Annotated in this window: 98 protein-coding genes (2 of these 98 cut by a window edge); 54 read left to right on the plus strand and 44 right to left on the minus strand. The window is 43.1% G+C overall.

The genetic code is table 11. The features are described from left to right. Positions 1-35, plus strand: the final stretch of a protein-coding gene (gene pyrE, locus ELS82_RS03135; protein WP_005472617.1) for an orotate phosphoribosyltransferase. Its footprint begins 607 nt before the window's first position; the window shows 35 of its 642 coding nt (coding positions 608-642); its start codon lies off the left edge, out of view; its stop codon occupies positions 33-35. A gap of 173 nt (positions 36-208) precedes the next feature. Here the strand turns inward: pyrE and ELS82_RS03140 are convergent, their stop codons facing one another. The 3 genes from ELS82_RS03140 to coaBC form a co-directional block, all read right to left on the minus strand. Continuing rightward, on the minus strand, positions 209-1162 hold the full coding sequence (locus ELS82_RS03140) for a Kdo(2)-lipid IV(A) acyltransferase (RefSeq protein WP_134834194.1): 954 nt from the start codon (positions 1160-1162) through the stop codon (positions 209-211). 5 nt (positions 1163-1167) lie between these two features. Beyond that, complete coding sequence (slmA, locus tag ELS82_RS03145) at positions 1168-1758, minus strand: nucleoid occlusion factor SlmA (protein ID WP_004410873.1); 591 nt, start codon at positions 1756-1758, stop codon at positions 1168-1170. A gap of 117 nt (positions 1759-1875) precedes the next feature. Continuing rightward, complete coding sequence (coaBC, locus tag ELS82_RS03150; protein WP_134834195.1) at positions 1876-3081, minus strand: bifunctional phosphopantothenoylcysteine decarboxylase/phosphopantothenate--cysteine ligase CoaBC; 1206 nt, start codon at positions 3079-3081, stop codon at positions 1876-1878. Between the two features lie 234 nt (positions 3082-3315). On the opposite strand from coaBC, the gene radC reads away from it, so the two are divergent. The 12 genes from radC to ELS82_RS03210 all read left to right on the plus strand — a co-directional run bounded on the left by radC (position 3316) and on the right by ELS82_RS03210 (position 13251). Then, complete coding sequence (gene radC, locus ELS82_RS03155; protein WP_134834196.1) at positions 3316-3984, plus strand: RadC family protein; 669 nt, start codon at positions 3316-3318, stop codon at positions 3982-3984. Positions 3985-4260: 276 nt separating this feature from the next. Continuing rightward, a complete protein-coding gene (rpmB, locus tag ELS82_RS03160) occupies positions 4261-4497 on the plus strand; it encodes a 50S ribosomal protein L28 (RefSeq protein WP_004410867.1) in 237 nt (78 codons plus the stop codon). A gap of 13 nt (positions 4498-4510) precedes the next feature. Beyond that, positions 4511-4681 carry a 50S ribosomal protein L33 gene (gene rpmG / locus ELS82_RS03165; protein ID WP_004410866.1) on the plus strand — a complete coding sequence of 57 codons (171 nt, stop codon included), beginning with the start codon at positions 4511-4513 and terminating at the stop codon, positions 4679-4681. A gap of 299 nt (positions 4682-4980) precedes the next feature. Next, entirely contained in the window at positions 4981-5463 is a 483-nt protein-coding gene (locus tag ELS82_RS03170; RefSeq protein ID WP_134834197.1) for a hypothetical protein, read from the plus strand. Positions 5464-5483: 20 nt separating this feature from the next. Then, a complete protein-coding gene (mutM, locus tag ELS82_RS03175; protein WP_134834198.1) occupies positions 5484-6290 on the plus strand; it encodes a bifunctional DNA-formamidopyrimidine glycosylase/DNA-(apurinic or apyrimidinic site) lyase in 807 nt (268 codons plus the stop codon). 115 nt (positions 6291-6405) lie between these two features. After that, positions 6406-7164 (plus strand): glycosyltransferase family 25 protein, encoded by a 759-nt coding sequence (locus tag ELS82_RS03180; RefSeq protein WP_134834199.1) that lies wholly within the window; start codon positions 6406-6408, stop codon positions 7162-7164. After that, entirely contained in the window at positions 7145-8344 is a 1200-nt protein-coding gene (locus ELS82_RS03185) for an O-antigen ligase family protein (protein WP_134834200.1), read from the plus strand. The genes ELS82_RS03180 and ELS82_RS03185 overlap by 20 nt, the downstream gene beginning before the upstream one ends. Beyond that, positions 8341-9267 (plus strand): glycosyl transferase family 90, encoded by a 927-nt coding sequence (locus tag ELS82_RS03190; RefSeq protein ID WP_134834201.1) that lies wholly within the window; start codon positions 8341-8343, stop codon positions 9265-9267. Before ELS82_RS03185 ends, ELS82_RS03190 begins: the two co-directional genes overlap by 4 nt. A gap of 3 nt (positions 9268-9270) precedes the next feature. After that, positions 9271-10323 carry a lipopolysaccharide heptosyltransferase II gene (gene waaF, locus ELS82_RS03195; RefSeq protein ID WP_134834202.1) on the plus strand — a complete coding sequence of 351 codons (1053 nt, stop codon included), beginning with the start codon at positions 9271-9273 and terminating at the stop codon, positions 10321-10323. Then, positions 10323-11621, plus strand: a complete 1299-nt coding sequence (waaA, locus tag ELS82_RS03200) for a lipid IV(A) 3-deoxy-D-manno-octulosonic acid transferase (protein WP_134834203.1) — start codon at positions 10323-10325, stop codon at positions 11619-11621. Before waaF ends, waaA begins: the two co-directional genes overlap by 1 nt. Beyond that, a complete protein-coding gene (locus tag ELS82_RS03205; RefSeq protein WP_134834204.1) occupies positions 11618-12358 on the plus strand; it encodes a glycosyltransferase family 25 protein in 741 nt (246 codons plus the stop codon). The genes waaA and ELS82_RS03205 overlap by 4 nt, the downstream gene beginning before the upstream one ends. A gap of 2 nt (positions 12359-12360) precedes the next feature. Then, positions 12361-13251 carry a hypothetical protein gene (locus ELS82_RS03210; RefSeq protein ID WP_134834205.1) on the plus strand — a complete coding sequence of 297 codons (891 nt, stop codon included), beginning with the start codon at positions 12361-12363 and terminating at the stop codon, positions 13249-13251. 9 nt (positions 13252-13260) lie between these two features. Here ELS82_RS03210 and ELS82_RS26875 read toward each other — a convergent pair whose 3' ends face one another. The 3 genes from ELS82_RS26875 to ELS82_RS03220 are packed head-to-tail and all read right to left on the minus strand — an operon-like array spanning position 13261 to position 15944. Continuing rightward, positions 13261-14166 (minus strand): SGNH hydrolase domain-containing protein, encoded by a 906-nt coding sequence (locus tag ELS82_RS26875; RefSeq protein WP_244230744.1) that lies wholly within the window; start codon positions 14164-14166, stop codon positions 13261-13263. Continuing rightward, a complete protein-coding gene (locus tag ELS82_RS26880) occupies positions 14129-15220 on the minus strand; it encodes an acyltransferase family protein (protein ID WP_244230745.1) in 1092 nt (363 codons plus the stop codon). The genes ELS82_RS26875 and ELS82_RS26880 overlap by 38 nt, the downstream gene beginning before the upstream one ends. A 4-nt stretch (positions 15221-15224) precedes the next feature. Next, a complete protein-coding gene (locus tag ELS82_RS03220) occupies positions 15225-15944 on the minus strand; it encodes a 3-deoxy-D-manno-octulosonic acid kinase (protein WP_134834206.1) in 720 nt (239 codons plus the stop codon). Between the two features lie 69 nt (positions 15945-16013). Between ELS82_RS03220 and ELS82_RS03225 the strand changes: the two genes are divergently transcribed. From ELS82_RS03225 to ELS82_RS03240, 4 genes are read left to right on the plus strand one after another with little or no spacing between them, the layout of a single operon-like run. After that, positions 16014-17111, plus strand: a complete 1098-nt coding sequence (locus tag ELS82_RS03225; protein ID WP_208733129.1) for a glycosyltransferase family 9 protein — start codon at positions 16014-16016, stop codon at positions 17109-17111. Next, complete coding sequence (locus ELS82_RS03230) at positions 17112-18167, plus strand: glycosyltransferase family 9 protein (RefSeq protein WP_134834207.1); 1056 nt, start codon at positions 17112-17114, stop codon at positions 18165-18167. Positions 18168-18190: 23 nt separating this feature from the next. Further along, positions 18191-18673: a pantetheine-phosphate adenylyltransferase gene (coaD, locus tag ELS82_RS03235; RefSeq protein ID WP_053438737.1), complete on the plus strand. Its 483-nt coding sequence runs from the start codon at positions 18191-18193 to the stop codon at positions 18671-18673. A 13-nt stretch (positions 18674-18686) separates the two neighbouring features. Next, positions 18687-19655, plus strand: coding sequence for a glycosyltransferase (locus ELS82_RS03240; RefSeq protein ID WP_134834208.1), 969 nt, complete (start codon positions 18687-18689; stop codon positions 19653-19655). A 29-nt stretch (positions 19656-19684) separates the two neighbouring features. Here ELS82_RS03240 and lpxM read toward each other — a convergent pair whose 3' ends face one another. Further along, positions 19685-20641, minus strand: a complete 957-nt coding sequence (gene lpxM, locus ELS82_RS03245) for a lauroyl-Kdo(2)-lipid IV(A) myristoyltransferase (protein WP_134834209.1) — start codon at positions 20639-20641, stop codon at positions 19685-19687. 86 nt (positions 20642-20727) lie between these two features. After that, positions 20728-21669 carry an ADP-glyceromanno-heptose 6-epimerase gene (gene rfaD / locus ELS82_RS03250; protein ID WP_134834210.1) on the minus strand — a complete coding sequence of 314 codons (942 nt, stop codon included), beginning with the start codon at positions 21667-21669 and terminating at the stop codon, positions 20728-20730. Between the two features lie 456 nt (positions 21670-22125). On the opposite strand from rfaD, the gene ELS82_RS03255 reads away from it, so the two are divergent. The 18 genes from ELS82_RS03255 to ELS82_RS03340 all read left to right on the plus strand — a co-directional run bounded on the left by ELS82_RS03255 (position 22126) and on the right by ELS82_RS03340 (position 44318). Further along, entirely contained in the window at positions 22126-22590 is a 465-nt protein-coding gene (locus tag ELS82_RS03255) for a GDP-mannose mannosyl hydrolase (protein WP_134834211.1), read from the plus strand. 47 nt (positions 22591-22637) lie between these two features. Further along, complete coding sequence (locus ELS82_RS03260; protein ID WP_134834212.1) at positions 22638-24050, plus strand: mannose-1-phosphate guanylyltransferase/mannose-6-phosphate isomerase; 1413 nt, start codon at positions 22638-22640, stop codon at positions 24048-24050. An 8-nt stretch (positions 24051-24058) separates the two neighbouring features. Next, positions 24059-25486: a phosphomannomutase gene (locus tag ELS82_RS03265; protein ID WP_134834213.1), complete on the plus strand. Its 1428-nt coding sequence runs from the start codon at positions 24059-24061 to the stop codon at positions 25484-25486. Between the two features lie 34 nt (positions 25487-25520). Then, a complete protein-coding gene (gene gmd / locus ELS82_RS03270; protein WP_134834214.1) occupies positions 25521-26645 on the plus strand; it encodes a GDP-mannose 4,6-dehydratase in 1125 nt (374 codons plus the stop codon). A gap of 6 nt (positions 26646-26651) precedes the next feature. Further along, positions 26652-27584, plus strand: coding sequence for a GDP-L-fucose synthase family protein (locus ELS82_RS03275; protein WP_134834215.1), 933 nt, complete (start codon positions 26652-26654; stop codon positions 27582-27584). Further along, entirely contained in the window at positions 27584-28765 is a 1182-nt protein-coding gene (locus ELS82_RS03280) for a DegT/DnrJ/EryC1/StrS family aminotransferase (protein ID WP_134834216.1), read from the plus strand. The genes ELS82_RS03275 and ELS82_RS03280 overlap by 1 nt, the downstream gene beginning before the upstream one ends. A gap of 84 nt (positions 28766-28849) precedes the next feature. Then, the gene (locus ELS82_RS03285) at positions 28850-29827 is read left to right on the plus strand and encodes an FAD-binding oxidoreductase (RefSeq protein WP_134834217.1); all 978 of its coding nucleotides are present in this window, start codon (positions 28850-28852) and stop codon (positions 29825-29827) included. A gap of 25 nt (positions 29828-29852) precedes the next feature. Next, positions 29853-30626 carry a glucose-1-phosphate cytidylyltransferase gene (gene rfbF, locus ELS82_RS03290; protein ID WP_134834218.1) on the plus strand — a complete coding sequence of 258 codons (774 nt, stop codon included), beginning with the start codon at positions 29853-29855 and terminating at the stop codon, positions 30624-30626. Between the two features lie 3 nt (positions 30627-30629). After that, positions 30630-31712: a CDP-glucose 4,6-dehydratase gene (gene rfbG, locus ELS82_RS03295; RefSeq protein WP_134834219.1), complete on the plus strand. Its 1083-nt coding sequence runs from the start codon at positions 30630-30632 to the stop codon at positions 31710-31712. Further along, complete coding sequence (gene rfbH / locus ELS82_RS03300; RefSeq protein WP_134834220.1) at positions 31712-33025, plus strand: lipopolysaccharide biosynthesis protein RfbH; 1314 nt, start codon at positions 31712-31714, stop codon at positions 33023-33025. Before rfbG ends, rfbH begins: the two co-directional genes overlap by 1 nt. A gap of 28 nt (positions 33026-33053) precedes the next feature. Continuing rightward, complete coding sequence (locus ELS82_RS03305) at positions 33054-34772, plus strand: thiamine pyrophosphate-binding protein (protein ID WP_134834221.1); 1719 nt, start codon at positions 33054-33056, stop codon at positions 34770-34772. Further along, complete coding sequence (locus ELS82_RS03310; protein ID WP_134834222.1) at positions 34772-35767, plus strand: NAD-dependent epimerase/dehydratase family protein; 996 nt, start codon at positions 34772-34774, stop codon at positions 35765-35767. Before ELS82_RS03305 ends, ELS82_RS03310 begins: the two co-directional genes overlap by 1 nt. Next, positions 35764-36795, plus strand: a complete 1032-nt coding sequence (locus ELS82_RS03315) for a glycosyltransferase (protein WP_134834223.1) — start codon at positions 35764-35766, stop codon at positions 36793-36795. Before ELS82_RS03310 ends, ELS82_RS03315 begins: the two co-directional genes overlap by 4 nt. Beyond that, positions 36792-37787 (plus strand): CgeB family protein, encoded by a 996-nt coding sequence (locus ELS82_RS03320; RefSeq protein ID WP_134834224.1) that lies wholly within the window; start codon positions 36792-36794, stop codon positions 37785-37787. Before ELS82_RS03315 ends, ELS82_RS03320 begins: the two co-directional genes overlap by 4 nt. Positions 37788-37928: 141 nt before the next feature. After that, complete coding sequence (locus ELS82_RS03325) at positions 37929-38858, plus strand: glycosyltransferase family 10 domain-containing protein (RefSeq protein ID WP_134834225.1); 930 nt, start codon at positions 37929-37931, stop codon at positions 38856-38858. Further along, positions 38851-40272: a polysaccharide biosynthesis protein gene (locus ELS82_RS03330; RefSeq protein ID WP_134834226.1), complete on the plus strand. Its 1422-nt coding sequence runs from the start codon at positions 38851-38853 to the stop codon at positions 40270-40272. Before ELS82_RS03325 ends, ELS82_RS03330 begins: the two co-directional genes overlap by 8 nt. A gap of 1017 nt (positions 40273-41289) precedes the next feature. Beyond that, positions 41290-42063 carry a glycosyltransferase family 2 protein gene (locus ELS82_RS03335; protein ID WP_134834227.1) on the plus strand — a complete coding sequence of 258 codons (774 nt, stop codon included), beginning with the start codon at positions 41290-41292 and terminating at the stop codon, positions 42061-42063. Between the two features lie 1112 nt (positions 42064-43175). After that, positions 43176-44318, plus strand: a complete 1143-nt coding sequence (locus tag ELS82_RS03340) for an acyltransferase family protein (RefSeq protein WP_167489210.1) — start codon at positions 43176-43178, stop codon at positions 44316-44318. A 708-nt stretch (positions 44319-45026) separates the two neighbouring features. On the opposite strand, the gene ELS82_RS26250 is transcribed toward ELS82_RS03340, so the two are convergent. The 6 genes from ELS82_RS26250 to murB all read right to left on the minus strand — a co-directional run bounded on the left by ELS82_RS26250 (position 45027) and on the right by murB (position 51529). Further along, the gene (locus ELS82_RS26250) at positions 45027-45200 is read right to left on the minus strand and encodes a hypothetical protein (RefSeq protein ID WP_167489212.1); all 174 of its coding nucleotides are present in this window, start codon (positions 45198-45200) and stop codon (positions 45027-45029) included. A 500-nt stretch (positions 45201-45700) separates the two neighbouring features. Continuing rightward, complete coding sequence (locus ELS82_RS03345) at positions 45701-46804, minus strand: glycosyltransferase family 4 protein (RefSeq protein WP_134834229.1); 1104 nt, start codon at positions 46802-46804, stop codon at positions 45701-45703. Between the two features lie 13 nt (positions 46805-46817). Continuing rightward, the gene (locus tag ELS82_RS03350; protein ID WP_244230747.1) at positions 46818-48053 is read right to left on the minus strand and encodes a sugar transferase; all 1236 of its coding nucleotides are present in this window, start codon (positions 48051-48053) and stop codon (positions 46818-46820) included. Between the two features lie 51 nt (positions 48054-48104). Then, positions 48105-49445 (minus strand): CDP-diacylglycerol--serine O-phosphatidyltransferase, encoded by a 1341-nt coding sequence (pssA, locus tag ELS82_RS03355; protein ID WP_134834231.1) that lies wholly within the window; start codon positions 49443-49445, stop codon positions 48105-48107. Positions 49446-49514: 69 nt separating this feature from the next. Continuing rightward, complete coding sequence (gene birA, locus ELS82_RS03360; protein WP_134834232.1) at positions 49515-50486, minus strand: bifunctional biotin--[acetyl-CoA-carboxylase] ligase/biotin operon repressor BirA; 972 nt, start codon at positions 50484-50486, stop codon at positions 49515-49517. Continuing rightward, positions 50483-51529, minus strand: coding sequence for a UDP-N-acetylmuramate dehydrogenase (gene murB / locus ELS82_RS03365; protein WP_134834233.1), 1047 nt, complete (start codon positions 51527-51529; stop codon positions 50483-50485). Before murB ends, birA begins: the two co-directional genes overlap by 4 nt. A gap of 67 nt (positions 51530-51596) precedes the next feature. Here murB and ELS82_RS03370 point away from each other — a divergent pair, with 67 nt between their 5' ends. The 6 genes from ELS82_RS03370 (at position 51597) to groL (ending at position 56619) form a co-directional block, all read left to right on the plus strand. After that, the gene (locus ELS82_RS03370) at positions 51597-52022 is read left to right on the plus strand and encodes a GNAT family N-acetyltransferase (protein WP_134834309.1); all 426 of its coding nucleotides are present in this window, start codon (positions 51597-51599) and stop codon (positions 52020-52022) included. Between the two features lie 65 nt (positions 52023-52087). Then, the gene (locus ELS82_RS03375; protein ID WP_134834234.1) at positions 52088-52708 is read left to right on the plus strand and encodes a helix-turn-helix transcriptional regulator; all 621 of its coding nucleotides are present in this window, start codon (positions 52088-52090) and stop codon (positions 52706-52708) included. 126 nt (positions 52709-52834) lie between these two features. After that, the gene (locus ELS82_RS03380; protein WP_134834235.1) at positions 52835-53170 is read left to right on the plus strand and encodes a DUF3135 domain-containing protein; all 336 of its coding nucleotides are present in this window, start codon (positions 52835-52837) and stop codon (positions 53168-53170) included. A 109-nt stretch (positions 53171-53279) separates the two neighbouring features. Then, positions 53280-54395: an LPS O-antigen chain length determinant protein WzzB gene (locus tag ELS82_RS03385; RefSeq protein ID WP_134834236.1), complete on the plus strand. Its 1116-nt coding sequence runs from the start codon at positions 53280-53282 to the stop codon at positions 54393-54395. 223 nt (positions 54396-54618) lie between these two features. Beyond that, entirely contained in the window at positions 54619-54909 is a 291-nt protein-coding gene (locus ELS82_RS03390; RefSeq protein WP_004410737.1) for a co-chaperone GroES, read from the plus strand. 72 nt (positions 54910-54981) lie between these two features. Further along, positions 54982-56619: a chaperonin GroEL gene (gene groL / locus ELS82_RS03395; protein WP_134834237.1), complete on the plus strand. Its 1638-nt coding sequence runs from the start codon at positions 54982-54984 to the stop codon at positions 56617-56619. Between the two features lie 68 nt (positions 56620-56687). Here the strand turns inward: groL and ELS82_RS03400 are convergent, their stop codons facing one another. After that, positions 56688-57263, minus strand: a complete 576-nt coding sequence (locus ELS82_RS03400; protein ID WP_134834238.1) for a uracil-DNA glycosylase family protein — start codon at positions 57261-57263, stop codon at positions 56688-56690. A gap of 15 nt (positions 57264-57278) precedes the next feature. Continuing rightward, a complete protein-coding gene (locus ELS82_RS03405) occupies positions 57279-58205 on the minus strand; it encodes a D-2-hydroxyacid dehydrogenase (RefSeq protein ID WP_134834239.1) in 927 nt (308 codons plus the stop codon). 84 nt (positions 58206-58289) lie between these two features. On the opposite strand from ELS82_RS03405, the gene ELS82_RS03410 reads away from it, so the two are divergent. Beyond that, positions 58290-58877 (plus strand): YjaG family protein, encoded by a 588-nt coding sequence (locus ELS82_RS03410; protein WP_134834310.1) that lies wholly within the window; start codon positions 58290-58292, stop codon positions 58875-58877. Positions 58878-58920: 43 nt separating this feature from the next. Here the strand turns inward: ELS82_RS03410 and ELS82_RS03415 are convergent, their stop codons facing one another. Continuing rightward, entirely contained in the window at positions 58921-60030 is a 1110-nt protein-coding gene (locus ELS82_RS03415) for a CNNM domain-containing protein (RefSeq protein WP_134834240.1), read from the minus strand. A 330-nt stretch (positions 60031-60360) separates the two neighbouring features. Between ELS82_RS03415 and hupA the strand changes: the two genes are divergently transcribed. Both hupA and ELS82_RS03425 read left to right on the plus strand, forming a co-directional pair. Then, complete coding sequence (gene hupA / locus ELS82_RS03420; RefSeq protein WP_004410720.1) at positions 60361-60633, plus strand: nucleoid-associated protein HU-alpha; 273 nt, start codon at positions 60361-60363, stop codon at positions 60631-60633. Positions 60634-60724: 91 nt separating this feature from the next. Beyond that, positions 60725-61417 (plus strand): DUF1481 domain-containing protein, encoded by a 693-nt coding sequence (locus ELS82_RS03425; protein ID WP_208733131.1) that lies wholly within the window; start codon positions 60725-60727, stop codon positions 61415-61417. Positions 61418-61499: 82 nt separating this feature from the next. Here ELS82_RS03425 and purD read toward each other — a convergent pair whose 3' ends face one another. Both purD and purH read right to left on the minus strand, forming a co-directional pair. After that, the gene (gene purD / locus ELS82_RS03430) at positions 61500-62789 is read right to left on the minus strand and encodes a phosphoribosylamine--glycine ligase (RefSeq protein ID WP_134834241.1); all 1290 of its coding nucleotides are present in this window, start codon (positions 62787-62789) and stop codon (positions 61500-61502) included. A gap of 114 nt (positions 62790-62903) precedes the next feature. After that, the gene (gene purH / locus ELS82_RS03435) at positions 62904-64496 is read right to left on the minus strand and encodes a bifunctional phosphoribosylaminoimidazolecarboxamide formyltransferase/IMP cyclohydrolase (protein ID WP_134834242.1); all 1593 of its coding nucleotides are present in this window, start codon (positions 64494-64496) and stop codon (positions 62904-62906) included. A 284-nt stretch (positions 64497-64780) separates the two neighbouring features. Between purH and zntR the strand changes: the two genes are divergently transcribed. From zntR to ELS82_RS03460, 4 genes are all read left to right on the plus strand, one after another. Next, positions 64781-65209, plus strand: coding sequence for a Zn(2+)-responsive transcriptional regulator (zntR, locus tag ELS82_RS03445; protein WP_134834243.1), 429 nt, complete (start codon positions 64781-64783; stop codon positions 65207-65209). Positions 65210-65446: 237 nt separating this feature from the next. Continuing rightward, complete coding sequence (gene cadC, locus ELS82_RS03450) at positions 65447-66994, plus strand: lysine decarboxylation/transport transcriptional activator CadC (RefSeq protein ID WP_134834244.1); 1548 nt, start codon at positions 65447-65449, stop codon at positions 66992-66994. Positions 66995-67487: 493 nt separating this feature from the next. Further along, entirely contained in the window at positions 67488-68831 is a 1344-nt protein-coding gene (gene cadB / locus ELS82_RS03455) for a cadaverine/lysine antiporter (RefSeq protein ID WP_134834245.1), read from the plus strand. A gap of 111 nt (positions 68832-68942) precedes the next feature. After that, positions 68943-71078 carry a lysine decarboxylase CadA gene (locus ELS82_RS03460; RefSeq protein ID WP_134834246.1) on the plus strand — a complete coding sequence of 712 codons (2136 nt, stop codon included), beginning with the start codon at positions 68943-68945 and terminating at the stop codon, positions 71076-71078. A gap of 138 nt (positions 71079-71216) precedes the next feature. On the opposite strand, the gene ELS82_RS03465 is transcribed toward ELS82_RS03460, so the two are convergent. From ELS82_RS03465 to ELS82_RS03510, 10 genes are all read right to left on the minus strand, one after another. After that, positions 71217-72194 (minus strand): GGDEF domain-containing protein, encoded by a 978-nt coding sequence (locus ELS82_RS03465; protein WP_134834247.1) that lies wholly within the window; start codon positions 72192-72194, stop codon positions 71217-71219. Positions 72195-72381: 187 nt separating this feature from the next. Next, positions 72382-72678, minus strand: a complete 297-nt coding sequence (gene fis / locus ELS82_RS03470; protein WP_000462885.1) for a DNA-binding transcriptional regulator Fis — start codon at positions 72676-72678, stop codon at positions 72382-72384. Positions 72679-72750: 72 nt separating this feature from the next. Next, positions 72751-73713 carry a tRNA dihydrouridine synthase DusB gene (dusB, locus tag ELS82_RS03475; protein WP_167489214.1) on the minus strand — a complete coding sequence of 321 codons (963 nt, stop codon included), beginning with the start codon at positions 73711-73713 and terminating at the stop codon, positions 72751-72753. A gap of 139 nt (positions 73714-73852) precedes the next feature. Then, positions 73853-74740 carry a 50S ribosomal protein L11 methyltransferase gene (gene prmA, locus ELS82_RS03480; RefSeq protein ID WP_134834249.1) on the minus strand — a complete coding sequence of 296 codons (888 nt, stop codon included), beginning with the start codon at positions 74738-74740 and terminating at the stop codon, positions 73853-73855. Between the two features lie 222 nt (positions 74741-74962). Continuing rightward, positions 74963-76306: an acetyl-CoA carboxylase biotin carboxylase subunit gene (gene accC / locus ELS82_RS03485; protein ID WP_134834250.1), complete on the minus strand. Its 1344-nt coding sequence runs from the start codon at positions 76304-76306 to the stop codon at positions 74963-74965. Between the two features lie 15 nt (positions 76307-76321). Next, on the minus strand, positions 76322-76774 hold the full coding sequence (gene accB, locus ELS82_RS03490) for an acetyl-CoA carboxylase biotin carboxyl carrier protein (protein ID WP_134834251.1): 453 nt from the start codon (positions 76772-76774) through the stop codon (positions 76322-76324). Between the two features lie 79 nt (positions 76775-76853). Next, positions 76854-77303: a type II 3-dehydroquinate dehydratase gene (gene aroQ, locus ELS82_RS03495; RefSeq protein ID WP_053438789.1), complete on the minus strand. Its 450-nt coding sequence runs from the start codon at positions 77301-77303 to the stop codon at positions 76854-76856. 305 nt (positions 77304-77608) lie between these two features. Then, positions 77609-79558 carry an acetate--CoA ligase gene (gene acs / locus ELS82_RS03500; protein WP_134834252.1) on the minus strand — a complete coding sequence of 650 codons (1950 nt, stop codon included), beginning with the start codon at positions 79556-79558 and terminating at the stop codon, positions 77609-77611. Positions 79559-79769: 211 nt separating this feature from the next. Further along, the gene (locus ELS82_RS03505) at positions 79770-80402 is read right to left on the minus strand and encodes a 3'-5' exonuclease (RefSeq protein WP_134834253.1); all 633 of its coding nucleotides are present in this window, start codon (positions 80400-80402) and stop codon (positions 79770-79772) included. A 10-nt stretch (positions 80403-80412) separates the two neighbouring features. Continuing rightward, positions 80413-82239: a DUF294 nucleotidyltransferase-like domain-containing protein gene (locus ELS82_RS03510; RefSeq protein ID WP_134834254.1), complete on the minus strand. Its 1827-nt coding sequence runs from the start codon at positions 82237-82239 to the stop codon at positions 80413-80415. Positions 82240-82471: 232 nt separating this feature from the next. Between ELS82_RS03510 and ELS82_RS03515 the strand changes: the two genes are divergently transcribed. Continuing rightward, the gene (locus ELS82_RS03515) at positions 82472-83656 is read left to right on the plus strand and encodes a 3-phenylpropionate MFS transporter (RefSeq protein WP_134834312.1); all 1185 of its coding nucleotides are present in this window, start codon (positions 82472-82474) and stop codon (positions 83654-83656) included. 106 nt (positions 83657-83762) lie between these two features. Continuing rightward, positions 83763-87191, plus strand: coding sequence for a PAS domain-containing hybrid sensor histidine kinase/response regulator (locus ELS82_RS03520; RefSeq protein WP_134834255.1), 3429 nt, complete (start codon positions 83763-83765; stop codon positions 87189-87191). A gap of 191 nt (positions 87192-87382) precedes the next feature. Here the strand turns inward: ELS82_RS03520 and ELS82_RS03525 are convergent, their stop codons facing one another. From ELS82_RS03525 to aspA, 15 genes are all read right to left on the minus strand, one after another. Continuing rightward, on the minus strand, positions 87383-87865 hold the full coding sequence (locus ELS82_RS03525; protein WP_134834256.1) for a hypothetical protein: 483 nt from the start codon (positions 87863-87865) through the stop codon (positions 87383-87385). Positions 87866-88032: 167 nt separating this feature from the next. Beyond that, the gene (locus ELS82_RS03530; protein WP_134834257.1) at positions 88033-89760 is read right to left on the minus strand and encodes a sodium:solute symporter family protein; all 1728 of its coding nucleotides are present in this window, start codon (positions 89758-89760) and stop codon (positions 88033-88035) included. A gap of 12 nt (positions 89761-89772) precedes the next feature. Continuing rightward, positions 89773-90036, minus strand: coding sequence for a DUF4212 domain-containing protein (locus ELS82_RS03535; protein WP_004410602.1), 264 nt, complete (start codon positions 90034-90036; stop codon positions 89773-89775). A gap of 222 nt (positions 90037-90258) precedes the next feature. Beyond that, positions 90259-90885: a MarC family protein gene (locus ELS82_RS03540; RefSeq protein WP_134834258.1), complete on the minus strand. Its 627-nt coding sequence runs from the start codon at positions 90883-90885 to the stop codon at positions 90259-90261. Positions 90886-90988: 103 nt separating this feature from the next. After that, entirely contained in the window at positions 90989-91624 is a 636-nt protein-coding gene (locus ELS82_RS03545) for a response regulator transcription factor (RefSeq protein ID WP_053438799.1), read from the minus strand. 352 nt (positions 91625-91976) lie between these two features. Then, positions 91977-93770 carry a protein-disulfide reductase DsbD gene (locus ELS82_RS03550; protein ID WP_134834259.1) on the minus strand — a complete coding sequence of 598 codons (1794 nt, stop codon included), beginning with the start codon at positions 93768-93770 and terminating at the stop codon, positions 91977-91979. Between the two features lie 147 nt (positions 93771-93917). Then, a complete protein-coding gene (locus tag ELS82_RS03555; RefSeq protein ID WP_134834260.1) occupies positions 93918-94406 on the minus strand; it encodes an arginine repressor in 489 nt (162 codons plus the stop codon). A gap of 292 nt (positions 94407-94698) precedes the next feature. Next, complete coding sequence (gene pyrI / locus ELS82_RS03560) at positions 94699-95163, minus strand: aspartate carbamoyltransferase regulatory subunit (protein WP_053438801.1); 465 nt, start codon at positions 95161-95163, stop codon at positions 94699-94701. A 16-nt stretch (positions 95164-95179) separates the two neighbouring features. Further along, complete coding sequence (gene pyrB, locus ELS82_RS03565) at positions 95180-96109, minus strand: aspartate carbamoyltransferase (RefSeq protein WP_134834261.1); 930 nt, start codon at positions 96107-96109, stop codon at positions 95180-95182. Between the two features lie 403 nt (positions 96110-96512). Beyond that, complete coding sequence (locus ELS82_RS03570; protein WP_008078865.1) at positions 96513-97523, minus strand: ornithine carbamoyltransferase; 1011 nt, start codon at positions 97521-97523, stop codon at positions 96513-96515. A 104-nt stretch (positions 97524-97627) separates the two neighbouring features. Beyond that, positions 97628-98539, minus strand: a complete 912-nt coding sequence (gene arcC, locus ELS82_RS03575) for a carbamate kinase (protein WP_134834262.1) — start codon at positions 98537-98539, stop codon at positions 97628-97630. Positions 98540-98599: 60 nt separating this feature from the next. Further along, positions 98600-99823 carry an arginine deiminase gene (gene arcA / locus ELS82_RS03580; protein WP_004410565.1) on the minus strand — a complete coding sequence of 408 codons (1224 nt, stop codon included), beginning with the start codon at positions 99821-99823 and terminating at the stop codon, positions 98600-98602. A 977-nt stretch (positions 99824-100800) separates the two neighbouring features. Then, positions 100801-102249, minus strand: coding sequence for a YfcC family protein (locus ELS82_RS03585; protein WP_134834263.1), 1449 nt, complete (start codon positions 102247-102249; stop codon positions 100801-100803). Positions 102250-102721: 472 nt separating this feature from the next. Further along, positions 102722-104029: an anaerobic C4-dicarboxylate transporter gene (locus ELS82_RS03590; protein WP_134834264.1), complete on the minus strand. Its 1308-nt coding sequence runs from the start codon at positions 104027-104029 to the stop codon at positions 102722-102724. A 154-nt stretch (positions 104030-104183) separates the two neighbouring features. Continuing rightward, positions 104184-105635 (minus strand): aspartate ammonia-lyase, encoded by a 1452-nt coding sequence (aspA, locus tag ELS82_RS03595; RefSeq protein ID WP_134834265.1) that lies wholly within the window; start codon positions 105633-105635, stop codon positions 104184-104186. Between the two features lie 329 nt (positions 105636-105964). On the opposite strand from aspA, the gene ELS82_RS03600 reads away from it, so the two are divergent. From ELS82_RS03600 to ELS82_RS03615, 4 genes are all read left to right on the plus strand, one after another. After that, complete coding sequence (locus ELS82_RS03600) at positions 105965-106483, plus strand: FxsA family protein (RefSeq protein ID WP_053438807.1); 519 nt, start codon at positions 105965-105967, stop codon at positions 106481-106483. Positions 106484-106830: 347 nt separating this feature from the next. Further along, a complete protein-coding gene (locus tag ELS82_RS03605) occupies positions 106831-109434 on the plus strand; it encodes an ExeM/NucH family extracellular endonuclease (RefSeq protein ID WP_134834266.1) in 2604 nt (867 codons plus the stop codon). Between the two features lie 715 nt (positions 109435-110149). Next, the gene (locus ELS82_RS03610) at positions 110150-110518 is read left to right on the plus strand and encodes a hypothetical protein (protein WP_134834267.1); all 369 of its coding nucleotides are present in this window, start codon (positions 110150-110152) and stop codon (positions 110516-110518) included. A gap of 72 nt (positions 110519-110590) precedes the next feature. Beyond that, positions 110591-115343: the 5' portion of an RHS repeat-associated core domain-containing protein gene (locus ELS82_RS03615; protein ID WP_244230748.1), read on the plus strand. Its footprint extends 2534 nt past the window's final position; 4753 of the gene's 7287 nt are visible here — the first part of the coding sequence; its start codon is at positions 110591-110593; the stop codon falls past the right edge of the window.

The raw sequence follows: 115343 nt of genomic DNA on the forward strand, positions 1-115343 counted from the left end.
CAGTAAAAGCGTACCGCGCTGAGTACGGCATCTAATATAACCGTCATTCCATAGAGCGACGAAGGAGTGAGTAGGGAATCTCTCGAAGTTTGCTACTTGCTTGAAAAGATTCCCAACTCGGTCGTATCTCCCTCTTGAGAATGACGCTCCTATTAAAACAAAGGGGCTGATGCGTAAACATCAGCCCCTTTTACTTTTCTAATCGAGACTACTTGTATCGAATACCTTTCTCGAGACTTTCATCTTCCATCGTCTTATAGCGCTTATGTAGCCACATCCACTGCTCAGGTGCTCGCAGAATGATCTCTTCTACATATTTGTTCATATAGGCTGCGGCGGCTTTTTCATCTTTATGTGGGTAATCGGCTTCAATAGATTTATCAGCAATGATTTCGTACTTACCCTGCGCATTTCTAAATCCAGAACCAGGGACTATGGCACATTTACTGGTGTAGGCAAGAATGCTGGTTCCTGTGGTCGTACAAGCGTCTTCTACAGCGAAGAAAGGCACAAACACAGACTTATTTCGGCCATAGTCATGATCTGGGAGGTAGAATAAGCGTTCACCATCACGCATCACTCGGATCATCTGTTTAATATCACGGCGATAAACCAGTTGATTGCCATTTTGAGAACGTCCACGATACTGGATAAATTCATAAGCAGGGTTGCTATGTGGACGGTAAACACCATAGCCTTGCAAGCCTAAAACACCAAAAGCTCGAGCAGTAATCTCAAGGTTTAGTGCGTGGACACAGCAAAGCAATACGCCTTTGCCTTCTTGATCAAGACGTTTGAGTTCTTCAACATCTTTAGCCACTAAAATTCGCTTAAAGCGCCATGTTGGCCAAAACCAAGTAATACCCGTTTCGATCAGCGCCATACCGGTATTCTTGAAGTTTTCTTCGACCATTTCCTCGCGTTTAGCCTGTTCCATATCAGGAAAGGCTAACTCTAGGTTGCGACGCGCTACTTTGACACGAGATTTACCCGCTTTCATACCTAGTTTGCCAATGCCACGCCCGATACGATAAAGCACTGCATAAGGTAGCAGGTTAACGATAAGGGCCAGTAAGCCGAAACCAAACCATACACCCCAATATTTAGGGTGGAGGAGAGCTAGCGTGAACTTAGGTTTCTCAACGGTCGATTTTTTTGTCATAGCGATTACTTAATTTGTGCGCTTAGTAGAGCCCAGTACTCTTCGAAATTAGCAGTAGGCTGGTATTTAAAGTCGGAACGAACAAAGCGGTTAAGGCTACCTTCAACCTGTCCCAATAACTGGGCAGCTAAGATTTTTTCATCAACAGGGAAAGATTTACCTTCACGCAACTTACGTTCACGCAAAATTTGACGAATAGAGGTTTCGATACGTTCAAACAGCTGGTTGATACGTTCACGTAGACGTTCATTTTCAAACATCAAAGCGTGGCCAGAAAGGATTCGGCTCAGACCTGGGTTACGCTCTGCAAAAGCTAAGATCAGCTGGAGCACCAATCGAATTCGAGTCAGGGTATCTTTTTCTTCATCTAAGATACGGTTAATGCGAGACATTAATGACTCTTCGATGAACTCAATCAATCCTTCAAACATTCGAGCTTTGCTCGGGAAATGGCGATACAGAGCAGCTTCAGAAACACCAACTTGTTTCGCCAGTTTTGCAGTCGTGATGCGAGAAGCGCCTTCATTGGACTCCAGCATTTCCGCTAATGCTTGCAAAATTTCTTCTCGGCGGTTGGATTTTCTTGTTCCGGCCATGAACTGTTTTCCTTCTGTTACCATTCTGAATTAAAAGGCTCCGCTAATCTCGGAGCCAAATAGCATATAAGCTCTATTACTTATCGCTGCGGATTACTCAATGAGAGTAATGGCCGTTTAGGCTTCTAGTCGCTCTGCGATAGTAAGGATGATTTGTGATGCAATCTGTTGCTTGGACGCTAGAGTAAGTGATTGCTTACCATCTTTCCAGTACATGGTGATGGCATTGTCGTCACTGTTGAATCCTTGTCCTTCTACTGAGACATCGTTAGCACAAATCATGTCGAGGTTCTTCTTTGCAAGCTTGGTGCGTGCGTAGTGTTCGACGTCTTGAGTCTCTGCTGCAAAGCCAACAGTAAACGGTCTTGATTCGCTAAGTTTGGCGACAGACGCAACGATATCGGGATTCTTGACCATAGTAATCGTCATTTGGTCACTATCATCGGTCTTTTTGATTTTCTGCTCAGCGATGGTTTGCGGTCGATAATCGGCCACGGCCGCACAAGCGATAAAGATATCGTGCTTTGTCGCGTTATCCATCACGTTATCAAACATGCTTTGAGCACTATCGACATTAATACGCTCGACGTCAGCTGGGGTTGCCAGTGACACAGGGCCTGAGACCAAAGTAACTTTTGCACCGAGCTGAGTTGCCGCTTGAGCTAATGAGAAGCCCATCTTGCCTGAACTATGGTTAGAGATATAACGCACAGGGTCAATCGCTTCGCGGGTTGGACCTGCGGTAATAAGTACTGACTTACCTTGCAGAGGTTTATCACCAAAGAATTGTTCACAACGCTCAACAAGCTGCATTGGCTCTAACATTCGACCAGGACCGACATCACCACACGCTTGCTCGCCTGCAGCAGGTCCCCAAATGTGCATGCCTCGACGCTCTAGAGTAGCGATATTCTCTTGAGTCGCGAGATTACGATACATCTGTTGATTCATTGCTGGAGAAACGGCAATAGGGGAATCGGTTGCTAGAACCAGTGTAGTGAGCAAGTCATTACCCATGCCTGCACTCATTCGCGCGATAAGATCAGCGGTAGCGGGCGCAAGTAATACTAAATCAGCCCATTTCGCCAACTCAATATGCCCCATGGAGGCTTCAGCGGCAGGATCTAATAAACTGTCTGATACTGGTCTGCCTGAGACGGCTTGCATGGTGAGTGGAGTAATGAACTCTTTTGCTGCCTTAGTCATGACAACCTGAACTTCAGCGCCACGTTCAATAAGGCGGCGTGTCAGTTCGGCACATTTATATGCGGCAATGCCACCACTAATGCCTAAAAGGATCTTTTTGCCAGCGAGTGTTTGCATGATGATCTTCCTTAAAAATTCTGACCGTAAGATACCATGGCTGCTATTTACGTGCCTAGTTTCGGTATCTGAGATATTGAAGTTGAAATATGAGCCAGCACGCTAAACGGCCTACTTTGATTGCAATTCATACCTTGAATACGCGGAGTTCTCTCGTGTTCTAGTGGTTAACTTTGAGCCGCTCGTGGTTGCTTAAGTACTCTCTTGGCTATGAATTAGTCAGAGAGTCTATAAATGAATGCGCTACCCAAAGAATCCATGCCGCGAGAGAAGTTACTCTCACATGGTCCACATTCACTCACCGATGCAGAGCTATTAGCGATATTTCTGCGCACTGGAACGCAGGGAATGAATGTGTTAACGCTATCAGACCACCTTATTAAAGAATTTGGCTCACTAAGAGCATTGTTTTCAGCTGATCTTAATGAATTTTGTCATCATAAGGGGTTAGGTGTGGCCAAGTTTGTTCAATTGCAGGCGACGCTAGAGATGACTCAGCGCTATTTAGCTGAAACACTTAAGCGGGGTGAAGCACTGACAAGTCCGGATCAAACCAAACTTTATTTATCCGGATTGCTAAGAGATAAGCAGCGTGAAGAGTTTTATGTACTCTTTTTAGACAACCAACACCGAGTGATATGTGGCGAGCCACTATTTCAAGGCACGATAGATGCAGCTTCTGTTTATCCTAGAGAGGTGGTGAAGCGCTCATTAGAGCACAATGCGGCTGCTTTAATTCTTGCTCACAATCACCCGTCAGGCGTTGCAGAGCCTAGTCAGAGCGACCGTCGGATTACTCGACGTATCATAGATGCCTTGGCTTTAGTCGACATTCGAGTTTTAGACCATTTTGTGGTTGGAGATGGTGAAATTGTTTCCTTCGCAGAACGTGGTTGGATTTAAATCACATTTTTAGTTGTGAGTTCGCTGATTTCTGCTACAATCCCCCGACATTTTTTAGCACATAAATCAGCTCTGCCTAAAAAAGATCAGGAAAACCTGTAAAAAGGATCTGTTCGGGTCTTGAGCAATGCTACTCAAGTTAGTATAATGCGCGACCTTTGATAGCCTTGTATGGGTTTCCATAGCGGTATAAGACCTCAAACTTCTAATTTAGAAACTGAGAGGTTCGGCCACCAAGGTTGATATCGAGCTGAAACGATTTTGGAGAAGACATTCATGTCACGAGTATGCCAAGTAACTGGTAAGCGTCCAGTAACGGGTAACAACCGTTCACACGCACGCAATGCTACTAAGCGTCGTTTTCTGCCGAACCTACAAACTCATCGTTTCTGGGTAGAGAGCGAAAAACGTTTTGTTAAACTACGTCTATCTGCTAAAGGTATGCGTATCATCGACAAGAAAGGCATCGATGCTGTTCTTGTTGATATCCGTGCAAACGGCGAAAACGTTTAAGAGGAAATAGACAATGGCAAAGAAAGGCGTACGTGAGAAAATCCGTCTAGTATCTTCTGCAGGTACTGGTCACTTCTACACGACTGATAAGAACAAGCGTAACATGCCAGGCAAATTTGAGATCAAGAAATTTGATCCAGTAGTTCGCCAGCACGTTATGTACAAAGAAGCTAAAATCAAGTAATTGATTCTTCTTTGAACTTCCTTCGGGAAGCGTGAATTGAAACCCAATCATAGCAATATGGTTGGGTTTTTTATTACCTGCAACATTAGTAGTGTTCGTTGTCATGAGCTGTCATTCCATAGAACGACGAAGGAGAGAGTAGGGAATCTCTTGATTTCGTTTTATCAGGTTAATGAGATCCCCAACTCGTTCGTTCCTCTCTCTTGAGGATGACAAGCTTGCAGATATGTAAGGTCTACCTCGCCACCCTCCCACTTTTCTGCTACTTTTGAGGCAGTTAATAGCTGCGAAGAAATGATATGCGAGTGTCACCTGCCCGTCGCCGACGTTGGAACAACATCCTGATTCTGGGTATTATTGCCTTTATTGGTTTGCTGAACCTGCCAACGTTAATCAAAACCTACTTAATTGATGAGCCAGCGGTTGTCAGTCAGCACCCGTATCTACTCAATCCAACTCAAGATCTTCAAGCGCTGCATTTTGCCAATTGGTCACTAGAAAACAATCAAGGCCGGTGGCGAAGCTCTATTCCTAGTGTAATTCCAGAAGCTGACCTCGTAAAACGCTGGCAAGAGCTGGTGGGTACGGAAGTTAATCAACAAAGCTTTGATGATTTGAAGCCTCAATTAGGCTCACCTGAAACTATCGAGGTGTGGTATTTCGATCAAGAAGAGCCGCAAAGGATCACTTTTTACCAAACTCCGCAGTTTTGGCTGCTGAAAAATTGGCAGGGCAAGTGGATAGCAATCTCAGTCGAACCTCGTTATCTTATGCCTGAATAGCCGCATCATAGGACCTTGTCATGCCTGAATTACCTGAAGTTGAAGTCAGTAGGATGGGAATATCGCCACATTTGATTGGAGAAACCGTTGCCAAGCTGACGTTTCGCACTCTGAAGCTGCGTTGGGATATTCCCCAAGAGTTAAAGCAGATGGAAGGGCAGGTGATTCGTAATATCTCTCGCCGAGCCAAATACTTGCTGATTGAAACTGATGTTGGCTGCGCAATTGTCCACTTAGGTATGTCAGGTTCACTGAGAGTTCTTGATGCTGAAATTGCACCAGCCAAACATGATCACGTTGATCTCAAGCTTACCAATGGCAAAGTGCTGCGCTACAACGACCCAAGACGCTTTGGTGCTTGGTTGTGGACCGAAGATGGCAACCATACTGCGCTCGGCGCAATGGGGCCTGAGCCACTAACAGATGAATTTAATGCTGACTACATAGCCGAAAAAGCCAAAGGGAAGCGTGTTGCAGTTAAACAATTCATTATGGATAACAAGGTGGTTGTAGGTGTAGGGAACATCTACGCAAACGAGTCTTTATTTGGCGCTAGAATTCATCCAACCCGACCAGCAGGTGAGATAACGAGTAAAGAGTGGGCATTACTTGTCAATGAGGTTAAGCAAGTCCTCGATACTGCAATCAAGCAAGGTGGTACAACCCTCAAAGATTTTGCTCAAGCTGATGGAAAACCGGGCTATTTTGCTCAGGAACTACAAGTGTATGGCCAAGCTGGTGAACCTTGCCCAAGTTGTGGTGAGCCGATCTCAGAGCAGAAAATAGGGCAAAGAAATACGTTTTTTTGTGGTGAGTGTCAGAAGTAAAGTCAAGGCTCTCGTTTTCTTACACAGTATTGCTAAGATTGCGTGAAACATATGCCCACTCAAGATATAATCTGTTCTTTTGTTTCGCCCCATATTGTTGTAGGAGATGCCTTAAATGGTGCAACCCATTGAGCATGTGTTTGTTATTCACGTTAGTGAAGGATATGACGAAAGACGAGAGCATATCGACAAACATTTACCAGAGTCAGGTCTGGAACGCTTCGAGTATATGCTTGATGGTGATATTAAGGATCTGACAGAGGATGTTTTAGATACACTTTTTAAAGGCAGTGAGCAAACCCCACCAGAGAAGTCATGCTTTTATAAGCATTATCTTACCTATAAAGCTATAGTTGAGAGGGATATTCCATTTGCCTTAGTTTTGGAAGATGATGCCTACCTAACCAGTGATTTTTCTGAAAAACTGGCTTTAGTGCTCCAGGAGTTACAAGGAAAGTCTAACTATTTAGTTAATATTGAAAGTGCTTACCTTAGTGTTCCTTTTAAGTATCGTAGATGCAATCAGTATATTTACCTAGCTAACCATACAAAGATGACTGGTGGCTATATTATAGATTACGTGGCAGCAAAGAAACTCTACGATTACCTTAATCAATATCCAGTTAATTTACCTATTGATATTTATCAAAGCGAAATGCGAGATATAATTGGTTTTAATATATATTGGTCGCAGCCTGCTTTAGTTCAGCAAGGAAGTAAAAATGGCACTTTTGCGAGTGCTATAAATGCTGAAGGTACAGGGTTAATGGATAAAGTCCGTTATTTGATAAGAAACTATCATAAAAAATATATTTGGAGTCATGTAAATAAACGAGTTTTAAGAGTGTTTGAAAATGTCAGAAATCACAAGTAGAAACAAACTCACGTCCTTACTATTTTTAGCTCCGGCCTTTTGGATAACCACGGGAATGTTATGGGACGGCGATGGGGACATGCGCCTTGTACCAATAGTTTTAGCTATAGCTGTTATTTCTATCTTTAGGTTTCGTTTTGAGGTAATCAAAGATAATTTTAAGAATAGCTTTTGGATTAAATTACTACTTATTAATGGATTGTTTGGTGCGATAGCATATGAATTGTATGGTTTTGACTCAAGAGAGCTCAGAGCCACATTGATTATGTTGTTCTTATTTTTGGCAATCCCAAAAAGTTTTTATGCTAAAAATCGTCTGCAGTGGTTCTTGCTAGTTGCTGCCATTTCATGTTCTTTATACGGCTATTATTACCAAGTTACTGTTACTTTAGAGCGAGGTCAATGGCCAATTAATGCCATCCCTTTTGCGACTATTTGCGGTTTAGTCGCTACCTCTTCATTCGGACTTCTATTTTCTCGTTTTGACCAGAAAAAAGTCCCAATTTTGATTATATCATTTTCTCTATCTATAGTCGGTCTATTGCTTAGTGAATCAAGGGGACCGTTGATCTCCTTGATTGCCGTTGTCTTTCTCATTTTATCGTATGTAGCATATAAAAGCCATAAGGCTATGCTTATATGTGTATTGCTGGGTTTGATAGTGACTTGCTATGGGATGTCTAAAATTCCTTTAGTAAAAAATAGAATAGAGGGTACGATTCAAGAGCTCAATGTAATACATAAAGGCAACTATACCTCTTCTATTGGTATTAGATTACAGATGGTTGGTATTGGGTTTGAACTTTGGCAACAGAAACCAGTATTTGGTTTTGGTAAGGATATTAAGGTAGAATTTGATAGGCTAGAATCAGAAGCTAGAATAAACTCCTATGTTAATAGACTAATATCAATGACTTTCCATAATGGTTATTTAGATAAATTTGTTCTTTATGGTGTTGTTGGTGGTGGTATATTTTTAACTTTCCTTTTCTACCCTATTTGGCTTTCTAGAGTATATTCTACTGAAAATGGATCAGCATTGTTATGGGCTCCTGCACTGTTTATTGCAATATGTAACCTATCTGATGCGCCATTCATTAATGCCCAAGCCGCAATCTACTATATGTTTATTATTGGTAGCGTTACTATGATGCTGTCAAATGAAAAGGAGAGAGAGTGAAAATACTATACTATCTCAAGCATGCCTTTTTAGAAACTATACCAAGATTTTTGTTTGACTTTCGAAAACGATCATTAGAAAAGACTTACACTAGCCATAATTATTGGATACAAAGTAGAGTGAGCTATTATTGCAAGTTAGATAGCAACTTTGCACTAAATAATGAATTCACAAAGGTTTCTGATTACAGGCGTAAAGGCTACACATCCTATTACTTTGATTTAAAAGAATTCCTCCACTACTTTCCTAAATCATATCGATTTAACTACTATTTTGGCGATGAAACACATATAGAGTCAGCTCCAACGCTTTTTAAAGCTAGGCCAATCGAGGGTGACAATGTTAATTCAGTATTGTTTAAACTTGATAAACGCAGACACTTCCGTTTCGTAGAAGACCTGCTTAGTTTTTCTGATAAAAAAGATGCAGCAGTATTTCGAGGTGCGGTTACCCAACCACATCGAATTCGATTTATGCAGGAAATGTTTAACCACCCCTTAGTTGATGCTGGCCAGTCAAACAACTCAGATGAACACCCTGGGTGGCAAAAGCCATTTATGTCTGTTGAAGAGCAGCTTCAATACAAGTTCCTGATTTGTTTAGAAGGAAATGATGTTGCCTCCAACTTAAAGTGGGCTATGTCTTCAAACTCGGTGGTGGTTACACCAAAAATGAAGTTTGAAACTTGGTTTATGGAAGGCACTCTTCAAGCGGGTGTACATTATATTGAAGTGGAAGATGATTGGTCTGACTTTGAAGAAAAGATTCAGTTTTACATTGATAACCCACTAGAAGCAGAGAAAATCGTCAAAAATGCTCATGATTATATCGCTCCATTTAAAGATGAGAAGCTAGAGCAGTTAGTATGCATTAAGACATTAGAACGATACTTTGAGCTATCTGGGCAGTTAGAGAAAAAGTAAGCAATGGAAAAAATTCTAATCGTAGGCCCTTCTTGGGTTGGTGATATGGTCATGTCTCAGGGGCTGTATATTGAGCTTAAAAAACAGTACCCAGACTCACAGATAGACGTGCTAGCGCCAGCATGGTGTAAAGCTATCCTTGAGAGAATGCCACAAGTTGACCAAGCGTTAGAAATGCCGCTTGGTCATAGACAGTTTGACCTCAAAACTCGTTACCAAATGGGTAAGCGATTAAGAAGTTCAAACTACACTCAAGCTTATGTATTACCTAATTCAGCTAAGTCTGCTCTGATCCCATTTTTTGCCAAAATACCGCAACGAGTTGGTTGGAAAGGGGAAATGCGTTTTGGCCTTCTCAATGATATTCGCACCAATAAAAAGTCGTTCCAGTATATGCTGGAGCGCTATGTTGCTTTAGCCCATTCAAAATCTGCGATGACAGGCAGTGGATGTTTAGGTGAGTTGAAAAATTTGCCGTATCCAGCTTTAAGTTTACAGGCAGAAACTCAGCAAGCAGCAATGAAGCAGTTTGAGCTTACTGAAAAGCGTCCGATTCTTGGCTTATGCCCAGGAGCTGAGTTTGGGCCTGCTAAGCGTTGGCCTGAGGGGCACTTTGCTCGCGTGGCTTCAGAGATGATTAGTAAGGGCTACCAAGTCTGGCTATTCGGCTCAGCGAAGGATCGTGAAGTGACGTCTGCCATTATCGAACAGGTCGCTCCAGAGAATCAGCAACATTGCTACAACCTAGCGGGTAGTACTTCTTTAGTTCAAGCTGTCGACTTGATTGGTGCATGTAAAACGGTTGTGAGTAATGATTCAGGGCTAATGCATGTCGCCGCTGCGGTGGGTTGTAATGTCGTTGCAGTATATGGTTCAAGCTCCCCAAAATACACACCACCACTCACTGACAAGCTGGCTATTCTAAATACAGATATTGAATGTCGCCCTTGTTTTGAACGTACTTGCCCTAAGCAGCACCTTAAATGCTTACAAGAACTTATGCCAGAGAAGGTTATTGAGGCAATTACTAAACTCGATGCTTTGGTTGTAGGTTAATGGCTCTATTGGTTCGCTTAGCTTATACCTTGTTACTAGCATGTGTTAGCCCCTTGCTACTTTGGGGGCTTTATCGTTCAAAACCTAATAAACCCAAGTTTGGACAGCGATGGAAAGAGCATTTTGGCTTTACACCCAAACTAGATACTCCGAGAAAAGGTGTCATTTGGGTTCATGCTGTTTCTGTAGGAGAGGTTCTGGCGTGTAAGGGGCTCGTGAGTCGCTTAGCTGAGAAATACCCGGGCAAGCAGCTACTTGTCACTACCACAACCAGTACTGGCGCTGAGCAAGTCTCTAAATTGGGTAATCATGTTACTCATCGCTATATGCCTATAGACTTCTCTTGGTGTGTACGTAAGTTTCTTAACGCTATTAAGCCTGAAGCAATGCTAATTATTGAAACAGAGCTGTGGCCTAACACTATACATACTGTCGCTTCGCACAATGTACCTATGGTGCTTGTGAATGGGCGCCTATCTCAGAAGTCATTTTCAAACTATCGGAAGCTTAGCTTACTGATATCACCAATATTGCAGAAATTGTCGACAATAATGGCTGTTCACGTTGATGATGCTGAGCGCTTTCGACAATTAGGAATCAGTAGTAAAAAGGTTATTGATACTGGTTCGATCAAGTATGATGTGATAATTGATGAAGAGGCATACCACCAAGGCCAAAAGCTAAAGCGTCAATTTGGTGATAACCGAAAGGTATTGGTTGCAGCAAGCACGCATCTCGGTGAAGACGAACATATCCTTTCTGCTTTTAAATCTGCAAAATTGGAACATCCAGAATTACTACTAGTACTGGTTCCGCGCCACCCTGAGCGTTTTGACTCTGTGGCTGAACTTATAAAAAGTCAGCAGCTGTCTTTGGCTAGGCGAAGTAGTGGCTGTTTAGGTAGGTTACCTGAAGGTACAGATGTCTATTTGGGTGATACTATGGGGGACATGATCAAGTTTCTTGCCGCTAGTGATCTTGTTTTCATGGGGGGGAGCCTTCTCGGAGATAAGGTTGGTGGACATAACTTTATCGAGCCCGCTATGCTTTCTAAGCTGACTATTACCGGGCCAAGTTATTATAACTTTTTTGATCTTGGTCAGCAGCTTGTTGCAGCAGGTGCTCTAGAAGTCGTCGAGGATGAAGAGCAATTATCCAGCAAGGTTATTGAGTGCTTATCATCACCTAAAAAGTTAGAGCACGGTGGTAGGGCAGCTTTGGCAGTTGTAGAACAAAACCAAGGTGCGCTTCAGCGTAGTGTCGATATTATCAACAGATTTATAGAGAGTTCTAAGTGATTAAAACATTCATTATTCACGTCAGCAAAGGTTATGAAGAACGACGTAAGCATATTGATAGTCATCTTCCTTCTCGAGGTATCAATGAGTATGAGTATATGCTTCGAGGTGATATCGATGATTTGAGTGATGCTGTACGTCATGAGTTCTTTGGTTCGAAACTCTCGTTAGCTGAAAAGTCTTGTTTCTATAAACATTACCTTGTGATGAAAGAAGCTGTTGAACAAAACATAGAACAAGTCTTAGTGTTAGAAGATGATGCGTTATTAGTTGGGAGCTTCACCCAAGATTTTTCCCTCATTCTGTCTGAGCTAGAAGGTAAGAGTAATTATTTCGCTAATATTGAGGAAGCATCTAACTCGGTACCGCTAAGTGTAAGAAAATCAAACCAATACTTATATCCTTGTAAGGTGAACAAGCTATGCGGAGGCTATGTTTTTGATTTAGTCTTTGCGAAAAAAATGGTCGAATACATCGAATCTCAACAAATTGATTCGCCAATCGATGGTTTAATTGGCGATAAGATTGATGAACTTCAATTTAACCTGTATTGGGTACATCCTCCTGTGGTGAAGCAGGGTAGTAAAGTTGGTATGTTTGAAAGTCAATTGAGTGGGCGTACTTCAGGTTTATACGCAACGGTCAGAAGTTGGTTCAAAGAAGGCTATCGAACACATATTCGAAGCCATGTAAGTAAAAAGCAAAAAGCTCTATTTGAAAACGTAACGAAGTATTGAACATGACTAGAACAGCGAAAAAATACTTAGCTTTTGTCATTTATGGCAATGATAAGACTTATTATCAGGGGGCTCGGTTCTGCATCTTGTCTTTCTTAGCTAATTGGCAAGGAAATGAGAGCTCTAGGCCAGAGGTCGTTGTTCTTGCAGAAGAAACGGAGCATTTTTCGGGGTTACCTATTCATCTTTTCCCAATTAATGCGGAGCAAAAGAGAGAGTGGAGCCTGAATAATACTTATCACTTTAGAATCAAAAACCGAGGCTTAAAGTACATTGGTGAACAGTTAGAATTAGAACAAGAAGATAAGCTACTTTTCCTAGATACTGATACGTATTTTGAGCAGTCGACGAATATCTACTTTGATTCCATCTTAGCAGAGCAGTCACTGATGTTTTTTCCTGAAGTGGCAATTAACTCTCTGCCTGAAACTAATGAATACGCCGTTATTCTTAACAAAATCTTTGATCTTGAGGATGGCTCGACTTATAGCGTCAATGACAAGTCGACAATGTGGGCTTCGGCTGTTATCGGAATTACCGGCGCGCAATTGAAGGCATTTGATTATGCTGACCAACTTATCAAGGCGCTGCGTAACGGTGGCTGTAAAGCTCATACATTGGAGCAGTTTGCTCTATCTGAAGCTTTGAGCCGAGAAGTAACATTAGTACCAAGCAAAGAATGGCTCAAGCACTATTCTACTAGCGGTCGCAAGGACTGGGGAAGAAAGGTGCTTGAAAGTTTCTTTGTTTCGCACGGCAATAAGCCTTTTGAAGAGCAGATCAAATTAGCAAAAGATGTCAGCTTTACTCGCCCACTTTTCGAAGTGATTCGTGGCCATATCTACAAAAAGAAAAAAAAACTGCGTAAGCTTTTCGGCTTAAAAGAAGAATAAAGATGGGGACTATTGTCCCCATACTTTTTTGAATAGAGGGATTAGCTTACTCGCACCATATTCACTTAGGTGGTCATCATCGAAGTATAGTGGTCTACCTTCATCATCACCATAACAGTACTCTTGGTCGCAGAAAGTATCTGTCGGATCGATAATCGTCACATCGCATCGTCTTGCTAAATCAGCGTAAAAGGCGTCTACCTGTTGTGAGCGCGATAGGTAGTCAGACATAGGAATCTTAACCCTTATGTCATCTTTACCTTGGATTGCCCTCTTAAACATAGTTTTTGGAACATCATTGATAAGTTCAGGCGTTGTTTTTAGCACGACAACTGGAGCGTATTGACTGATTTGACATATCGTAGATCCAAACTGTGCTAAAAAGTTAGTACGGTAGTTATCATCTATCACTGATGATCTCTTTTCATCAATAATCAGGTTGGCTTTTTCTCTTTCCCCTTTCCAATCTGCATCGTTTGCTCCCCACAGATATAAAGGAGTTCTATTCACTATAAATATAGGAACGCCTTGATACTGCTTTGAGATCTTTTCAATACTGCTACTAACAAAATTTCCACAGTCTTCAGAGGTAGTTCCATCGGATAGAACTCTTTTGACTCCAGAAATAGTAGGACATGAGCTCATGGTCCAGTCTAAAGTGGACTCGCTCTCTGGTGTCGATTTCTCTACACTTCTTACTACAGACTGTGCGTGGCTATCACCAAGTACAATGGCACCCACTTCTCCATCACCATATTTACACCCCGGGACTTCCCCAAACTCTACATGGCATTGCTTACTTCTTGGGTTTCGATCTTGAATAGCTTCAGCGATGATTAGTTCGTTTTTGCTTAACCTCCAAAGTAAACCGTCACTGTCATAGATCAGCTGTCCAATAATGGCCGTGATTAGCACAATGACTACGGGTGGAAAAGTAAAAAAATCCCTTAACTCTAGAATGCTTAACAATAGGCTTGTATTGTTCAATTGTTGAATAAGACAGCCAGCCAAGAGCTACTGATAGAAGGATGCCTAAAGTATTAAAAAGTAGAGTGCTGTTGGTGAACGACTTAATGAAAACATTAATAGGCCAATGCCATAGGTAAATGGAGTACGACCATAACCCTAAGCTGGCTATTACTTTATTATCAAACTTTGATTGAAGATTTGGGTTATTCGTGTTGCCGTACAATACAAGGGAGGCACCTAAAACGGGTAATAGTGCTCCGAATCCTGGCCAGGGGGTCGTGTGATCAAAGAGAAATAGAGCACTGACTATGGAGCTTAATCCAACAACAGATAGACTGAGTTGTACATTGCGAGAAAAAGTCTGAGGAATTTTCTGGGTTGCAATTACACCGCCAATGAGTAGTTCCCATGCTCTGGTGTGAAATAGGTAGTAGGCTTGGTCAGGGTTGGTATGAACATAGTATAAACAAAGCGAAAAGCTCGTTATGGTTAAACACCATAATGCGAGGTTTAGGCTCATTTTAGGTAGAGCCTTTTTTATACTTACCAGTAAAACGGGATAAACAAGGTAAAACTGCCATTCAACGGAGAGCGACCAAGTGTGGAGTAGCCATTTACTTTGCGCAGCAACATCAAAGTAGCCGCTTTCTTTCAAATAGGTGAAGTTGGATACAAAGCCAATGCTTACTAGTATGTGCTTGCCAAGCTTTCTCAGGTCCCACGGTGTAAGGTAAAAAAGGCATACAATAAGTATCGTCAGACACATGACGGCTAAGGCAGGGATAATACGTTTTGCTCTAGCTGCATAGAAACTAGCAAACGAGAAGTTTCCTTCGTCTAATTTGCTCGTGACAATCCGAGTCATTAGGTAGCCGGATATCACAAAGAAGATATCGACACCCACATAGCCGCCAGGTAAGTATGTCGAGAAAAAATGAAAGATCACTACGCTAACAACGGCGACAGCTCTCAGGGCATTAATATCGTGGCGAAAGTTCATGGTTTTATACGTCTTCGTTACTTTTATAGCCTTCTTCTAGGCCTGTCCAAGCATAATCTGGGAGCTGGATTGTACCGAGCCGAACTTCTTTGTCAAAAGAACGTTTGAGTCTATCTAGGTTGCTTTGCTTCCAGCCATTATCTTTCTCTTCGGCTTTACACTTATCAAAGTCGATAATCCAAGCCTGGTTGCTTTGGTCGATCAAAATATTGTGAATATTAAGGTCGGTGTGATTGACGCTAGCATCATGCATTTTCTTTATTTCCCAACCGACTTTCTTAAAGAGCTCTTTAGGTAGCACTTGTTGGGATAGTAATCCGACAAGGTCATTAGCATTACTGATCCGCTGAACAATAATATCCGCTTGATAGGTTAGACCACTTTTAGTCACTCGAGCTGCAACAGGAGCTGGCACGTTTACATTACACTCTATTAGCTGGCGTAATAGTTTTAACTCTTGATAGGCTCGCGTATCTTCGAGTGAGGTAAACCAATAGCTATCTTTGATGAGTTTGCCAAATAGACCGCCTCTGCGGTAATGCCTTAGCGCAAACTCACCTTGTTCCCCTTGTACAAACCAAGTCGTGCCGCGGCCTTGAGCGCTGCCCGTCACAGCATTGTTCTCTTGCCAATATTCGATAGAGAAAGCTTGTTCAACATTTTCTGGCAAAAGCGAAGGGTCATGCCAGTATGTGGTGTTATTGATTTGTGTTTGCTCGAACATCTATCTCTGTCTCGACTTGGTCAGTTTGTGGCATACTAGACGGATGATTATATCAAACACTTGCCACAAATGAGCCTCTCAAATAATTATCGAAAGATTCTTGTCATCGCAACTCACTGCATTGGAGACAGTTTGTTGATCACAACCTTTACTCGTAGCCTTCGAGCAGCGTATCCAAACGCTAAAATCGACGTACTTGTGAATGCGAGAGGTGAGATGGTGTTTGGTACTAACCCAGATATTAATGAACTGGTTGAAATTCCTCCTCGTCCAAAGGTCAAAGATTACTTGCGCATTCTTCGTCAGCGGGGGCGTTATGATCTTGTCGTCAATGAAATGCTCAATGATCGCACGGCTATCTACAGTTTTGTGTTTGGTAAAAAGCGTTTAGGGGCTGTGGATGAGTCTCTTGGCGGTGCTTGGTTAAAGAAGTTTATCTTTAATCATCATATTGTTGAGCAACATCGTTTTGAACATAAGATGAGTCGCGCCGCACGGATGTTGAAATTGATAGGGGTTGAGATCGAACCTCGACTCATTTCTCCAGAAGAAGCGTTACCTAATGAGGTCATGAAGAAACTACCCGACTCTTTCATTGTGGTCCATGCGCCATCGTCCAATGAAATTAAGCAATGGCCAGTTAACTATTGGCTAGAGGTGATAACAGCTCTATTAGAGGATGGATATAAGATAGTGTTGACTGGGGCTGATATTCCACGCGATAGAATGATCGTGGAAGAGATTCTCGCCGCTTTACCCGAATCACCACATCTAGTGAGTGTTCTTGGTCAATTGACTCTTGCTCAAACATCGAGCTTACTAAAGATGAGCCATGGCTTTGTTGGACCTGACAGTGGGCCTGGGCATATGGCATCGGGCTACCCCATCCCAATTGTTTCGATTATTAGTGTTGCACCTGCGAGCATGTGGTCACCTTGGCCATACGCTTTGTCTGTCGATGTGGACAAAAATCTTTATACTAATGGCACGCCTTTTCAAACTGTAGGCAATATTTGTTTAGTTCAGTCACAACGAGAATGTGTACCTTGTTATGGCAATAAATGTAAGATCAGTGATGATTTATATTCTCCATGCCTACAGGATATTACCCCTGATGCCGTCGTCGACGCCGTTAGAACAATGATTCCTTTGCAAGAGAGCGAGTAAATGATTCCTGAACCACAAAGTATCTGTGTATTGAGGCTCTCTGCGATCGGCGACGTTTGCCATGCCCTTTCTGTCGTGCAGCAGATTCAACAACGCTATCCGAGTTGTAACATTACTTGGATAATGGGAAAAATTGAGGCGCAACTATTAGGTGACCTAGAGGGTATTAACGTTGTTGTCTTCGATAAAAAACGCGGTTTAAAAGGGATGCAAGAGGTATGGCAGAAGCTTAAAGGGCAGCATTTTGATTACCTACTACATATGCAGGTCGCTCTGAGAGCAAGTTTGTTAACGCTTGGGATAAAAGCAAGAAAACGAGTTGGATTTAGCTGGAGTAGAGCGAAAGAAGGTCAGTGGTTATTTACTAATATGAAGCTGCCAGCCACGGATGCCCCTCATGTCCTCGACAATTTCGCTCAGTTTGCCCTTTATTTAGATTGTCCTACCCAAGCTCCGAAATGGAATATCCCACTTGCAGAGAGCGATTATTCGGCGCTGGATCAACTTGGCGGTAAACCTTATATTGTGATTAGCCCAGCAGCCAGTAAAGATGAGCGCAATTGGCTTCCGGAACGTTATGCGACTATTGCTGATTATGCGGCTCGAAAAGGTTATCAAGTCGTGCTTTGTGGCGCTCCCACTGATAGAGAGCATCGTTTAGCGGGTAGCATCATAGGTTTTGCCGAGACATCGATTCATAATCTCGTTGGACAGACCAACTTAAAGCAGTTGACGGCGGTACTCTCAAAAGCAGAAGTTGTGATTGCTCCCGACTCCGGCCCCGCCCATATTGCGACGACGCAAGGTACACCTGTTATTGGTCTCTATGCTCATAGTAATCCTCGCCGAACAGGTCCTTATCATGGTTTGCCGTATGTGGCCTCTGTTTATGAGCAAGTTGCAGAAGCCCAATATGGTAAAGCTGTCTCTGATTTACCTTGGGGCGCGAGGGTAAAAGGATCTGACTTAATGTCGAACATCTCTGTTGAGTTAGTCGAGCAGCAATTAGATAAAGTATTGACTGCACCACAAGCTGAAAAGTCAGCGGTGCAATAAGAAACGGAATATATAGGATAGTTATGCGTATCGCCATCTACCCAGGAACTTTCGATCCAGTGACCAATGGTCATTACGACTTAGTAAAACGAGCAGCGAGTATGTTCGATCACCTCGTTATTGGTGTTGCAGAAAGCCCTAGTAAGAATACATTGTTCTCTCTTGAGGAGCGAGTAGCACTGCTGAGAGAAACCTGTTCAGAGCTTAACAATGTATCAGTAGATGGCTTTAGTGGTCTTCTGGTTGATTTTGCAACAGAAAAGAAAGCGACGATATTGGTTCGAGGCTTGAGAACAACAATGGACTTTGAGTATGAGTTTGGCTTAACGACCATGTACCGCCGTCTTAAGCCAGAACTTGAAAGCTTGTTTCTAACACCTGCTGAAGAGTATGCGTTTCTTTCTTCTACTCTTGTTCGTGAAGTCGCGATTCATGGTGGTGAAGTAGAGCAATTTGTTCCAAAGTGCGTTCACCGTGCGATTACCAAAAAGTTAGCAGCTAAATAGTAAAGAGAGTTCAATGAACATACTGATTTATACTCATGCGACTTTGCCTGTAGTGAATTACGGTGGTACTGAGCGTGTAATATGGGATCTAGTCTATGCGCTTCATCTGCAAGGTCATCAGGTTACGCTCCTTGCTGGTAAAGGAACGATTTGTGATTGGGCTAGGGTAATCGAGTATAACTCAGAGATGCCACTTGAAAATCAAATCCCTGGTGATGTTGATGTCGTGCATTTTCATGGAGATTTTGAGCCCATCTCGCGTCCTTATGTGATGACTCAACACGGCAATTCAAACGGACCTATCGATCCAAATACTATTTTTGTCTCTTCGCAGCACGCACGTAATCATGGAGCGCAAGCATATGTGCACAACGGTCTCAACTGGGACAATTACCTCAAACCAGACCTACACAATGACCGACAGCGCTTTCACTTTTTAGGCAAGGCGGCATGGCGAGTTAAGAATGTTCAAGGGGCAATTGATATAACCAAGCGCGCTGGTGAGCAACTCGATGTTCTGGGTGGCCATCGACTCAATTTCAAGATGGGCTTTCGCCTGACACTAGACCGTCATGTTCGTTTCTTAGGGATGGTGGATGATACGACTAAGTCGCAAGTTATGACTAAATCTAAGGGATTAATCTTCCCTGTGACTTGGCATGAACCCTTTGGGCTTGCTATCACAGAAAGCCTTTACTTTGGCTGCCCTGTGTTTGGTACGCCTTATGGCTCACTTCCTGAACTTGTGAGTCGTGATGTTGGCTTTTTATCTGATAAACAATCAGAGCTTATTGAAGCTGTGAGTAGCTCACCAAACTTTACTCCGGTTATTTGCCATGAATATGCACGAGATTTGTTTAATGCAGATGTGATGGCGAAAGCGTATGTTGCTATGTATGAGAAGGTGACTTCAGGCGAGGTGCTTAACCCTCACTTAGGCAACATCATTACTGACTTTAAGCGTCTACCTTACATAAAGTAAGGCCACGCATGTGCGTGGCCCGTCTATGACTAGTAACCTACATAGGGGTCGTTGCCATCTCTGCGTGTCTTGAGTAATTTGAGTATCCACATATATTGCTCTGGACGCGGATTGACAAATTGTTCGACCACTTCATTCATGACTCGAGCGTCTTTATGCTCATCGCCAGATAAGTCCTCAATCGGCGCTTTTATCTCAATCTCATATTTGCCAGTTTCGATATTGTAGCTGGCAAAAGTCGGAACAATCTTGGCGCGGCTCACTTTAGCTAGCTTACCTAGCCCCGGTAGTGTGGCTTTTTCTGTCGCGAAGAAATCAACGAAAACGCTTTGTTCAGGACCGTGGTCTTGGTCCGGTAGGTAGTAACCTAAATAGCCATCTTTTACCGATTTAATAAATGGTTTGATACCACCACTTCGGTCATAAACTCGGCCACCATATTGGACTCGCTGTTTATGCATCAGCCAATCGGTTAAAGGGTTTTTCTGGCTATTGGCCATCGCAGACACTGGCAACCCACGCGATGCCAGTAAGATTGCTGGAATATCAATACACCAAGAATGTGGCACGAGCAAAATAGCACTCTGATTGTTGTCTCTTAGTGTGTGTAGGTGTTCAATTCCTTTTATCTCAGAATGCTTTTCAAGCCATTTTTTGCTTCTAAGAGTGATAGCGGGAAAACCTAGTAGAAAGGCTCCGGCTGTCGTTAAGCATTTTTCTAGGATAACTTCACGCTCTTGCTCTGACTTTTCTGGGAAGCAAAGTGTTAAGTTAATGCGAGCTTTTTGAATAGAGCCTTTTTGCTTTTGACATAGCTTCTTCGCGACAAAGGATGCCACAGAAACCCGAACTGAGTTAGGGAGTAAAGAAATAGGTAACCCAATTAAGAGCCCAAGCCATGTACCCCAGTGTTTGGGAGCAAGGAACGCTTTCTGGAATGTTGGGTTATATGCTTTAGGGTCGTAGTCGTTGCGATCTGTAGTCACGAAAAACCTTTATCTGACAAGAAAAGAAAAAAGCCAAGAGTTATTGCTAAGATAACGTCTTGGCTTTCAATCAGCAAATAGTTCGATCAGCTGTTAATCAAGCTCATATATTCAGCAACGCCTTCGGCGACTGTTTTGAACTGGTGATCACAGCCTGCTGCACGCAGTTTTGTTAGGTCTGCTTGAGTAAATTCTTGGTATGCGCCTTTAAGGTGCTCAGGGAATGGGATAGTTTCTACTTCACCTTTACCGTGGAACTTAATCACAGCTTTAGCGACTTCTTCGAAAGATTCAGCGTTACCTGTACCTAGGTTAAAGATGCCTGATTGGCCGCTTTCCAAAAACGATAAGTTTACTGCCGCAACATCACCGACGTAAACGAAGTCACGCTTGAAAGTCTCACTGCCAGCAAATAGCTTTGGATTTTCACCTGCGTTCATTTGGTTGTTTAGGTGGAAGGCAACAGAGGCCATTGAGCCCTTATGTTGTTCACGCGGACCATAAACGTTGAAGTAACGGAAACCAGTAATTTGAGACAGTTGTTCACCATGTTCTTCAGCATCTTGCCAAATGCGGCGTACGTAGTTGTCAAACTGCTGCTTTGAGTAGCCGTATACGTTTAACGCGCCTTCATACTCTTTCTCTTCAATGAAAGTGTGAGTTTCACCGTAAGTTGCCGCTGAAGAAGCATAAAGGAAAGGAATTTCACGTTCTAAACAGAAATGCAGCAGTTCTTTTGAGTACTCATAGTTATTGAGCATCATGTACTTGCCATCCCACTCTGTCGTAGCAGAACAAGCACCTTCATGGAAGATTGCTTCAATTGGCCCAAAGTCATCACCGGCCATGACTTGAGTTAGAAAATCGTCACGGTCCATGTAGTCTGTGATGTCTAAATCAACCAAATTCTGGAACTTCTTACCATTCTTAAGGTTGTCGACTACCAAAATGTCGTTAATGCCTTTTTCATTTAGCGCTTTAACGATGTTGCTGCCAATCATGCCAGCTCCGCCTGTTACGATGAACATTATGACTTCCTGATTTTTTTGATGTAGTTTGCCCCCTGCACTCTAACATTATAACTCACATTTTGTAATCTGAGTCCGTAAAATAGATTGGGATGAAAAGTCTTCTTTTTACCTGTTAGTCAAGATGGAGTCGTGGTCTTCATTGTAATGTAGGCTTGGCATAATTGACAGCGTATGTAGTTATCTGGAAAATACCCGAGTTTTTGTTGTATTCAGGAGTTTGGGCTTCTCGTTATCGGCTGCTGAAACTAGGAATTATTGTTATGAATCACAACAATTGGCCAGGAATCTGAAAGGTGCTTTCAAATATGAATGTGAGTCCCCAGAAACTTTTGCCTGATTTGCGTTGCTATAATTGCAACCAAATGATTAGGGAATTAGTCAATACTTGAAACTGTTACTTTATGGATATGTGTTTATTATTGTAGAAGTGAAGGGGTTGAAATAGTAATACTTATGTTGCCATTTAATATATTTAAAACAGTTATAAAAAACACCCCATTGATATCAATTGACCTGGTGGTTTACAACCAAAATAGACAAGTGCTTTTGGGAATGAGAAACAATCGACCTGCAAAAGGGTATTGGTTTGTTCCAGGAGGCCGTATACAAAAAAATGAATCAATATCAGAAGCATTTAAACGCATAACAATGAATGAGTTAGGTGTGAAGTGTGACATCGAACAAGCTGATTTTCTCGGGAATTTTGAGCATTTTTATAATGATAATGTTAGCGGGGACAATTTCAGTACACACTATATTGCTTTGGGTTACCGAATCGTGTTAGACGATAGGCATTTAACGTTGCCTATCGAACAACATAACCAATACATATGGCAATCGAAAGAGGCTATATCTGCAAACTCTCGAGTTCACAAGTATTGTCGTTGGTACCTTGAAGCAAAAATTACAGATGACTGACCCCTTTCTTGTATGATGTATATAGTAGAATAAACTAGGAAATAATTATGATTTTGCCCGTAATAATGGCTGGAGGCACAGGTAGCCGACTGTGGCCACTGTCTCGCGAGCTTTACCCCAAGCAATTTTTAACAGTAGAAGGTGAACAATCAATGTTGCAGCAAACGGTAGCTCGTTTGACTGGTATTGAATGTTTCAATCCATTAATCATTTGCAATGAAGAGCATCGATTTATTGCTGCTGAACAGTTGCGTGTGGGCGGGTATGAGCATAGCGGTATTATCTTAGAGCCTATGGGCAGAAACACTGCGCCAGCTATTGCCCTTGCTGCTTTACAAGCAATGTTTCATGTGGAATTGGGGGGGGACCCAACTTTGCTGGTTCTAGCAGCTGATCATATTATAGAAAATGAAATGGCATTTGCTTCTTCTGTAAAGACAGCATTGCCTTTTGCTGAGTCAGGCAAGTTGGTTACTTTTGGTATTGTCCCTGAGTCTCCAGAAACAGGTTACGGATATATTAAAGCTGGACGTCAGGACAAGAGCGCTTTTGTAGTTAGTGAGTTTGTAGAAAAACCAGATTTAGATACAGCTAAAGAATATTTGCAATCCCAAGAATATTACTGGAATAGTGGAATGTTTTTGTTTAAAGCGAGCAGGTATCTCGAGGAGTTAGAAAAATCTGCTCCAGAAATCTTATCCATATGTCGACGAGCTATAGAGTCTCCTCGTCAAGACCAAGAGTTTGTTCGAGTTGATAAAGCTATATTCGAAGATTGCCCAAGTGACTCAATTGATTATGCCGTAATGGAAAAAACGACTTCAGCTATCGTAGTCCCTATGGATGCCGGTTGGAGTGATGTTGGTTCTTTTTCCGCTTTGTGGGATATATCAGGTAAGGATGAGAGCAACAATGTCGTAAAAGGCGATGTTATTACGGTGAACTCTAGTAACAACTACATTGTTTCTGAAAATAAGCTTGTCGCGTCAGTTGGGGTAGACAATTTAGTTATCGTGGAAACTAAAGACGCTCTTTTGGTAGCGAAGAAAGACAGAGTTCAAGATGTTAAACTGGTTGTCGAGGAACTAAAAGCTGCGGCCAGAACAGAACATGAATTGCACCGTGAAGTTTATCGCCCTTGGGGGAAGTATGATTCCATCGATCATGGTCTACGAGATCAGGTAAAGAGAATTACAGTTAAGCCTGGAGAAAAACTATCGATTCAGAAGCATCATCATAGAGCAGAACACTGGATTGTTGTATCGGGCACTGCTTCAGTGCAAATCGGTGACAAGACGCGGTTGGTTACTGAAAATGAATCAGTGTATATTCCACTGGGAACCATACATGCGTTAGAAAATCCAGGGAAAATACCTTTAGAAATGATAGAAGTCCAAACGGGTAGCTATCTTGGTGAAGATGATATTGTACGTTTTGAAGATCGTTACGGCAGAAGCTAAGGGATTATATGTCAAAAGATTTAGTTAGCTCAGTAATAATTGGGCAAAGCGATGTCAAATTTGGTACCAGTGGGGCAAGAGGGTTAGTGACTCAGTTCACACCTAATGTATGTGGCGCATTTAGTGCTGCCTTTATTGCTGCGATGAAAGCTGACTTTAAATTTAAGCAAATAGCGATCGCGATTGATAACCGCCCAAGTAGCTATGCAATGGCGCAAGCTTGTGCTGCAGTAATTGCACAGTTTGATATTGACGTGATTTATTACGGCGTAGTACCAACACCAGCTTTAGCCTATGTAGCAAAAGAACAAGCAATTCCCGCGATTATGGTAACAGGCAGCCATATTCCTTTTGATAGAAATGGTTTGAAGTTCTACCGTCCTGATGGTGAAATTAGCAAAGCCGATGAGCAGGTTATCTTGAGTAACCCCGTTGAGTTTACAGCTATTGAAGAGCTAACCGAGCTAATGGTAAACAACCAAGCAATGGACGATTACATAGCACGTTATACATCACTGCTTAATTCTTCTTGGTTAGCCGGTAAGCGTATAGGTGTTTACGAACACTCAAGTGCTGGTCGCGATCTTTATTACAAAATATTTGAAGCGTTTGGTGCAGAGGTGATTAGTCTAGAGCGTAGTGATCAGTTTGTACCCATTGATACAGAAGCGGTTTCAGAAGAAGATATTCAAAAAGCCATTAACTGGTCGAAAGAGTATAATCTAGATCTAGTTTTCTCTACCGATGGAGATGGTGACCGACCTTTAGTATCAGATGAAAATGGTAATTGGCTACGAGGTGATATTCTTGGCCTATTAACTTCTGATGCATTAAACATCGAAGCATTAGCCATCCCTGTTAGCTGTAACACAGCGATTGAGCTGTGTGAGCGTTTCTCTCATGTAGAAAGAACAAAAATTGGCTCTCCGTATGTCATTGCGGAGCTTGCAAAGTTGGCCGAAAAATACAGCTCAGTAGCAGGTTTTGAAGCTAATGGTGGCTATTTACTTGGAAGCGATGTTGAGCTGAATGGTCAACAACTAAAGGCACTACCAACAAGAGACGCGGTACTGCCTGTGATTATGCTTTTGATGGCTGCCCAGCAAACGCCGATTTCAACGTTAGTGAAAGAACTTCCTCAACGCTTTACCCATAGTAATCGTATTCAAAACTTTCCAACAGAAAAAAGCCAAGCATTAATCGCGAAAGGCACAGTAGAGCCGCAAGAGTTACTTAAGTTAATCGGTATAGAAAATATAGAAGTTGATTTTATTGATACAACAGATGGACTTAGATTAACGCTAGAAAATAATCAAATTATACATTTACGCCCTTCGGGTAACGCACCTGAACTGCGTTGTTATGCAGAAGCAGATGTTTTTGATTCTGCATATCAAGGTGTCGTAAATACATTAAATAAAATCCAAGCCCTGTAATGTTGGCTTAAATACAAAAGAAAAGAGAAGAACTATGACTAAAAATAAAGTTGCGTTAATTACAGGTGTTACTGGGCAAGATGGTTCATATCTTGCGGAGTTCTTGTTAGAAAAAGGCTACGAAGTTCATGGCATTAAACGTCGTGCATCATCTTTTAACACAGATCGTGTTGATCATATTTACCAAGACAACCATGAAAAAAACCAAAAGTTTTTTCTACATTACGGTGACCTAACAGATACTTCAAATTTAACTCGTATTTTGAAAGAGGTGCAACCTGATGAAGTTTATAACTTAGGTGCACAATCGCATGTAGCGGTTTCATTCGAATGCCCGGAATACACGGCAGATGTGGATGCTATTGGTACACTTCGTCTATTAGAAGCAATCCGTTTCTTGGGTATGGAAAAAACAACTAAATTCTACCAAGCTTCTACCTCAGAACTTTATGGTGAGGTGCAAGAGATACCTCAAAAAGAAACGACACCATTTCATCCTCGCTCGCCTTATGCTGTAGCAAAAATGTATGCGTATTGGATTGTAGTGAACTACCGTGAATCATACGGAATGTACGCATGTAACGGTATTCTGTTTAACCATGAATCTCCTCGTCGAGGTGAAACATTCGTAACACGTAAAATTACCCGTGCTATTGCAAATATTGCTCAAGGCCTAGAGTCATGTTTATACCTAGGTAATATGGATGCATTACGTGACTGGGGTCATGCAAAGGATTACGTTCGTATGCAGTGGATGATGCTTCAACAGGATGTTGCAGATGATTTTGTAATTGCAACAGGTAAGCAAATTTCAGTGCGCGAGTTTGTAACATTATCTGCAAAAGAAGCGGGTATTGAGCTTGAGTTCTCAGGTGAAGGAGTTGATGAAATAGCAACGGTAAAATCAATCACTGGTGATAACGCGCCAGCACTGAAAGTGGGTGATGTAATTGTGAAAGTTGATCCGCGTTATTTCCGCCCTGCAGAAGTAGAAACATTGCTTGGTGACCCTTCAAAAGCTAAAGAGAAGCTAGGTTGGGTACCGAAAATTACTGTTGAAGAGATGTGTTCTGAAATGGTTTCTAGTGATTTAGATATTGCTAAGCAGCATGCTATATTAAAAAATCACGGTTATGATAAGTCAGTAGCGGTTGAGTAGATAATAATGAAAATTTTATTAACTGGCTCAAACGGTATGGTTGGTAAAAATATATTGGCTATAGCACCTAATTATCAGCATGAGTTTTTAGTGCCTAAGAGTAGTGAACTAAATTTACTAGATGCCATGTCTGTTCGTCAGTATATTGAAAGACACCAGCCAGATATGGTTATTCATGCTGCAGGCATCGTTGGTGGTATTCAAGCCAATATGGCGCAACCAGTCAAGTTCTTGGTAGAGAATATGCAAATGGGACTTAATATCCTGACTGCAGCCAATGATGCGGGCATTAAAAAATTTCTGAACTTGAGTAGTTCTTGCATGTATCCGCGTGATGCTATTAACCCTCTATCTGAAGATTTAATCCTTAAAGGGGAGCTTGAACCAACCAATGAAGGTTATGCCCTTGCTAAAGTGACAAGCACTCGCCTGTGTGAATATATCTGCCAAGAAAACCCTGCTCATTTATATAAAACGATTATTCCATGTAACTTATATGGACGTTTTGATAAGTTTGATCCGAATCATTCACATATGATCCCTGCTGTTATTCGCAAGATAGATGAAGCTAAAAAGAATCAACAAGTTGAGATTGACATTTGGGGGGATGGTGAAGCGCGTCGTGAGTTTATGTATGCAGAAGATTTAGCTGAATTTATCTTCTATGCGCTGGATAACTTCGCAGCGATGCCACAAAACCTCAATGTAGGCTTAGGCACGGACTATACCATTAATCAATACTACCAAGCAGTAGCGGATGTAGTTGGTTATACGGGGAGCTTTAAACATGACTTAAGCAAACCTGTTGGTATGAGACAAAAGCTAATTGATGATGAGAAACTCAAAGAGTTTGGTTGGGGTTATAAGACTAGCTTAGAAGCTGGTATTCAAAAGACCTATGCATATTATACAAATGAATATTTAAGTGAGAAACAGTAATGACGACTTATGCTTTGGCAAGTAGCACGTGGGATGATAACGAATATTCTGCGATTCAACGAGTAATTGACTCAGATATGTTTACTATGGGTAAAGAAGTTGCTCAGTATGAAAAAGACTTTGCTAAATTTTTTGGTGCAAAGTATTCGCTAATGGTGAGCTCTGGCTCAACAGCAAACTTACTGATGATTGCAGCGCTGTTCTTTACAAAAAATGAATCACTTAAGCTGAAACGTGGTGATGAAATCATTGTACCTGCAGTTTCTTGGTCTACAACTTACTTCCCACTTCAACAGTATGGTTTAAAGGTTAAGTTTGTTGATATTGATCTTGATACTTTGAATATGGATTTAGATAAGCTGGAAGCCGCAATCACAGAAGATACACGTGCTATTTTATCTGTTAATTTATTGGGTAATCCTAATGATTACCAAAAAATGAATGAAATTATTGCTGGTCGAAATATCTTTATATTAGAAGATAACTGTGAGTCAATGGGCGCGACGATTAATGGTAAACAAGCTGGTACTTTCGGTGTAATGGGGACATACAGTTCTTTCTTTTCTCACCACATTGCTACAATGGAAGGAGGGTGTGTTGTCACTGATGATGAAGAGTTGTATCACATCCTTCTTTGTATACGTGCTCATGGTTGGACACGCAATTTGCCAAAGTTCAACAAAGTCACTGGTGAGAAAAGCGATGACCCATTTGAAGAATCGTTCAAATTTGTGCTACCGGGTTACAATGCTCGACCGTTAGAGATGAGTGGTGCACTAGGAATTGAACAGCTGAAAAAACTGCCAAGTTTTATTGAGACCCGTAGAGAGAATGCAGAGCTATTTCAAACTTTATTTGCTGATCATCCTTACTTGCGTATTCAAAAAGAAACGGGTAAGAGTAGTTGGTTTGGTTTCTCGTTGGTACTAAAAGAAAATGCACCATACTCAAGAGCGGAGTTAGTTCAACTATTATCTGAGAATGGAGTAGAGTGCCGACCTATCGTAACTGGTAACTTTCTAAAAAATGTAGACGTGTTAAAGCTCTTTGATTATGAAGTGTCAGGTACGATAGAGTCAGCTGAATACATTGATGAGCATGGTTTATTTGTAGGGAATCATCAAAATGATATTAGAGCAGAGATTGAATTGTTGGCTAGTCTTCTTTGTGAAGGGCTATAGAGACACATTTGCATAACCTGAGTTAAGATAGCAAACTGCCTACTTACATAACCACAAGTAGGGAGTGGCAGGATATAGAAGTTAATGAGTTATAAAATTGAGATTCAACCTTCGAAAGTTCATTTTACTAGTGATGAAAACCTATTAGAGGATGCTTTGTCACAGAGTGTACCTCTTGAGCATAGTTGTAAAACAGGTGATTGTGGAGCATGCAAAGCGGAGATTGTTTTAGGTAAAATAGAAAATGAAAAGGGTGATGTAGTAACTCAAGGTGAGATTTTAACATGCCAATCCAAAGCAATGGCGGACTCGGTTTTAAAAGCTAACTACTATCCTGAGTTAGCTCATATCAAACAGCAAACAACTCCTTGCAAAGTTGCTAGCTTCGATTACGTAACTGAGGATATTGTTTCGATTAGATTTAGGCTTCCTCCTAATATTAAGTTTGATTATCTGCCAGGCCAGTATATTGACTTAAGTTACATGGGAGTTAAGCGTAGCTACTCAATAGCGAATGCTAAGAAGAAGTCAAATGAGATAGAACTGCATATTCGTAAAGTGGCAACTGGAAAAATGTCTGAATTATTATTTGGCAAACTCAGAGAAAATCAGTTAATGCGTCTAGAAGGACCTAAAGGTACTTTTTTCGTAAAAGACAGTCTTAAACCACTCGTTTTGATCGCAACCGGGACTGGAATTGCTCCGATAAAAGCTATAGTTGAGCATCTCGTTGCAACGGAAGATAAGCGTGATGTTCACATTTATTGGGGGATGCAGTATGAGAAAGAACTATATTGTAATGACTTAATTGAGCTTGCAAATATATACTCTCACATTTCATTTACCGCGGTTCTATCTCGTGAAATTGCTCAATCACCAATATCGACTTATGAGCAGGGCTATGTTCAAAATGCAGTGATTCGAGATTTCAGTACTTTAGCTGATATTGAAGTCTATGCATGTGGTTCTATTCGTATGATAGAAGAAGCGAAAGAGCTATTTTTACAACATCACCTCAAAGAAAATGCATTTTTTTCAGATGCATTTACACCGGCAAAATAATCTAGAAGTTATTTGGAGTCATAAAATGAAAGCAGTCATCTTAGCTGGCGGTTTAGGAACTCGCCTAAGTGAAGAGACTTCCGTAAAGCCCAAACCAATGGTGGAAATTGGTGGGAAGCCAATTCTTTGGCATATTATGAAGCAATACTCTGCTCATGGTATCAATGATTTTATTATATGTTGTGGTTACAAGGGCTACGTAATTAAAGAGTACTTTGCGAACTATTTTTTGCATATGTCAGATGTCACATTTGATATGCAAAATAATGAGATGAAAGTACATCGAAAACGTGCGGAACCGTGGACAGTTACGTTAGTTGATACTGGCGACAATTCTATGACAGGTGGTCGACTAGCACGGGTTACTGAACATATTAGAGATGAAGAAGCATTTTGTTTTACCTACGGTGATGGCGTAGGTGATATTGATATTTCTAAAACAGTTGAGTTCCATATGTCTCATGGTAAGAAAGCTACGCTTACCGCTACTTACCCCCCAGGTCGTTTTGGTGCTTTAGATATACAAGAAGGCAGTGTAAACAGCTTTAAAGAAAAGCCTAAAGGCGATGGTGCTATGATCAATGGTGGCTTTTTTGTATTGTCGCCTGAGGTGTTAGATTATATAGAAGGTGATAGTACGGTTTGGGAGCAGTATCCACTCAATCAGTTAGCTGAAGACGGTGAGCTAATGGCATATGAGCATCATGGTTTCTGGCAACCGATGGATACATTGCGTGACAAAGTGTATTTAGAAGAACTTTGGCAAGAGAATAAAGCCCCATGGAAAGTTTGGGAGTAAATAATGAACTCTACATTTTGGCACGGTAAGCGAGTTTTTGTTACAGGACACACTGGCTTTAAAGGTAGTTGGTTGTCGCTATGGTTGCAGGAAATGGGAGCTGTAGTTAAGGGGTACTCTCTACCTGCGCCAACAAAGCCAAGTCTTTTTGAAGAGGCAAAGGTTTGGGAGGGAATGTCGACCGAAGAAGGAGATATTCGTGATTTTACTCACCTGCGTCAAGTAATGAATGAGTTTAAACCTGAAATAGTCTTTCATATGGCAGCGCAGCCTTTGGTTCGTCTTTCTTATGATGAGCCAATGGAAACTTATTCCACTAATGTTATGGGGACTGTTTATCTTCTCGAAGCAGTAAAGCAAGTTGGAGGCGTAAAAGCTGTGGTAAATATTACGTCAGACAAATGTTATGAAAATCGAGAGTGGGTATGGGGATATCGTGAAGATGAACCAATGGGCGGCTACGATCCATACAGCAACAGTAAAGGCTGTGCAGAGCTGGTTGCATCTTCCTATCGTCAATCTTTCTTTAATGTTGAAAAGTACTCAGAACATGGCTGTGCTCTTGCATCTGTCCGTGCAGGTAATGTTATCGGCGGTGGTGACTGGGCGGTAGACCGCCTTATTCCAGATATTCTTTGTGCTTTTGGAGAGAAACGAAAAGTCGAGATCAGAAGCCCTCATGCAATTCGGCCATGGCAGCATGTTTTAGAGCCATTATCGGGTTATATCACCATTGCAGAAAAATTATACTTAGAAGGTCCGGGTTTCGCAGAAGGCTGGAACTTTGGCCCTAAAGATGAAGATGCCCAACCCGTTGAGAAAATCGTCACCCACTTGACCCAATCATGGGGAGATGGAGCTGAGTGGTTCTTGAGTCAAGAGGTTCACCCTCATGAAGCTCATTACCTAAAACTGGATTGCTCTAAAGCAAAAATGCGTTTGAATTGGCAACCAGTTTGGAATCTTGAAACAACTTTAGATAAAATCGTAAACTGGCAGAAAGCTTGGCTTAATGGCGAAGACATTAAGACATACACGATTAATGAAATAAAAGAATACATGACCGCAAGAGCAGGTAATAAATAATGTCGAAAGAGCAACTAAGATCTCAGATTGCTGACCTTGTAGAGCAATATGCAGAGCTAGAATACGCACCAAAAGAATTTATCGGCGGAGAGAGTATCGTCCCTCCATCAGGCAAAGTACTTGGTGCAAAAGAGCTTCAACTTATGGTTGAAGCCTCTCTGGATGGGTGGCTAACAACAGGTCGTTTTAATGATGCATTTGAAAAGCGTCTGAGTGAGTACTTGGGTGTACCTTATGTCCTAACTACAACATCAGGCTCTTCAGCTAACCTTCTTGCGTTAACCGCACTAACCTCTCCTAAACTAGGTAAGCGTCAACTAAAACCTGGTGATGAGGTAATTACCGTTGCTGCTGGTTTTCCAACAACAGTAAACCCGGCTATCCAGAATGGCTTAGTGCCTGTTTTTGTAGACGTTGATATCCCAACCTACCAAATTAAGCCAGAAATGATTGAAGCGGCAGTTTCTGAAAAAACTAAAGCAATCATGGTTGCGCACACTCTGGGCAACACCTTCGACCTGACTGAAGCTCGCCGAGTTGCAGATAAGTACAACCTATGGCTTATCGAAGACTGCTGCGATGCTTTAGGCTCAACATATAATGAGCAAATGGTCGGTACTATAGGTGATATCGCAACGGTAAGCTTCTACCCTGCTCACCACATTACTATGGGTGAAGGTGGTGCGGTATTTACAAAAGATAAAGAGCTACGAAAGCTGGTTGAATCTTTTCGCGACTGGGGTCGTGATTGCTACTGCCCGCCGGGCTGTGACAACACTTGTGGTAAGCGTTTTGAACAACAACTAGGCTCTCTGCCTGATGGCTACGATCATAAGTACACCTACTCTCATCTGGGCTACAACCTGAAAATTACAGACATGCAAGCAGCCTGTGGTCTTGCTCAGATGGATCGCGTTGAAGACCTAGTTCAAAAACGTAAAGATAACTACGTCTATCTGCGCGATGGTTTGGCATCATGTGAAGAGTTTATTATTCTTCCTGAAGCTACCGAGAACTCTGACCCATCATGGTTTGGCTTCCCAATCACCATTCGTGAAGACTCTGGTATTGACCGCGTTGACTTACTAAAGTTTATGGACCAATACAAGATCGGAACTCGTCTTCTTTTTGCTGGCAACCTGACGCGTCAACCGTATTTTGAGCACGTAAATTACCGTGTTGTCGGTGATTTAACCAATACAGACTTAATCATGAACAATACGTTCTGGATTGGTGTATACCCGGGCCTTGGGCATGAGCACCTAGATTTCGTTATTGAAAAATTTGAAGAATTTTTTGGTTTGAACTTTTAAAATATCCTTTTTGTAATTTGGTGTATAGATGAAAGCTTCTGATGCTATAGCAAAAGTCTTAAGTGCAAATAATGTTACAGTAGGTTTTGAACTTATAGGTGGCATGATTGCACATTTAGTTGACAGCATTAATGTGCTAGGGGAAACAAAGCTGATATCACTTCATCATGAGCAAGCAGCTGCTTTTGCTGCTGGTGGTATTGCACGAGCGACTAGCAATAAAAGTTTGGGTTTAGCGCTCGGCACTAGTGGACCTGGCGCAACTAATTTGGTGACTGGTATTGCTGATTGTTGGTTAGATAATTACCCTTGTATTTTTATAACTGGTCAAGTTAATACACATGAGTTAAAAGGGGACCGCAACATTCGCCAGCAAGGTTTCCAAGAGCTTGATATTGTAAGTATCGTTAAAAGCATTACGAAATACGCTGTGCAGATAAAATCAGAAAAAGAAATCATACCTGAGTTACAGAAAGCAATCGATTTAGCTATCACAGGGCGTCCAGGCCCTGTTCTAATTGATATACCTATGGACTTACAAAGAGCTGAAGTTGAAGAAGAGATGCTTGATTTCCTTAAAGCTAAAGGAAGCAGTGCGACAACTTCACCTATTTCCGAGCAAGTCTCCCTGCAAGTAACAAGAGTCTTTGATGAGCTCTCAGAAGCTGAGAAACCATTGTTCATTATTGGTGGAGGTGCTGTAAATGAAACCAGTTATCCTGATTGGCAGGAGTTAGTGTCTCATCTTAAAATCCCTCATGTTGCAAGTCTAAAGGGCAGTGAGAAGACTATAGCTCTAGATAGTTATTTAGGTATGATTGGTGCGTACGGAACGAGAGCTGCGAATCATGCGGTACAAAATGCAGACTTAATTATAGTTCTAGGAAGTCGACTAGATGTTAGGCAAACAGGTGCCGACGTTAATGACTTTGGGAGAAAAGCGACAAAAATTATTCAAATAGATCTAGATCAAGAACAATTGAACAATCGTGTTAAAGGGCATATAAATATTCATGCTACTTGCGAGTCATTTTTTCAAGCGCACTTGAGTTTATCAAACTCAATAAGTGAAGCACATTGTGCGTGGAGTATGGAGTTAATGGAGCATTTTACCCGTTCATTTCAAGATGAATATGAAGAGCTAAATGTTAGTCCATTTAACTTGTGTACGTCGTTGCGTAGTCAATTTAAAGGTAAAGCTACTCAATTTGTTACAGATGTTGGTAATAATCAAATGTGGATAGCTCATAGTTTGTTTCTGGACAAAGGGCAAATGATACATCATTCTGGCGGTCTAGGAGCTATGGGGTTTTCGATTCCAACTTCTATCGGCGTTCACTTTGCTACGGGAGAAAATGTTGTTTCGATATCAGGTGATGGTGGAGCTCAGTTAAATATCCAAGAGCTTGATATCATTGCTCGCGAAAACTTACCTATCTTAACTATTATATTGAATAATAAATCTCTTGGAATGGTTCGTGCTTTTCAGGAAATGTATTTTGATGGGCGAAATCAATCTACTTTCTGGCAAGGCTATAGCTCGTCTTTCTGTAACCTAGGTCAAGCATATCAAATGAAGTCAGTATTGGTTAGCACTATCGATGAGTTTAATCAGGCAATCAAAATATTCATAGAAAATCCTTTACCTACACTAATAGAAGTAATGATGGTTGATGCTAGAGATTGTAGACCTCGCCTTGCATTTGGTAACCCAATAGATAAGCAGTACCCTCTCGGTGACTTTTGATGTCAGTTGATATTGAAGATCTAAAACTTATCGCGAAAAAGTTAACATCAGACTTTGAGTTTTATAGAGAACAAAGGGTGTTTATTACAGGAGGCACCGGTTTTTTCGGAAAATGGCTGCTTGAATCATTTATCTATCTAAATGAAGTACATAGTTTGAATGTATCAGTAACTATATTGTCCAGATCTCCTAGTAAATTTAAAAGAGATTTTCCCAGACTATTTAATCATAAAAACTTCAGATTTTTGCAGGGCGACATACGCAGTGTTCACGACATAAAAGGAAGCTATGACTTAATTATTCATGCTGCGACAGATGTTTCAACTGAGCTAAATAAGTCAAATCCTGAACTGATGCGCAGTACTATAATGGATGGAGCTATCAAAATCTGTGAGTTGGCTGAAAAATCTAATTGTAAACGTATTTTATATACAAGTTCTGGCGCTGTGTATGGACCGCAACCTGAAACCATGGATAAAATGTCAGAGAGCTTTGTAAACAATCCTGATTTTGACTTTGAAGATGCGTATTCCTCAGCGAAGCGGGAGTCCGAAAAATACTTTAGATACAACTCTCCTTGTGACATCGTTATTGCAAGGTGCTTTTCTTTTGCTGGTCCATATCTACCATTGAATGGAACATACGCATTTGGTAACTTTATTAACGACCATGTTAATAAGAGAGACACAGTAATAAAAAGTGATGGAAGCTCTCTTCGTTCTTATATGTATAGTGCCGATCTGGTTATATGGTTGTTACGGATATTATCTTCTGGAAAAAATCGGGATATGTATAACGTAGGATCATCTTCTTCTATTAGTATAAAAGACTTAGCTGAAAAGATTAGCACTACAAGGGTAAAAGTGTTAGGTGCAAAAGATAACAACAAAAATCGTTATATACCTTCAGTAGAAAAAGCTAGGATAGAGCTAGACTTAAAAGAGAACTACAATATTGAACAAATAATAAATAAAACAAAGGCGTTTTATAAATGAACTGTAAGTCACAACTTTTGCAGCCATTAGTTAGTATTTGTATCCCTACCTACAATGCAGCCAAATATATAGTTGAAACCTTAGAGTCTATTTCAAGGCAAACTTATAAAAATATCGAAATTATTGTTGGTGATAATGCATCTAGTGATGATACTGAACGTTTGGTAGATGATTTTAAAAAAACAAGTGGCCTAGAAATAATATACTATAAGAATGAAAATAATTTGGGATATTCTGGGAATTGCAACAAGTTAATAAAACAAGCCAAAGGAGAATTTGTTGCAATCTATCATTCTGATGATATTTATCACGATAGGATTGTTGAACATCAAGTCTCTTTGTTGCTTGAAAATAAAGAAGTTGCAGGATGTTTTACAAATTACTCGTATATAGATGAAAAGGGAAATGATACAACACGCGGATGTCAATTTGAGGTCAATAATTCATGGATGACTATATTCAATCATGATGACTATATAGTTAATATACTTGACAAGTTTAGAAATCCTTTTTTTTGTCCTAGTTCACTTGTTCGAAAAGATATTTATCAAACAGTTGGCGGTTACAACGAACGTATCAAGTTCATTGAAGACCAGGATATGTGGATTCGAATACTAGAGAACAACAGCATGGCTGTTATAAATAAAAAATTAGTAAAATATAGAATCCATGAAGCACAAGGAAGTTCAGTATACACTAATATTAATAGAAAAAGCGAGAGCCCTATGATCTCTCACATCCGTAGCTACTTGTTAGAAAAATATGGTGAAGAACGTTATACAATAAGTTACAAGTTCAAAGTTGATAGGCTTTTAGCTATAGATGATATTAGATTTGCTTTTTATTTGGTAAAAAAAGGGTGTAACCAACCAATATATTCCAAATATCATGAATTTATAAGGTGCTCTAAAGCGAAATATTTGCTTAGTGTTTCTGATATCAGATTTGTGAAATTTTTTGTTTTGCAGTGGCTTCCAGTTTCTATAACATACTTAGCACTCAAATTAGTTATTAAGGTAAGAAGTTGAAAATTGTTTACGTCGACTACAAATATCATTACGGGAAAAAAGAGCTTGGATTAAATACGATAGCGCTCGATGGCTTTATTGCGTCTTTCGAGCAATTGGGTCACTTGGTTTTTCCTTTTTTTTATGATGAACTGTCAGGCGACAGAGAAAAGCTGCATATGGAGCTCGTAAAGTTTTGCGATAAAGAAAAGCCTGATCTAATTTTCTTTCTATTGTCTCACGATTTGTTTTGTGGAAAAGTGATTAGCGAGCTTTCCAAGAAATATATTACAATGAATTTCTTTGGTGATGATCATTGGCGTTTCGATAACTTTACAAAGAAGCTAGCAAACTCTTTCACCTACTGTATTACGACTGACCCTTTTTCAGTTAAGAAGTATGGAGACATTGGTGTTAAGAACAACCTAATATTAAGCCAGTGGGCTGCGTTGGAAATTAAAGAACAAGCCCGTGATGAGGTTGTCAGTTACGAGTATGATATATCCTTTATTGGGGGTAAAAATCCATACAGAGAATGGGTTGTTGAGCATTTATTGTCCTTAGGCCTTCATGTGGAATGTTTCGGTGTAGGATGGAAAAATGGACCTGTATCTTCATATGAAATGAGTAATATATTTAAGAAATCTAAAATTAACTTGAACATATCTAATAGCTGTTCATATGACTTAAGGTTTTTTTGGAAGAAACCACTTTCATTTTTAAGACAGCTTCGTAGTATTAAAACGTCTTCGCAGATAAAAGCGAGAAACTTTGAAATACCAGCACTCAATGGATTCCAATTAACGGATTATGTACCTTTCTTAGAAAGGTATTTCAGTATCGGGAATGAAATTTGTTGCTACAGTGACATTAATGACCTTGTTGATATGATTAACTATTTCCTTGAGTGCGACGAGGAGCGGGAGCGTATTAAGGCAGCTTCTTATAATCGAGCAATAAAAGAACATTTTTATATCAATAGAATCCTCCCAATTCTAGATGAAATCAAATAGCTCTTATTTGACAAAGTTTAACTATTTTTACGTGATTTTGTAGAGGTTTTTTTGAACAATAACTTATCGTTAGTGATTCCCGGATTCAGTGAAAACTCAATTTTCGATCCACTAGATTTAAAGGTGAACAGAGATAATTGTATGTCATCGTTTCACCAACTTAAACAAGGGCTAGCCTCTTTGGGATTTGACTTGTCCACGTGTGATATAAACACAGAGGAAAACTCCAGGATATCCTTGCATTTCGATGTAAATAGCCCGGTAGAACTAAAGTCTCCAATTAATTATCTTATTTTGCAAGAAAGTGAAGTTATTAATCCGTTTGGTTGGAGCCGGGACTTACATAGAAAGTTCGACAGAGTTTTTACATGGAACGATGAGTTAGTTGATAATGTACTCTATTTTAAGCTGAATTTTTCTCATAAGTTTCCTGACAAAGAAAAGTGGGAAAGGAATATTGTTTCTTGGGAAGAAAAGAAGCTTTGCACTTTAATCTCGGGAAATAAGATGGTTAAGCATAAGTATGAACTATACTCAGAGAGAGTTAAGGCTATTAACTGGTTCCAGGCGAATACCAAAATTTGCGAATTTGATTTTTATGGTATGGGATGGGACCTACCCTCCTTTAATAATAGATACATTAATCATATAATAAAAAGAATACCATTTTATAAAGTTTTCGTCTCAAAACATGAACGTTATCGTGGTTCCGTAGAAAACAAGAATAGCGTGTTGAGAAAATACAAGTTTGCAATTTGTTTTGAAAACGCAAAGGAAATACCAGGGTATATTACTGAAAAGATATTTGACTGTTTTTTTGCCGGCTGCGTGCCTATTTACTATGGTGCTCCCAATATTTCTTCTCACATTCCTAAATCATGCTATGTGGATTTTAGAGACTTTAGTGGCTACGAAGAATTGTATCAATTTATAGTTAATATGCCCAAAGAAACTTACCTATCTTATATAACATCTATTGAAGAGTATATATATAGTGCACGATCATTGCCTTTTAACAGTGAGTGCTTCAGAGACACTATAGTGGGACATATTCAGAGTGATTTTGAGTAATAAATCGGATTTTATCATTCTCCTCGCTGGAAGGTTAATACAGGTTGCTCTGACATTAGTGGCTTTGAGAGTTTCTACTACAATTCTCCCACAGCTAGAGATGGGGTATGTCTACTACCTCATTGTATTACAATCTTTTTTTACTTTGTTTCTTATTAGTCCTGTTGGTCAGTTTTTTAATAGGCAAGCATCGAAGTGGTATGATAATAATATAATTTATTCTAACTACATCAAGCAAGTAGTTTATATATCTTTAATATCTGTTCTATCTACTATTGTTTTGTTTTTTGCTAAGTTATTGGGCTACGATCTTCCGTCGTACTCTTTATTGGTTGTTTCCTCGTGCTTAGTTTTAAGTCAGAGTTCCAACCAAACGATTGTACCCCTGTTAAATATGCTTGGTCATCGTAGGGCTTTTGTATCTTTTAGTCTTATTACAGCTATATTTTCGTTGCTGATGTCATTTATTTTCATTACCTTTTTTGGAGCGACGGCATTTTCTTGGTTGCTTGGTATAGTTGTCGGAAATTTAATTGTAACGATTATTGCTACACTTTGGTTTAAAACTACTTTGACTAACAATCAATCTAACGCAGGTATTGATTTAGCTCAGCTGCGGAGGTTTTGTTTACCTATTGCTATTGCCACTATATTTATGTGGTTTTTAAACTCAGGCTATAGGATGGTAGTTGAAGGTGTCTATGGATTAGAATTTCTAGCTTTTTTAGGTGTCGGACTTTCTGTATCGAGTCAAGTTTTTTCTATAGCCGAGTCTCTTTTAACTCAGTACTTTATCCCAGGATTATTTAAGAAGTCGGAGGTTGATTGTGAAATATCTCGGACTAACCTGGTTAATTCATACTTTTCTCTAGTCATACCACTTTACGTCTCGCTGGCCTTATTCTTGACTCACTCAATTGAATATTTTTTTCCATATATAATTGCAGAGCAGTATTATGATGCTTATCACTTTGCGATATATGGCGCTTGGATCGAGTTAGGTAGAGTTTTGACGAATGCATTTGCGATTGTAAGTCAAGTTGAGCGTAAGACTTCTAAGTTTTTGTTTCCATATGCGTTTGGCGCAGTGTTTTTATTTCTGTCTATGAGCCTAAACAATGAATTTTACAGTGTGGTTAGTATAGAAACCTTACTGGTAACTTCTGGATTTATTGTTCTTATTACAATGTACTTTTTTATGAAAAGAAGCCTTAAATTCACTATTCCAATAAAGGGCATTGTATTGTTTAACCTTTTTACTTTACCGGCAATAATCTTTTTCAACCTATTTAATATTCCAACTAGCATATCTATAGCAAGTTTGATTTTATGCTTCATTGGCGGTTTGATTTACATCCTTGGTGTTTTTCTAGCCTATTTTTTCAGTTTTAAGTACCTAGAGGTAAAATTGTGAGTCGAGGTTGTAAATGAACAACGAAACAGGATATTTGTATCGTTTTGCTCTTTTATTTAGTGTATATAGTAGCCTTGTCTTAGTTATCTATCTAACTCTAGGAAATGCTGTTTACACTTCTACACCTGATGCTAATACTTTATCTATTCACTTGAATGTATGGAGAGACTATGTATCAAGGTTTGATACCATATTCGATTTACTGATATATGGCGATATTGTTCTTCCTACATTGATATATTATTATGTTCCACACTACGTGGGTAATGGGCTGGTTTCTGTCGCTATATTGTATTATTTTTGTCGCTATCGCTTTACCCCTTTAACTATAACGTTTGTGATTGCACTCCTCGTTTTTTTATCATATCACACTCTTATCTATAATAAGGATCTATGGTTTTTTGCTAGTACATTGGCGATCTTTCACTTCACTTTTCGAATGCGAGTTTCTTTTAGTCTTAGTAAATTAGTTATTTTGATAGTCCCACTAATTTGTTTAGAGTTGCTAAGGAGAGGCTCTTCTTTGATAGTGATTTTATTTCTATTTCTATTCTTCGTTAAGCAACCAGTTCGATTACTAATTATAGTTCCACTAATATTGATGTCTCAGTATTCTTTGAGTTACTTTGATGATATCCACATCCTAAACCGAATAGTGCAAGTTGCTAACAAGATATCGAATGGAGAAAGTTTAAGCTATTTACATCGGGTAATTAATAATCTCGTATCAATGGCCATCATACCTTTTAGGTATTTGAGATTCGACCTTAATGTTATTTCACAGTATCTATTTGGTTGTGTTATTCTATTTTCAATATTTTTACCAACGATTAATATGCAGTTATTTAGGAGGAGTTTGCAGCCAGGAATTCTATATATATCTAGAGAAAAAATATTTTACATGATATTGTTAATATCTATAGTGCCTTTCCCACACCCTAGGTATTTAATTGGTTTTTTACCTCTTTGCCTGCTAGTATCCTCAAATGAAATATATGGTAAAACTAAGGTGATGAAATGACCGAGTCCGTATCTGTTATAATTCCTTGCTATAATGTTGAAGAAACAGTAGTTAGAGCGCTTGATTCTATTTTTGGACAATCATATCCTATCTTTGAGGTCATCTGTGTAGATGATTGTTCAACAGATAATACGAAAGATGTTATTTTAGATTATAAAGACTGTCGTGTTAAGTATATTAAAAATATAAAGAATTCAGGCCCTTCTTATTCTCGTAATATAGGTTTTAAACAATCTGTTGGAAGTATTGTTGCCTTTCTTGATGCTGATGATTATTGGCATTCTGACAAGGTAAAAGCGCAAATAGCACTATTACGTTACTTCGACTTTGAGGTTGTTTCTTGTTCTTATTTTGATGGAGAGTTACACAGGGTAAAGGAGACTATCGGATATAGAATCCTGACTTTAAGTGAAATAATGCTCTCGAACATTATATCGACACCCTCTGTACTTATGCATCGTAGCGCTTTCTTATTATTTAATGAGGAAATGAAATATTCTGAGGACTTCGATTTATGGCTTAGGTTGATTAGGAATGGTTCACGGTTTGGATATATAAATAAGGACTTGGTATATCTGGATAAGCTTTCTTTTGGTGAAGGAGGTTTGAGTTCAGATCTCTTATCTATGGAGCTAGGTGAGATTAAAACTATATGGAATAACTCGACTAAAATATACGAAAAAACGTTTTACTGTATTTATTCTTTAGTTAAATTTTTACGTAGGTTGTTTATCGTATACAGGCGTAAGATTAAGTCTTTCTCTAACTAGATGTTTAATTGTTGAGATGAAATATGATTTCCCTTTGTCGATGTTTCTCACCTAATTCTAGTTGTTAATCTAAAAAGTTTGGCGTCTAACTAAATTCGACTAAATTTCACGACTTTATTCATAAAGCGTATCCGACTAGATCGGACTTCAGTCTATATTGTAAAGAATTGCTCCATTGAATTATTATCTTGATAAATCTTGCCTGAGACAAGCTTCGCTTAGTTTAAAATTACAACGGTTTTTAAAGATACTCACGACTCCTGTAGTGCGTTCCTTTTACCACTGTGTAACATACCTAGGAAGCTTTCTTCATGATTATTAATGCTTTGGTCGTCAATGGTCTATCGGGCTGAAAAACATCGGAACACCACTGTTCTTTGAGCAAACAAGTCGAGAGCAACCCAAATCTAAGTAGTGTCTCGATCTAAACTTAATATTTTAATGATTTCAGCGGTTCTGTATCGACTTAGACTGATACCATAATGCACTCATGGTGAACAATAACTCACAATGTGAGTTTCCACGAATAAGTGTTCTGATTTGTTCTTCGGCTTTTGTCGAGATTTTTTATTACTGATAAATGCTAGGATGGACACTGAATATACGACATTGTTTCTCATTGCTTTCTATCTATTTTGTCTTTCGATTATCAAGAATTCTTCGACAAGTCATTCTTTAGTCTTTTTATTATTTCTTTGTGTTCTTCTAGCTTGATGGACCATTTTAAATTTGTGAGCTTTTTCTGTTCTGAGGTTAATAAGACTGATTAAGTCAGTTATCTTAATTAACACACAATTGAGCTTTCAAGTTCGAATTGTGGAATAAGGCTTTTCTAGTACACTTTGTCATAACTTCATCTGTTTTCGTGATCTGGCTCTTAAAAAATAAAATATAGCTCCAAAATAGGTTCTGCCACAACACAATGTTCAATGATACAGTTCTGTCGCTATAATTAAACATGTAGTTCCACATAAGCAATAGTTGTAGTAGCAGATGTCAATTAATTGTTTTATCTGCTATGCTTCATCCACTCAAAGGAGTGCTGTTTTTCGGCATGCCGTTAGTAAAAAACTTACTCTCGGGCTAATAAGTGTTATATTAGAGATATGAGTATGCAATTAGATAGACATTACGAAGGAACTGATTTTATTACAGGCTTGAGAGCGATTGCAGTTTTTCTTGTTTTTGTTATACATTCCGGGGGAGGTGGTCTTCGAGATATTAGTGAATTTCTGAATACGTTCGTCGATTTTGGAAAGTATGGTGTTCAAGTTTTTTTTGTAATAAGTGGCTTTACAATATTTTTCCAGTTGAGTAAAGAGGGATATTCTCTTCGTAGGTTTTTGTTGATCAGAATTTTCCGTATTTCAATCCCATACTTTCCAGTTTTGATTTTTATATATATATATATTAATTCAGGTGGTGAGCAATTTAATGGGTGGGCTAATCAGTTTAATAATGGAACACTGTCTATAGATAACTTATTGATGCATATTACATATCTTGCATCTTTTGATTTGAAATATGCAAATACTATTATTGGCGTCGAATGGACATTACATATCGAAGTCTTCTTTTATTTTTTGATAGGGATTTTACTAACAAGAGGACATTTAAAGCAAGGACCTTTGAGTATTATGTTTTGGTTCGTTATTTGGTTGATTATTGCAGTTACTCTGGGTCCTCTTGGTTATATTGGAACTCTAGATAGATTGGCGGTTTATTGGATGCCATTTATTTACGGATGGATGTTTATCCTTGGGGGGGGGGCTTTCTATCTCAGAAAAAAAATGACTCTAGTGATCTCAAGTCATTTAGAAAACATTATTTCAGATTTGGGTATAATCGTATCAATAGTTTTAATTTTCGGTTTGATATGGTTAAATTCTGGAGGTCTTGTAAGTAAATACCTACACTTGGATTGGTCCGAAGTTCATTTTTTAAACGAGTTGTTTGTTTCTTTAATAACGGCTACTCTTATAGTAACTACGAGAGATGCTGGGAAGTTTTCAGTAGTATTTACAAGCAAGGTCGCATTGTTTTTAGGCGCTATTAGCTTTTCATTCTACTTGATACATTACATTATTATCGCTTCGGAAATTTCCTATAAGCTTTTTTACTTTGAAAATCAAACAGTCGTTTTTTTCTCTAATCTCTTTATAACAATAGTTGTTTCAGTTGTGTGGTACTATTTTTTTGAACAGTTTTTATATCAGAAAGCTAAGAGCGCTATTAATAGAAGCATGACCCATTGAGTATATAATAACCTTCTTATAAACAATATTGACTTTATGCCATCGCATTAGAATTATCTATTCAACTAAAAATATACTGAATCACTCAAAATGTTCACCTTTTGGGAGGTATGCAAGTAAAGGGGAGCCCTTTCCCCTAGCATCACCCGACTAATTGGCCTCCTTGCAAACGGAAAGATGACAACAGCAAGATATGTGTGCAGGCATACTTCTTCATATACCTACGCAGACTGGGTTAGGTACAGTGACGGTCGATTGTCGAGACAGATTGTTTGGGATCTCTACGTGCTCTTGTGATGCTTTTCTATAAAGAGGCTTCTTCGTTTGGTAAAGTCGTTTATTTATTTTAGAAACTTGATAGCGCGTTGGTTTACAGTTTGGACGTCACGATGTCGGCAATAGAGCCGTTGCTTGCTTTATGAGCTTCTTTATTGAGACTTTTTAGTTTCCCCAAATCAGGGGGGATTCACACATGGGGCGACAATACCAGTATTTTTAACTGCTGAGGTGGACACTAAACACATATTATAAAAAGCTCTGCCCGAGCTTCTTTATTATCGAGAGCCGTTCAATGACTCCCATATCAAGGGGTCTATAGCTTTTTCAATATTTCATCTTGTTATTCACGAAGTGCAGGTTTCTTTTTCAGTTCTCGTATCTGAATCTACTCTAGTGTCACTGGTGAAGCATGATGAGTCCCTCGGTTGCTCATGGATGTATCAACCAGATCGAATCAATGTCGACCGGTGGATTGTTGTGTCTGATCCACTTGTTCAAACCATTCATAGCTTTAGCTGCTTTGACCACTGAATAACCATTGTCAGTAAGCAGTTGCGCAGCTTTAAGTTCTGGATTAAAGCTCTTCTCGTGCGCTATTGTCATAGTTCTACGCGTTATGTACGAGGTGTAACTAGGTGGCCAAATTCACTATGCCACAAAACTCCTAGCTCGCGAGGAAGCAAGTTATCAAATTGATTAATGGAGAAACCACAACAACTAGATTCGACCGCATAGAACTATAAATTATATGTCGATAGTCGATTATGCCAATTAATCGTGCAACGTAAACATAGGGAACTTAATAGCGGCGGTGGCATTAAACTCGGGGTACGGTCAGATCAGGTTTGAATTAGTGTACATTATGCTTATCAATAGTCGTAAAATTCCTTTACGCTCGTTTTTTATGCCATTGGTGAGGGTTGAGCAGTCGCCCCTTCTATTGCTTGGGTTCCTTCATTCTTCAATACAAAAGTTAACTGCAGTGCTTTACATTAAGGTAATGAAAGTATGTCCGTATAGTTCCATTTTTATGTTAAGAGTGGTATCTGCCTATTATTGGGTGTAAAAATTCAGTGTGTCACTATAATAAATGTAAGTATAATCTATCTTGGTTCTAATACGGTTTTGTATACTTCTAAAGTTTTACTATGCATCGTTTCTAAACTATGTTTTTGAATATAGTCATTATAGTTGTTTTTACCAATCGCCTTTCTAAGCTCTGAATTACATATAAGCTTCTCAATTTTTTCGGATAGCATTACACTATCTTGCCTTTCAATTAGGAAGCCATTAAACCCATCTTTTACGGCCTCATTAACCCCCCCAACATTCGAGCATATAACTGGTAGACCGGAGCTCATGGCTTCCAAAATCGATAGCGGATAACCTTCCCAGTTGCTGATTAAAAGAAATATATGGGAGCTGCTCAAGAGTTCGTCAACGTCGTTCCGCTCTCCAAGTATGTTGATTTTATTTTTTACAGAGCTTTCATCTACGAGCTTTCGGATTTTGTTTAGTAAGGGCCCGCCTCCTACCAAATCTAATCTCCAATCCAAATGCGCCAGTCGCTCCAATGAGTTGATTAATGTCGAATGGTCTTTTTGTTTGTTAAATCTAGCAACCATTATCAACTTAACTGTCTTGCTTTCTTCATTAGTCTTTTGGGTTGGCAAGCTAGGGCCTACACCATTATAAATTACGACTTGATGTTCATCTGTAGATACACGATTTTTTATCGCTAAATCTTTGTCTTGCTTGGATACAGTGATTATTTTTATCGCTAACTTGGAAAAAATACGCTCTATTAAGATATATATTTTCCTCTTTTTTGGTGATATTCCTTCTGCGAATGACCAACCGTGAGCAGTAAATATAGCCGGGAATCCAGTAATTTTCGCTGCTAACCTACCTAGTATTCCAGCTTTAGATGAATGCAAGCCAATTATGTCTGGTTTAAACATATAGTACTCTTTGCATAATTGTATTACACATAATATGTCACAAAGAGGGTTTATTCCTCTTACTAGACTAGGAACCACTTTAGTTTTGACACCGCTTGTTTCTAATTGGTCGACTAAAGCTCCTTTTTCTCCCGTTATAACGAGTATGTCGTGTCCTTGATTTTTAGATAGTATACTAAGATCTCTAACATGAATCTGTGCTCCACCAATTTCGGAGGCTTTCGTTATTACATATATTATTTTCACTTGTTAAACCTTTTTATTTCGCGCCAAAGCCTGTTAACATTGTTCGTATAGTTTTTAACACTATGTTCATGTCTAACCAGAATGATAGGTGCTTAATATAGTAAAGGTCATGAGCTAATTTTTCTCTTGTAGAGTCAGTATCATCTGCATAACCCTGAACAGTTTGAGCCCAACCCGTAATTCCTGGTTTCACCATATGGCGGTAACCATAGAAAGGGATTTCAGTTTCAAATTGCTTAACAAAACTTTCTTGTTCTGGTCGCGGCCCGATCAGCGACATTTCGCCTTTGAGTACATTGAAGAACTGAGGAAGCTCATCAATTCTCACTTTCCTTATTATTTTGCCTACTTTCGTAATTCTGGCTTGCTCTTCAGTAGCAAACTTGTCTTTGTCACCTACCTTTTTCACAGTCATACTTCTAAATTTGAAAATCCGAAATGTTTTGCCCGATTGACCAACCCTTTCTTGTATAAACATAGCAGGGCCAGGGTTTTCAATTTTTATCAGTAGGGCCGTTATAGCCATTATTGGAAGTGTTATAGGGAAAGTGGTGACTATCAATACAGATTCCCAGACACGCTTCAGGTTGAAGTAAATAGGGTTAGGGCTGAGGGTTCCAATTCCATTTTCAGATAAGTGTGAAGTTTGCACTTTGCCCTCGATCATCTCTCTAATACTTTCTGAGTGAAATACAGATATGTTATTAATACTGCAGTCAGCCACAAACTTAGAGTCCTCTGGGCTAAGTTCTTTATGTAAGTCTACAACAAGCCCCGATTGAATTGAGGCTATGTCTCTTTTCGGCCCTAAAGGGCTGACGTCAATATTCTGGTGGCTCTCAAATATCGATAAGTCAAAGTTTTCTAATGCAGAAAGCTTGAGTTTCTTATAATTTTTTCTCATTAGACTGCTTATATATAGCCAGGCAAAACTTATTCCGAAACCGTGAATTAGAATTGACCGAGAATATTCCAGTCTAGTTAATGCAATAATTCCAGATAAAATAGCAAACATCGTCAAAAGAACAGGTAATATGTAGTATTTTCTTTCAACTAGTAGGTACTTACTTATTTGTGGGAGAGTGCTAGCTGCAGCGGTATAAGCAATTAAAACGCTAAATACACTATACTTGATAGTATCAGGCAGAGTTGAAAGCTCTCCACCAGATACTATCAGTAGGTAGCAAAATATTAATGCTATACCTAAACCATGAATGATTACTGAGTTGGATAAAATATGTTTTTTCACTGTAATTGCTTTCTGTTGTATAACTGTTATGAATTTACGTAAACTTGAAGATTACAAAATCTGCTTCAAAACCCGATCCGCCTTCACACGGGTAATCTTACGCATTAGCTTCTGGACCGCATCTGGGTAGTCTTCAAACTTCTCTAACTGTCTGTATGTGCAGATTAGGTCGGTGTGCTGAAGAATATTCTCCACCTCTTTCTCAAACTGAGGTGTTAGATGATGATAGTTATCTTGAATGAAGATTGCGTTTTCTAAATCCAATTTCCAAGCACGAGGGTTAAGGTTATTACCGGTAATCAGCATATAACGCTTATCGACCCAAATGCCTTTTAAGTGGAAGCTGTTTTCTTCGTGCTTCCAAAGGTGGATAGATAGCTTGCGGCTGGCAATATTCGCTTCGTTCGCTTTAGCAAATTGGCGTAAGTTACGTTCATACAAGTAAGGTAAGCCACCAATAGTGCGGAAATCTTCTTCTGGTGAGATATAGAAGTCATTAGCCGTCTTATCACCAACAACAATCGTGACTTTTACGCCACGTTTGATTGCCTTCTTCACTTCTTTTGCCACGCTGCGTGGGAAGTTAAAGTAAGGCGTACAGATGAAAATCTCATCTTTTGCTTGGGCAAGAAGCTGGTTGATACCTTGGTTTAGCTTGTTACGCTTTTTACCGACACCCACGATAGGAGTGACAGCGACTTGTTCAGCAGAAACTTCTTGAGACTCAAATTGGTAATTCGATTTTGCTAACGATGCTCGTAGCTGGCGAATTTGAGCTTTGATCTCTTTGGTTTCAGGTTTGCTTGGGCACGCTAAGTCATTTACCGCAGGGTGCTCAATCATCTCAGACTGAATGAATTCGACCATACTGTCTGCCAGTGCTTTATTGCTTAGCATATGGTAGCGATCAAAGCGGTAACGATCTTTATAGTTGAGGTAAATGTTATTTAAGCTTGCGCCACTGTAGATCACCTGATCATCAACAATAAATCCTTTGAGGTGAAGTACACCAAATACTTCGCGGCCACGAACAGGAATTCCGTAGACAGGGATCTTATGTTCGTAGTTCTCGGCAAATGACTTATACATTGCTGCATTGGTTTCGCCAGGCTCAGCACCAATTAAACCACGTTGGGCACGGTGCCAGTCGACACAGACATTAATATCTAGGCCTGGATTGCGCTGTTTGGCTTGATAAAGCTCGGTCAAGACTTCTCGACCAGCCTCATCATCTTCTAAGTAAAGAGCCACAAGGTAGATTCGTTTACTTGCCTGACGAATCGCTTCAATTAAGCGAGTTCGAAAGTCTTTGGCTGCGTATAAAGTCTCGAAATGAGCGGGATCTTGCGCCAAAGTAGGAAGTTGTTCGAATAAATTCCTATGAGTCATCATGTTGGATGGGTAACCTTTACTTAAAGTGGACAGGGATATTAGCAAAAGAACGAAAAAGTTGCGAGTGACCTAAGACTCGCTACTTGAAGGTCGTAGGCTAATCTCGCCGCCAATATAGCTTTCGATTCCTTGTTCGGTCTCTAAAAGTACCGCGCCTTGTTCATTGATACCCTTTGAAATGCCCGAAATCTCTCTTGGCCCCATGATAAGTTTAATCGGGCGTCCTAAGAAGTTATCAAGTCGATTCCATCTTTCAACAAAGCCTGACATTCCTTGAAGTTCATAATCAGCGAGCGACTTATTCAAGGTTTTAATCATGGTGATAGCCAGCTGGTTGCGGTCGATATTCTGACTCTCAGCCACTTCAGACAGGCTTGACCACGGCTGAGTAATCCCTTCCGTTTTATCAGACATCATCAGGTTCATACCCATGCCGATAACAAGGTTTGCCGCAGCTCCTGCTTGACCAGACATCTCAACTAAAATGCCGGCGAGCTTTTTATCTTGATAATAGAGATCATTAGGCCACTTAAGCTTTACGCCCTCTAAACCAATTTCTTCTAGCGCTTCAACGATGGCAACGCCAACCACTAAGCTTAGCCCCATCGCCGCTGCCATGCCCGCATCTAAGCGCCAAAACATCGATAGGTATAGATTAGAGCCAAATGGGGAAACCCACTCTCGGCCACGACGTCCGCGTCCTTTCGCCTGGTATTCAGCTAAACATACTGAGCCTGACTCTAAGCTGTCCGTGCGCTCAAGTAAGTATTGATTGGTCGAATCAATAATAGGAATAAGCTCTACGGGTGTCGTTAGAGCTTGGTTTAATACTTCTTGGTCAAGTAACTGCATGGGTTTCGCAAGTTGGTAGCCTTTGCCCTGTACGCGAAAGATATCGACGCCCCACTCTTGAATGCCTTTGATATGTTTACTCACGGCAGCACGAGAAACACCAAGTTGATCACCAAGCTCTTCTCCTGAGTGAAAGCCACCTTGGGAAAGAGTTTTTAATATCGATAATTTTGCAGAGTGGTCCTTCATGACTGCTTCTCCAAGATGTCTTGTAAGTAGGTTTCTTGTTTCGCGCCCATAAAGCGAACTTCATGTTCAAGCTGTATTTGATAGCGATTTAGCACCGTAGTTCGAACCTTAGCGGCTAGTTGAATGATGTCTTCCGCTGTTGCGTGGTTCTGGTTGATCAGCACTAGCGCTTGCATTGGGTGGATTTGAGCGCCACCAACTGACGTGCCTTTTAGCTGACATTGATCGATCAACCAGCCTGCGGCGACTTTCATTCCGTTATCAGTAGGGTAGGCAACAATATCGGGAAATTGCTTCTTTAATTGTTCAAAGTGGTCTTGAGAAATGACCGGGTTTTTGAAGAAACTACCGGCATTGCCTGTTACAGCTGGGTCTGGGAGTTTCTCCATACGGATTTGGCATACGCGATCAAATATCTGTTGGGCGGTAAGATCTGTTGAAGCCAAAGATCTAAGAGGCCCATACTCGATATTTGGTTGCCAATCTTTAGCGAGTTTAAGGCCAACCGCAATGATCACAGCCTTTTGATATAACTGGTGTTTAAAAATAGAGTCGCGGTAACCAAATTGACACTCCGCTGCGCTCAGTCGCTTAACTGTAAGGCTTTCCAAGCAGAGAACGTCTACATACTCACAAATATCTTTTAGCTCAACACCATAAGCACCAATGTTCTGGATCGGTGCACTGCCGGCACAACCCGGAATAAGAGCTAAGTTTTCTAAACCTGGATAACCATTTTCAACCGTCCACTGGACAAGAGAAGGCCAATCTTCACCTCCAGATATATGCAAATGCCAGTGAGTGTCAGATTCAGTGACTTCTTTGCCAAGTAATGAATTGATGATCACCATACCCTGGTACTTTTCAGTAAAGAGCATATTGCTGCCTTTACCCAGCACGAGCTTAGGTAAATCGCTCCATTCCGCATTCAGGTAAACCTGTTTTAGCTCATCTATCGAGTTGACCTCAACAAGAAAGGCACACTGCTGAGAAATAGAAAAAGTATGATAAGGACGTAGGTCGGCGTTAGCTGTAATTTGCATTGGTTTTATCGAGTAATCTAAACTGCGCTCATTCTACCTCAAATCGAGATTGGTGATAATGAGCGCAATGCAGATTGAGCAACTGGACCCGATGAAGTTACCTTTAGTCGCGAGGCTATATAAATCCTTTTATCCATCCGGCAAGGCGAAAAAGGATGAGCTAACTTTGGTTGGTTACATGGAAAACCAAATGGCAGCGGTTGTCCGCTTTCGAACTATTGAACAATATCGATTGCTAACGGGGATGCTTGTTGTCCCTGATTTTAGGGGGCAAGGGCTCGGACATGAACTGATGTGCCATTGTTTGCATTACGTGCTATCTGAGGGCGATTATTGCTTTGCCTATCAGCACCTTGAAGGCTTTTATGCACAGCATGGTTTTAAGACGATTGATTGCCAGGAGTTGCCTAACTCGTTGAAAGGTTTATACGATCGCTATACTCGTACTAAAACGCTAGTACCAATGATGTACCTTGTGGCAGAGTCACCCTAGGCATGTAAAGCGTTTGCTTTATAAATGGCTTCCCTCATAATTACTTAGTGATTGAGGAAGTAAATATGAAAAGCACGGATAAAATTTTACAGTTAATCAAAACCAATGGTGCGGTTACGGTAAAACAATTGGCACAAGAGTTATCTATGACGACGATGGGGGCTCGCCAGCACCTGCAAGCTCTTGAGTCTCAAGGTGTGCTTACCTTTGAAGATCGTAAAATAAAAGTTGGCCGGCCAACCAGACATTGGTCTCTTACTTCTGAAGGGCACAAAGAATTTTCTGATCGTCACGGTGAACTCACGATTCAAGTCATAGATGCGGTAGAGAGCTTGTTTGGTAAAGAGGGGCTACAAAAGGTCGCCGATGAAAGGGAGAAGCAAACCTTTCATAATTACCTAAATCAGCTAAGCGAATATTCTGAACTGGAAGAGCGTTTACTAAAGCTAGTTGAGTTGCGCCAGCAAGAAGGCTATATGGCTGAGTTGGAGAAGACGGAGTCTGGATACACTATGATTGAAAACCACTGCCCTATCTGTAAAGCTGCGACGCGTTGCCCGTCTCTTTGTCAGTCTGAGCTAAATGTCTTTAACAAGCTACTTGGTGCTGACTGCTTGATAGAACGAACAGAGCATATTGTTCAAGGTGAAAGGCGCTGTGCTTACCGAATTTCGCTTGAAGACTGATTAAACTTACACCTCCTTAGGTGTTCTTACTTTTGAGACTCAGAATAATCCCATCTTCCATTGTTTTCATGATCACCTATCCTTAAATGAGTTGCTGATACTTCAATCAGTGTATTAGGAGGCATTATGAGAACACCATTAATCAATCAAACATTACCTTCTTTTGATGAGTTGATGGAGCTTGCACAAAATAATCCAGATGCCTTTTCTCAACTCAAGCAAGACATGTGTGAAGAGATGATCCTTTCAGCTTCTGAAGAGATGCAAGAGAGATTGTGGGCGCAGCAAAGCCATATCGATCGCGTTGTCAGTACGTGCAAAAACCCTAACCACGCTAATATGGTCTTAATGCGTGAACTGGTTTCTCAAATGACGAAATTTCAAGATGTATTAGATGGCGATGTTGCTGAATCAGACAAACAGCCGTTAGCTGATGTTATCTCGTTGGATGAGTGGAGGTAATGAATAAAGATTTTTGCTCAGGCTGTGCTCATCATTTTCGCTATGATAAACTCTAGTTAGTATAAATTTAGCGCCATTTTGGGTGCTGTGACTAATTAAAGGATTACCAGTGAGCGGGCAAAACCAAGCACCTATTGCTAATCAGCAATATTCACCTCAAATTCCCCCTTCTTTTCAAAACAATGATGAAATTGATCTTAGAGAGCTGTTTAAAGCCCTTTGGGATGGCAAATTTATCATTATAGCAACAACGGTTTTGTTTGCTGTTGGCGCAATATTGTTCGCATTAAATTCGCAAGAGTGGTGGTCATCCAAAGCCAAGGTGTCTCAGGCGCAGTTGCAAGATATGTCAGCTTACCAACAACAGGTTAAGCAGTATCAGCCGGTTTTTGATATTTATCAAGAAGATGGCACAGTACTAGTTAGTAATGAACTTGATGATTTGGTTGACACAAAGGTATTGTTTCAGCGCTTTGTCGACGCATTTAATTCCAGTGATAATAAGCGATCTTTCTTAGATTCGAGTGAAGAGTTTAAGCAATTTAAGGTACAACTTGATGCTGACTTAGCCAGAGCCTTATATGCTTCATGGTTTAGCAAAATAGAGGCGAAGAAAAATGGCAATGGAGCTAATTCTCCGTTTGACGTTTCGTTTCAATCAGTTTCAAAAGAGAGCAGTTATGCACTTTTAAATGAATATCTAGCAGTTATCAAGCGAGAGACTCATCAAGATGCATTGAATAACTTACAAGCTATTGTCGATGCCAAGCGCAATGAACTTATCCAACAAAAGCGGATTCTTGAGACTCAAGCTGCAAATAAATTAAAGGTAGAGGCTGAGCGTGCTAAATATGCACTTGAGATTGCCCGGGCAGCAAACGTCACCCAACCAATTCAAACCAATAGCGATAAAGAAATCTTCGGTATTGATTTAGGTACTAAGGCGTTAGCTGCTAAGGTGAAGGCTTTAGAGTCTATTGAGAGCTTAAGTGTAGTAGAGCCACGCCTCCAGCAGATCGACGCAAAATTGGAAATGCTGAAGAACCTCGAAATCGATCGTTCGATTCAGTTCCAAACTTTCCGTTTCTTGGAAAATGTTGAACAGCCAATTACTCGCGATAAGCCTAAGCGTGCACTGATTGCAGTGCTAGGAACACTTTTGGGTGGGATGCTAGGTGTAGCAATTGTTTTAATACGCTTCGCTTTTCGTCGTGAAGAAGATTAAAAGAGTTACACTCATCTAAATGAAATGCTTCACTTACGTTACGGTTAGTGGGGCATTTTTAGTTTTTGAGTTAGAAAAGTTCAAATACTGCATCTCTGAACTTGATCACAAAAAAAATCCTATTCCCCCTTGGGTTTACTTAATCCGTCCCTCATATAGTTACCACAAGGCTTTGAAAGCCGTTTATCAAATCAAACATGGAAATTTTCAGGAGAGACACCCGATGAATATTCGTCCATTACACGACCGAGTTATCGTTGAGCGCCAAGAAGTTGAATCTAAGTCAGCTGGTGGCATCGTTCTAACTGGTTCTGCTGCAGAGAAATCGACTCGCGGCGTAGTTCTAGCTGTAGGTAAAGGCCGCATTCTAGAAAACGGTACAGTGCTACCGTTGGACGTAAAAGTTGGCGACACTGTTATCTTCGCTGAAGGTTACGGTACTAAGACTGAAAAAATCGACGGTAAAGAAGTGCTAGTGATGTCTGAAAACGACATCATGGCGATCGTTGAGTAATAGCAATCATTGAGTAGTTTTTTGCTCAGATTCAAATACTAGTCAAAACAAAGAATTTAAAGGAAATAAAAGATGGCTGCTAAAGACGTTAAATTTGGTAACGACGCACGCGTAAAAATGCTTGAAGGTGTAAACGTTCTGGCTGACGCTGTAAAAGTAACACTAGGTCCTAAAGGCCGTAACGTAGTTCTAGACAAATCTTTCGGTGCACCAACTATCACTAAAGATGGTGTATCTGTAGCGCGCGAAATCGAACTTGAAGACAAGTTCCAAAACATGGGCGCGCAAATGGTTAAAGAAGTAGCGTCTCAAGCAAATGACGCTGCGGGTGACGGTACAACTACAGCAACAGTACTTGCTCAAGCTATCGTTAACGAAGGCCTTAAAGCAGTAGCTGCGGGTATGAACCCAATGGATCTTAAGCGTGGCATCGATAAAGCGGTGGTTGCCGCTGTTGAAGAGCTAAAAGCGCTATCTGTACCATGTGCTGACACAAAAGCGATTGCACAGGTGGGTACTATCTCTGCGAACTCTGACGCAACAGTAGGTAACATTATCGCTGAAGCGATGGAAAAAGTAGGTCGTGATGGCGTTATTACTGTTGAAGAAGGTCAGGCTCTACAAGATGAGCTAGACGTAGTAGAAGGTATGCAGTTCGATCGCGGTTACCTATCTCCTTACTTCATCAACAACCAAGAAGCTGGCTCTGTTGATCTAGAAAGCCCGTTCATCCTACTAATTGATAAGAAAGTATCGAACATCCGCGAACTTCTTCCTACTTTGGAAGCGGTAGCTAAAGCATCTCGCCCACTTCTAATCATCGCTGAAGATGTAGAAGGCGAAGCGCTAGCGACTCTAGTTGTGAACAACATGCGTGGTATCGTGAAAGTAGCCGCTGTTAAAGCTCCTGGTTTTGGTGACCGTCGTAAAGCAATGCTACAAGACATCGCTATCCTAACTGGCGGTACAGTGATTTCTGAAGAGATCGGTCTAGAGCTAGAGAAAGTTGTTTTAGAAGACCTAGGTCAAGCTAAGCGCGTAACTATCACTAAAGAAAATTCAACTATCATCGATGGTGCGGGTGAAGAAGCAATGATCCAAGGTCGTGTTGCTCAAATCCGTCAGCAAATCGAAGATGCGACTTCAGATTACGACAAAGAGAAACTACAAGAGCGCGTAGCTAAGCTAGCTGGCGGTGTTGCAGTAATCAAAGTTGGTGCAGCAACTGAAGTTGAAATGAAAGAGAAGAAAGACCGCGTAGAAGACGCACTTCACGCAACTCGCGCAGCGGTTGAAGAAGGTGTAGTTGCTGGTGGTGGCGTAGCACTTATTCGCGCAGCATCTAAAGTTGCTAACCTTGAAGGTGACAACGAAGAACAAAATGTTGGTATCCGCGTCGCACTACGTGCAATGGAAGCGCCAATCCGTCAAATCACTAAAAACGCAGGTGATGAAGAGTCTGTTGTTGCTAACAATGTTCGCGCAGGCGACGGTAACTATGGTTACAACGCGGCAACTGGTGTGTACGGTGATATGATCGAGATGGGTATCCTAGATCCAACTAAAGTAACTCGCTCTGCACTTCAATTTGCAGCATCAGTAGCGGGTCTTATGATCACAACTGAAGCTATGGTTACTGACCTTCCAGCTAAAGACGCTCCTGCAATGCCTGATATGGGTGGCATGGGCGGTATGGGCGGTATGATGTAATCATCCCTCTCGCTATTCATAGTGAAATTAAAAACGGAGACTTCGGTCTCCGTTTTTGTATCTGCTAGTTAGCTCCGTAGGTGCTGATGCACGTAGTCTCGAATAAACGGCACTACTTCCGCTTCAAACCATGGATTCTTCTTTAACCATAATGTGTTTCTTGGTGAAGGGTGGGGGAGTGGTAAATAATTTGGTGCCCAGCGCTGCCATTGCTGCACGGTTTCAGTTAGCGTCTTGGGCTTGTCGCTCAAATAATAGTTTTGCGCATACTGGCCAATCAGTAACGTCATACCGACATTAGGTAATTGTTCTAATACCGCTTGATGCCATTTAGGGGCGCACTCTTTTCTTGGCGGTAAGTCACCGCTTTTCCCTTTACCCGGATAGCACAAGCCCATTGGCATAATAGCTACCTGATTGGAGTCATAAAATGTCTCTTTATCGAGCTCTAGCCACTCTCTTAACCTGTTACCGCTTGGGTCATTCCAAGGGATTGAAGTTTCATGGACACGAGTTCCAGGAGCTTGGCCGATAATCAATAACTTTGCAGATTCAGAAGCTTGTATGACCGGGTTAGCACCAAGGGGCAAGTTCTCTTCACACAATCGGCAAGCTCTTACTTGCTGCAGTAAATCATCCAACATATCTCTTTCTCGGCACTAGTAGCCTTTATCCAAATCCACAGTGTTAATTAAACCAAACCCATCTCGCCAGCGTTGGTAGTTTTCCGCAAAGATATCCACCACCTGCTCAGGAAAGCTGAGGGCAGCGATATGCGGTGTGATGGTGATATTCGGGTGTTGCCAATAAGGATGTGAATTATCTAATGGCTCTTGCTCAAACACATCGAGGAAAGCGTGACTAATAGAGCCGGATTCCAGTGACTCCAGTAGCCCTTGTTGCTCAATTGCGCCGCCGCGACCAACGTTGAACAGTAGCGCACCTTTACAGTGCGATAAGCTGTCGCTATTTAAAATATGTTGGGTTTCAGGCGTGTTGGGTAATGTGTTGACGACTATATCCGCTTGTTCCAAGGCGGTAGCTAACTCTTGAATATGGTAAGTCGACTCAAATGGCGAACCCTTGCTTGGAATTCCACTGCGATTAATACCAATCGGCACAATGAAAAACGCTTTAGCCGCATTGGCCAGATAGGCTCCAATTGACCCTGTACCTAGAATCACCATCTTTTTACCTGCCAGTGACTGATAAGGCTTTGGTGACCAAGCCTTTTGTGTTTGTTGCTGGTGGTAATAAGTAAAGTGGCGATAGTGCTCAATGGTATAGCCCAGTACGTATTCTGAGATTTGTTGGCCGAAGATGCCTTTAACATTGGTCAACTCACCAGAAAAGCTCTCTAAATGTGGAACAAGCGCGTCGACGCCAGCGTAGATAGATTGCACCCATTCGACATTAGGAAATTCGTCAAAGCACTTTGCCGCTAAGGGTGGGGAAGCTAAAAGAATCGTCGCTTGTTCCTTATCAGAGGTGATTTCTATATCAGGTAACGTCAGTTGCTCTAATAGCGCGAGGTAATATGGATTATCTTCAGTGAGTAGATACAACTTATGAGTGAAATTGTTCATCGCCTTGCTTTTTTCCCTGCTGGTTATCAAGTACACTTTCGCTGTCTAATTCAGCAACTAGGTCAACAGACCCTAAGAGTCTCTATGCTACAGAATCCTCTTCAGCTTCGTCTTGAGAAGTTAGAACCATGGAAACAGATTACCTTTATGGCGAGTCTGTGTGAACGTATGTACCCAAACTATGCGATGTTTTGTGATAGCACAGAGTTTGCGCAGGCGCGTGTTTACCGCGATGTGTTGGATAGCATCTGGGAGCAGCTTACTGTTAAAACGGCCAAAGTGAACTTTGAACGCCAACTAGAAAAGCTTGAAGAGATCATTCCAAGTTCTGAAGACTTTGACTTTTACGGTGTGTACCCTGCGATTGATGCGTGTGTGTCGCTCTCTCACTTGTTACATGGTCTGTTAGACCGTGATTACCTTTTTGAGAACATGCATAAAGTGAGTCAGCAATCGGTAATGACGGTTGCTCAACTTGAAGAAGCTCAAACAGGTGAAGAAATCACTAACGAAAACCAAAAGCAAAACGAAGCTGTGTGCGGAGAGTGGGATGTTCAGTGGGCTATCTTCCGTCCTCTACGTGAAGCTGAAGAGCGTGATATTGACCTGATTAAAGACTTGCGTGCTGAGCTGCGTGATGAAGGCGTAAGTAATATCGGTATTAGTCTGTAAAGCCGTTTTAAAATAAAGGGAGCCGAGGCTCCCTTTATTGTATCTATGATTTATTCTCTTTTGAGTCATCTGTGTTTGAAGGCTTTTCTTGCTCTTCATCGTCATCATCGCGATTTTCGATAACGCCGTGTTTTTCTTTCCACTTTTCCCAGCGGTCAAAAGCGAGCTCTTGCATGTCGGTAGTGCGGTCAGCTTCGTCGACAATCTCTTCACCAACTAGGTGCTCAAACACGTCCTCTAGAGTCAAGATGCCTTGAATTGTACCGTACTCGTCGACCACCATGGCTAGTTGCAGGCGGTTGGCCATCATTTGCTCAAATGCTTTTGGTAGCGCAATCGTATTGAACAGCACGTGCACTGGGCGCATCACCGCACCAAGTTGCTTCTCACCACAACCAGCTTGCTGAAGCTTAAATAGCTCTAAGCGGTGGACAAAACCAATGATATTGTCTGTTGATTGGCTGTAAACCAGTGGGCGTGAAAAGGGCGTATCTTTATGTTTATCCAGAAACTCGTTAATCGTCATCTCTGCATCGACACGGAATACCACTGGACGAGGCGTCATTACCTGGGTAACAGGCACATCTTGAATACCTAGCAGGTTGTTGAGGATCTTAGATTCACCTTCCGCGAACTCACCACTCTCTTTAGCCAAAATTGCCATTGCAGACAGTTCATCACGCATTTTTGGTGCTTCATGGCCACGAGCTAAGCGCTTAGTGATCTGCTCTGAGAACCATACAAATGGTGTAAGTGCCCATACCATCCAACGTAATGTGGTTGCAGCCATTGGCGCAAGCTGACGCCAGTACGTCGCGCCGATGGTTTTCGGTACGATTTCCGATAGTACCAAAATACCCAGTGTTAATACGCCAGAGAATACGCCAAGCCATTCGCTACCGAATACTACCGCAGCCTGTGCACCTGCTGTCGCCGCACCAATTGTGTGAGCGATGGTGTTAAGGGTAAGGATCGAAGCCAGTGGTCGGTCGATATCTGTTTTTAACTTTGCCAAAGAGTCAGCCGCAGGGTGACCTTGCTGACGCAATTGAGCGATATAACTTGGTGAGATACTCAGAAGAACCGCTTCTAAGACGGAGCAGATAAACGATACGCCAATCGCAACAGAGACGTATATAGTTAGCAACAACATAAGTGTCCTATGTAGGTTTATCTCCACCATAAACTTTGCATGAAAAGTCTGACTTTTCGAACCTGTGCATGATTACAGTGGACATTTTGTATTCGCTTTAAGCCCCGCACTATCAGGCTTTACGGACTTTCGCTGATGTATAAATAAGGCCAAATGAGGTTAAAAACAAGTATTAACTGATCCTTCCAGAGTAACAAATTGTGAGTTAATACTCAGAATACGGTTAAAAGTACGTCATGAAAGCGAAAGATCGCTTACAAACCTTTGCCAGATGGGGCATTTATGATTTAGAGTGAGTTGAATTCGATAACATATGAGAAGGGAAACCTAATGAACAAGACCCAATTAATCGACTTTATCGCAGAGAAAGCAGATCTATCTAAAGCACAAGCTAAAGCTGCTCTTGAAGCTACTCTTGAAGGTGTGACTGGCGCACTAAAAGAGGGTGACCAGGTTCAACTAATTGGTTTTGGTACATTCAAAGTTAACCACCGTGCAGCACGTACTGGCCGTAACCCTAAAACTGGTGACGAGATCCAAATCGCTGCAGCGAACGTTCCTGCATTCGTAGCAGGTAAAGCACTGAAAGACGCAGTAAAATAATTAAATACTGATTTCAGAGTTTTACACTCTAGATTGTATATAATACGCCAAGGTAGTCTTTCCTATCTTGGCGTATATTTGTTTTATGACTATGAAAAAAATACTTCTTCCTTCACTAATCGCTTCTTTGCTTATCGGTTGCTCATCGAGTGTACCGACGCCAAACCTTGATCAGTTCTCCAATTATACTGGTGGACAGACGATGGGCGATGCGACCAGTTTATATTGGTATACGGAGCGTCTGACCTTCCCTTATACGGCTGCTGATTATGTCGCAGCTGGCGATTATGGTTGGTATAAAACCGACTACCGCTGGGATGAGGGTGAGTTGCGAGAACTGATTCGTGAAGGTGAACAGCTTAAAGATACCGAGCTAGTGCCATATCGCATTCATGTGCGCTTTAATAAAGACGGCGATGCGATCTATCAGCAACATAGGCTAGATGGGCGAGTGTTGCCGCTTACGGCGGATAAAATTGCTTGGTTAAAGCAAGAAGCGCTCAACATTGCTGATATTGCCAAGCAGCAAAGCAATAATGGCACGAGACTCATTCAAGGCTACTGGGATGGAACCAGCTTCGATGCGTGTAATGGTAAGAGCTACGAGCAGGTGGAGTTCAATGAGACCTTGCCAAGCTTTGTTGTGAGCCGTTTATCATCGGTCGATAGCTATGCGGCGTTTATTGGTTCAACACGCAGCAATAAAGTAGTCGTTAATGAGCTGCTCATGTTATCTGATGACAGTCATGATTGTATTGAGCGTCCAAGCTTAATTGAAGAGTAAGCTTAGGCTTTAACAGATAAACAAAAGGCGCTCATTGAGCGCCTTTTTACTTCTAGTCAGTTAGCCAAACTGAAATTGTTATTTATTTCTCTTGCTCACGTGCAATCGCGCGGTAGCCGATGTCGTTGCGGTGGAACATACCATTCCAGCTGACCTGCTTAGCCAGTGTGTAAGCTTTCTCTTGCGCTTCTGAGACGCTATTACCTAGTGCTGTTGCACACAGTACACGACCGCCGTTAGTCACAACTTCACCCGCAGCGTTATTCGCGGTACCAGCGTGGAAGATTTTCTGATCGTCAGCTTGTTCAGTTGGTAGTGAAATTACATCGCCTTTTGCGTAGTCAGCAGGGTAACCGCCAGCCGCTAGGACAACGCCAATAGATGCGCGCGGATCCCATTTAGACTCTGCTTCATCTAGCTTCTCGTCGATCGCCATTAGACATAGCTCAACAAGGTCAGACTCCATACGCATCATGATAGGTTGTGTTTCCGGGTCACCGAAGCGGCAGTTGTACTCGATAACTTTCGGCGTGCCATCTTTGTCGATCATAAGACCTGCGTATAGGAAACCTGTGTATGGGTGGCCTTCAGCGTCCATACCGCGCACGGTAGGGTAGATAACTTCTTCAAGAATACGCTCGTGGATTTCAGGTGTAACAACAGGAGCAGGAGAATAAGCACCCATGCCGCCAGTGTTAGGGCCTGTATCTTTGTCGCCGACACGTTTGTGGTCTTGGCTGGTGGCCATTGGTAGAACGCTTTGACCATCGACCATCACGATGAAGCTCGCTTCTTCACCCTCTAGGAACTCTTCGATAACAACGCGGCTGCCAGCTTCGCCAAATGCGTTGCCCGCTAGCATGTCTTTGATTGCGTCTTCTGCTTCTTCTAGAGTCATCGCAACAATCACGCCTTTACCCGCAGCAAGACCGTCAGCTTTCACTACGATAGGAGCACCTTGCTCGCGAACGTAAGCTAGAGCAGGTTCAATCTCAGTGAAGTTTGCGTAAGCGCCTGTTGGGATCTTGTGGCGCGCAAGGAAGTCTTTGGTGAATGCTTTTGAGCCTTCTAGCTGCGCAGCCGCTTCTGTTGGACCAAAGATTGGCAGACCTGCTTCGCGGAAAGCATCAACCACACCGATTACTAGCGGCGCTTCAGGGCCAACAATCGTTAGCTCAATTTTCTTCTCTTGAGCGAAAGCAACCAGTTCAGAGATTGCTTCAACGCCGATGTTTACGTTCTCAAGCTTTGGCTCAAGCGCTGTACCTGCATTACCAGGTGCCACAAATACTGTCTCAACATTTGGGTTTTGTGCAGCTTTCCAGCCTAGTGCATGCTCACGACCGCCGGCACCGATGATAAGTACGTTCATTTTAAATCCTTCAATCAAATTGCTTAGCTTCGAGTATCGAGTAGAGAGCTTCGAGTGATTGCTGTTGACCGTACTCGTTGCTCTCGACTCTGCGCGAAGCGCTCTCGTATCTCTCTAATGACGGAAGTGACGCATTCCCGTAAAGATCATCGCCATACCATGTTCATCTGCAGCTGCGATAACTTCGTCATCACGCATAGAGCCGCCTGGTTGGATAACACACTTGATGCCTGCTTCTGCAGCCGCGTCGATACCGTCACGGAATGGGAAGAATGCATCAGATGCCATTACACAGCCTTCAACCTGTAGACCTTCGTCTGCAGCTTTGATACCTGCAATCTTCGCTGAGTACACACGGCTCATTTGGCCAGCACCAACACCGATAGTCATGTCGCCTTTCGAGTAAACAATCGCGTTTGATTTCACGTATTTCGCTACTTTCCAGCAGAATAGGGCGTCTTTTAGCTCTTCTGCTGTAGGCTGGCGCTTAGACACGACTTTAAGGTCATCTAGGCTAACCATGCCTTGGTCACGGTCTTGAACCAGTAGGCCGCCGTTAACGCGTTTAACATCAAAGCCAGTCGTCTTAGTTGTCCATTCACCACACTCTAGTAGGCGAACGTTCTTCTTAGCTGCTACCACTTCAATTGCTTCAGCTGATACAGAAGGGGCGATGATGACTTCAACAAATTGGCGCTCAACGATAGCTGTTGCTGTTTCAGCGTCTAGCTCTTGGTTGAAGGCAATGATGCCGCCAAACGCTGATGTTGGGTCTGTTTTGTATGCACGGTCGTAAGCTTCTAGGATGTTGCTACCTAGTGCTACGCCACATGGGTTCGCGTGTTTAACAATGACACATGCCGGCTCGTCGAACTCTTTCACACACTCAAGTGCTGCGTCAGTGTCAGCGATGTTGTTGTAAGAAAGCGCTTTGCCTTGGATTTGGCGAGCAGTAGAAACAGATGCTTCTTCAGGGTTCGCTTCAACGTAGAAAGCGGCTGCTTGGTGGCTGTTCTCACCGTAGCGCATGTCTTGCTTTTTCTCGAACTGCTGGTTGAACGTGCGAGGGAATTTGCTCTCTTCGTCACCCTCTTTGTTCTCACCGTAAGATGGAACCATAGTGCCGAAGTAGTTAGCGATCATGCCATCGTAAGAAGCTGTGTGCTCAAATGCTGCGATAGCTAGGTCAAAGCGAGTGTCTAGAGTAAGAGACTTGTCGTTTGCGTCCATTTCCTCGATAACGCGGTCGTAATCATGAGCGTTAACCACGATAGTCACATCTTTGTGGTTTTTTGCAGCAGAACGAACCATAGTTGGACCACCGATATCGATGTTCTCAACCGCGTCAGCTAGCGTACAACCTTCTTTTGCTACCGTTTCTGCGAATGGGTATAGGTTTACCACAACCATGTCGATTGGGTTGATGCCGTGCGTTTCCATCACTTCATCATCTTGACCACGACGACCTAGAACACCACCGTGTACTTTAGGGTGAAGAGTCTTAACGCGACCGTCCATCATTTCAGGGAAACCAGTGTAGTCTGATACCTCAGTTACAGAGATGCCTTTTTCTGCTAGTAGGCGAGCCGTACCACCAGTTGATAGAATATCAACGCCACGGTTAGCTAGAGCTTGTGCAAACTCAACAATACCAGTTTTGTCTGATACGCTGATTAGAGCGCGGCGAATAGGACGAGCGTTAGTCATGCTTCAATTCCTCAAAGTCACAGAGTTAATATGAAAGATAAAGATATTTGCCAAAAATGAACTTGTTTCTACTATTGCTATGTTTAGCTGAGCAGAATATTGGCCAGTTTTGGTAAAGACCTTTCCAGTAAATACTGGTGATAGAATAGTCTCTGAGTTTGATGGCGCACATTCTAACTAATTTATTACAAAAAAGCTCGCGCAATCGTTTGGCATCGCAAAATTAATTGCAAAAAGCTTGTCTTTATCGGTAAAAAGTAACGAAATAGTTAATAGGAAAAGTTATGTTTCAGATTGGAGAACTGGCAAAACGCTGTAATGTGACCGCAGATACACTGCGATTTTACGAGAAAAACCAGTTAATCAAGCCAGCAGGTCGCAGTGAGTCAGGTTATCGTCTTTATAATGAAGAGAACCAAAAACAAGTCAGCTTTATTCTCAAAGCCAAAGACCTTGGGCTGAGCCTCGATGAGATTCGTGAACTATTGAGTATCAAACTCGAAGCGACAGAGCATAGCTGCGCTGAGGTGAAGGCCATTACCAGTGCCAAGCTTGGCGTCATAGATGAAAAAATTAACGAGCTGACACGAATACGTACCGCGCTAAAGAAAATCAATGACGCTTGCTGTGGCCATGACAACGATGATGCCAGCCATTGTTCCATTTTAGCCGCACTAGAGAGTGAGCGTAGTTCGTGTAAGGCCCATCGTTAATTGAGTGTTTCACTGAGCGATTTGTCACTGAGTAGTGACGATATTTTAGACATTGGCTGCATATCTCTTGCAGCCACTCCTACCTATGACAATCTAAGATTGCATTATTACCGCTAGGCTTGATTAGGTTTTACTTATACCCGTGCCTATAATCCCCTCCTTTGGTCGACAGCATAAAAATCCAACGGCTGCATATTCGTAGCAAAGCATTTTTAATTTACGAGCTGAGAGTTTCAAATGGTCGGAATGTACTTTCAAATCAACGATTGGGTCTTAAGCGTTGATGAAAATAAGCTATATCGCCAAGATAGGGAAGTTTCGGTTGAGCCAAGATTAATTAACTTATTGCTGTTTCTAGCTCAGCATGTTGGCGAAGTATTTTGTCGCGAAGAGCTAATTGAGCATGTGTGGTCTGGAGCGATTGTGACAGATCAAGTCGTCACTCAATCTATCTTTGAACTGAGAAAATTACTCAAAGATGGCCGTGAAGATAACATTCACTATGTGGTGACAGTACCTAAACGTGGCTACAAGCTAGTGGCGAATGTTGAGTCTCTCGAGCGTTTGCCGCTGGGCAAAGGGAAAGCATCAGATGTGATGCCCACAACCGACTATGACGAACCAGTGTATGGTATTGGTTCGCCAGAGATGACATTTCCGGCAGGGCCATTGACGCGAGCGGTATGTCAAAAGCGTCGCAGTGGTTATTTCACCCTGAACTCTCGTGGTAAACACAATGCTCTTAATGCCCTGTGGATTAGTCTACTGATCGCATTTATTGCGATTTTTACCTACCATCAAACCGGGGTGAAGATTACTCAGGCGATTGATGCGCATTTGATTGAATTTCAATATCAGGAAGGCTTTAACAATAGCCAGTTGAGCCACGAGCTGGCGGATGGGATCACGCAAAAGCTGATGTCAGACATTACTCAAGTGAGTTCCTATCGAGTGCAATTGGATAAAGCTGATTTCACCTCAGGTATTTTACCGGGCAAAACTATCTCTGTACGGGTAGAGGATGAAAATGGTAGCGAGTTTTTAGTCGTCGAATACCGCAATAACTCCTCTGAGAAGGTGATCTTTAGTCGCCAGTACCCACTTGCGAGCCAGCATTTGAAGGTAATTTTACGTCAGGTTGCAGTGGACCTAATGAAGGCGATGAAAATCCCTCAGCCAGAGCAGAAATCTAACGTGTTAGTCGCAGGATTGCCTAACGATGCACAAGCGTTGCGATTGTTGATTCAAGCCAATCACTATTTAAATCAATCGGATGCTAAACAGTTCATCCATGGCGTGGATCTGTTAGAACAAGTGGTACAAATCGAGCCTGATAATTTGTATGTTCAAGCTGAACTCTACATTTCCTACTTTGTCGCACAAGCGCTCGAACCTGAGCAGGAATTGAATCAGTCACGGGTTAATGCCTTGAGTCAAAACTTGCAGGCCAGTCGCTCTAGATTAGCCTCGCCAGTACAGCCGAGAATCTATGAGGCTTTGGCGCTGGATGCAACTTTAAGTAATCATATGGATCTTGCTAAGCGTTATTTAGATCAGGCGTTAGCGACGAGAGACTCGACCTTGTCATATATCTTGCTTGGCAAACATGCAGAGTTGATGGGGGATTTGGACCAAGCCAGTGAAGCTTACAGTGAAGCTTTCTATATCGACACTGCTATTGAGACTTACATGTTGTGTGAGAACCTGATCTTTTACAGTAACTTGAAGTCATTGGATTACGCCCTCTACCGTGCAGTTCATCCATCGGTGGTCCATTTACTCTAGATAGACAGTACTTTAAATCAAGCCCTCGCACTCTGCGGGGGCTTTTTTGTCTCACCTAGCCCAATTGGTGTTGCCGCCATCCTTTCCATAAATGCATCAATGACTCGAACGGCTAGCGGGTTGTAATGATGAAGCTAAAAGCCGCCATGACATTCTCAGTAGGGAAGGGTTGAGAAGCGAATGAGTGGCCGTTATCCAATAGCCGAGCACAGATTGATAAGTTGATTTTTTTATAATGCACTTCGGATAGGATTTGGGTTTCTCTAGTAATGCCTTGTAAATAAAGAGTTTTTACTTAATTTGTTGTCAGGTTTATATCAACTTTATGATGGTTTCATCATCATTTTATTAATAACTTCACCATTATTTCTTTTAGCTTTTTTGAGCGTAGTCTGCACGGCAAATCGAGTGAGATATTGCAGGCTAGCTTGTGATGACATCTCACTAAGTCGCAGATTGAGCGTTTGAGCTCGTAGAAAAACTTGGAGACGTTATGTCATCAACGACAAAGAAAATCGGTGTGATTGCCTGTACGGGCGTTGTCGCCGGCAACATGATGGGCAGTGGTATTGCTCTGTTGCCATCTAGCCTAGCTACGGTGGGCTCTATTTCACTATTTAGTTGGATGATTTGTATTACTGGCGCACTGAGTTTAGCGTTCGTGTTTGCCAGACTGGCAACCAAAAACCCACAAGAGGGTGGGCCTATCGCATATGCTGGTGAAGTCTCTCCGGTGTTTGGCTTCCAAACGGGCGTACTTTATTACCACGCTAACTGGATTGGTAACCTAGCGATTGCCATTACCGGTGTTTCATACCTTTCTGTTTTCTTCCCAATCCTCAATCACCCAATTCCAGCCGGTATCGCCACTATTGCTGCAGTTTGGGCGTTTACCTTAGTAAACCTGCTTGGTGGTAGCTGGGTAAGCCGCCTATGTACCCTTGGTCTTGTTTTGATCTTAATCCCTGTGCTTGGCACCGCATTCGTCGGTTGGACCCACTTTGATCCAGCCTTGTATCAACAAAACTGGAATGTTTCGGCAGGGACAGATAGCCATGCGATTATCACTGCTGTACTGATTTGCCTGTGGTCATTTGTTGGCGTTGAATCGGCAGCGGTATCGTCAGGTATGGTTGAAAACCCTAAACGCACGGTACCTTTAGCTACCATGCTAGGTACTGGTATTGCCGGGGTGATTTACATCATCTCAACCCAGATGATCAGCGGCATGTTCCCAGCTTCTGAAGTCGCTGCGTCTGGTGCTCCATTCGCATTGGCCACCACAGAGCTGTTTGGTAGTTGGACTGCACCTTTTGTTGCAGCGTTCACTGCTCTGGCATGTTTCACTTCTCTAGGCTCATGGATGATGCTGGTTGGCGAAGCGGGTAAACGTGCTGCCAATGATGGTAACTTCCCTAAAATCTATGGTGAAGCAGACAAAAATGGTGTGCCTAAAAAAGGTCTTATTCTCGCTTCAATTAAAATGACAGTGCTAATGGTGGTTTTGACTGTATTTAGTTCTAAAACTGCTCATACGGCAGACTTGTTCAATCAATTAACCACTGATGCGGTATTGCTGACTATGCTGCCTTACTTCTACTCAAGCATTAACTTAATCCGCTTTGAAGGAATGACAACGCGTAACGGTTTTGTGATGTTCTTCTCTGGTATCGCATGTGTGTTCTGCATGATTGCTCTTGCTGGCGCAGAAGGCACCACACTTACCGCGACCTTCATCATGTCTTTAGTCATCTTGATGTTCTACAGCAAAAAAGCAGGCCTGACTCAATATGTCGAACTGCATGCTAATGACCAAGCGGCTCCTGCAAGCCATTAATTTATCGCGTCAGTCGCTACTGAACTGACAACCCTAATACCCCAACGGCGCTCATCTTACTCATTGTCTTAATTGACAAAGAGCGCCCTTTTTCGTCTTGGAGATTTCCAAATGAATATATTTGCCATCTTGAACCACATGGGCGTGTTCTTTAAAGAAGAGCCTGTACGTCAACTTCACCAAGCACTAGAGCAATCTGGCTACCAAGTTGTTTATCCTGTCGATGATAAAGACTTGATTAAAATGCTGGAAATGAACCCACGTATTTGTGGTGTGTTATTTGACTGGGACAAGTACTCACTCGACCTATGTCGTGAAATCAACCAACTGAATGAGAAACTGCCGGTTTACGCTTTTGCCAACGACCAATCCACCTTAGATATTAGCTTGACCGACTTACGCCTTAACGTGCATTTCTTCGAGTATGCGCTAGGCATGGCTAACGATATTGCGATTAAGATTAATCAAGCGACCGAAGAGTACAAATCGGCGATCATGCCGCCATTTACCAAAGCGCTATTTAAGTATGTGGATGAAGGTAAATACACCTTCTGTACTCCTGGCCATATGGGTGGCACTGCGTTCCAAAAAAGCCCTGCGGGTAGCATCTTCTACGATTTCTACGGGCCAAATACCTTCAAGGCGGACGTGTCTATCTCGATGCCAGAATTAGGCTCGCTGCTCGATCACTCTGGTCCACACAAACAGGCGGAAGAGTATATTGCCCATACCTTCAATGCCGATAGTTCTTACATCGTTACTAATGGTACTTCGACCTCAAACAAGATCGTTGGCATGTACTCAGCACCAGCGGGCAGTACCGTGTTGGTTGACCGCAACTGTCATAAGTCACTGACTCACTTAATGATGATGTGCGATGTCACGCCTATTTACTTCCGTCCGACGCGTAACGCTTACGGGATCTTGGGTGGCATTCCACAAAGTGAGTTTAGCCGCGAAGTGATTGCTGACAAAGTGGCGACGACTCCGGGAGCATCTGCGCCAAGCTACGCGGTGATTACGAACTCTACCTATGATGGTTTGCTCTACAACACTCAGTTCATTAAAGAGTCGTTAGATTGTAAGCATATCCATTTTGATAGCGCATGGGTCCCATACACTAACTTTAACCCAATTTACCAAGGTAAGTGTGGTATGAGTGGTGAAGCGATGCCGGGTAAAGTGTTCTATGAAACTCAATCGACTCATAAGCTGCTGGCGGCATTCTCTCAGGCATCAATGATTCATATTAAAGGTGACTTCGACAAGGAATCGTTTAATGAAGCCTTTATGATGCATACCTCAACGTCGCCACAATACGGTATTGTCGCGTCGACTGAGACAGCAGCGGCGATGATGCGTGGCAACACTGGACGTCGCTTGATGCAAAGCTCGATTGATCGTGCAGTACGCTTCCGTAAAGAGATTAAACGCCTTAAAGCAGAAAGTGATAGCTGGTTCTTTGATGTTTGGCAGCCGGACAATATCGACACCACTGAGTGTTGGATGCTTGACCCGAAAGAGACATGGCACGGCTTCAAAGATATCGACAGTGACCACATGTACCTTGATCCAATCAAGATTACGCTACTGACTCCAGGGATGAGTGAAGAGGGTGAGCTAGAGCAAAGCGGCATTCCTGCAACACTAGTGGCTAAGTTCCTTGATGAGCGCGGTATCGTGGTTGAGAAAACGGGTCCATATAACTTACTGTTCCTATTCTCGATTGGTATCGATAAGTCTAAAGCGATGCAATTGTTACGCGGATTAACTGAGTTCAAACGCGGCTACGATTTGAACCTGACTGTGCGTAATATGTTGCCGTCACTCTACCAGGAGGACCCGCACTTCTACGAAGGTATGCGCGTGCAAGATCTTGCTCAAGGTATTCATGACTTAACTAAGAAATATCGCCTACCTGAACTGATGTTCAAAGCGTTCGATGTCCTACCCGAAATGAAGGTGACACCACATAAAGCATGGCAGCAAGAGCTAAGTGGCAATGTGGAAGAGATCCAACTGAATGATATGGTTGGCCGCACTAGTGCCAATATGATTTTGCCATACCCTCCAGGTGTGCCTTTGGTGCTACCAGGTGAAATGGTGACGGACAGCTCTCGTCCAGTATTGGATTTCTTAGAGATGCTGTGTGAGATTGGCGCTCATTACCCAGGTTTTGAAACCGATATCCATGGCCTATACCGCCAGCGTGATGGCAGCTACACAGTGAAAGTCCTTAAAGATTAATTTCGCTAGCCAACTTGCAACCTAATTCGACAGCTCAATCCCCTCAAGCATAAGTCGGACAAAAGATAAGGACTCTGTCCTTATCTTTTTTTATTTTTGTTCGCGGAAAATGTCGGTCTATGGCTGACTGAGTGAGGGCTATGAAGCGCGGCGGATGTTGGCCTTGAGCTCAGTGCTTGGTTGGATCTCTGGCAGGTTATGATAATAAATCGTCACCTGATTGCGGCCTGTTTGCTTGGAGTAGTACATTGCTTTATCTGCTTGAACCAAAAGCTCCTTAACAGAAGAGACTTGGCTATTGAGCTCTGCAATACCGATGCTTACCGTTGGATAGATAATATGTCCATCAACATGACATGGCGTCGCTTCAATCGATTGGCGAATTCGCTCTGCAATGTCGTATGCCTGAATGGCATTGGTACGACTCAATACAATGCCGAACTCTTCTCCACCTAAACGACCAATAAAGTCACTGGAACGAATTAAATCTTGGCAGATGTGAGCAACTTGGGTGATCACCTCATCACCCGAAAGGTGGCCTACTTGATCGTTAATCTCTTTAAAGTGGTCAATATCGAGCATTAAACAGGACAACAGAGACGGGGCAGGCTTATTGAACTCACACTCAAGGCCATGAATAAAGGCGCGGCGGTTTAAAATTCCCGTCAGTTCATCGGTCTCGGCCAGTCTTTTTAGTTCTGTTTCATGCAAGTGAGATTGTGTTATCTCTCTATCTTGCCACAGCACATAACGCTTGCCATTGGAAAGAGTGATTGGCTTAAACGTCGCTTCAAACCAGCGCTCTTCGACCTCTCCCCATTGCTGTAAGGCTTCAATCGACAGTTGTAGCAGTTGGCTTGGGTTGAGTGAATAGCGGAAGCTACAGCGCTGTCCTTTGGCTAAAGCGAACTCAAAACTGTTGGTTAGCTGGTGGGTGATAACACTAGGTGCACGTTCATAGAAAGGTTGCTGTTCGCAAGTCTGGTAGCTAATACAGCTTTGGCTATCTTCGCTAAAGCTATCAACTACATAGCCTTGTTCGTTGATAACGATCAGACGATCTGGCAGCTCTTTGAGTAGCAAGCCAAGCCATTCTTCTCTTTGCATATCAACCATGTAGATGAGCCCAGACCGAAACGTAATTGATTATTATATCGCTACATTGGCAGTGTGCAATCGCAATGGATCACAGAATGGTGAATATTTGTTCGCCTGACATTGCTGGTAACAATATATCAAGCAATAAAAAGCCGGGCTCACAAATGTGAGCCCGGCTTTGGAAATCAAGAATTCGAATGAACGATTAGTTCATACCGTATTTCTTAAGTTTCTTGCGAAGAGTACCGCGGTTGATACCCATCATAGTTGCTGCGCGAGTTTGGTTACCGCGAGTGTACTGCATGATAGTATCTAGTAGTGGCTGTTCAACTTCAGCTAGAACTAATTCGTATAGTTCTGTTACTTCTTGGCCGTTTAGTTGAGCCAAGTAGTTTTTAAGAGATGCTTTAACAGAGTCACGCAAAGGCTTTTGAGTAATCTGGTCTTGTGACGTTACTGTAGTTACTGTTAATGCTTCTGAAGTCAGATTTTGTTCGAACATATTCGGTCTAGCTCTTCTCTTAATTATGATGCAACGTTTACCCGTCATATTTGAAGCCGTAGCTTCAACTATTCAGGCTTTATCAAAATACTCTTCTAACGCTTCAAGTTGCAGCTCAGCTGCGTCGATGGCGTTGAAGGTACGGCGAAACTCACTTGCTTGCTCATGCTCTTTTAGGTACCAACCAACGTGCTTACGCGCGATACGTGGACCTAAATACTCTCCATAGAAACTATGTAGGGCATTCACATGACCAAGCAGGATGTCTTTCACTTCCGAATACGGAAGATCAGGCATCGTGGTGCCGTTTTCCAAAAAGTGTTGGATTTCCTGGAAAATCCACGGACGACCTTGGGCAGGGCGTCCAATCATCAAAGCGTCTGCCCCAGTGTACTCTAGGACAAATTTAGCTTTCTCTGGGCTATCGATATCACCGTTAGCAATAACCGGAATAGAGATCGCTTGTTTTACCGCTTTAATGCTGTCGTATTCGGCCTTACCTTTGTACATACACGCTTTAGTACGCCCATGAAGGGCCAAAGCTTGTATGCCGCAGTCTTCGGCTAATTTAGCGATTTGGACGCAGTTTTTATTGTCTGTGTCCCAGCCAGTACGGGTTTTCAATGTCACAGGGACATCCACGGCGTTCACTACAGCTTGCAGAATATCTTTAATGATATCTGGATACTGTAGCAGCGCTGAGCCGGCTAGCTTCTTATTCACTTTCTTTGCTGGACAGCCCATGTTGATGTCGATGATTTGCGCACCGTTTTCAACACTAAACTGAGCAGCGTCGGCCATAAGCTGTGGATCGGCTCCCGCAATCTGTACAGAGCGAATGCCCGATTCGCCTTCATGCACCATGCGTTGCTTCGACTTTGACGTTTTCCATAGCTTTGGGTTTGACGACATCATTTCACTGACAGCCATCCCAGCACCATAGCGGAGGCACAACTCACGGAATGGTCTATCCGTCACGCCAGCCATTGGGGCAACGATGAGATTGTTCTTAAGTTGGTGGTTTCCGATTTTCAAAACGTCTTCACAGCTTAGTACCAGCAAGGGCGCGCATTTTACGCATTTTTTTGCGCTGTGAAAAGACTAATATTTGAGCATTTACAAATTGTTTTCGCAAAATGCCCAAAAATCAGTCAATTAGCTCGCAAAGTCTTATCTAGCCTTGCTTGCGACCAGAGATGCGACACCATTCACTTTGCTCTTTGATAGGATCAATGTGAAGCTCGTCACGGTAGTAGTTAGCAACATCTTCAGCTTGCGTATCCAGTACACCAGACATCGCCAGCTCACCATTTGGCTTAACCAGAGATTTAATAATTGATGAAAGATCGCGCAGTGGGCCAGCCAGAATGTTGGCTACCACAACGTCAGCAATTAGACCTTCAGGTTGGTCTTGAGGTAGGAAAACTTCAAGTTGGTCAGCAACACCGTTACGCTCGGCATTGTCTTTTGATGCCAGCAGTGCCTGAGGATCAATGTCGATCCCGATAACTTTTTCAGCGCCCAGTTTGATCGCGGCGATCGCCAAGATGCCAGAGCCACAGCCAAAGTCGATGACGGTTTTACCACTAAGATCTAAACCTTCTAGCCACTCAAGACATAGCGCGGTTGTTGGGTGAGTACCGGTACCAAACGCAAGGCCTGGGTCTAGCATCACGTTGACTGCGTCAGGCTCAGGGATTTCGCGCCAGCTTGGGCAAATCCATAGACGCTCACCGAACTTCATTGGGTGGAAGTTATCCATCCATTCGCGTTCCCAGTCTTTATCTTCAAGCTGCTCAACTTTGTAAGCAAAGCCTTCAGGAAGCAAGCCACTAAGCTTGGTTTGCTCAATGATAAAGTTGCTGTCCGCTTCTGCGTCATACAGCGCTAGGATATCCGTATCACCCCAAAGACGAGTTTCACCCGGTAGAGGTTCAAATACAGGCGTATCGTGAGCATCTAAAAAGGTGACAGAAAGTGCGCCAGTTTCTTCCATAAGCATATCGCCGATCTGCTCAGCGTTTTCATTGGTCGCATTGAGTTTGATTTGAATCCAAGGCATGAGTATGAGCTCTTTACATTGATTGATGTGATTTGGCGCAGAGTTTAGCAGAAAACGGGCGTTTTTATAGGTTAATAAATGCCCTAAAACAAAAATGCCCACCGAAGTGAGCATTTTAAAATAGAATCAGAGTTGCTAGTTGCTAGTTGCTAGTTGCTAGAGAGAATGTATTCTCGTAACTCGTAACTCGTAACTCGTAACTCGTAACTCGTAACTTTACACTTACTGTAGACCTAGTTTCTTCTCTAGGTAATGAATGTTCGCACCGCCGTGTTGGAAGTTCTCATCATTCATGATCGATTCTTGTAGCGATACGTTTACTTTAATACCTTCTACAATCATTTCGCCTAGTGCATTCTTCATGCGAGCAATTGCTACATCACGGTTCTCACCGAAAGTGATCAGCTTACCGATCATTGAATCGTAGTGAGGTGGTACTGTGTAACCCGTGTAGATGTGCGATTCCCAACGAACACCCATACCGCCAGGAGCGTGGAAGCGTTCAATCTTACCTGGAGAAGGTAGGAAGCGCTCTGGGTCTTCAGCATTGATACGACACTCGATAGCATGGCCGCGGATCTTAATGTCATCCTGAGTGAATGACAGTGGCTGACCTGCTGCAACACGTAGCTGTTCTTTAATTAGGTCAACGCCAGTCACCATTTCAGTTACTGGGTGCTCAACCTGAATACGCGTGTTCATTTCAATGAAGTAGAATTCGCCGTTCTCGTATAGGAACTCAAACGTACCTGCGCCGCGGTAACCGATCTCTAGACATGCACGAGTACAACGTTCACCGATGTATTTACGCATTTCTTCAGTAATACCTGGAGCTGGTGCTTCTTCAACAACTTTCTGGTGACGACGCTGCATAGAACAGTCGCGCTCACCTAAGTGGATTGCACCGCCTTGGCCATCAGCAATCACCTGAACTTCAACGTGACGTGGGTTTTCTAGGAATTTCTCCATGTAAACCATATCGTTGTTGAAGCACGATTTTGCTTCTGCACGTGTCATTGCGATTGCTTCTGTTAGCTCTTTCTCAGAACGAACAACACGCATACCACGACCGCCGCCACCACCAGATGCTTTGATGATTACTGGGTAGCCGATGCGTTTCGCGTGCGCTCTGTTTGCCTGTTCATCATCATCCAAAGGACCATCAGAACCCGGTACACAAGGTACGCCAGCTTTTTTCATTGCTGTGATAGCAGAAACCTTGTCACCCATGATGCGGATTGTTTCCGCTTTTGGACCAACAAAGATAAAGCCGCTGCGCTCTACTTGCTCTGCGAAGTCTGCGTTCTCAGATAGGAAACCGTAGCCTGGGTGGATAGCAACTGCACCTGTTACTTCCGCCGCAGAAATAATGCGAGGGATGTTTAGGTAGCTGTCGATACCACGAGCAGGACCGATACAAATGGCTTCGTCTGCAAGCAGTACGTGTTTTAGGTCACGGTCAGCAGTTGAGTGAACCGCAACTGTTTTGATGCCTAATTCTTTACATGCGCGAAGGATACGAAGTGCAATTTCCCCTCGGTTCGCGATGACTAATTTATCTAGCATAAGAGAGAGCCTCTATTATTCGATAACAACAAGTGGTTGGTCGAATTCAACTGGTTGGCCGTCTTCAACTAGGATTGCAGTTACAACGCCAGACTTGTCAGCTTCGATTTGGTTCATCATCTTCATTGCTTCAACGATACATAGCGTGTCGCCAGCGCTAACGCTTTGGCCAACTTCTACGAATGATTTCGCGTCTGGGCTTGGAGAACGGTAGAAAGTACCTACCATTGGAGAAAGAACTTGGTGGCCCGCAGGAACTGCTGGTGCTGCCGCTTCTGCTGCTGGAGCAGGTGCCGCCGCTGGAGCAGGTGCTGCTACAGGCGCAGGTGCTGCGTAGTGTACAGGTGCTGGTGCAGCTGTACCGTTACGGCTGATGCGTACCGACTCTTCACCTTCAGAGATCTCTAGCTCAGCAATGCCAGATTCTTCTACTAACTCGATAAGCTTCTTGATTTTACGGATATCCATTTTTTCTTTCTCTTTTATCTTGTGAATAAGACAGCTCTCTAAAGCTGCAGAGTGTTTGTTTACTTGTAAAGTAATTAAGTTACTTTGCCTGCAATTGTTTGATTGCTGCAGACAGAGCGAATTCGTAGCCTTGAGCGCCTAAACCACAAATCACCCCTTCTGCTTTATCAGACAGGTAAGAGTGATGACGGAAAGACTCTCGGGCATGCACATTAGATAAGTGCACTTCGATAAATGGGATCGCAACGCCAAGTAGGGCGTCTCGCAGTGCCACACTGGTGTGTGTGAAAGCTGCTGGGTTGATAATGATAAAATCCACGTTGCCGTAAGCTGCGTGGATTCGTTCAATCAGTTCGTACTCGCGATTTGACTGTAGATGTTCCAGTTCTACATCTGCAAGTTCTGCTTGTTTGGTCAGTGAATCGATGATTTGTGCAAGCGTTTGAGAACCGTAATGTGCCGGTTCACGTAGCCCCAACAAGTTCAGATTTGGACCGTTTAAGACAAGAATGCGTGATTTTGCTGCCATTGTGTCGCTATCTTCCTAATACATGAGACGAACTTAGATATTCCCATATTATCGCGGATTCAGCATGATTTCTTTGTAAGAAATTGGTCTGGATCTTTGAAATAGACCCAGATTATAGCTAATTCAGCGCATTTAGCAGCAATTTACTGGTCTAATCACCCAGGAGAGGGGAGCGATTTTGCTACCAAGGTAACAAAACTGGTCACTTTCGAGCCATTTGAAGGGGCGGTTTTGTGCTCTAACAATCAAAAAAGCCGCCACATAAGTGACGGCTTTGCTGCAATTAGACTGTTTTAAACGGTGAGTTAAGCCAGCTCAGCTTTTTCCGCAATCAACTTATCAACCACACTTGGATCCGCTAGCGTTGAGGTATCACCTAAGTTGCTGGTATCACCAGTTGCAATCTTACGTAGGATACGACGCATGATCTTACCTGAACGAGTTTTCGGCAGAGAGTCAGTCCAGTGCAGTACGTCTGGAGTTGCAATTGGGCCAATCTCTTTACGTACCCAGTTCTTCACTTCGGCGTGGAGTTCAGCACTTGGGAACTCGCCATCATTTAGCGTGATGTAAGCGTAGATTGCCTGACCTTTAATATCGTGTGGAATACCGACAATCGCTGCTTCTGCGATCTTATCGTGAGCAACCAGTGCAGATTCTATCTCTGCAGTACCCATGCGGTGGCCGGATACGTTTAGTACGTCATCAACACGGCCAGTGATCCAGTAGTAACCATCTTCATCACGGCGAGCACCATCACTAGTGAAGTACATGCCTTTAAAGGTAGAGAAGTAAGTTTGTTCGAAACGCTCATGGTCGCCGTAAACGGTACGCATCTGGCCTGGCCATGAATCTAGGATAACAAGGTTACCGTCCGTCGCGCCTTCAATGATGTTACCCATGTTATCAACAAGAGCAGGTTGAACGCCGAAGAATGGACGCGTTGCTGAACCTGGTTTTAGGTCTGTCGCCCCTGGAAGTGGCGCAATCAAGATACCGCCAGTTTCAGTTTGCCACCATGTATCAACGATCGGTGAGTTTTCGTTACCGATCGTTTTGTAGTACCACTCCCAAGCTTCTGGGTTAATTGGTTCACCCACTGAGCCCATAATACGTAGACTGCTACGCGAGGTGCCTTCAACCGCTTCATTGCCTTTCGCCATTAATGCGCGAATAGCAGTTGGCGCAGTGTAAAGGATGTTGACTTGGTGCTTATCGACCACTTGGCTCATACGGTTAGTGCTTGGGTAATTAGGCACGCCTTCGAATAGAATCGTCTTAGCACCGTTTGCCAGTGGTCCGTAGATTAGGTAAGTGTGGCCAGTAATCCAACCCACATCAGCTGTACACCAGAAGGTTTCTCCTGGCTGGTAATCAAAGACATATTTAAACGTCATTGCCGCATAAACTAGGTAGCCGCCTGTGGTGTGAAGTACGCCTTTTGGTTTGCCCGTTGAGCCTGACGTGTAAAGGATAAATAGCGGATCTTCTGCTTTCATCTCTTCTGGTGGACAGTCTGAAGAAACATTCGCTGTTGCTTCATGCCACCAAACATCACGGTGCTCATGCCAATCCACATCACCACCAGTGCGTTTCATGACAATCACTTTCTCGATGGTTTTCACTTCTGGGTTGGTTAGTGCTTCATCAACGTTTTTCTTCAGAGGAACCGCGCGGCCGCCACGAACACCTTCGTCAGCAGTAATAACGACTTTCGCGTCTGAATCGATAATACGACCAGATAAGGCTTCTGGAGAGAAACCACCGAATACCACAGTGTGAACCGCACCGATACGAGTACAAGCTAGCATCGCAACCGCCGCTTCTGTCACCATAGGCATGTATAAACAAACCACGTCGCCTTTACGAACGCCTTGCTCTTTTAGCGCGTTAGAGAACTCACACACTTCTTTGTGCAGTTCTTTGAATGTTAGTGTTTTATCATCGTTTGGATCGTCACCTTCCCAAATGATCGCAACGTCATCACCACGTTCTGCTAGGTGACGGTCGATACAGTTTGCAGATACGTTGAGCGTACCATCTTCAAACCAACGAATATCGACGTGGCCTGTATCGAAAGAGGTGTTCTTAACTTGAGTGAAAGGCTTAATCCAATCGACAATCTTGCCGTGTTCACTCCAGAAGCCAACAGGGTCTGTTACAGACTGTTGGTACATGGCTTGGTAAGTATCGTTATCCGCGTGTGTATTTTTTTTGATGTTCTCTTTTACCGGATAAATGTGGGCTTCACTCATTGCTTATCTCCTTGTGCTCTATCCAACTCGAATCGAGCAAGTGTCCGTTTAAAACGATAAGGTCACCTGACCCTGACGTCGTAAAATCCCTGTGCCTTTAACTTTCAATCACACGCGAAGATTCGACAATTAGACTTTAGGATGAGAGAGAGGAATCTGCTTAAAAATGAACGAACTATGTTTGAAATTGAGAGTTAGATCTAAGCTTGCACTAGCGCGTGTAGGGCAGATTTAGGCTAGGTAGATCACCTTTTGTTAGCCGAACGAAGATAAGTGCGGCCGCAATGGCATCTTGCAGAGCGTCGTGTTTGTTCTGCAGTGGCAGATCTAAGTGCTTGCAGATCGCGTCCAAGCTGAGGTCGAAATAGGCATTCGGCAAATGCTTTTCCAGCTTGTCGTGGTAGATCTGACTGACTTCAATCAATGGGTTTGGCAGTGGAAAGCCAAGTTGCTTGCGACAAGCGAGATCGAGAATTTTCTTGTCATAACGGATGTGGTAGCCCACTAATGGTCGATTACCGATGAAGTCTAATAGCTGGATCAGTGCTTGCTTTTCATCAATACCATCGACGAGATCTTGATGGCGAATGTGATGAATTTTGACTGAGCCCGAGTCGAGCGATTGCGGGGCACGTAAGCGCACTTCAAATGGTTTACTGGTAATAATCCGGTTATCAATGATTTTGGTGGCAGCGATGGTGACCAGTTCGGCCCTCTTAGGATCTAAGCTGGTGGTTTCACAGTCGAGCGAGACATATTCCCCTTTAGCGACGCAAGCGAAGAGTGGCTGATAGGGTGAGCCTTTCAGTTTGTAATACCAATAACGTCGTCGAAACCAGTTCATACAGCAGCTCCTAGTCTCTGATTTGATAGTGATAGCCTAAGAATTGCTTAAACTTTTTCACTACATGCAAGCTGTGTCTGAGTAAATCACGCTCGGTTCGATCAATTTGCTTGAGGTCGATACGATTGTGGCTGTGCTGATTGGTCAGCTGTTGGTGAAGGCGAAGTTTAAACAATAGCTTCAAGGCTTCACTAAGGTTATCTGCGGTATCGGGTTCTAAAATACGCTTGATACGTAAAGCCTCGATTCTCTCGAAGGTGTTCTTCTCTTCGATACCATACTCCAACGACAAGGTACGAATGCCATGGACGATCGGGAAAATACCGCCACTTTTAACATCGACCCCTTGCTTATCTTTTTTGACATTGCCAAACAGAGTGAGGGGCAGTGAGAACTGTAGCGCCGGGCGAGAGAAATCTTGCAGTGCAAGCATGTTGCTTTCCATGATTTGCTTAAGATGTTCGGCAATCGGTTCTAATAAGCTGCTATTTCCCGCTACAGCGTGAGCGTCAGTAAAGATCGCCAAATCCATCACCTGTTCAGCGGAGTTTGGTCTCGACCATTGGCTAATCGTGCTCTTCCACTCGCTTTGCGTTTTGACCCATTTCGGGTTGTTGACCATCACGTTGCCAGGGCAGAGTGGGTAACCGAGTTGTTGTAAGGTGTGGGTGAGGGTCTCCATCACGGACTCGCACTGGTGCCATTGCAGTCCATCTTTGATGATCAGCGCATTATCTTGGTCGGTTTTAAGGATTTGTTCACCACGCCCTTCTGAGCCTAAAACGACCAAACAGCAGTGATCGTGAAGGGCGGGGGGAACAATCAGTTCGAAGGCTTTTTCGATAATCTGTTCATTGACCGCTGAAATTAGCTCCATGATAAAGCGCGTGCGAATACCATTGCTGAGTAAGCTTTCAACTAGTTGGCGCTGGCGGTTGGAGGCCAAGGCGAGCTCTTCAATACTCGATGAGCGGGCAATACTTAGGGTTAATACGTGCGAATGGGTTGAGAAAGCACTGAGGATCTGGGTCATGTCGAGCATGCCGACCGCGTCTTTGCCATCTGCCACCATGACACGTTTAACGCGGTGGCGCGTCATTTTGATCATGGCGTTGAAAAGGAACTCACCGTCCTCAACGTGAATCACAGGAAACGTTGCGATTTTGCCAACGGGGGTGTTTAGGGGGTGATTGTCGAGCATCACCGCATGGAGCATATTGGTTCTTGTGATAATGCCGTAGGGCAGTGAGTGTGAATCGTCAATCAGTCGTACATCCGTATCATGCAGACGGACTAATGCTGAATCGATACCATTGTCTTTTAGAGTCTGGGTCACTTCATTAAGCGTCTGGTCAGGAGCAAGCACCATCGGTGGGTGATAAATCTCACTATCGACTTTAGTCAAAATAAACTCAGCCAAGTTTTGCTGCTGTTGAGCGGCTTCAATCAACTCTTGTCGGCGAGCAAGGTTATTATCAAAGTAAGCTGCGAACTGGCCATTCTCGTTGTACAGCTCAATGAAAATCGATTTAGGTAGCAGGTAGGCAAGGGTATCTTCGAGTGCGATGTACTTATGCTTGACCGAGGTTTCAAATAACGCTCGCACATCAAACAAGTCTTCGTTGGCGTAGTGGGCGAAGATTTCACTGTCATCCTGAGAGCGCTCTTCAACCGCGCCTTTGATAATAATATGCAGATGTTGGCAAGTGTCACCGGCCTGCAATAAGGTTTCTTTGGCGCGAAAGTAAGCCACGTCGAGTGAGCTACGCAGACGGTTTTGCTGCTGGGCATCAAGTCGATCGAAAGGCGGGGAATGCATATTAAATTTGTCTGGCATACTGACCTACTCACGCAATCTTCTATCTGCTAAGTGTGCGTGATTTATATTTTTCTTCCAGACGACTTTGGTCGAATCTATCGCTCAAACAAGCTCATTTGATTTATTACCAATGATGCAAATGGTGAGAATAGGGAAACTCACTTGTGACGATTATTCCCTTTTTATTCACCGTAAAGGTAAGGATAATGGCGCCGTTCTGTTCCTATTCACTCAGCATTCAGAGGTCGCGATGCTCACCCCATCTCCATATGGCTGGATCTCCCAGTATTTTGTCGGTTTTTTCTTTGCTTACGGTGTTTACTTGCCGTTTTGGGCGCTGTGGTTTGAAGAGCAAGGCGTGTCAGCGACCGACATCGGTGTATTAGTCGGTATCGGTTTTGCGACGCGATGTGTAGCGAATATGGTTTTGACGCCTCGTTTGCATAAGGTTGAGCATCTTATGCCAGCACTGCGTTGGTTAAGCTTTGCGGCATTGCTGTTTGTTGGTTTCCACTTCTTTGCTGGCGGAAGCTTTTGGCTGATGGCACTGGCGACGGTACTATTTAACCTCTGCTGTGGTCCTATCGTGCCGCTGTCCGATGCGATGGCGAACTACTATTCACGTCTTAAAATGCTCGATTACGGCCGCACTCGCCTATGGGGTTCGGTTGCCTTTATTGCTGGCTCGACTGTGGTTGGCTTCTTAGTGGCGAAGTTTGGCACTGACATGATCCTGTACACCGCGTTGGCGGGTATGCTGGTCGCGCTAGTACTGAGTATGCGTCACACAAATCCAATGCCAGTCACGACTGAAGAAGTTGACGCAGAACGTCCTAAATTGTCAGAGTTACTGCGCGAAGTGCCAGTGATTAAGTTTCTTGCTTTGGCAGCCTTAATTCAGGGCAGTCACGCCGCGTATTACAGTTTTAGCTCGATTTACTGGAAAGGGGCTGGCTACTCGGAAGACATCATCGGCTACTTGTGGAGCCTAGGTGTAGTGGCTGAAGTGGCGGTGTTCGCACTGAGTAAGCGTCTATTCGCGGGTTGGAGTTTAAGAGCACTGTTTGTTGTTGCTGCATTGGGCGTGGTTGCTCGCTGGGGATTAACAGCATCGACAACTGCTTTGTTGGCGTTAGTACTGATCCAGCTTTTACACGGTGTGACGTTCGCGATGGCCCATATTGCGGCGATTCAATATATCCAACACTGTGAGCAGCGTAAGATGGTCGCGCTACAAGCACTGTATAACGCGATTCCACTCGGTGCCTTTATTGCGCTAATGACAACGCTAAGTGGTTGGGGCTATGAACATTGGGGCGCAAATATATTCTGGGTGATGGCAGCCATGGGCGTATTAGCGTTGTTTATTAAGCTCGACCCACAACAAGCCAATGCAACGCAATCAATCAAAGCCGAGTCTAAAGCACAGAATTAAGCCTATCTGATTGAGTTCACTGGTTATCCTTAGTTAAATGAAACCTCTCCAAGTTGGAGAGGTTTTTTGTTTGTGGTTACAAATGCGCACAAGATAAGGATATCGGATGCAAGGTTGGTTAGTGATTACGGTTTCACTGCTCTATCTCGGGTTGCTGTTTCTCATCGCTTGGTATGGCGACAAACGTCAATCTTGGCTCGCTAAGTGGCGTCCTTGGATATACAGTCTCTCGATCGCCGTTTACTGTACCTCGTGGACTTTCTACGGCACCGTTGGCCAAGCGAGCAATAACCCTTGGTCATTCTTACCTATCTATATCGCGCCAATTTTAGTCTTTACCTTTGGTTGGCGAATCTTAGCTCGGCTGATTATCACCGCTAAACGTGAGCACATTACCTCAATCGCGGATTTTATTGCGGCGAGATACGGCAAGTCGCAAGGGCTAGCGGTGGTGGTCACCTTGATTGCCGTGGCCGGCATATTACCTTATATCGCTCTGCAGCTTCGTGGCATCACCATGGGGTTAGAGATTATTGCCCCTCAACTTCCAGTGCATTTAGAAGGGTCAAGTTTTGATGTTTCTTGGTTTGTCGTGGCTGCGCTGGCGATTTTTACCATGCTGTTTGGTACTCGTCATATCGATAATACTGAGCACCACCGCGGTATGATGATGGCAATCGCGTTTGAGTCGATTGTTAAGCTGGTGGCCTTCCTTGCGGTCGGCTGTTTTATTCTTTTCCTTGCCCTTAACCGCAGTGATGTTGAACTAGCTGAAATTGCTAGCCAAACTTACCAGTCGCCCAACGTGCCAACCTTGCTGATTCATACCGTGTTAACCATGTTGGCGATTGTCTGTTTACCACGTCAGTTCCATACCATGGTGGTGGAAAATGAGCGTGCTCAAGATCTGCATACTGCGCGTTGGCTGTTTCCGCTTTACCTGATTTTAATGGGGATCTTTGTCTTGCCTATCGCTTGGGTAGGGCAAAGTTTGTTGACCGATGCCAGTCCTGATACTTATGTGATTAGCCTACCGATGGCAGTTGGTGCGCAAGATGTCGCGCTGCTGGCGTTTTTAGGTGGAACATCAGCAGCAAGTGGCATGGTCATCGTCTCGACCATTGCCTTAGCGATCATGGTATCGAATGACCTAGTTATGCCGCTATTACTGCGCCGGATGCGGTTATCACAGCGTACTCATCGTCATTTCTCAGGTTTACTGCTGGTTATTCGCCGCGGGTTAATTTTACTCTTACTTTTAGGGGCATGGGGCTTCTATCAAGCCTTTGGCAGTATTCATTCTTTATCTGCGATCGGTTTCCTCTCCTTTGCCGCGATTACTCAGTTTGCTCCGGCGTTGATTGGTGGTATGTACTGGCGTCAGGGCAATCGCAAAGGGGTCTATGTTGGCTTAGCGGTTGGCTTTACCTTGTGGCTGATTACCTTGATGAGCCAAACCGATATGCTGGCAGGCTCGGCTGAGAATAACTTCTTACTCTGGCTGATTACTCCACCAGAACTGCTGCAAAGCTGGGATGTGAAGAACTCCGATTGGGGGATTGTGCTCAGCGTTACACTGAATACTCTTTGTTATGTGGTGATTTCACTCTTTACTCGCGCAAGTTTGAGTGAACGCTTACAGTCGGCCTCGTTTGTTGGTACGCCATTACCAGAAAGCGAAAATATGAGCCTCTATCAAAGCCGAGTTACCGTTGGCGAGCTCGAAATGTTGGCCTCTCGCTTTGTTGGTCGTCAGCGCGTTCGCAGTGCGTTTAGGCAGTATTGGCAGCAGCAACGCGAAACCTTATTACCCAATCAGCAAGCGCCTTCTACTTTAATTCGTCATACCGAACGTGTCCTTGCAGGTGTGTTTGGCGCCTCTTCTGCTAAGTTAGTCCTTACTTCGGCGCTGCAAGGTCGAAATATGCAGCTTGAAGAAGTCGCCACCATCGTCGATGAAGCGTCAGAGCTGTATGACTTTAGCCGTGGTTTGTTGCAAGGGGCAATTGAGCATATTGGCCAAGGGATTGCGGTAGTTGATAAGCAGCTTAGGTTGGTTGCGTGGAATCAGCGTTACCTAGAGCTATTCACCTTTCCGGCCGGGTTAATTCAAGTTGGGCGGCCGATTGCGGATGTGATTCGTCATAATGCGGAGCAAGGTTTATGTGGCCCAGGTGACCCAGAACAGCATGTGCGCCGCCGTGTATTCCACTTAGAGCAAGGTACCCGTCATACTTCGTCTCGTGTTCGTCCTGATGGTCGCGTGATCGAAGTGCAGGGTAATCCTATGCCAGGTGGTGGCTTCGTAATGAGCTTTACTGATATCACGGTGTTTAGGGATGCGGAGCAAGCGCTGAAAGATGCCAACGAGTCGTTGGAAGAGCGCGTGCAAGAACGGACTCAAGAGTTAGAACAACTGAATAAGAAGTTGGTCAGCGCAACCCAGCGCTCAGAACATGAATCTCAATCGAAATCGCGCTTTTTAGCTGCAGTCAGCCATGACTTAATGCAACCACTCAATGCCGCGCGCTTGTTTGCGTCTTCATTGTCGGAAGTCGCTAAGGATGCGGAAACTAAACAGCTTTCTCATCATATAGAGAGTGCACTTGGTGCAGCGGAAGATTTGATTGGCGATTTACTGGATATCTCGCGTTTAGAGTCGGGCAAGTTAGACATTAATGTACATGGTTTTGCGGTTAATGATGTACTTGCTAACCTCAATGCTGAGTTTAGTGCCCTTGCTAAGCAGCAAGGTATTGAGTTTACGATGATACCAAGCCAGTTGTTGGTTCAATCAGACCCGAAATTGCTCCGACGAGTGGTGCAAAACTTCTTAACAAATGCATTTCGCTATAGCCCGAAAGGTAAAGTAGTACTTGGTGTTAGGCGTGTCGGCAGCCAAGCTCGTATCGATGTGTGGGATAACGGCATGGGCATTGATGAAGATAAGCAGCAAGAAATCTTTGAAGAGTTCAAGCGCGGAACGCAAGTTCGTTCCGATCAGGGGCTAGGATTAGGCTTGGCGATTTCAAAAGGGATTGCCCATGTGCTGGGGCATCAAATCACAATGCGTTCTTGGCCGGGTAAAGGCAGTGTCTTTTCGATTACTTTGGCACGCAGTGAGCAGACCATTGCCCCAGTGAAAGCAGCGCCAGCGAGTGCGGTCTCAGACCTCAGCCACCTCAAAGTACTGTGTGTCGATAATGAAACCGATATCTTGGTCGGGATGGAGAATCTGCTTGGCCGCTGGGGGTGTGATGTTCGCACTGCGGTAGACTTGGTGAATTCACTGCAGGCCATTGAAGAGATTTGGGTGCCAGACGTGATTTTGTCTGATTACCGACTGGATAATGGCCGCACAGGTTTAGAAGTACTGCAGCAATGTCGTTTGCGTCTAGGTGATAGCTTTGAAGGGGTGATCATCAGTGCGGATCGAACCGAGGATATGCTCGATGGCATTAAGTCGAATGGCTTTAGTTTTATTCCTAAGCCTGTTAAACCGCTGAAATTGAGAGCAGTGTTGAATCGGGTTTAGGGGGAGCTCTATTATCGTCATTCCATAGACTGACGAAGGAAGGAGTAGGGAATCTCATAAAGCTTCCTGTTTGTTTCAAGAGATCCCCAACTCACTCGTTCCTCGTTCTCGGGGATGACAGTTAATTAAAAAAAACAAAGGTTTGACGCAAAACGCCAACCCTAAATATTTTTCTCGCTTCTCGCTTCTCGCTATTCCGTAAACAGCGTTTCATACTTGACGAAAGCGGTTTGGGTTTCACCGTAGTAAAGTGTTCCTTCAGATTGGATGGCCACTCGTAGCCAGCTCTCTGCGGAAGTTGGTTTTGGTAAAGATACAGCCCAGTGTTGACCAGTGCTATCTGTCGATGCCATATCGATAGGTTGTGCGCTCTGATCTTGGCTGTCTACCAGTGATAGCTTGACGCCTTCGAGAGGGAAGGCCGCTTTTAGTGATAAGTCTAGCCCTTGCGCGGTTAGCTTTTCTGAGCGGAACTGCACTTTAAAGTCGCCATTAGTCATATCGCACAAACCACTGGTATAGCGGCAGTTTGATTTAGCAGCTAGCTTATAGGTTTCCCCTTCTTTCGCGGCATGAGGTTTTTCACTCAGCGCCATATCAGTACCAAAATAGGCAATCAGAGAAAGAATAGGGGCGATCAATAGTGCAATCAGGAAGTGCTTGTTTTTGAACATAAAATACTAATTCCATCAATTATCTGTTCGTTTTCTTGTAATCCCTGAATATAGAACCAATGGCACTTTTATGCTTCCTTGCTACGGTTCAGGGAATTTCTAATTATTAGAATAAGTTAAGCGAATAAAAAAGCCCCAATTGGGGCTTTTGTGGTTTAGGTATAATTTTAGTGGTCTACTGCACCGCCAGCACCTGCTGGTACACGTACGTGTTCAACCAGGTCTTTAACTTCTTGTGGAGTTTCAGCTGTTACTTTCGATACAGCGAACGCGACTGCGAAGTTAAATACCGCACCAATTGCACCAAATGCGTTTGGCTCAATGCCTAGGAACCAGTTGCTACCCCAGCTTTCTAGGTATTTCCAGTCAGCAACAAATAGGATGCCTTTGTGTTGGAATACGTAGAATAGAGTGATACTGATACCTGCAATCATACCTGCGATTGCACCTTCTTTGTTGATACCTTTGCTGAAGATACCCATCATCAGCGCAGGGAAGATTGAGGATGCGGCGAGACCGAAGGCCAGTGCTACCGTACCTGCTGCAAAGCCTGGCGGGTTGAGCCCGAGATAACCTGCCACCGCAATCGCCACTGCCATGGAGATTCGACTGGCGAGCAGCTCTTTCTTCTCAGAGATATTTGGATTAATGACGCCTTTGATTAAGTCATGGGATATCGCCGACGAGATAGCCAACAATAGACCTGCCGCCGTTGATAGTGCCGCTGCTAGACCGCCCGCTGCCACAAGTGCGATTACCCAGTTAGGTAGTTTCGCAATTTCAGGGTTAGCCAGTACCATGATGTCACGGTCAACTTTAAGCTCGTTGGTTGCTGCGCTAGATGTGTATTGGATTACGCCGTCGCCGTTCTTATCATCAAAGCCTAGTAGACCTGTTTTCTCCCAGTTCTTAAACCAGTCAGGACGCTCATCATAAGCAAGGTGTTGGCCAGGAGCAGGGTTAACTGTATCCATTAGGTTTAAGCGAGCCATTGCCGATACCGCTGGAGCAGTTGTGTATAGGATCGCGATGAACAGTAGTGCCCAACCTGCTGATGTACGTGCGTCACGTACTTTCGGTACAGTGAAGAAACGGATGATTACGTGTGGTAGACCTGCAGTACCAATCATTAGTGACATTGTGTAAACAAACATGTTTAACGTATCGCCACGGACTTGGGTGGTGTATTCACTAAAGCCGAGCTCGGTGACCACTTGGTCGAGCCTATCGAGCAGATAGACATCGGTGCCTTGAATGGTACTCCCTAGACCAATTTGAGGTAGAGGGTGACCAGTGAGTTGCAGAGAGATAAAGATTGCAGGAATAGTGTAAGCTAAAATGAGTACGCAATATTGAGCAATCTGCGTGTACGTGATGCCTTTCATGCCGCCCATAACCGCGTACATAAATACGATACACATACCGATCAGAAGACCTGTCGAGTAATCAACTTCTAGGAAACGACCGAACGCAACACCAACACCTTTCATCTGACCGATAACGTAAGTTACTGATGCGATGATTAGACACACAACCGCTACGATACGTGCTGCGTTTGAGTAGAAACGTTCACCTACGAACTCTGGTACAGTGAACTTACCGAACTTACGTAGGTAAGGTGCAAGTAGCAGTGCTAGAAGTACGTAACCGCCAGTCCAACCCATTAGGAATACGGAGCCGCCGTAACCCATAAAGGCGATAAGACCAGCCATAGAGATAAATGATGCTGCTGACATCCAGTCTGCTGCTGTTGCCATGCCGTTCGCGATTGGGTTTACACCACCGCCCGCAACATAGAACTCTTTAGTTGATCCAGCACGAGCCCAAATCGCAATACCGATGTAAAGGATAAAGGTCGCACCAACAACGAGGTAAGTGATAGTTTTCAAATCCATCTGAGTTACTCCTTACTCATCTACGCCGAATTCACGGTCGATTTGGCGCATTTTCCACGCGTAGTAGAAAATAATACCTAGGAAGGCATAGATTGAGCCTTGTTGAGCAAACCAGAATCCTAGCTTGTAACCACCTAGTTGAAATTGATTGAGTTGATCGACAAATAAGATGCCGCAGCCGAAAGAAACGACAAACCAGATAACCATTAACGTGATCATTAGTTTTACGTTCTTATCCCAATAGGCTTTGGCTTTATCCTGACTTTCAAATGCCATTGCCGCCTCCTTACGATTGATTTGGGTTGTTAAGAAAATGTTTCACCATCTACATTAGCAAGGGGGTGGCAAGAACTCTTTTCAACTTTAGTCGCGGCGAGAAAAACAAAAAGCGCCCATATAACGGGCGCTTAGTAAAAGACGTATTGATTTTTGTGATGTTAACGTTGTGTTAAATTAGCCTAAAGTCTAACGTTTCATCTTTAAATCGCTCAATTTTTATTAGGCTAAGTAGAAATCTTTGATCCCCATCAGCAGGTTATTGACCGCAACCGCTGCCAAAATCAGTCCCATTACGCGACTGATAATCGCCGCGCCGACATTGCCAATCCATCTCTGAATGTGGGTAGCGACGAGGAGTAATAGCAGCGTAATCAGTAACACCGCCACCATGACACCAGCAGTGATGCTTTGATCGATCAGTGAAAAACGGTGGTTATCAGTCAGCATAACAATCGCCATCATCGCACCAGGAGAGGCTATTGATGGAATTGCTAATGGATAGACAGCCAAGTCCGCTAAATCTGAGTGGCTGACTTCTTTAGACAGCTTGGTTTCCTGTTCCGGTTTAGACTCGCCAAAAATCATCGTAAGGGCGAATAGCAGCAGCACGAGACCACCGGCAGCCTGAAAGGCAGGCAATGGTATTTGCATTGCTTCAAGGAGCAACTGTCCTACGAGTAGGAAAAACAGTAAAACACCCGTCGCGATGGCGACCGCTTTTAATGCGACCAGTCGACGCTGTTTAGCGGACAAATGCTGAGTTTGAGATAGGTAAACGGGAACGGAGCCAATTGGGTCGATCACCGCCCAAAGAACAACGAATTGTGTAATTAAGATGCTTAACAAGAGAAGTACTCCCAGAGTTGTTGAACAGAGGGGTAAATCAGATTGTCGCCTGATGTCCTCATTCTAACAGGTTTATGAGAGCAATAATGTAAGTTTTGGTAACTTAAACTTCAGATTCTAGCTGTTGCAACAATATTACCGCTTGAGTTCGATTTTTTACGCCTAATTTTCTGAAAATAGCTGTCATATGGGCTTTTATAGTTGCTTCAGATACATTTAACTCATAGGCAATTTGCTTATTGAGCAGTCCATCAGATAGCATTCCAAGAACTTTGTATTGCTGAGGTGTTAAAGTCGCTATTTTTTCAGCTAAATCATTACAGGCTGCATTGTTGGTGATTGAGCCTTCTGGGAAGAAGGGTTCGCCATTGAGGACTTGGTTGAGCGCACTGACCAGTTCACGCATATCACTTGATTTAGGAATAAAGCCAAATGCACCATGACTTTTCACCTGAGTGACGACCGCTGGTTCTTCACTGGCAGAAACGACAACAATTGGTAAGTCAGGGTATTCAGCACGCAGTTGGATTAGGCCAGACATACCGTTGGCGCCTGGCATCTTCAGATCAAGTAGCAATAAATCAGGTTCATCTTCTTTTTTAAGTAGTGAAAGCAGAGCCTCTAAAGAGTCTGCTTCGAGTAGGTTGGCACCACTCACTGCCATGTGCACTGATTGGAAGAGTGCATTACGAAATAGCGGGTGATCATCTGCAATGATAATGGTGTAAGTCGAATCCATGACGTTAACTACTTATGACTGTTTAGTTAATAGAATTATTGTCATCTTTGCGATTGTGGACAATATTTATCCGCTAAAAGTCTGAACTGTATCGGGTTTTATTAGCAAAATTGCATATAGATACCAACCAAAGCAAACAAATGCCCATTTCTGCTGGTTAAAATTGCTTATAACGTCGTTATGGCTTTTGAAGTTAGGCCCGCTAGCTCGCTGCAAGCCATGCCTAGTCCTAAGCAATTTTTCCTACGCAGCTGATAGGCATCTGCTCACTTTGGCTGGTATTAGGTCGCGAAGGTTCGTTTGTTGCCACATACAATAACGCCAGCAAAGAGGCTGGCGTTGTTTGAATAGTTTACAGGTTATGGCTGTCCAAATGCTTGAGGAAGGTCTCTTCATTCATAAAGCCAGTAATGCGAGCGTTTGAAATTGGCTGGCCATTGGCGTTCCAAAACTCAATGGTCGGTAAACCCAGTACGCGCATTTCTTTCAGTAGCGCAATATCTTGCGGTTGGTTACGCGTGACATCCGCTTGGAGTAAAACGAAGTTTTTCAGCTTAGACTCCACCGCTGGCTGGTGGAAGGTGTACTTCTCAAACTCTTTACAAGCCACACACCAATCGGCGTAGAAATCGAGCATCACAGGTTTACCAGCCAGTTTGGCGCTTGCTAGCTGCTGGTTTAACTCTGCAATATTGCTGATTTTAATAAACTCAACCTGATTTTTTTGCTCTATCGAATTGTTGCCAAAGTAATAATTTAACGCTGGTTGAGCTGAAGCAAATAGACCGAGCACAGCAATGATGCCGACTACGCTCTGTTTCCAACCACCGAACGGCAATGAGTTCTTTACATGGTACAGCCAACCAAACGCCATGATGCCAAGTACTGACCATAGTGCGGTTGCCCATAGCTCAGGTAAGATTCGCTCAAGCAGGAAGATAGGGGCGGCCAGTAGGACGAAACCAAACAGTGTCTTCACGCGATCCATCCAGTTGCCAGCTTTTGGCAGCAGTTTATTGCCAAATACCGCTACTAGCATCAGTGGAATACCCATGCCGATTGCTAAGGCATACAGTGCAATACCACCAGTTAATAAGTCGCCACTCTGCGCCACGTACAACAATGCACCAGACAATGGAGCAGTGGTACATGGTGAGCACACCAGACCAGAAATCGCACCCATAGCAAACACACCAAGTGAGCTGCCGCCTTTCTGCTTATTACTTAGATTGTTTAACCAAGTCTGTGCACTGCTTGGCAATTGAATGGTGTAAAAACCAAACATCGAAAGTGCCAACGCAACAAAAAGAACGCTTAGGCCAATCAGAACATAAGGGTGTTGCATCGCGGCTTGGAATTGCATGCCTGCCGATGCGACGACTAGCCCAAGTAAGGTATAGGTTAGTGCCATACCTTGGACATAAATAAAGGCTAGACCCAATGCGCGAGTATGGTTGAGTTTACCGCTGCCTAATACGATACTGGTTAAGATTGGGTACATCGGCAATACACATGGTGTAAATGCTAGGCCAACACCTAAGGCTAAAAACAGCAGTGGCGTCCACCAATTGTCACCAAGCTTAGAAGCTAGATTGGATTCACTTGATACAGGCGCTGAAGTGCTCTCTTTAGTAGGTGTTACTTGAGTTTCTGCTGCTTTTTGACTCGGTATTACAGCGCTTGGTTCCTGATAGTCAAAGCTCGTTAGCTCGACAACTCGTGTCTCGGGTGGGTAACAGAAGCCTGCTTTGGCACAGCCTTGATACTGAACAATCAGACGTGCACCTTGTTGATAATTGCTCAGCGGTACTTCAACAAACAGCGGCGTGGTGTAGATGTTGACCTCACCAAAGAACTCATCTTTGTAGGGTTCACCATCGCGCATCTCAACATCACCTAATGTGACGTTCTCACCACTGACGGAAATACGATGTTGGTAAAGGTAGTAATCGTCTTTTACTTGCCAATCAATCAGGACATGGTTGCCTTGCTGAAAAGCGTTAAATGGAAAAGCTTCATCTACAGGGACAAAGGTATTGTTGCTATTACCAAAGCTCGGTGCTGAGTTTGAATTGCCAAACAGCGCCATTGCCGGTGCGGAAATGACAGAAAGAGACAGCAAGATTAGAGAGAAGACGAAGCGCATAAAAGAGTCACTTGAGTTAAATTTTCATCATTTTAACTCAATCAGACAGAGGATAGGGGGAATAAGTTTCACCGGAAGAAAATTATTCTGTAGTTCGAGAGGTTGCTCTAAAGGCGGCTGTGTGTGAGTGACAGCCGCTATAAAGTATTAAGCAACGCCTAACCGTGCTCGAACGACACGTTCACAGGCATCGATATGGTCGGTGTCTTTAGGTATAACCAGCACAGTATCGTTACCACCTACGGTACCAAGGATCTCGGTATGAGGGTCAATATCCACTAAACGTGCAACAAGCTGGGCACTGCCTGGATGAGTCTTAACGACCACCATAGCTTGATTATGAGTAATAAACTCAATCTGAGAAGAAATCGAGGATTCGACGCGCACAGGGGCGGTTTCTACCGTAATACAGTAGACCTTTTTGCCGCAGGCATTTTGTACTTTTACGACCCCAAGCTGAGACAGGAGTCTGGATACTGTAGATTGGCTAATACCTTGGAAACCAATATTGACCAACGCTTCTCGCAACTCATTTTGGGTTGTGAAACTCTGTTGCTGTAATAAACGTTTGCAGGCAGCTGTCAGCGTTTTATCTTCGCTGTAATCAATGACACTAGGGTTTAGAGTTTCACTCATGAGAACTCCTTAAAACATGACGTAATAATCAATCGTCCATGTGGCTATTTGGGCACTCAGATCCATGTAAGTGCAATCCATCTGTGAGCGGTCACTCTTTGGTGACTTAATTTTGATTATTAGTCTACCACCAAAGTATATGCGGCTTTGTGAATGGGATCGCCAAATAAAAAACTATTCAAGTAACTGTAATTAGGAGTGAATTCTGTCTGTTTGCGGATATTTATTCCGAGGCTGGCATAAATATCCGCATGATTTTATCGCGAGGTGTCGCAACCTAGACGGGGTGGTGTTAGCGAGCTTCTGTCATGATTTCACGAGAGAATACTTTTTCACAGTAGTGACATTTTAGCTGCACATTGTCATGTTTTTCTTGCACCTTAAAGCGACTTTCTACTGGTTCACCATGTGAAATACAGTTGCTGTTCGGGCATTCAAAAACGCTTTCAATACTGTCAGGAAGTGCCAAGTTGAGTTTATTGACCACCTTGTACTCTTCAATCTGGTTTACCGTTGCTTTCGGTGCGTAAAGAGCTAACTGGTTAGCTTGCTCTTTAGTTAGGTAGATGTTCTCAATCTTAATCAGATCTTTCGCCCCTAGCGCTGAAGATGGCAGGTTAAGACCAATCGTAATACGCTGATTTGACTTATGCATTTTGAACAGCTTAAGCACCTTAATACCAATATTGGCAGGGATATGGTCGATCACAGAGCCATTACGAATCGCTTCTACCTGAAGTTGAGTTTCTTTCACCATGATATCTCTCCTGCAATTAAATGGTTTGGTTTAGAACGAGAGCCAGTAGCGCTTCACGAGCGTAAACGCCATTTTCTGCTTGCTCGAAGTAGTAAGCGTGTTTGGTTTTGTCGACATCTACTGTGATTTCGTCAACACGTGGCAGTGGGTGAAGCACTTTTAGATTATCGCGTGCGCACTCTAGCGTTGCTGCTGTTAAGATGAACGCTGACTTCATGTGTGCATATTCCGACTCGTCAAAACGCTCTTTCTGTACGCGCGTCATGTAGAGTACATCCAGCTCTGGCACCACTTCTTCAATGTTGCTGTGCATACTGAATGTAATGCCTGACTCTTCAAGCTCTTCGCAGATGTAGTCCGGCATCGCCAGTGCATCTGGTGCGATGAAGAAGAAACGGACATTGTTAAACTTCGCCAGAGCTTGGGTCAGTGAGTGAACAGTGCGGCCGTATTTTAAGTCACCGACAAATGCTACGTTGAGGTTGTCTAACGTGCCTTGAGTTTCGTAGATCGAGAATAGGTCGAGTAGTGTTTGTGTTGGGTGTTGGTTCGCGCCGTCACCACCGTTGATGATAGGCACACCGTTAGAGAATTCGGAAGCCAGACGTGCAGCGCCTTCTTGTGGGTGACGCATAACGAACGCATCCACATACGAAGCAATAACTTGTACCGAGTCAGCCAATGTTTCGCCTTTTTTCGCCAGAGACGTGTTACCACCGTTATCAAAACCAATCACGCTGCCACCCAAACGCTCAACTGCGGTTTCAAATGAAAGGCGAGTACGAGTCGATGGCTCAAAGAAGCAGCTCGCGACTACTTTGTTTCTCAACAGCTCCGGATTGGGTTCAGCTTTTAGTCTTGCCGCCGTATCGACGATAAGCTCTAGCTCTTCACGGCTGAGCTCAGGGATGGAAATGATGTGCTTATTAAATAACGAATGCGCCATAGCAATGCTTCCTAGTCGTGATTTATAGACAAAAAAAAGCCCCCTGAAATAGGAGGCTTTAAAATAGAATCAATGGAGAAAATGAAACAGAAAACGATCCCGACTCTGGGCGCGTTTGGTAACAACGATGGGTTGTTGATTGCTGTTGCATTTTTGTTCTCCTAGACAAATTGCGGAGGATTATACGCACAAAAAAACGCCGCGCAAGCGTTTGCGAAAAGTATCCGGAAATTGGATTTTTATGCGAATTTCGCATCTTTTCGAAACTTTTAACCAACCTTTGGTAGATCTTGCTTGAGGGCGTTTTTGTGTATAATTCACCAAATCATCGATGAAAAAAAATGCGGGCTTTATTCAGACGTAATCGAGAAGAGTCTTCATGCCACCCGCATTTCCCTGCAGATTAGTCGCCTAGAGTAGCAACCATTACCGCTTTGATTGTGTGCATGCGGTTTTCAGCTTCATCGAATACGATAGAGTGTTTAGACTCAACCACTTCATCGGTCACTTCCACGCCGTCTTTCAGTTGTGGGTACTCAGCCGCTAGCTGCTTACCAACAGTCGTATCTTCGCCGTGGAACGCTGGTAGGCAGTGCATGAATTTCACATGTGGGTTGCCCGTTGCTTTTAGCATTTCCATGTTCACTTGGTAAGGCATCATTAGGTTGATGCGCTCAGCCCAAGCTTCTTTCGCTTCACCCATAGATACCCAAACGTCAGTGTATAGGTAGTCACAACCTTGAACGCCTTCTTGCACGTCTTCAGTAAGCGTGATTTTCGCACCTGTTTCTTCAGCGATTTCGCGACATGTTGCTACTAGCTCTTCTTCTGGCCAGAACGCTTTAGGAGCCACTAGACGGATATCCATGCCCATTTTCGCTGCGCCAACCATTAGTGAGTTACCCATGTTGTTGCGTGCATCTCCTAGGTAAGCAAACTTCATTTCGTGTAGTTGCTTGCCGCGGCCGTGTTCCATCATAGTTAGGAAGTCAGCTAGGATTTGAGTTGGGTGGAATTCGTCTGTTAGGCCGTTCCATACTGGTACGCCAGCGTATGCGCCTAGCTCTTCAACGATCTCTTGACCGAAACCACGGTACTCGATGCCGTCGTACATGCGACCAAGCACGCGAGCTGTATCTTTCATTGACTCTTTGTGACCGATTTGAGAACCAGATGGGCCTAAGTAAGAAACTTGAGCGCCTTGGTCAAATGCTGCAACTTCAAATGCACAACGCGTACGAGTCGATGTTTTCTCGAATATTAGCGCAATGTTTTTACCTTTTAGACGAGGTTGCTCATAGCCGTTGTATTTTGCTTTTTTCAGTTCCGCAGAAAGATCCAAGAAGTGTTGGATTTCACGTGGAGTAAAGTCTAATAGTTTTAGGAAGTTACGGTTACGTAGGTTAAAAGCCATGATGTTTTCCTTCTTTGTTTTGTATGCGCTCTCTTGGTTGCAGGGAAAGAGGTAAGAAAGCGCACAAGGTAATTGGTTTTAAATAACTAATGTTTATTTAGGGCCTAGCCTTTAGTGATGTTAGTGCCGGCTGTGCCTTGAAGAATTTGCAGGCCATCTTGCAGTGAGCCGATGCCAACCACTTTGCCGCCTTGCTTAATGAACTCGCACGATGCTTCGATTTTTGGTCCCATAGAACCGGCATCAAATTGGTATTTCGCCAGTTCGCTTGGGGTAGTGCTACGCAGTGCATGTTGAGTTGGTTTGCCCCAATCTAGGAAAACTGCGTCGGCATCGGTCAGGATAAGCAGTGCATCGGCGTCTAACTGTTTCGCTAGGAATGCTGCTGACATATCTTTGTCGATAACCGCTTCAACACCGACTAACTTGCCGTTTTCACGTTTCACTGGAATACCGCCACCGCCAGTACAAATCACTAAGTGACCTTGTTCGATAAGCGCAGTGATCGCTTCATGCTCGATAATGCCCGTTGGTTGTGGGCTTGGTACCACGCGGCGGAAGTGTTGGCCGTCTGGCTTGATTGTCCAGTGGTACTTCTCAGCCAGCTCACGCGCTTCAGCTTCTTCGTAAATTGGGCCAATTGGCTTAGTTGGGTCAGCGAATGCAGGATCTTTTGGATCGACTGTCATTTGGGTCAACATGCAAGTAGCGTTAATGTTAGGCATTTGGTTTTTGAATTCTTGCATCAGCATGTAGCCGATCATGCCTTGAGTTTCACTGCCCAATACGTCTAGTGGGTAAGGCGCGACTTTTTTGTATTCCAAGCCTTGCAGGGCTAGTAAGCCAACTTGTGGGCCATTACCGTGCACAAGTACTACGTTGTACTCTTGAGCGATCTCAGAAATGGTTTTTACCGCGATTTCAATATTGTGGCGCTGCACATCTGCTTCCAACGGTTCACCGCGACGAAGAAGAGCGTTACCACCTAGTGCTACAACTACAGTTTGTTTAGTCATTGCTGTTATCTCTTTACAGGGGGCAGGAGAAAGTTCCCTCCTGCCAAATCAACTGGTTACTTAAATGCCGTCACGTTCGATTGGGCAGCTCATGCAGCGAGCGCCGCCGCGACCACGACCTAGCTCATCACCTGGGATAGGTAGTACTGTGATGCCTGCTTTGTCGTATTTCTCGTTGGTGTAAGTGTTGCCTTCGTAGCCGATAACTACGCCTGGTTTCACAGTAAGAACGTTGTTCGCGTCATTCCACTGCTCACGTTCTGCGTGGAAGTTGTCACCACCCGTAGTGATTAGGTTTAGCTTGTCTACGCCAAGTGCTTTCTCAATTGCTGTCACGAAGTAGCCTTCTTCTTTGACGTTGACGGCGCCAGACTCATCACCTGTTAGGCTCCAGCACTTCACGTCTTTACGCACCACTTCTGGGTAAACAGAGAAGGTGTCTTCGTTCATGTGCGTCATTACAGTATCTAGGTGCATGCAAGAGCGGTGTTTTGGTAGCTCCATTGCAATGATTTGCTTCGCTTGACCATGTTTGAATAGGCCAGAAGCTAAGTGCTCAACACCTTGTGCGGTTGTACGCTCAGACATGCCGATAAGTACTGTGCCGCGACCGATAACCAATACGTCACCGCCTTCGATGGTTGAGTTGTCGTAGTTGATGTTTTCGTCATCGCCAAAGTACTTAATGAAGTCTTGGCCTGCGAAAGTTGGGTGCCAGCGGTAGATAGCGCGAACATGGTTAGTTTCACGTTGACGAGCTGGTTTAGCCATTGGGTTGATAGATACGCCACCGTAAACCCAGCATGAAGTGTCACGAGTAAATAGGTGGTTTGGTAGCGGCTCGATGATGAAGTCTGTTGGAGCGTGAAGACCTTGCAACATAGAAGAAGACTTCATTGGCATCTCAGCGTAAGACAGACCACCCGTTAGGATCTTCGCTAGCTCTAGGTTTGGAAGGTCACCTAGGTAGCAGCGCACGTCGTTAGCAAATGTTTTACCCAAACGGTAATCAGATACTTGACGGCTTAGTAGCCAATCTTTTGCTTCTGGCACTGCAAGCGTATCAGCAAGAAGGTCGGTAAGAAGTAGAACCTCAACACCTTGGTCACGTAGCGTTTGAGTAAACACATCGTGCTCTTTACCTGCACGCTCTACTGCAAGTACATCGTCAAACAGTAGGTCATGACAGTTAGAAGGTGTTAAGTGAGTGAGAGCGCGTCTAGGACGGTGAACAAGAACGCGACGTAATTGACCGATTTCAGAACCTACGTATAACTTACTCATGATCGTATCTCTCTTATATTTCTTTAATTAGTTTTAATTTAAAAAACTAATAATTAATTTGTAGGGAATAGAAGCGTGAATTTATTTATTCACTTATTTTGTTTCTGGAATTCATATTACGCCTGTTGGCAGGGGATTCTTAGAGGTCAATCACAGTTCGTTTTTTATGCTCCAGGCCTTGATTTACAAGGGTTTTAACAATATCTATTCACTTGTTGCCTGGATGTAAATGCCCTATTTAGGTAGCTTATTGGGAAGTTTATGCATCACTTTATGCGTAGGATTAGATTGGCGGTGTTTAACAGGAAGAATATTCAATTTAAATATCTTGATAAAAAAGTGAATAGATTAGAAATATGCACTATAAGTTCCTAGTTAAGTGGTTTTGAATAGTAAATTACTCCTCTGGTAACAAAACTTTCGATAATAAATTTGTTCTGGATCACATTAGATATTTAAAACATGCCAAACACTAAAATAAGATTGATTAATAGAGTTAATTAATAGCGATAGTTTTTCTTATTAATAAATGTCGGGAAATATAAATAAATTGAATGAAGTTATTTGAATTAGTCATTCCATAGAGCGACCCAGGAGCGAGTAGGGAATCTCAAAAATAGTGCGACTAGCGTTAAGAGATCCCCAACTCGTTCGTTCCTCACTCTTGAGGATGACAGTGCTGTAGTGAAGAGGAGTTTTGTTAGTCATTCCATAGAGCGACGCAGGAGTGAGTAGGGAATCTCTAAAATAGAGCGACTAGCTTTACAAGATCCCCAGCTCGTTTGTTCCGCATTCTTGAGGATGACGATGCTGTAGTGGGGATGGGATTTGTTAGTCATTCCATAGAGTGACGCAGGAGAGAGTAGGGAATCTCTAGACGGGTCTTACCTAGCCTAGATACGAGAAAAGCCGCACTAAGGCGGCTTTGGGAGAGGGCTCACTTCCTGTGAGCCGGGTAAGGAAAAGAAACGATTAACTTAGATTAGCGCGGCAATACTTAGACATACGATGCAGAACAGAGTCAGAATCGCGAGTAGTGGCGCTACCCATTTCACCCAGCGAACGTAAGGGACGCGAGCGATAGCCAGACCACCCATTACCACCGCTGATGTAGGAGTAATTAAGTTCACCAGGCCTGAAGCTGACTGGTAAGCAGTGATCACAAGCTCACGACCAACACCAGCAAAGTCAGCAAGTGGCGCCATGATTGGCATAGTTAATACCGCTAGACCTGACGTTGAAGGCACTAGGAACGACAGTAGAATTTCTAGGAAGAACATCACGTTGATGAACACTACTGACGATAGACCCGTCACCATTTGTTCTGCTGAGAACAAGATAGTATCGGTGATCATACCGCGGTCCATCACCACCACGATGCCGCGAGCAATACCGATAATCAGTGCGACACCCAGTAGGTCACGAGCGCCGTCGATAAAGCTATTGGTAAAGTCTTCTTCACTCATGCGAGCCACTAGACCAACAAGAATTGTTGCCGCTAGGAACATAGCTGAGATCTCTGCCATCCACCATCCTGCAACAGACACACCGTAAATCATTACCCCGAATGAACCACCGAAGATAGTTAGGATAACTTTACGCGTTGTTGTGAACTCTAGAGAGCCGCCATCTTGATTGCCAAGGAAGTGTTTCTTGTTCTCTTCGTACTTGTCATAAACGATAGACTTGCTTTGGTCTTCACGAACCATGCGAGCGTAACGCATCACGTAAGCAACACAGATGCCGTAGCCAATCACTAGCATGATTGCGCGTAGCATGATGCCATCGGTAAATGGAATACCAGAAGCGTTGGCAGCAATTACCGTCGCGAATGGGTTGATGGTAGAACCTAGTACACCGATACCAGCGCCGAGCAGTACAGTCGCTGCGGCAACTAGTGGGTCAAAGCGTGCTGCCATCATCACAGGAACCAGTAAGGTATAGAAAGGCAATGACTCTTCCGCCATACCATAGACGGTCCCGCCAGCTGCAAACAGTGCCATCAAGATAGGAATCATCATCTCTTCTCTACCTTCCAAGCGATGGGTAACGCGTTCGATACCCGCATCAATTGCGCCAGTCTTGGTTACTAGGCCTAGGAAGCCACCGATGATAAGAATGAAAAGAGAAACATCGATTGCAGCAGCTTCATAGCTATTGTGGTCGTAGAAGCCATCAATCGGTGCTAGCAGAACATCAATCACACCTTGAGGGTTACCTTCAACGGCCTGATAGGTGCCAGTGACAGGAACTTCACGACCTAGGTCTTCATTCATTGCACGGTCGTATTGACCTGCGGGAACAATCCAAGTCAGCATTGCTACTAAAGCAATTAAGATAAAAAGAATGGTGTATGCAGAAGGGAATTTAAAGTTGGCAAAGAAGCCACCTTTTTTTTCTTCGGTCGGTACAGTTTGGGTTGTCATGGCTATCTCCTTACTTTTATTTATATACCGATAAATAAAAGTGAATCAGCGACTCATCGTTATTAAAAATAAAATAACTCTGTAGGGAAGTTATTGGTAATTGGAATTCTTATATAGGCTTTTTGCCTGTTGGGGCTATTTTAATCCGAGGTTGGAAAGGTAACTTTGTCGGTCTTCACAAAAATATAGACCCTATCTTTGTGTGGTTTTTTGCATCAGAGTAAGTGGAGACTAATTGTTTGAAATAGTCGGATTAATATTCTTTTGTTAGATGGAGTTTTCTTATTGGCTTAAGTGAAAATGGCTGTGGTTCAATAATAAGGGAATTTTATTCAAATCGCCGGATTAAAATGCAAGATTAAATTTCGGAGCTTTTATTGATTAAAGTCAAAAATGAAATGTGAGCTAAGTATTTTTACGGTGGAGAAAATAAAAAAGGGAGCCGAAGCTCCCTATATATTCGCTGATGCGATTAGATAAATAGACCACCAAATGTGAAGCCAAGTGCTACTGCAGAAGCAATTGTTGCTACACCAGGGATGAAGAACGGGTGGTTAAAGACGTACTTACCAATGCGTGTTGAGCCTGTGTCATCCATCTCAACCGCGGCTAGTAGCGTTGGGTAAGTTGGCAGTACGAACAGAGCACTTACAGCGGCAAATGATGCAACGGCTGTCAGTGGCGCAACACCGATTGCAAGCGCTGCTGGCATTAGAGCCACAGTCGTTGCACCTTGTGAGTAAAGCAGCATAGAGGCAAAGAATAGTACCATTGCTAGCATCCATGGGTAATCTGCCAGTAGAGCACCTGCGACTTCTTTAATGCCATCTACGTGCGCGTTTACGAACGTTGAACCAAGCCATGCTACACCAAGTACACAGACACACGCTGTCATACCTGAGCGGAATGTTGCCGCAGCTGGGATTTTACCTGCGTCGATTTTACAGCTCATTACGATCGCTGCTGCGGCTGCTAGCATTACCGTCATGATTGCTTCATTACGACCAAGTGCTGGATTTTCGATTAAGCCAATTGAGTTTGAAATTGCCGCTGCGTAACAAACCACAAAACCAATCGCCGCTAGGAAGATGTACGTTGCTTTTTTCGCAGTCGGTAGAATCTCACGCTGCTCATCTGTAGCGAGTTTGATTAGGCCTTTTTCTAGACGCTCTTGGTAAACAGGATCATCTTTTAGCTCACAGCCCATGAAGTTTGCAACGAATGCACCAACCATACAGGCAACGAAGGTGGTTGGAATACACACTGCAAGTAGCGTTAGGTAATCAACACCCATTGGTGCCAGCATTGCCGCGAATGCCACAACCGCTGCAGAAATTGGCGACGCAGTGATGGCGATTTGAGATGCTACAACCGCAATAGAAAGTGGGCGAGAAGGACGAACGCCTTGGCCTTTAGCTACTTCTGCAATTACTGGTAGCGTTGAGAATGCGGTGTGACCTGTACCGGCCATTAATGTCATCAAGAAGGTAACAATCGGCGCGTAAAATGTGATGCGCTCTGGGTGCTTACGCAAAAAGTTTTCAGCCACTTGTACCATCCAATCTAGACCACCGGCGACTTGCATAGCTGCAATCGCGGTAATCACTGACATGATGATCAGGATTACATCAATAGGAATGAATGCTTGGCTGGTTGGTACGCCTAAGACTAACGACAGGGCGATAACACCCGCACCGCCGGCTAGACCAATACCGATACCGCCGATTCGTGCCCCTAAATAGATAAAGAGCAGAACGACAAAGAGCTCTACTGCCACCATAATAATTACCTCATAAAGTTATTTTGATTCTGATTATCTAAAAACTCACTGTCTGAATGTTTAGATAATCAGAAAATAAAGACCTTGGGCTGTGTGTGGTTAACCGTATAAAGGCCTAAAAAAGGCCCCGTTTGGGGCCTTTGTCGCTTTGCGATTACTCGTAGCGTTTCGCTTTATACGTTGGGTGCATAAAGTTTTCAACAGAAAGAATGTCATCGAGCTCTTCTTCTGTTAATAAGCCGCGCTCAAGAACCACTTCACGTACACTCTTACCTGTTTCTGCACAGATCTTACCCACAATGTCACCTTCGTGGTGGCCAATGTATGGGTTTAGGTAAGTGACGATACCGATAGAGTTGTAAACGTAGTTCTCACACACTTCTTTGTTAACAGTGATGCCGTCAACACACTTGTCACGCAAGTTAACACATGCATTGTGTAGTAGAGAGATAGACTCAAACACGCTTTGTGCGATTACTGGTTCCATTACGTTTAGCTGTAGCTGACCGCCTTCTGCTGCGAAAGAAACCGTGTTGTCGTTACCTAGTACTTTAAAGCAAACTTGGTTCACTACTTCTGGGATAACTGGGTTTACTTTAGCTGGCATGATAGAAGAGCCTGCTTGCATTTCTGGTAGGTTTAGCTCGTTTAGACCAGAGCGAGGGCCAGAAGAAAGTAGACGAAGATCGTTACAGATCTTAGACAGTTTCACTGCTAGACGTTTAAGCGCGCCGTGGGTCATTACGTAAGCGCCACAGTCAGACGTCGCTTCGATTAGGTCTTCTGCTGGAACCACTTCTAGGCCTGTTACTTCCGCTAGGTGTTTTACCGCCGTTGCTTGGTAACCAGCTGGTGCATTTAGACCAGTACCGATTGCGGTTGCGCCTAGGTTGATTTCTAGTAGCAGCTTAGAGGTGTAGTCTAGCGCACGAATCTCTTCGTTTAGCGTTACTGCCCATGCGTGGAACTCTTGACCCACTGTCATAGGAACTGCGTCTTGAAGCTGAGTGCGGCCCATCTTCAACACACCTTTGAATTCTTGTGCTTTAAGCTCGAATGCACCTTTTAGGTATTCGATCGCTTCCATCAACTGATGAACACTGTTGTAAACCGCAATACGGAAGCCCGTTGGGTATGCACAGTTAGTTGATTGGCTCTTGTTTACGTGATCGTTCGGGTTGATGAACTCATATTGGCCTTTTTCCTTGCCCATAAGTTCAAGTGCAACGTTCGCGATAACTTCGTTAGTGTTCATGTTCACTGACGTGCCTGCACCGCCTTGGAATACGTCTGATGGGAACTGATCCATGCACTTACCTGTTTCAAGGATCAAATCACACGCTTCTAGGATGTAGTTAGCAACGTCTTTTGGAATCGCACCAAGCTCTTTGTTTGCGAGTGCAGCGGCTTTCTTCGTCATCACCATACCACGGACGAATTCAGGTACGTCTGAGATAGTAGTGTTTGAAATATTGAAGTTTTCGATCGCGCGTAGAGTATGAATGCCGTAGTACGCATCAGCTGGTACGTGGCGCTCGCCTAGTAGGTCTTCTTCGATACGAGTTGCAGGGTTAGCCGTTTTTGGAGCATCAGTTAGGGTAGCCATACAGGATCCTTAGGAATTTATTCTGATAATAAAGTTTATTTCTAGCCATTCTGTAGTTTAAGAATCCATTCGGCAGAATTTTTGGCTGTATAATCCGTCCTGACTTATGTGGCACATGATACTGTACCTAGCGTATAAAAATAGTAACTTGATCACCTTTTTTTGCTTTTGTTGAGTCAAAATTTGGTTAGATATGAACAGAGTATTAATAACCCTTTAGTGGTGGGGTTTAATTGAGTTTTTTATCATTTCCATGTCACGTTTTTTTACTGCTTTAATTTGAGCTCAAACCGCCTTACACGTACACTGAGTACAACAAAGGAGGGCGTGTGTTTCCTATCTTATTACTACTGTTTATTTTCGTTCCTATCATCGAAATAGGCCTATTTATTCAAGTTGGTGGCTTTCTTGGACTGTGGCCAACTATCGCCTTAGTATTGATTACTGCATTCGTGGGAGCTTCCCTAGTGCGTAGCCAAGGCCTACAGACCTTAATGTCGGTCCAAAACCGTCTTCAGCAAGGTGAGCTTCCCGCTCAGCAGATCTTTGAAGGGGTGATGCTGGCCGTTGCAGGTGTATTACTACTGACGCCAGGTTTTATGACTGATGCATTGGGTATGCTGGTGCTATTGCCAGCACCTCGTGCCATGATTGCCAAATACCTTATGAGTAAAATGGTGGTCAAGTCGATGGGCAGTAATGGCTTCCATGGTAGCTTTCAAGGTGACCAGTTTGGCCAAAGCCCATTTGAGCAAGATCCATTCCATCGTGATGACTCACAGCAAGGTTCGACTTTTGAAGGTGAGTTTGAGCGAAAAGATGATGACGATCGCAATAGATTGAATTAATCGGTCCGATAATAAAAAAGGCGCTTTTTATAGCGTCTTTTTTTATGCCTACAAATCAAGATAATAGTAGAGCTATTGCTTTATTTATTAGCAAAAACTGATTTATTTCAGCTGGATATTCTCATTTTTGAAACTTCTGTTATCACGATATGTTGAAAACTTGATGGTGCTTCAAATATTCAGCATATCTATGAGATCGAAATCTCACTGTCACTGAATGTAATTTTTTGTTTCATAAAAAACGTCAACACTGAGCAAGGTTTATTAATAAGTAGTCACGCTAAAAGTGATTTGGAACACGCTTTCTAGTTGATGTGTAACATTGGAAGCGATGCATGGTGGATAACATGAAACAAAAATTAACTCCTACGCTACTTGCCGCAGTGGTAGCCGGTGCTCTTTCGTCTCCAGCAATGGCAGACATCATCATCTCTCAATATGTAGAAGGTGGTAGTTACAACAAAGCGATTGAAATTGCTAATACAGGTGATAGCTCAGTATCACTTGATGGATATGAACTTGCCAAGCAGAGCAATGGTAAAGGCGACTGGGGCAGTAAGCTGTCGCTAAATGGTCAAGTTTTGGCCGCGCAGAGTGTGCTAGTTGTCGCGCATACTAGCGCAAGCGATGACATTAAAGCGGTTGCCGATATCTTGAATAGTGCCATTGCTAATTTTAATGGTAATGATCCAATGGCACTGCTCAAAAATGGTGCTGTACATGATGTTGTTGGCAAGGTTGGTGCAGACGGTCCTGACTTTGCTAAAGACGTAACACTAGTACGTAACTCGGATGCGATGACGCCTTCTTCTACTTATGACGCTTCTCAATGGTCATCACTTCCGAAAGACAGCATCGAGGGCTTAGGCGTTCTTGATGGTGGCACTGCGCCAGAACCGTTTGCTTGTACTCAAGATGGTGCGACTCCAATCTTTACTTCAATTCAAGAAATCCAAGGTGAAGGTGATACCTCTCCATTTATCAATGGCTACCCATATATCACAGATGAAGAGTTCTTTGTTAAAGGTGTTGTCAGTGCGGTAACAACCGGTCTAACTAAAGGCTTCTATCTACAAGCGTTAACGGATGACTACAATCCAGAAACATCAGAAGGTCTGTTTGTTCATACCAATCAATCTAGTTCTGATCTGCAAGCGGGCGATGTAGTGTGTGTGAAAGGTAAGGTACAAGAGTACTACGATCACACCCAACTAAAAGCAGAAAACAACAACTGGGTTAAGCAAGGCGAGCAAGCAGCGCCAACGGCGACAGACATCGAAATCCTCGCAACGGATGAAAACTTTGACCGTACTCTAGAGCGCTACGAAGGCATGTTGGTGAACACCACTGAAGCTCTGGATATGCGCGTTACCCGTACCTTTGGTTACGATTACGCAGCGCGTCGTAACAACATGGTACTGGCGCAAGGTCGTATTAGCATGCAGCCAAACCAGAACTTCCCAGCAGGCTCGGAAGAGGCGAAACAGCAAAGCATTGAAAACGCAGAGCGCCGTTTGTATGTTGAGTCAGATGCTAAGGCTGGCGATGGACAAGTTCCATACTACCCAGACTTCGGTCGCACCGATATTGACCAAGATGGCTCGACAGAAGATTACATCCGTATCGACGATACCATTGTGGGCCTAGAAGGTGTGATTACCTACAGCTATGGTGATTACCGCCTAATCCCAACCAACACCCTAACCAGCGAAAGCTTTATTCGTAATGACCCTCGTACCGAAGATATCGATATGAAAGAGGGCGATTTACGTATTGCTACGTTCAACGTACTCAACTACTTCAACTCTCCGTTTGGTGGAGATGCAAATCCACATGGTAATAACCGTGGTGCGAACAGCTTTGAAGAGTTCGAAGTACAGCAAGAGAAAATCGTTAATGCGATCCTGCGTCTAGACGCTGACATCATCGGTCTGATGGAAATCGAAAACAACGGCTTTGGTGATAGTGGTGCAATTCGTCAGCTTGTTGACCAATTGAACGCTCGCATTGCGAAGAAGAAAAACCGCTACGACATCGTTGCTATTGACTCTAACGGCGACAAAGTGACAGACGAGAACGACTACATCGGCACTGACGTGATTACTACCGGCGTAATCTACCGTCCGAAAGTGGTTAAGCTGAAGGACTCTCGCGTTATCCCTATGCCAAGTCAGCAAGCGCCAGAAGTGCTAGATGACAATGGTAAAGTGATTGAAGATGGTAAGAACTACCAGCGTGATTCTCTAGCACCAACATTCAAAGTGAAAGGCACTAAAGAGAAGATCACGGTTGCGATTAACCACCTTAAATCGAAGGGCTCTAAGTGTTGGGAAGACGCCGCGCCAGTTGAGCAGGGTGGACAAGGTGGTCAGGACCTAGATAAGCAAGGTTCTTGTGAGAACTTCCGTGTTGCAGCTGCAGTTGCGTTAGGTGAAGCTCTAAATGAAATCGACGGTCACAAAGTGATCTTAGGTGACTTGAATGCTTACGGTATGGAAGATCCACTACTGGTTCTGACTGATTACAGCCAAGAGAAGTATGGTAAGACGATCAAAGCGGCGCGTAATACTTACATCGACGGTCAGGTTCAGTTTGGCGATGACGGTGCAGTGATCACGGATAGTTACGGCTACATCAATGCAGTGGCGAAAGCGCATCCAAACAGCTGGAGCTACTCATACAATGATGAAGTGGGCGCTCTTGACCACCTACTGATGAGCCCAAGCCTAGAGAAGCACTTTGTTGATGCAACAGACTGGCATATCAATGGTGGTGAGTCGAAACTGTTTGATTACAACGAAGAGTACAAAGGTGATCTACCTAAGTACAACGACCACTTCCGCTCTTCTGACCACGATCCAGCGGTTCTGGAACTAAACATGGCAGGTTCATTTGGCTTTGGTGCCATGATGTCACTGTTTGGTCTGGCTCTATGGCGTCGTCGTAAGTAATAGGCTTTTTTTACTAAAAGAAATCCGCCACTCTATGTGGCGGATTTAATATTGGTTAAGAGTCTGTAATTGCCCTATCTACTGATGCGAATGAAGTTCCCTCCAATGGCATCAAAAATATACCCCTGCCTCACACTACATCTGTTGAACAAATAATGCCACGATTCGCAAGCTTTTATATGAACAGGCAGGCTATTGTGAATAGGTGATAAAAATTAGTGAGTTTGAGGTATTGTTCTCGTAGTAATTTGATCCTGCCATAGAGTAGTCGGTCCAAGTACCGAACCAGTTCCCATCGACTTTAAATTGCGATGATCGGGATCAGAATGAATTTCCACCTTCACCAGTAGCACAGATCTGAATCTCTTCTATCGTTCCTTTGGCTTCTTGAGCAAAAGAGTAAGGTGATAATAATAATTAAAGAAATATAACTATTGGTATTTTCATATTTGTTAATATATCGTCAGAGGAAGTTTACATATACGTTTTTTAATTGAGTCGGCTGTCATGGTTTATTAATGCCTTCTAATTAAGTATTTGTTTAACTAATCGATTGCTGTGATATATATTGTGATCAGTATCATGATTAATTTTATTATAACTGGAGTTTATGTAAATGGCGTGTAATGTGCGATTTTATTTGTGAAATGTAACAAATTTGCTAATTGCTACAGATGATTACATATAAATAAACAGTACTTTGTAAGAAAACGTCATGTTAAGAAAATTGAGCTTATTGCTCGCCATTATTTTGGTTATTGGGACAGTAATCATCTTTATTTTCCCTGACAGAGCCTCCCCCTTAATATCATCAAATCAGACTGTTGAACCGACACGACAGCAGCCTACCCTTGATGCGTCACCTGAACTATTAAGTAGTGACGTCAGTTTTCCTACCCCTGTTATTCAACTTCAACAAACGGTCGTTCATGGCTTGCTAGAGTCCGAAAGGGTGGACTTGCCTTTACTAAGTGGAGAACTTGCTGAGTTCTCACAAAAAAATATCAGTGAGGAATATCCCTCACCACCTGAGCTTGAAGATTTGAAGCGGCGCCTAAAACAGCTGCAATCACTCAGTCAATAAAAAGAACGATTTAATATAGTCTGAACATAAAACTTCAGGCGCTGATATTCCAAATTAAAAATTAAAACAGCAATGGCTAATATGAAATCAACCCGTTTCACAAACTCTTTTGCAGTCTTTTCTGCCTCGCTATTCTTGGCATTATTCTCTCAGCCAGCATTATCGTTAACCGCTGAGGCTGAAAAAAGTATTCAGTTGTCAGGCGATTTCTCCGTATCTGGTGGTCAAGCGAGCTATTCCTTACCTATCTCGGTCGCGCAAGGTCGTGCAGGCCATCAGCCTTCGCTAAGTCTTGAGTATCGCAGTGATTCGCCTAACGGCATGCTAGGAATGGGTTGGAGTTTAGGTGGACTATCATCGATTTCACGCTGTGGAAAAAACCTGGAAAAAGATGATCGTTGGGGCGGCGTTAATTTTGATGCTAATGACCGCTACTGTCTGGACGGTCAAAGGCTGGTCGCAATTTCAGGACGCGATGGAGAAAACCTCACCGAATATCGCGTTGAAAACAACGGCTACGCCAAAATTGTTTCGTTTGGTCGCGCGGGGAATGGCCCTGCTAGTTTTAAGGTTTGGTACAAAGATGGCTCTGTATATGAATATGGTGTGACAGGAGACTCTCGAGTAGAGCTGCCAGCACAAGCCAATGTATATAAATGGGCGTTAAATAAAATCACTGACGCTAGCAAAGCTAACCACGTCAACTTCGTATATAGCGAAGGCAATAGTTCAGGTAAGCACAGGCTTTCGCAGGTTAACTATATAGGCGGTAAAGTTAACTTAGTTTATGAGAATCGCCCAGACAGCACTTCACAATACCTTGGTGGTAAACTGCTTAACAGGACAGAGCGCTTAAAGCAGATCGTTACCTACGATAGTACTGGGAATAAAATTGGCACATATGGCCTAAGTTACCAGTTGTCTGATGCGACATCTCGAAGCCAACTGAATAAGATTAATTATTGTGCTGATGGCCAATGTTCTTCGGATATTGGCTTTACTTGGACTGGGCGCAAGGTGGTGCGCTTACCAAACTCAATGAATACAGGATTGACTAGTCCACGGTTCATTAATGTCAATGGATCTGGCTTTGCTAAGTCTTATGGTGAGCTTAGTAAAAACTCTAACGGTACGATGTCAGTTAGAGATCTCAACGAGCGAGTGAGTCCAAACGTTAAATCTTTTAGTTTAATCGGTAGTGTAAACTCTCCTTCGATCAAGCTTAATCAATGTGACGTCAATGCAGCAAGCTCCTATAACCAAGGGAATGGGCAATTTGGTAGCTATTGTCAGTTTACTCTTAGTGAATGTTCTGGTGATAGCTGTAAATACGGTTCCAATGGCGTCAATTATGGTGACTTCAATGGTGACGGCGTTGAAACTTATCAAAAGGGTTATTCAACCATAGATATTAACGGAGATGGTATTGATGACTTGCATAAGTTTGATATCCCTAACGGTAGCTACCGTTATCGAATCACTGGCGCGGGTTGGCAGACTCTCCCTTCTGCGGGTGGTCGAGTTTTAAAGTCATTTACTGATATCAACAATGACGGTTATCTCGATGCTGTAATGGGTTCAGCTACTGCGACCGGTAATCTCTATGTTCACTTATTTAACGGTAAATCTTTTAACGCACCGTCCCCAATTAACGGCCATAGTATTTCGCATGAAGACAGTATCTACTTTGCCGATCTAAACAACGATGGCTACCCAGAGTTGGGTTATGGTCGTTACTTCTATGAAAACAATAAAAATAATCAGTTCTTTACTAGTGCATTTCTAAATGCTGGTGAAAAGATCTACTCGACTCAAGATGTCAATGGTGACGGTTGGGTAGATGTTATTACTCGAGCGGATGGAGATAACGTTAAAGCACAGCTCAAGTACTCCAGTCCCGCTGCACAGGATAAAATCACTACTTTCTCTGAGGTTGGTATTGATTACAAAGTGACTTATCACGCAGCCGCGAGCTCGGCGATTTATTCTCAATCTGTCTCAAGCCCTGGATTGATCACACCAGTACCACATGCAAAATTAGGTCAAGGCTCCACCTCATTCCCATTTAAAGTTGTCACACCAAGGCGCTACCTAGTGGCGAACGTCACCAAAGCACCAAAAGGCTACAGCTCTACCAATTATAGCTATAAATATGAAGGGGCTAAAACGCACCTTAAAGGTGGAGGTTTCTTAGGTTTTAAAACGATCACAGAAACTGAAACAGCTGACGTCGTGACCAAAACCAAAACCATATTTGAACAAGACAAGCTAGCGATAACCGGTAAGCCACTGGCTGTAATAGTTTCTAAAAATGGTAAAAAAGTCTCTGAGATCAACTACCAATATAAAGAGCATAGTCGCCAAGGTTACAACGCTAAATACTACCAAGTGTATGCAGAGAAGGTCACCAAGAGTAAGTTTGGTTTAGGCAATGACGTCGTTGAAAGAAAAGAAACCATTACGCGTGTTATGGATCGTTTTGGTAATTTGCTTGATGAAACCTCTGTTGTCTCAAGTGATATTGAAGGGGCTGGTCGGTTTACTAGCACCAGTAAGTTTGAATACCTTTCAACAGGATTGAATAACAACCACCATATCTACGACATTTCCGCGGTTAGCAATATTGACAATTTAGCGACTCTACTAAGCTCTTTTAAGGCGGGGCTTAGTCGTTATTGCGCAGCAAACGGCGAAGTGTACTTTAAAGCCAATGACCATGTGGTGCTTATCCACAGTGATGTTGATATCCCACTAATACTTAAGCGTTATGACTCTTACTTTAAGTACCAAGTCACAGGCACTAGTACCGATTTGGATGGTTTAACGGCTTATAGTGGCAAGTTGATCAACTCTTCCGCAGCAGAATTCAAGGCTGCTAGCCCGCGCTCTTGTGGTAGCTATGCGATTGGTGATTTTGATGGTGATGGCAAAATGGAGTTCACCACCTCAAAAACAACGCGTACCGAGTTAGTAACAGAAACAGGCGATAACTTCTGGAAGATTGGTGCGGTTGCGACTTCAGCGTCAACATTGACGGACAATACGACTAATCTAGAACGCACTATAAGCAATACCTATAGCTATGACAGTCAGGGCTACTTAACTTCTAGCACTGTGAATAGCTCAGATTACGAGTCAACTAGCGATATTGCATCGGGTGGCAAGAGTGTAACTAACCGTTATAGCTATGACCAATGGGGCAATGTGGTGTCACAAAGCGTAGAAGGGACTGATCTCGCTGCGCGTACCTCAACTACTCTTTATGATAGCCAAGGTTTATACGTTACTTCGTCAGCCAATGCATTGGGTCATCGATCTTCGATAGAGTTTAATGCGCAAGGCTTGCTGACCAAATCAGTCAGTGCACTGAAAGGCCGAACAAGTAGCTTTGCTTATGATGCCTTTGGCCGCGTAACCAGTGAAACCTTACCAGGGACGGGCAATACCAACCTCACCCAATATAAACTTGGCGCACAATGTGGTTCGTACAGTACGAGTCAGACGGTAAGTTGTGTTACCACCAAGCCAGCTTCTGGTGGTCAAGTTACGACACACTTTGACTACGCAGGTCGAGAAGTTCGTAAACTGCATACTGGCTTTAGTGGCCAGTTAGTGGTGGTCGATACTCGCTGGGATCGCAATGGTCGTAAACTTAGTGTAACTCGACCGCAGTTTATTGGCACTAAAGCTGCTGCACCTGTGGTTACCTTTGTTTATGATGCGTTAAACCGCGAGATCAAAAAGCAAGAGCCAGCCAATGACGGCGGAATAGCTAGTTTTGTGACGACCTATGATGGTTATAAAACCAGTGTTAAAGATGCGCGTGGCTTTGAGCACAGCACAGTGACTAATGTCATGGGCCACATCTTACGTAAAGATGAACCCCATGATGCGTACCAAACTTATCAGTACTACCCAGATGGTAAGCTCAAAGCGAGTACGGACTCTGCGGGTAACACGACTGAGATCCGTTACGACAACTTAGGCCACCGCAGTTACCTAGACGATCCAGATATGGGCAAGTGGTCATACACCTACAATGCAGCAGGTGAGTTGACCTATAAGCGTGACGCGAAGGGCACCGTCACCACCATTGAATATGACCGATTAGGCCGTAAAACGAAGCAAGTTGAGGGTGGTAAAGTTTCTACTTGGCGCTACGATGAACGTGGAGCATTAGGGACTCTATCTGGCTTTGCAGGAAACGGTAGCGAGACAGACTATTATTACAACGATGCAGGCTTAACCGAAGAAGTGGCGGTTAAAGTCAATAGCGAGAAATTCAGTACTTACTATTTCTACGATAAGTACGAGCGCGTTGCCCGAGAGGTTCGCCCGAACGGAGTAGATACGACTCTAGCCGGAGCCGCTAAGTTACTAAATAGCACAAATAGCGATAATAGACTGGCAGTAGAGTACGTTTATAACCCGTACGGTTATGTCTCTGCAGTACGTAGCCCGAAAAGCTACGCGGATAAAGCCTTTACCAGTGCGAGTTTCCGTGAAGATATCAAACAACTGCTTGATCAAGCGGTTGCTCAGGCAGCGGAATACCTAAGCAAGGCAGAGCGTTACTCTACTCAAGAGAGCTTCTTTACCAGTAAGGCGGCTGAGTACAATAGCAAAACCGTTAACGTGCATAACCTAGACAGCTCTTCACAGGCATTATTGGGTGATGGCTATCGCTATAAGCAATGGTGTAATGCTCAAGGAGAGTGTTACTTGCGCCCAGCCACATGGGTGCTACTGCATGATGATGTAACCATCCCGCTTGATATTACGTTAGAAGGGGCGATCTATCGTTTATCTACCTCTTTAGCTAATC

This window comes from Vibrio ouci (assembly GCF_004551525.1).
Lineage (GTDB): Bacteria > Pseudomonadota > Gammaproteobacteria > Enterobacterales > Vibrionaceae > Vibrio > Vibrio ouci.

Excerpts from the sequence above, each read along its gene's own strand:
- ELS82_RS03590 (WP_134834264.1), bottom strand. The coding sequence starts at position 104,029 with ATGGTGGCAGTAGAGCTCTTTGTCGTTCTGCTCTTTATCTATTTAGGG.
- ELS82_RS03460 (WP_134834246.1), top strand. The coding sequence starts at position 68,943 with ATGAATATATTTGCCATCTTGAACCACATGGGCGTGTTCTTTAAAGAA.
- ELS82_RS03375 (WP_134834234.1), top strand. The coding sequence starts at position 52,088 with ATGAAAAGCACGGATAAAATTTTACAGTTAATCAAAACCAATGGTGCG.
- ELS82_RS03255 (WP_134834211.1), top strand. The coding sequence starts at position 22,126 with ATGTTGCCATTTAATATATTTAAAACAGTTATAAAAAACACCCCATTG.
- ELS82_RS03545 (WP_053438799.1), bottom strand. The coding sequence starts at position 91,624 with ATGGATTCGACTTACACCATTATCATTGCAGATGATCACCCGCTATTT.
- groL (WP_134834237.1), top strand. The coding sequence starts at position 54,982 with ATGGCTGCTAAAGACGTTAAATTTGGTAACGACGCACGCGTAAAAATG.
- ELS82_RS03520 (WP_134834255.1), top strand. The coding sequence starts at position 83,763 with ATGCAAGGTTGGTTAGTGATTACGGTTTCACTGCTCTATCTCGGGTTG.
- ELS82_RS03280 (WP_134834216.1), top strand. The coding sequence starts at position 27,584 with ATGACGACTTATGCTTTGGCAAGTAGCACGTGGGATGATAACGAATAT.
- ELS82_RS03285 (WP_134834217.1), top strand. The coding sequence starts at position 28,850 with ATGAGTTATAAAATTGAGATTCAACCTTCGAAAGTTCATTTTACTAGT.
- ELS82_RS03220 (WP_134834206.1), bottom strand. The coding sequence starts at position 15,944 with ATGTTCGAGCAAACACAAATCAATAACACCACATACTGGCATGACCCT.
- ELS82_RS03405 (WP_134834239.1), bottom strand. The coding sequence starts at position 58,205 with ATGAACAATTTCACTCATAAGTTGTATCTACTCACTGAAGATAATCCA.
- purH (WP_134834242.1), bottom strand. The coding sequence starts at position 64,496 with ATGACTAACGCTCGTCCTATTCGCCGCGCTCTAATCAGCGTATCAGAC.
- ELS82_RS03260 (WP_134834212.1), top strand. The coding sequence starts at position 22,638 with ATGATTTTGCCCGTAATAATGGCTGGAGGCACAGGTAGCCGACTGTGG.
- ELS82_RS03585 (WP_134834263.1), bottom strand. The coding sequence starts at position 102,249 with ATGACAACCCAAACTGTACCGACCGAAGAAAAAAAAGGTGGCTTCTTT.
- ELS82_RS03275 (WP_134834215.1), top strand. The coding sequence starts at position 26,652 with ATGAAAATTTTATTAACTGGCTCAAACGGTATGGTTGGTAAAAATATA.
- coaD (WP_053438737.1), top strand. The coding sequence starts at position 18,191 with ATGCGTATCGCCATCTACCCAGGAACTTTCGATCCAGTGACCAATGGT.
- ELS82_RS03370 (WP_134834309.1), top strand. The coding sequence starts at position 51,597 with ATGCAGATTGAGCAACTGGACCCGATGAAGTTACCTTTAGTCGCGAGG.
- ELS82_RS26880 (WP_244230745.1), bottom strand. The coding sequence starts at position 15,220 with ATGAACTTTCGCCACGATATTAATGCCCTGAGAGCTGTCGCCGTTGTT.
- aspA (WP_134834265.1), bottom strand. The coding sequence starts at position 105,635 with ATGGCTACCCTAACTGATGCTCCAAAAACGGCTAACCCTGCAACTCGT.
- ELS82_RS03335 (WP_134834227.1), top strand. The coding sequence starts at position 41,290 with ATGACCGAGTCCGTATCTGTTATAATTCCTTGCTATAATGTTGAAGAA.
- mutM (WP_134834198.1), top strand. The coding sequence starts at position 5,484 with ATGCCTGAATTACCTGAAGTTGAAGTCAGTAGGATGGGAATATCGCCA.
- rfbG (WP_134834219.1), top strand. The coding sequence starts at position 30,630 with ATGAACTCTACATTTTGGCACGGTAAGCGAGTTTTTGTTACAGGACAC.
- ELS82_RS03410 (WP_134834310.1), top strand. The coding sequence starts at position 58,290 with ATGCTACAGAATCCTCTTCAGCTTCGTCTTGAGAAGTTAGAACCATGG.
- prmA (WP_134834249.1), bottom strand. The coding sequence starts at position 74,740 with ATGCCTTGGATTCAAATCAAACTCAATGCGACCAATGAAAACGCTGAG.
- ELS82_RS03240 (WP_134834208.1), top strand. The coding sequence starts at position 18,687 with ATGAACATACTGATTTATACTCATGCGACTTTGCCTGTAGTGAATTAC.
- ELS82_RS03305 (WP_134834221.1), top strand. The coding sequence starts at position 33,054 with ATGAAAGCTTCTGATGCTATAGCAAAAGTCTTAAGTGCAAATAATGTT.
- ELS82_RS03510 (WP_134834254.1), bottom strand. The coding sequence starts at position 82,239 with ATGCCAGACAAATTTAATATGCATTCCCCGCCTTTCGATCGACTTGAT.
- arcC (WP_134834262.1), bottom strand. The coding sequence starts at position 98,539 with ATGACTAAACAAACTGTAGTTGTAGCACTAGGTGGTAACGCTCTTCTT.
- gmd (WP_134834214.1), top strand. The coding sequence starts at position 25,521 with ATGACTAAAAATAAAGTTGCGTTAATTACAGGTGTTACTGGGCAAGAT.
- zntR (WP_134834243.1), top strand. The coding sequence starts at position 64,781 with ATGTTTCAGATTGGAGAACTGGCAAAACGCTGTAATGTGACCGCAGAT.
- ELS82_RS03230 (WP_134834207.1), top strand. The coding sequence starts at position 17,112 with ATGATTCCTGAACCACAAAGTATCTGTGTATTGAGGCTCTCTGCGATC.
- ELS82_RS03505 (WP_134834253.1), bottom strand. The coding sequence starts at position 80,402 with ATGAACTGGTTTCGACGACGTTATTGGTATTACAAACTGAAAGGCTCA.
- ELS82_RS03225 (WP_208733129.1), top strand. The coding sequence starts at position 16,014 with ATGAGCCTCTCAAATAATTATCGAAAGATTCTTGTCATCGCAACTCAC.
- ELS82_RS03170 (WP_134834197.1), top strand. The coding sequence starts at position 4,981 with ATGCGAGTGTCACCTGCCCGTCGCCGACGTTGGAACAACATCCTGATT.
- waaF (WP_134834202.1), top strand. The coding sequence starts at position 9,271 with ATGGAAAAAATTCTAATCGTAGGCCCTTCTTGGGTTGGTGATATGGTC.
- rpmB (WP_004410867.1), top strand. The coding sequence starts at position 4,261 with ATGTCACGAGTATGCCAAGTAACTGGTAAGCGTCCAGTAACGGGTAAC.
- pssA (WP_134834231.1), bottom strand. The coding sequence starts at position 49,445 with ATGATGACTCATAGGAATTTATTCGAACAACTTCCTACTTTGGCGCAA.
- birA (WP_134834232.1), bottom strand. The coding sequence starts at position 50,486 with ATGAAGGACCACTCTGCAAAATTATCGATATTAAAAACTCTTTCCCAA.
- ELS82_RS03530 (WP_134834257.1), bottom strand. The coding sequence starts at position 89,760 with ATGGATTTGAAAACTATCACTTACCTCGTTGTTGGTGCGACCTTTATC.
- slmA (WP_004410873.1), bottom strand. The coding sequence starts at position 1,758 with ATGGCCGGAACAAGAAAATCCAACCGCCGAGAAGAAATTTTGCAAGCA.
- ELS82_RS03535 (WP_004410602.1), bottom strand. The coding sequence starts at position 90,036 with ATGGCATTTGAAAGTCAGGATAAAGCCAAAGCCTATTGGGATAAGAAC.
- rpmG (WP_004410866.1), top strand. The coding sequence starts at position 4,511 with ATGGCAAAGAAAGGCGTACGTGAGAAAATCCGTCTAGTATCTTCTGCA.
- ELS82_RS03180 (WP_134834199.1), top strand. The coding sequence starts at position 6,406 with ATGGTGCAACCCATTGAGCATGTGTTTGTTATTCACGTTAGTGAAGGA.
- purD (WP_134834241.1), bottom strand. The coding sequence starts at position 62,789 with ATGAACGTACTTATCATCGGTGCCGGCGGTCGTGAGCATGCACTAGGC.
- ELS82_RS03380 (WP_134834235.1), top strand. The coding sequence starts at position 52,835 with ATGAGAACACCATTAATCAATCAAACATTACCTTCTTTTGATGAGTTG.
- waaA (WP_134834203.1), top strand. The coding sequence starts at position 10,323 with ATGGCTCTATTGGTTCGCTTAGCTTATACCTTGTTACTAGCATGTGTT.
- accB (WP_134834251.1), bottom strand. The coding sequence starts at position 76,774 with ATGGATATCCGTAAAATCAAGAAGCTTATCGAGTTAGTAGAAGAATCT.
- ELS82_RS03390 (WP_004410737.1), top strand. The coding sequence starts at position 54,619 with ATGAATATTCGTCCATTACACGACCGAGTTATCGTTGAGCGCCAAGAA.
- ELS82_RS03605 (WP_134834266.1), top strand. The coding sequence starts at position 106,831 with ATGAAACAAAAATTAACTCCTACGCTACTTGCCGCAGTGGTAGCCGGT.
- ELS82_RS03525 (WP_134834256.1), bottom strand. The coding sequence starts at position 87,865 with ATGTTCAAAAACAAGCACTTCCTGATTGCACTATTGATCGCCCCTATT.
- cadC (WP_134834244.1), top strand. The coding sequence starts at position 65,447 with ATGGTCGGAATGTACTTTCAAATCAACGATTGGGTCTTAAGCGTTGAT.
- ELS82_RS03550 (WP_134834259.1), bottom strand. The coding sequence starts at position 93,770 with ATGCGCTTCGTCTTCTCTCTAATCTTGCTGTCTCTTTCTGTCATTTCC.
- ELS82_RS03400 (WP_134834238.1), bottom strand. The coding sequence starts at position 57,263 with ATGTTGGATGATTTACTGCAGCAAGTAAGAGCTTGCCGATTGTGTGAA.
- rfbF (WP_134834218.1), top strand. The coding sequence starts at position 29,853 with ATGAAAGCAGTCATCTTAGCTGGCGGTTTAGGAACTCGCCTAAGTGAA.
- radC (WP_134834196.1), top strand. The coding sequence starts at position 3,316 with ATGAATGCGCTACCCAAAGAATCCATGCCGCGAGAGAAGTTACTCTCA.
- ELS82_RS26250 (WP_167489212.1), bottom strand. The coding sequence starts at position 45,200 with ATGACAATAGCGCACGAGAAGAGCTTTAATCCAGAACTTAAAGCTGCG.
- ELS82_RS03570 (WP_008078865.1), bottom strand. The coding sequence starts at position 97,523 with ATGGCTTTTAACCTACGTAACCGTAACTTCCTAAAACTATTAGACTTT.
- arcA (WP_004410565.1), bottom strand. The coding sequence starts at position 99,823 with ATGAGTAAGTTATACGTAGGTTCTGAAATCGGTCAATTACGTCGCGTT.
- ELS82_RS03425 (WP_208733131.1), top strand. The coding sequence starts at position 60,725 with ATGAAAAAAATACTTCTTCCTTCACTAATCGCTTCTTTGCTTATCGGT.
- murB (WP_134834233.1), bottom strand. The coding sequence starts at position 51,529 with ATGCAAATTACAGCTAACGCCGACCTACGTCCTTATCATACTTTTTCT.
- ELS82_RS03555 (WP_134834260.1), bottom strand. The coding sequence starts at position 94,406 with ATGAGTGAAACTCTAAACCCTAGTGTCATTGATTACAGCGAAGATAAA.
- rfaD (WP_134834210.1), bottom strand. The coding sequence starts at position 21,669 with ATGTTCATCGTAACAGGCGGAGCTGGCATGATTGGCAGCAACATCGTT.
- ELS82_RS03340 (WP_167489210.1), top strand. The coding sequence starts at position 43,176 with ATGCAATTAGATAGACATTACGAAGGAACTGATTTTATTACAGGCTTG.
- rfbH (WP_134834220.1), top strand. The coding sequence starts at position 31,712 with ATGTCGAAAGAGCAACTAAGATCTCAGATTGCTGACCTTGTAGAGCAA.
- ELS82_RS03140 (WP_134834194.1), bottom strand. The coding sequence starts at position 1,162 with ATGACAAAAAAATCGACCGTTGAGAAACCTAAGTTCACGCTAGCTCTC.
- cadB (WP_134834245.1), top strand. The coding sequence starts at position 67,488 with ATGTCATCAACGACAAAGAAAATCGGTGTGATTGCCTGTACGGGCGTT.
- ELS82_RS03515 (WP_134834312.1), top strand. The coding sequence starts at position 82,472 with ATGCTCACCCCATCTCCATATGGCTGGATCTCCCAGTATTTTGTCGGT.
- hupA (WP_004410720.1), top strand. The coding sequence starts at position 60,361 with ATGAACAAGACCCAATTAATCGACTTTATCGCAGAGAAAGCAGATCTA.
- acs (WP_134834252.1), bottom strand. The coding sequence starts at position 79,558 with ATGAGTGAAGCCCACATTTATCCGGTAAAAGAGAACATCAAAAAAAAT.
- ELS82_RS03610 (WP_134834267.1), top strand. The coding sequence starts at position 110,150 with ATGTTAAGAAAATTGAGCTTATTGCTCGCCATTATTTTGGTTATTGGG.
- pyrI (WP_053438801.1), bottom strand. The coding sequence starts at position 95,163 with ATGGTGAAAGAAACTCAACTTCAGGTAGAAGCGATTCGTAATGGCTCT.
- accC (WP_134834250.1), bottom strand. The coding sequence starts at position 76,306 with ATGCTAGATAAATTAGTCATCGCGAACCGAGGGGAAATTGCACTTCGT.
- ELS82_RS03265 (WP_134834213.1), top strand. The coding sequence starts at position 24,059 with ATGTCAAAAGATTTAGTTAGCTCAGTAATAATTGGGCAAAGCGATGTC.
- ELS82_RS03465 (WP_134834247.1), bottom strand. The coding sequence starts at position 72,194 with ATGGTTGATATGCAAAGAGAAGAATGGCTTGGCTTGCTACTCAAAGAG.
- coaBC (WP_134834195.1), bottom strand. The coding sequence starts at position 3,081 with ATGCAAACACTCGCTGGCAAAAAGATCCTTTTAGGCATTAGTGGTGGC.
- ELS82_RS03325 (WP_134834225.1), top strand. The coding sequence starts at position 37,929 with ATGTCATCGTTTCACCAACTTAAACAAGGGCTAGCCTCTTTGGGATTT.
- ELS82_RS03415 (WP_134834240.1), bottom strand. The coding sequence starts at position 60,030 with ATGTTGTTGCTAACTATATACGTCTCTGTTGCGATTGGCGTATCGTTT.
- ELS82_RS03185 (WP_134834200.1), top strand. The coding sequence starts at position 7,145 with ATGTCAGAAATCACAAGTAGAAACAAACTCACGTCCTTACTATTTTTA.
- ELS82_RS03315 (WP_134834223.1), top strand. The coding sequence starts at position 35,764 with ATGAACTGTAAGTCACAACTTTTGCAGCCATTAGTTAGTATTTGTATC.
- ELS82_RS03210 (WP_134834205.1), top strand. The coding sequence starts at position 12,361 with ATGACTAGAACAGCGAAAAAATACTTAGCTTTTGTCATTTATGGCAAT.
- pyrB (WP_134834261.1), bottom strand. The coding sequence starts at position 96,109 with ATGGCGCATTCGTTATTTAATAAGCACATCATTTCCATCCCTGAGCTC.
- ELS82_RS03310 (WP_134834222.1), top strand. The coding sequence starts at position 34,772 with ATGTCAGTTGATATTGAAGATCTAAAACTTATCGCGAAAAAGTTAACA.
- aroQ (WP_053438789.1), bottom strand. The coding sequence starts at position 77,303 with ATGGCAGCAAAATCACGCATTCTTGTCTTAAACGGTCCAAATCTGAAC.
- fis (WP_000462885.1), bottom strand. The coding sequence starts at position 72,678 with ATGTTCGAACAAAATCTGACTTCAGAAGCATTAACAGTAACTACAGTA.